76 protein-coding genes and 2 pseudogenes are annotated in these 86,015 nt (G+C 62.6%); 47 read left to right on the top strand and 31 right to left on the bottom strand.

Going from position 1 to position 86,015, the window contains the following annotated elements; genetic code table 11:
• Positions 1-98 precede the first annotated feature (98 nt).
• The 3 genes from PF66_RS04930 (at position 99) to PF66_RS04920 (ending at position 3,598) form a co-directional block, all read left to right on the top strand.
• Positions 99-1,418 carry a tyrosine-type recombinase/integrase gene (locus tag PF66_RS04930; RefSeq protein ID WP_054062049.1) on the top strand — a complete coding sequence of 440 codons (1,320 nt, stop codon included), beginning with the start codon at positions 99-101 and terminating at the stop codon, positions 1,416-1,418.
• A 927-nt stretch (positions 1,419-2,345) separates the two neighbouring features.
• Positions 2,346-3,326, top strand: a complete 981-nt coding sequence (locus PF66_RS04925; RefSeq protein ID WP_054062202.1) for an integrase domain-containing protein — start codon at positions 2,346-2,348, stop codon at positions 3,324-3,326.
• On the top strand, positions 3,323-3,598 hold the full coding sequence (locus tag PF66_RS04920) for a hypothetical protein (protein WP_054062048.1): 276 nt from the start codon (positions 3,323-3,325) through the stop codon (positions 3,596-3,598). Before PF66_RS04925 ends, PF66_RS04920 begins: the two co-directional genes overlap by 4 nt.
• A gap of 281 nt (positions 3,599-3,879) precedes the next feature.
• Here PF66_RS04920 and PF66_RS31800 read toward each other — a convergent pair whose 3' ends face one another.
• Genes PF66_RS31800 through PF66_RS31795 form a run of 3 tightly spaced genes read right to left on the bottom strand, consistent with a single transcriptional unit; the run spans position 3,880 to position 6,355 of the window.
• Positions 3,880-4,383, bottom strand: coding sequence for a histidine phosphatase family protein (locus PF66_RS31800; protein ID WP_160320651.1), 504 nt, complete (start codon positions 4,381-4,383; stop codon positions 3,880-3,882).
• Between the two features lie 15 nt (positions 4,384-4,398).
• On the bottom strand, positions 4,399-5,394 hold the full coding sequence (locus PF66_RS04915) for a nucleotidyltransferase domain-containing protein (RefSeq protein WP_054062047.1): 996 nt from the start codon (positions 5,392-5,394) through the stop codon (positions 4,399-4,401).
• A complete protein-coding gene (locus tag PF66_RS31795) occupies positions 5,384-6,355 on the bottom strand; it encodes an HD domain-containing protein (RefSeq protein WP_160320650.1) in 972 nt (323 codons plus the stop codon). The genes PF66_RS04915 and PF66_RS31795 overlap by 11 nt, the downstream gene beginning before the upstream one ends.
• Before the next feature lie 903 nt (positions 6,356-7,258).
• Between PF66_RS31795 and PF66_RS33735 the strand changes: the two genes are divergently transcribed.
• Both PF66_RS33735 and PF66_RS04910 read left to right on the top strand, forming a co-directional pair.
• Positions 7,259-7,417 (top strand): hypothetical protein, encoded by a 159-nt coding sequence (locus PF66_RS33735; RefSeq protein WP_342633295.1) that lies wholly within the window; start codon positions 7,259-7,261, stop codon positions 7,415-7,417.
• A 525-nt stretch (positions 7,418-7,942) separates the two neighbouring features.
• Positions 7,943-9,451: a hypothetical protein gene (locus tag PF66_RS04910; RefSeq protein WP_054062046.1), complete on the top strand. Its 1,509-nt coding sequence runs from the start codon at positions 7,943-7,945 to the stop codon at positions 9,449-9,451.
• A 194-nt stretch (positions 9,452-9,645) separates the two neighbouring features.
• Here the strand turns inward: PF66_RS04910 and PF66_RS04905 are convergent.
• From PF66_RS04905 to PF66_RS04885, 5 genes and pseudogenes are all read right to left on the bottom strand, one after another.
• A pseudogene (locus tag PF66_RS04905) lies at positions 9,646-10,430 on the bottom strand (DUF3800 domain-containing protein).
• 234 nt (positions 10,431-10,664) lie between these two features.
• Positions 10,665-12,746 carry a multicopper oxidase family protein gene (locus PF66_RS04900; protein WP_054062045.1) on the bottom strand — a complete coding sequence of 694 codons (2,082 nt, stop codon included), beginning with the start codon at positions 12,744-12,746 and terminating at the stop codon, positions 10,665-10,667.
• A gap of 141 nt (positions 12,747-12,887) precedes the next feature.
• Positions 12,888-13,823 carry an alpha/beta hydrolase gene (locus PF66_RS04895; RefSeq protein ID WP_054062044.1) on the bottom strand — a complete coding sequence of 312 codons (936 nt, stop codon included), beginning with the start codon at positions 13,821-13,823 and terminating at the stop codon, positions 12,888-12,890.
• 141 nt (positions 13,824-13,964) lie between these two features.
• On the bottom strand, positions 13,965-15,251 hold the full coding sequence (locus PF66_RS04890) for an OprD family porin (RefSeq protein ID WP_054060170.1): 1,287 nt from the start codon (positions 15,249-15,251) through the stop codon (positions 13,965-13,967).
• Positions 15,252-15,540: 289 nt separating this feature from the next.
• On the bottom strand, positions 15,541-16,233 hold the full coding sequence (locus tag PF66_RS04885; RefSeq protein WP_054062043.1) for a DsbA family protein: 693 nt from the start codon (positions 16,231-16,233) through the stop codon (positions 15,541-15,543).
• Between the two features lie 250 nt (positions 16,234-16,483).
• On the opposite strand from PF66_RS04885, the gene PF66_RS04880 reads away from it, so the two are divergent.
• A complete protein-coding gene (locus PF66_RS04880; protein ID WP_054062042.1) occupies positions 16,484-18,574 on the top strand; it encodes a TonB-dependent receptor in 2,091 nt (696 codons plus the stop codon).
• 62 nt (positions 18,575-18,636) lie between these two features.
• Here the strand turns inward: PF66_RS04880 and PF66_RS04875 are convergent, their stop codons facing one another.
• The 3 genes from PF66_RS04875 to PF66_RS04865 form a co-directional block, all read right to left on the bottom strand.
• Positions 18,637-18,837, bottom strand: coding sequence for a hypothetical protein (locus tag PF66_RS04875; protein WP_054060176.1), 201 nt, complete (start codon positions 18,835-18,837; stop codon positions 18,637-18,639).
• Positions 18,838-19,083: 246 nt separating this feature from the next.
• Positions 19,084-20,190 carry an agmatine deiminase gene (gene aguA, locus PF66_RS04870; protein WP_054062041.1) on the bottom strand — a complete coding sequence of 369 codons (1,107 nt, stop codon included), beginning with the start codon at positions 20,188-20,190 and terminating at the stop codon, positions 19,084-19,086.
• A 146-nt stretch (positions 20,191-20,336) separates the two neighbouring features.
• Positions 20,337-23,249, bottom strand: coding sequence for an aminotransferase (locus tag PF66_RS04865; RefSeq protein ID WP_054062040.1), 2,913 nt, complete (start codon positions 23,247-23,249; stop codon positions 20,337-20,339).
• A 185-nt stretch (positions 23,250-23,434) separates the two neighbouring features.
• Here PF66_RS04865 and rfbB point away from each other — a divergent pair, with 185 nt between their 5' ends.
• The 7 genes from rfbB to PF66_RS04830 all read left to right on the top strand — a co-directional run bounded on the left by rfbB (position 23,435) and on the right by PF66_RS04830 (position 30,571).
• The gene (rfbB, locus tag PF66_RS04860) at positions 23,435-24,517 is read left to right on the top strand and encodes a dTDP-glucose 4,6-dehydratase (RefSeq protein ID WP_054056349.1); all 1,083 of its coding nucleotides are present in this window, start codon (positions 23,435-23,437) and stop codon (positions 24,515-24,517) included.
• A complete protein-coding gene (gene rfbA / locus PF66_RS04855; RefSeq protein ID WP_054062039.1) occupies positions 24,514-25,392 on the top strand; it encodes a glucose-1-phosphate thymidylyltransferase RfbA in 879 nt (292 codons plus the stop codon). Before rfbB ends, rfbA begins: the two co-directional genes overlap by 4 nt.
• The gene (rfbC, locus tag PF66_RS04850; RefSeq protein ID WP_054062038.1) at positions 25,389-25,934 is read left to right on the top strand and encodes a dTDP-4-dehydrorhamnose 3,5-epimerase; all 546 of its coding nucleotides are present in this window, start codon (positions 25,389-25,391) and stop codon (positions 25,932-25,934) included. Before rfbA ends, rfbC begins: the two co-directional genes overlap by 4 nt.
• On the top strand, positions 25,931-26,815 hold the full coding sequence (rfbD, locus tag PF66_RS04845) for a dTDP-4-dehydrorhamnose reductase (RefSeq protein WP_054056352.1): 885 nt from the start codon (positions 25,931-25,933) through the stop codon (positions 26,813-26,815). Before rfbC ends, rfbD begins: the two co-directional genes overlap by 4 nt.
• Positions 26,816-26,887: 72 nt before the next feature.
• Positions 26,888-28,702 carry a sensor histidine kinase gene (locus tag PF66_RS04840; RefSeq protein WP_054062037.1) on the top strand — a complete coding sequence of 605 codons (1,815 nt, stop codon included), beginning with the start codon at positions 26,888-26,890 and terminating at the stop codon, positions 28,700-28,702.
• Positions 28,699-30,093, top strand: coding sequence for a sigma-54-dependent transcriptional regulator (locus PF66_RS04835; RefSeq protein WP_054062036.1), 1,395 nt, complete (start codon positions 28,699-28,701; stop codon positions 30,091-30,093). The genes PF66_RS04840 and PF66_RS04835 overlap by 4 nt, the downstream gene beginning before the upstream one ends.
• Positions 30,094-30,115: 22 nt before the next feature.
• Complete coding sequence (locus tag PF66_RS04830; protein ID WP_054062035.1) at positions 30,116-30,571, top strand: YiiD C-terminal domain-containing protein; 456 nt, start codon at positions 30,116-30,118, stop codon at positions 30,569-30,571.
• 158 nt (positions 30,572-30,729) lie between these two features.
• Here the strand turns inward: PF66_RS04830 and cysQ are convergent, their stop codons facing one another.
• Together cysQ and nudE are read right to left on the bottom strand one after the other, a co-directional pair.
• The gene (gene cysQ / locus PF66_RS04825) at positions 30,730-31,572 is read right to left on the bottom strand and encodes a 3'(2'),5'-bisphosphate nucleotidase CysQ (protein ID WP_054062034.1); all 843 of its coding nucleotides are present in this window, start codon (positions 31,570-31,572) and stop codon (positions 30,730-30,732) included.
• Positions 31,569-32,135 (bottom strand): ADP compounds hydrolase NudE, encoded by a 567-nt coding sequence (gene nudE, locus PF66_RS04820; protein WP_054060339.1) that lies wholly within the window; start codon positions 32,133-32,135, stop codon positions 31,569-31,571. Before nudE ends, cysQ begins: the two co-directional genes overlap by 4 nt.
• Before the next feature lie 89 nt (positions 32,136-32,224).
• On the opposite strand from nudE, the gene yrfG reads away from it, so the two are divergent.
• Positions 32,225-32,932, top strand: coding sequence for a GMP/IMP nucleotidase (gene yrfG / locus PF66_RS04815; protein ID WP_054062033.1), 708 nt, complete (start codon positions 32,225-32,227; stop codon positions 32,930-32,932).
• A gap of 204 nt (positions 32,933-33,136) precedes the next feature.
• Here yrfG and lysM read toward each other — a convergent pair whose 3' ends face one another.
• A complete protein-coding gene (gene lysM, locus PF66_RS04810) occupies positions 33,137-33,577 on the bottom strand; it encodes a peptidoglycan-binding protein LysM (RefSeq protein ID WP_054062032.1) in 441 nt (146 codons plus the stop codon).
• A gap of 138 nt (positions 33,578-33,715) precedes the next feature.
• Between lysM and PF66_RS04805 the strand changes: the two genes are divergently transcribed.
• The 17 genes from PF66_RS04805 to PF66_RS04725 all read left to right on the top strand — a co-directional run bounded on the left by PF66_RS04805 (position 33,716) and on the right by PF66_RS04725 (position 52,605).
• Positions 33,716-34,603, top strand: coding sequence for a LysR family transcriptional regulator (locus PF66_RS04805; protein WP_054060342.1), 888 nt, complete (start codon positions 33,716-33,718; stop codon positions 34,601-34,603).
• A 94-nt stretch (positions 34,604-34,697) separates the two neighbouring features.
• Positions 34,698-35,537: a formate dehydrogenase accessory sulfurtransferase FdhD gene (gene fdhD, locus PF66_RS04800; protein WP_054062031.1), complete on the top strand. Its 840-nt coding sequence runs from the start codon at positions 34,698-34,700 to the stop codon at positions 35,535-35,537.
• Positions 35,534-37,882, top strand: coding sequence for an FdhF/YdeP family oxidoreductase (locus tag PF66_RS04795; RefSeq protein ID WP_054060344.1), 2,349 nt, complete (start codon positions 35,534-35,536; stop codon positions 37,880-37,882). The genes fdhD and PF66_RS04795 overlap by 4 nt, the downstream gene beginning before the upstream one ends.
• Positions 37,883-38,091: 209 nt before the next feature.
• The gene (locus PF66_RS04790; protein WP_054062030.1) at positions 38,092-40,107 is read left to right on the top strand and encodes a LodA/GoxA family CTQ-dependent oxidase; all 2,016 of its coding nucleotides are present in this window, start codon (positions 38,092-38,094) and stop codon (positions 40,105-40,107) included.
• Positions 40,108-41,223: a tryptophan 7-halogenase gene (locus PF66_RS04785; RefSeq protein WP_054062029.1), complete on the top strand. Its 1,116-nt coding sequence runs from the start codon at positions 40,108-40,110 to the stop codon at positions 41,221-41,223.
• Positions 41,224-41,387: 164 nt separating this feature from the next.
• Positions 41,388-41,834: a glycine zipper domain-containing protein gene (locus tag PF66_RS04780; RefSeq protein ID WP_054062028.1), complete on the top strand. Its 447-nt coding sequence runs from the start codon at positions 41,388-41,390 to the stop codon at positions 41,832-41,834.
• Positions 41,835-42,063: 229 nt separating this feature from the next.
• On the top strand, positions 42,064-42,966 hold the full coding sequence (locus PF66_RS04775; RefSeq protein ID WP_054062027.1) for a hypothetical protein: 903 nt from the start codon (positions 42,064-42,066) through the stop codon (positions 42,964-42,966).
• A gap of 463 nt (positions 42,967-43,429) precedes the next feature.
• Positions 43,430-44,536 carry a methyl-accepting chemotaxis protein gene (locus PF66_RS04770; RefSeq protein ID WP_425357884.1) on the top strand — a complete coding sequence of 369 codons (1,107 nt, stop codon included), beginning with the start codon at positions 43,430-43,432 and terminating at the stop codon, positions 44,534-44,536.
• A 36-nt stretch (positions 44,537-44,572) separates the two neighbouring features.
• Positions 44,573-44,938 carry a response regulator gene (locus PF66_RS04765; protein WP_054060801.1) on the top strand — a complete coding sequence of 122 codons (366 nt, stop codon included), beginning with the start codon at positions 44,573-44,575 and terminating at the stop codon, positions 44,936-44,938.
• 6 nt (positions 44,939-44,944) lie between these two features.
• A complete protein-coding gene (locus PF66_RS04760; protein WP_054060802.1) occupies positions 44,945-45,253 on the top strand; it encodes an STAS domain-containing protein in 309 nt (102 codons plus the stop codon).
• Positions 45,254-45,257: 4 nt separating this feature from the next.
• Positions 45,258-47,288: a chemotaxis protein CheA gene (locus PF66_RS04755; RefSeq protein ID WP_054062025.1), complete on the top strand. Its 2,031-nt coding sequence runs from the start codon at positions 45,258-45,260 to the stop codon at positions 47,286-47,288.
• Between the two features lie 2 nt (positions 47,289-47,290).
• Positions 47,291-48,928 carry a methyl-accepting chemotaxis protein gene (locus PF66_RS04750; protein ID WP_054062024.1) on the top strand — a complete coding sequence of 546 codons (1,638 nt, stop codon included), beginning with the start codon at positions 47,291-47,293 and terminating at the stop codon, positions 48,926-48,928.
• A gap of 10 nt (positions 48,929-48,938) precedes the next feature.
• Positions 48,939-49,466, top strand: coding sequence for a chemotaxis protein CheW (locus PF66_RS04745; protein ID WP_054059128.1), 528 nt, complete (start codon positions 48,939-48,941; stop codon positions 49,464-49,466).
• 1 nt (position 49,467) lies between these two features.
• The gene (locus tag PF66_RS04740; RefSeq protein ID WP_054059129.1) at positions 49,468-50,280 is read left to right on the top strand and encodes a CheR family methyltransferase; all 813 of its coding nucleotides are present in this window, start codon (positions 49,468-49,470) and stop codon (positions 50,278-50,280) included.
• Positions 50,277-50,768, top strand: a complete 492-nt coding sequence (locus tag PF66_RS04735; RefSeq protein WP_054059130.1) for a chemotaxis protein CheD — start codon at positions 50,277-50,279, stop codon at positions 50,766-50,768. The genes PF66_RS04740 and PF66_RS04735 overlap by 4 nt, the downstream gene beginning before the upstream one ends.
• The gene (locus tag PF66_RS04730) at positions 50,765-51,820 is read left to right on the top strand and encodes a protein-glutamate methylesterase/protein-glutamine glutaminase (RefSeq protein WP_054059131.1); all 1,056 of its coding nucleotides are present in this window, start codon (positions 50,765-50,767) and stop codon (positions 51,818-51,820) included. The genes PF66_RS04735 and PF66_RS04730 overlap by 4 nt, the downstream gene beginning before the upstream one ends.
• A gap of 128 nt (positions 51,821-51,948) precedes the next feature.
• The gene (locus tag PF66_RS04725) at positions 51,949-52,605 is read left to right on the top strand and encodes a response regulator transcription factor (RefSeq protein ID WP_054062023.1); all 657 of its coding nucleotides are present in this window, start codon (positions 51,949-51,951) and stop codon (positions 52,603-52,605) included.
• On the opposite strand, the gene PF66_RS04720 is transcribed toward PF66_RS04725, so the two are convergent.
• On the bottom strand, positions 52,590-53,018 hold the full coding sequence (locus PF66_RS04720; protein WP_054062022.1) for an acyl-CoA thioesterase: 429 nt from the start codon (positions 53,016-53,018) through the stop codon (positions 52,590-52,592). The genes PF66_RS04725 and PF66_RS04720 overlap by 16 nt on opposite strands.
• Before the next feature lie 11 nt (positions 53,019-53,029).
• A complete protein-coding gene (locus PF66_RS04715) occupies positions 53,030-53,968 on the bottom strand; it encodes an alpha/beta hydrolase (protein WP_054062021.1) in 939 nt (312 codons plus the stop codon).
• A gap of 75 nt (positions 53,969-54,043) precedes the next feature.
• Here PF66_RS04715 and PF66_RS04710 point away from each other — a divergent pair, with 75 nt between their 5' ends.
• Positions 54,044-54,658: a DUF6436 domain-containing protein gene (locus PF66_RS04710; RefSeq protein ID WP_054062020.1), complete on the top strand. Its 615-nt coding sequence runs from the start codon at positions 54,044-54,046 to the stop codon at positions 54,656-54,658.
• Between the two features lie 118 nt (positions 54,659-54,776).
• Entirely contained in the window at positions 54,777-57,143 is a 2,367-nt protein-coding gene (locus tag PF66_RS04705; protein ID WP_054062019.1) for a penicillin acylase family protein, read from the top strand.
• A 12-nt stretch (positions 57,144-57,155) separates the two neighbouring features.
• On the opposite strand, the gene PF66_RS04700 is transcribed toward PF66_RS04705, so the two are convergent.
• A complete protein-coding gene (locus PF66_RS04700; protein ID WP_054062018.1) occupies positions 57,156-58,064 on the bottom strand; it encodes an AraC family transcriptional regulator in 909 nt (302 codons plus the stop codon).
• Positions 58,065-58,320: 256 nt separating this feature from the next.
• On the opposite strand from PF66_RS04700, the gene PF66_RS04695 reads away from it, so the two are divergent.
• On the top strand, positions 58,321-58,662 hold the full coding sequence (locus tag PF66_RS04695) for a carboxymuconolactone decarboxylase family protein (protein ID WP_054058703.1): 342 nt from the start codon (positions 58,321-58,323) through the stop codon (positions 58,660-58,662).
• A gap of 209 nt (positions 58,663-58,871) precedes the next feature.
• Here PF66_RS04695 and PF66_RS04690 read toward each other — a convergent pair whose 3' ends face one another.
• Entirely contained in the window at positions 58,872-59,837 is a 966-nt protein-coding gene (locus tag PF66_RS04690; RefSeq protein WP_054062017.1) for a GlxA family transcriptional regulator, read from the bottom strand.
• A 224-nt stretch (positions 59,838-60,061) separates the two neighbouring features.
• Between PF66_RS04690 and PF66_RS04685 the strand changes: the two genes are divergently transcribed.
• Entirely contained in the window at positions 60,062-60,703 is a 642-nt protein-coding gene (locus tag PF66_RS04685; RefSeq protein WP_054058705.1) for an HD domain-containing protein, read from the top strand.
• Positions 60,704-60,803: 100 nt separating this feature from the next.
• Here the strand turns inward: PF66_RS04685 and PF66_RS04680 are convergent, their stop codons facing one another.
• The 8 genes from PF66_RS04680 to PF66_RS04645 form a co-directional block, all read right to left on the bottom strand.
• Positions 60,804-61,700 carry an ABC transporter permease subunit gene (locus tag PF66_RS04680; RefSeq protein ID WP_054058706.1) on the bottom strand — a complete coding sequence of 299 codons (897 nt, stop codon included), beginning with the start codon at positions 61,698-61,700 and terminating at the stop codon, positions 60,804-60,806.
• On the bottom strand, positions 61,697-62,617 hold the full coding sequence (locus PF66_RS04675) for an ABC transporter permease subunit (RefSeq protein ID WP_054058707.1): 921 nt from the start codon (positions 62,615-62,617) through the stop codon (positions 61,697-61,699). The genes PF66_RS04680 and PF66_RS04675 overlap by 4 nt, the downstream gene beginning before the upstream one ends.
• The gene (locus PF66_RS04670) at positions 62,614-63,756 is read right to left on the bottom strand and encodes an ABC transporter ATP-binding protein (RefSeq protein WP_054058708.1); all 1,143 of its coding nucleotides are present in this window, start codon (positions 63,754-63,756) and stop codon (positions 62,614-62,616) included. Before PF66_RS04670 ends, PF66_RS04675 begins: the two co-directional genes overlap by 4 nt.
• A 78-nt stretch (positions 63,757-63,834) precedes the next feature.
• Positions 63,835-64,929, bottom strand: a complete 1,095-nt coding sequence (locus PF66_RS04665) for a polyamine ABC transporter substrate-binding protein (RefSeq protein WP_054058709.1) — start codon at positions 64,927-64,929, stop codon at positions 63,835-63,837.
• A 196-nt stretch (positions 64,930-65,125) separates the two neighbouring features.
• Entirely contained in the window at positions 65,126-66,220 is a 1,095-nt protein-coding gene (locus PF66_RS04660; RefSeq protein ID WP_054062016.1) for a polyamine ABC transporter substrate-binding protein, read from the bottom strand.
• Between the two features lie 188 nt (positions 66,221-66,408).
• Positions 66,409-67,773, bottom strand: a complete 1,365-nt coding sequence (locus tag PF66_RS04655) for an aspartate aminotransferase family protein (RefSeq protein ID WP_054058711.1) — start codon at positions 67,771-67,773, stop codon at positions 66,409-66,411.
• Between the two features lie 56 nt (positions 67,774-67,829).
• Positions 67,830-69,188 carry a glutamine synthetase family protein gene (locus PF66_RS04650; RefSeq protein ID WP_054058712.1) on the bottom strand — a complete coding sequence of 453 codons (1,359 nt, stop codon included), beginning with the start codon at positions 69,186-69,188 and terminating at the stop codon, positions 67,830-67,832.
• Between the two features lie 41 nt (positions 69,189-69,229).
• Entirely contained in the window at positions 69,230-70,018 is a 789-nt protein-coding gene (locus tag PF66_RS04645) for a gamma-glutamyl-gamma-aminobutyrate hydrolase family protein (RefSeq protein ID WP_054062015.1), read from the bottom strand.
• Between the two features lie 278 nt (positions 70,019-70,296).
• On the opposite strand from PF66_RS04645, the gene PF66_RS04640 reads away from it, so the two are divergent.
• Positions 70,297-71,673: a glutamine synthetase family protein gene (locus tag PF66_RS04640; protein ID WP_054058714.1), complete on the top strand. Its 1,377-nt coding sequence runs from the start codon at positions 70,297-70,299 to the stop codon at positions 71,671-71,673.
• 239 nt (positions 71,674-71,912) lie between these two features.
• Positions 71,913-72,551, top strand: coding sequence for a TetR/AcrR family transcriptional regulator (locus tag PF66_RS04635; RefSeq protein WP_054062014.1), 639 nt, complete (start codon positions 71,913-71,915; stop codon positions 72,549-72,551).
• Between the two features lie 153 nt (positions 72,552-72,704).
• Here the strand turns inward: PF66_RS04635 and tauD are convergent, their stop codons facing one another.
• Genes tauD through tauA form a run of 4 tightly spaced genes read right to left on the bottom strand, consistent with a single transcriptional unit; the run spans position 72,705 to position 76,235 of the window.
• The gene (gene tauD, locus PF66_RS04630; protein WP_054058716.1) at positions 72,705-73,538 is read right to left on the bottom strand and encodes a taurine dioxygenase; all 834 of its coding nucleotides are present in this window, start codon (positions 73,536-73,538) and stop codon (positions 72,705-72,707) included.
• Between the two features lie 50 nt (positions 73,539-73,588).
• Positions 73,589-74,419 carry a taurine ABC transporter permease TauC gene (gene tauC, locus PF66_RS04625; protein ID WP_054062013.1) on the bottom strand — a complete coding sequence of 277 codons (831 nt, stop codon included), beginning with the start codon at positions 74,417-74,419 and terminating at the stop codon, positions 73,589-73,591.
• Complete coding sequence (gene tauB / locus PF66_RS04620; RefSeq protein ID WP_054062012.1) at positions 74,416-75,210, bottom strand: taurine ABC transporter ATP-binding subunit; 795 nt, start codon at positions 75,208-75,210, stop codon at positions 74,416-74,418. The genes tauC and tauB overlap by 4 nt, the downstream gene beginning before the upstream one ends.
• 47 nt (positions 75,211-75,257) lie before the next feature.
• A complete protein-coding gene (gene tauA / locus PF66_RS04615) occupies positions 75,258-76,235 on the bottom strand; it encodes a taurine ABC transporter substrate-binding protein (RefSeq protein WP_054058719.1) in 978 nt (325 codons plus the stop codon).
• Between the two features lie 683 nt (positions 76,236-76,918).
• Here tauA and PF66_RS04610 point away from each other — a divergent pair.
• From PF66_RS04610 to PF66_RS04570, 9 genes are all read left to right on the top strand, one after another.
• Positions 76,919-78,283, top strand: coding sequence for an OprD family porin (locus PF66_RS04610; protein ID WP_054058720.1), 1,365 nt, complete (start codon positions 76,919-76,921; stop codon positions 78,281-78,283).
• Positions 78,284-78,606: 323 nt separating this feature from the next.
• A complete protein-coding gene (locus tag PF66_RS04605) occupies positions 78,607-79,245 on the top strand; it encodes a peroxiredoxin (protein WP_054058721.1) in 639 nt (212 codons plus the stop codon).
• 47 nt (positions 79,246-79,292) lie between these two features.
• Positions 79,293-79,553 carry a hypothetical protein gene (locus tag PF66_RS04600; protein WP_054062011.1) on the top strand — a complete coding sequence of 87 codons (261 nt, stop codon included), beginning with the start codon at positions 79,293-79,295 and terminating at the stop codon, positions 79,551-79,553.
• 94 nt (positions 79,554-79,647) lie between these two features.
• The gene (gene ssuE, locus PF66_RS04595; RefSeq protein WP_054062010.1) at positions 79,648-80,241 is read left to right on the top strand and encodes an NADPH-dependent FMN reductase; all 594 of its coding nucleotides are present in this window, start codon (positions 79,648-79,650) and stop codon (positions 80,239-80,241) included.
• A 93-nt stretch (positions 80,242-80,334) separates the two neighbouring features.
• Positions 80,335-81,300 (top strand): sulfonate ABC transporter substrate-binding protein, encoded by a 966-nt coding sequence (locus PF66_RS04590; protein WP_054058724.1) that lies wholly within the window; start codon positions 80,335-80,337, stop codon positions 81,298-81,300.
• A gap of 25 nt (positions 81,301-81,325) precedes the next feature.
• Entirely contained in the window at positions 81,326-82,474 is a 1,149-nt protein-coding gene (gene ssuD / locus PF66_RS04585; RefSeq protein WP_054062009.1) for an FMNH2-dependent alkanesulfonate monooxygenase, read from the top strand.
• Between the two features lie 9 nt (positions 82,475-82,483).
• Positions 82,484-83,272, top strand: a complete 789-nt coding sequence (gene ssuC, locus PF66_RS04580) for an aliphatic sulfonate ABC transporter permease SsuC (RefSeq protein WP_054062008.1) — start codon at positions 82,484-82,486, stop codon at positions 83,270-83,272.
• Positions 83,269-84,075 (top strand): aliphatic sulfonates ABC transporter ATP-binding protein, encoded by an 807-nt coding sequence (gene ssuB / locus PF66_RS04575; protein WP_054062007.1) that lies wholly within the window; start codon positions 83,269-83,271, stop codon positions 84,073-84,075. Before ssuC ends, ssuB begins: the two co-directional genes overlap by 4 nt.
• 40 nt (positions 84,076-84,115) lie before the next feature.
• Positions 84,116-84,331, top strand: coding sequence for a TOBE domain-containing protein (locus PF66_RS04570; protein ID WP_017901475.1), 216 nt, complete (start codon positions 84,116-84,118; stop codon positions 84,329-84,331).
• A gap of 62 nt (positions 84,332-84,393) precedes the next feature.
• Here the strand turns inward: PF66_RS04570 and PF66_RS04565 are convergent.
• Positions 84,394-85,082 (bottom strand): annotated as a pseudogene (locus PF66_RS04565) (NYN domain-containing protein).
• Positions 85,083-85,580: 498 nt separating this feature from the next.
• On the opposite strand from PF66_RS04565, the gene PF66_RS04560 reads away from it, so the two are divergent.
• The gene (locus PF66_RS04560) at positions 85,581-85,865 is read left to right on the top strand and encodes a DUF6124 family protein (RefSeq protein ID WP_054062006.1); all 285 of its coding nucleotides are present in this window, start codon (positions 85,581-85,583) and stop codon (positions 85,863-85,865) included.
• The last annotated feature ends 150 nt before the right edge of the window (positions 85,866-86,015 follow it).

Genomic DNA, 86,015 nt, shown 5'->3' with positions numbered 1-86,015 from the left:
TTTTTCGTTTTGGCGTTCCGTCGGATTCCGGGGGTAGCCAGCGCTAATAAGGGTAGTTTTAAGGATAGAGGTCCGTTTCGATATCGGAGACTACCCTTATGGCCCGCACCACTGCCCCGCTTACAGACACCGCCTGTCGCACGGCAAAGCCCAGAGAGCGCGAGTACAAGCTCTTCGACGGCGACGGTCTTTACCTGCTTGTGCAACCCAACGGCCGCAAAGGCTGGCGACTCAGGTACGTGAAACCCGATGGCCGCGAAGGCCTGACCGCCCTCGGCAGCTATCCGGTGGTCGGGCTAGGCGACGCACGCCGCAAGCGCTTCGAGATCAAGCAGCAGCTCGCCAACGGCATAGATCCCATCCAGTACAAGCAACAAACCAAGACCCAAGCAGTGATCAACGGCCGCACCTTCGAAAGCGTTGCGCTCGACTGGCATGCGAGCATGGTGCCGAAGTGGGCGCCCGGCCACGCCAAGACAGTGCTCAGCCGCTTGAAGACTCACGTGTTCCCTTTGCTCGGTGCCAGGGCAATCGTTGAGTTGGACACCCACGACCTCATGCAGCCACTGGAAGCCGTGACGAAGCGCGGCACCATCGACGTGGCGCTCAGGATCAAGAACTACCTGCAAAGCATCATGCGCGAAGCCAAACGGCTGCGGCTGATCACAGCGAACCCAGTTCACGATCTCGATGGCTCGATCAAAACGCCACGGGTTACACATCGACCCGCACTACCCTTATCGCGGTTGCCTGAGCTACAGGCGCGTATCGACGGCTACAAAGGTCGTCCGCTCACGCGCCTCACAGTGATGCTATCGCTGCACGTGTTCGTGCGCTCCAGTGAACTGCGCTTCGCCCGCTGGAACGAGTTCGACCTCAAGCGCGGCATCTGGGAAATCCCCGATACCCGCCCGGCGCTGGATGGTGTGCCGTTTTCCACAAGGGGCACAAAGATGGCCGGGGACATCCACGTTGTACCCTTATCGCCGCAGGCAGTGGCTTTGCTTGAGCAGATCCACGCGATCACCGGCAAGTTCGACCTGGTGTTCGCGGGGGATGCCAAACCGTGGAAGCCGATGTCCGAGAACACGGTGAACGCCGCGCTAAGGACGATGGGCTATGACACCAAAGTGGATATCTGCGGCCACGGGTTCCGGGCCATGGCGTGCAGTGCGCTGGTCGAGTCCGGGCTGTGGTCGGAGACGGCTATCGAGCGGCAGATGAGCCACAAGGAACGCAACAACGTGCGGGCCGCTTATACCCACAAGGCCGAGTTCCTCGAAGAACGCCGGATGATCATGACCTGGTGGAGCCGGTTTCTGGAGGCGAACCGCGAGGACCATGTAACGCCGCATGAGTTTGCCAAGCAGACGGGCGAGAACGTCACGCGCCTGCGCAGTGCCAAGAGGACCGAGTAACCCGCCGCACCACCACCTCAACTCGCTGTGAAGTTACCCACAGCACCGCATGAAGCTCCTCCGCGCGGGTCCTTTCAAACGGGGCTGCAAAGCCGCCCCGTTTGAAAGGACCATACCTAAGAAAAAACTGCTGGCACAGCGTACGTCTGTGGAAAACCACTGATGTCCACCGGGGGATAGTTTTATCCACAGGCGCCAAATCCCTGAAATTGCTCTACTTGACGAACATTGTCCACAGGCGTAGACCGGGAGTTGCAAGCGCTGTCGATGACAGCCCCCAAGTGACCCGAACCTTAAAGGTCACGGCGCTCCCGCGGTGGTTCAGCCCAAGTACGATTCGCATCCGGCAGCTCGTACGGTCACTACCCATGTGATGGATGCTCTTACACATATAGCGCTCGTGCGCCAGATACACCGTACCTCGCTGCCCTGCAGCAACCTATCCGCTTGGCCGAATACTGCACCAACCTGTGCCCGTCTCTTTCTTCTGGAAAGAGACGGGCACTTCTACCACTGCTGCAGCCCTGATCGCACAAGGCTTTGCGGCATTCCCCCTCGTGACAATCGGCGTGACAAATGCCGATGTCACCAGCAACAGCGCTGTAGATGATGGTGCCGCAGACCAAGGAATGGACTGCACCTGACTGACAGTCAGGCATGCCCCGGTCACCGCATTGCTGCGTTCACCCGGCTCAGGAGCTTCAGGTGCTGGTTTCGTCAGCCAGCACTGCCTCCACCCGCCCACCGGCAACGGTGTTAAGGAGGCCAGATCATGAGATGCCCTAGTTCCCGGACGTAAGGAGCCGCCAGTCCCGCGTTAGAGGACATCCCCACAGGTCGCAGGGGCCTTGATCCCTGATAACACTCAGCATTCTTGGCGGGATGACGTGGGGCGAGGACTGGAGAGCAGAAGATGAGGTGACCGATATGGCATTGGTGGGTAGACGCGATGGCCGCAATTTCGGCTACGGCAGGCAGTTGAGCTATGCAGGGCCACAGGCGCTGAAAGACATGTTCGGCGGCGGCCACTACGGCACGGTGAGGGCACACTGTGATCGATGGCAGGCATTCGTGAAGTGGTGCCGCTCCGAACAAGGGCCCGGTATTAATGATGCGCAGCTGATTGATCGGGAGGTGTTGGCCGACTATGCGGCCTACCTGCGCGACATGGTTAGGCGCGGTGACCTTGCTGTCAGCACCGCACAAAATCGGATATCCAGCGTTAACAGGACCATGGCGGCGCTTCGCGGTGATCAGTGCGTGAAATTGCCAAGTCCGAGCAAGGCATTGGGTACGCAGCGCACCGGGGTTCGACATTCAGTGCCGCAAGGCCAAGACCGCGAACAGGTTAAGCAGATCGTCGATACGCTTTGCCGCCATCATCAGCCACGGGCCGCCGCGATCGTAATGTTGGCGCGAGCCACCGGCATGCGCTTGCGTGAGGCCATCTTGGCTGACCTGTCACGGCTAAGCCGTGAGGCTAACGACCTAGGCAGGATTAACATTCAGGATGGCACCAAAGGCGGTCGCTCCGGCGCCTCGGCACCACGTTGGATTGCGGTGGACGACCATGTTCGAGGTGCACTTGAGTTTGCATGGCAGGTGTCGCCTGCGGGTAGCCGCAACCTGATTGCGCAACACGAAAGCTACCTGAATCTTCTGCAAGAAATCATTCGCCCTGCGCGGGCCATCCTTCATACACACAACCTCAAAGGCTTCCATGAGCTACGAGCGGCGTACGCATGTGAGCGCTATGAGCAAATCACCCAACACCGTGCGCCTATCAACGGTGGCCAATGCTCCTTGGCAGATAGAAACCTTGATCGTGAAGCCCGACGGCAAATCAGCTATGAGCTGGGGCACGGTCGGATCGACGTTGTCGCTGCCTACGTAGGAGGTCGCAGATGAATAAGGTATTCGATATGGAGCTGTTCTTGGCTGCGGTGCTGACCGGATCGCATTCCACACAACAACGCCATTTGCGGCAGGCGAGAGTCATCCAAGCAGAAATCTCAGAGCGTTGGCAGCGACAGACGCCTTGGGCTTGGCAGAGAAAGCATGTTGTTTGGTTTCTCGAACATCGCCTAAGCAAGAATAGCGACGCAACGCGCTATTACTACATGCTAACTGCACGACTACTTTCGCTACGGTTGAAAAAGTCATGGATATTTAAGCTTTAACCGATAGCCCAATACTTGACATTTAAGACCGACAATACCGGCGCCTAAACCTCACAAGACAGCAGCCCCAATCATTCAGTAAACCGATAAAGCATAAAAACTATTCATTCACTCAAGTCTTAAGATGCACCTGCGACAGCAGATCAGCTTAAGAAAGATATAAATCTTTAAAAATAGTATCTGACCTGAGGTTAGTTATTTGAACCACTGCCGGTAGCGAATACTGCCGTTATCAGCACTCAATAAAATCCGTTAACACTGAGGAGTTAATTCCATCAACTTTAAATATCCAATTGTACGATCTGGCAGTTCATAATTCTCTCCAGCGATGGAGTGGTCGAATAGCCAAGTTTTTCTATTAGGCAGCGAAATACGGCCGAGTGAGACACGATCAAGACGAGCCCATTTTTGTCAATAGAAGACATAGAATATTCAATACGTCCAGCAAAGTCCCCTTCACTCTCCACACCAGAGTAAAGAGCTAAATTTCTTCTGGTCACCTCATCTTTGACTGTTCCTTCGAGCTCCCCAAAACAGCGCTCCCTCAAACCAGGCAAAATTACAATCTCAGGTAGTTTTTTTTGCTTCTCAGCTATAAACTGAGCAGTTTCGTATGCTCTAACCAATGGACTGCTATAAATCTTATCTATAAAAATACCTGAAAGCTCTGTAGCCACATTTTCAGCTTGAATACGACCTTCTTTATTAAGAGGGGAGTCAATGCTCCCCATCCATAAATTACTACTATTGCAATCCGTTTGGCCATGTCGAACGTACAATATCACAGCTGGCACTCTGTATTAAAAAATTAAAGCATTATGAATAGGGTGAGGGCCACTTTCACCATCCGGATATTGTAATTTTAGCCAATTATCCAAGACTTTAGAGAATTCTTTACTTTTTTCTCGCATCTGTAAGAATAATTTGGAATCCGTACGATTACCCTTTGTCACCCCCTCCAAGATCTCTCTGTTTTTGGGGCATTCAATTGTCGCCAAGAAATCTTGGTATATATTAAGAATCTCAGTAGTATGAGCATTCTCTGCGCCTAAATCTTGAACTCGCTCAAGTACAGTTTTGTCCAAAATATCTGCAATCAATTGATTTTTATTTGCCTGCGCGACAAAAGCTGTCTCGGCCACGGAGATCACACCACCAAAATATAGAAGCTTGCGTGAAAAACGAAGCTTAACATTCCGAAGCCCCCACGATTTACTATTTTCAGAAACTTTAAATTCGAAATCAGTAGCAATCGTTCTATAATAACGAATTATATCATTGAGGAGAAATCGGGATATTTGCTTTTCCGGGTCTCCCGCCTTGATATACTTGTTTAATAGATCTGTTCGGTACGATTTAAAGCGCTCTTCCCCGTACAGCCACTTACCTTCAAGCAGGAACAACATTCGCCGAGTCAGCAAAACATTGAGATCTTTGTCCCCACCAAGATTCTGTAACATTTCACTAAAATTCACGACTGCTTCTGAGCCGAAAGTCCCAGTATCCCCGGCAGACTTTTTTATATACTTATCGACCACACCCTGAATGGATTTCTTTTCCTCATACAAGCTATCTTCAGACTTATCAGAATCAAAAAATATGAACAGATCAAGATCTGACTCTGCCGACGCCTCACCTCGACCAAAAGAGCCAGTTGTAACTATAGTCAACCTATCTTTGAAGTCGCTTCCTGATAGTGCCGACTCAAGATCCTTCCTCAAAGAATTAATTACATCTGCAGAGTGCTTATACGCTGCATCTATGGACTTAAATTCCGAGAACCGTTCAATGCTCATTGATAATTCCATTTAACTTCATTGAGTGCTGCCTGTTGTCAGGCTCGACTTTTATATCAAAACGTCTGATCTTCTTCTCTTTCTTGCAGCCATAGCGAGTATTATCATCTCGATCAGGCAACACAAAATACTTTCTATGAACAAAGCTTACTTGAGCGTTTGAGAACCAACTTGGCGCAGATTTTTTTTTCAATATGCTGTTCAAGCGAGCAAATAATGGCTTATGTGTCTGCTGCCAACTTTTCTCGCTTTTGTACAGGTCGCCTTCACTCAAACAAACTGACGACTCCAGAAAGAAAATCTCGCTCGTCTTGTCGGATATAAGGCCAATTTCATCATTAATCAAGCCTGAATAAACCCGCTCTTTCATCATCCAGAAGTCGTCTAAAATTCTGTGATCTTTCGACGGGGCACTGATAAACGAAGCACGCGCAATAGCTAGCGTTGAATGAGCTGAAGAAAACCCAGTAAAATAAGTGTGCGAACGAGTAATTCCGTCAATTGTATCTATATTTATAGGACTATAAAAAAGATCACCACCATCTTCCTGGGAAGCTTTCATATTCAACAATGAATGAATGAAGCTCAGGTCGCAGTATTTTTTAAGGTTCAGGCTAAGATCTTTGCCAAGCTGTTGCTTGCCATCGATTATCTGCTCGCCCGCTTCGTGGTGCCCGTATCCTATTTTCTTTTTTATTAGTGGCTCAGCACTATGTGAGAGTGGCGCGTGCCCTACATCATGTAAAAGCGCTGCAATTATTAAATGCCTCTTTAATTCAGGTGCATAATTGCGCTTTTCTGCAACATAGGCAGCAAGTGCCGCCACATGCAAAGAATGTTCAGCACGACTTCTATTTTTTTTCGAAATTTTTTCAGTGCCTGGATGTGTGTAATCTAGCGCACCAAGAAAAGATATATCGTACAGTCTTTTAAAAGCTTTGGATTGCAAAATAAGAGACATGACATCATCATTTACTACTGAGTTAATCCAATAGTAAATGGTATCAGGGTCGTCTGTGGCAGCCGGCCACATTGCGATACTGTCAAACAATTTATGCGTCATACTTCAACAGTCGAAGCAAGCGATGGACGGTAATCATAATTCACCTCGGAAAGAGACTCCTTTGAGTATATGTCATGATTTGTCATTAGGTCTCTCAGCCTAAGAAACCCGATGCTAGATTGAGCAGCCAACCCTTGCCTGCAAAGCTTACCAGCATCTACAAAGCCCTCCATTATCACACACATCCCCTGCTCATGACCCTAAATTATCAGTTCTCCACGTACCGTCTGTCAAAAAAAATACGCGCCAAAGCCACGATGCAGAGCTCCTACCGTTAGCAGTCTAGGCTCTCCCGAGCCGCCCCTAAGAATTTGATAAAAATCTATAAAAATTAATGGCTTATACTGCATCTGCAGCTAAATGACATGTTGTTTCTATAGATCTAAATGGCTGAAAGTGGCTGGCCTACTGCTAGGATTCAGCGTCACAAGGTCGTAGGCAACCGGCGCGATGCGATGCCACCAGCCCCACACCTGCGTTTGGAGTACGAATGGGCGGTGGTATCAGGATAGTTTTAGGGATAGAGCCACATACACTAATTATAAATTACTAATAAATATAGATAGTTATGCTACCTTTCGACTCTTGGTGCCACCATGTTCAAAGCCCCGCAATGCGGGGCTTTGCCGTTTCTGGGGCTTTATTTTGGCGCTTTCAAAAAGCTGAAAGTGTCCACAAATCGTCCACACCCACCTCGGGTTCTACCCCATTTCCACGGAACCGGAAAAGTTGTGCGTTTACCATGTTGAACTGCCGTGCTACCTAACAGGTGAGGCAAAGAAAAGCTGGGGGAAATGCGACATGCTCTATACCGTGAGCTTGGACAGGCTGGACCGCATCAAGACAAAAGGCCGCGATGGCAAGCGGCAGTATGAGGTTCTGACGATGAGTGCTGAGCATTTCATCGCCGTCAAAACCGCCGTTCTCGCGGGCCTCAATTTTTCGCCGCTGTCCCCATAGGCATTATCAATTGGCCTGCGTCGCTCATTTTTGAGACATTTTTCGTGTACCCGAAAGGGGCTTGTGAGACTCTGAGGATCCTGGGAAACCCAGCAATCGCAGAGCCAAACAGGAAGAGAGCGATGACAAGCCATCCTGTTTGTGATTAGGGCGCCGAAAGGCGCCCTTTGTCTTTCTGGCTAGACCAATTCCCAAGTGACGCCAGTCACCCCCAGAGCGGCTAGCTATCGTTTTAATGTGGCAAGGTCAGCCAGCCAGTCAAAGTCGATCTTCTCACATAGATTTTCGTGCGCTTGAACCTGGAAAACCAGGAATCTCCCGTAGGATGAACACGCCTGCGGGAGCGAGACGCAACAGTGACGCTCAAAAACAGCCCATCAAACACGGCACTCTTCACCGCTGCCGTGAATACCTTTCCCACCTGACCCACTTCACATATCTGACTTGCCCCCCGCACCAGCAATTTACTCCCGCCCCCGAAAATGAGAAAAGCTACCCAGCCTTTCCCCTGGATACGGACCTTCCATGTCTCGCCTGAAGCTGCTCATCAAACTGCCCGTCATACTGATCCTCGCTGCCGCACTGTGGTACATGTGGATCATTCTCAGCGCCAAGCTCGAATGGGGCGGTGGCAGCCCGGACCAACAGACACTGGGCGCGGTGCAGGACGTTCGCCAACGGGCGATGACCCAGTTCTGCACCGGTGTCGTCGCGACCCCGCAAGGTACCTGGCTGGTCGGCCGCGTCGAGGCCGACGCCAAGGACCTGCAACCTGCCGCCAACGTGGTGGACCTGGACGCCGTGCTTTACGGCAAACCGGCGCAGACCGAGGATAAGGACGCGGAAGAATCCGGCACCTTCTCCAGCTTCCTCTCGCCACGCCAGAAGGAGACCACTTTCATCTCGCGCCTGAACGACCAGGGCCGGTTCGAGCTGGTGGCCCATATCACCGACCCCGCCTGTCTGGTGGCCAGTCCGGATGGCAGCCGGGTCTTCCTGCTGAGCGGCCTAGATCGCCCCGAAACCGATACGCCCCCCGACGATGGCAAGCCGCAGGTGCTGTTTGCCGGAACCCAAAGCGCGGTGTTTCGCACTGACGACCAGGGCAAGCACTGGAGCTGGCTGCCCAAGGGCTTTTTCTCCGAAGCCGATCACATAGCCTGGAACCTCAAGCCGTACTTCCACGGCCAGAACGAGATCTGGGCCTGGAGCTCGCCAAGTCAGGAATCGATGGGTTATGGCGACATCCCCGACGGCATCTCTACCGGAGTGTTCTACTCGGCCGACGGCGGTGCGACCAACACCGAGATCTTTGCCTCCCAGTCGCTGCTGGTGACGCAGGCATATGCCGAGGGCAAGCGACCGGAAGTCACCGAGTGGTTCAAGGACTCCAGCGACACCGGAGACCTCCAGACCCATGTCACGCAACTGGATGCCCAGCACGCGATCATCTGGGTATCGCAACGTTTCTGGGGACGCAATCCGGCTGAAGGAGACCGCAACCTGTCGGTCAGCGTGACGACCCGCGCCCAGCTCAAGCGGGACGCCAGCCAGTGGCAGGTGGAGTCCGTGCAGCGTGAAGACGGGCTGTTCATCGACGCCCTGGTGGATAACGGCAATGGTCGCGTCATGGGTCTGATCGATCAGGGTGATCGGGGTCAGAACAGGATCGGCGAACTGGACATCGCCAAGCTGGGCTGGAGTATCGTTGGCGAACTGCCCAGCGTGTTCGGTCCAATGGGGTCCCATACCCAACTGCGCGAGGGGCATTTCTGGATGGGGCAGAACAGCCTGCTGATCAACACCTCCAGCAACCACCATCCGCCACGCTGGATGTACTGGTGGTCCAAAGCCACGATCTCCGCAGACGGGGTGTTCTACTCGACGGACTGGGGACGCTCCTGGCAGCGCCTGGCGATCGACGGCTACCTGGGCATCCTCGGCTTCCAGCAAGCACAGGACCGGGTGTTCTGGGCCAAGGGGAACTGGTACAACAGTCGCGACCCGGGGATTTACTCGTACGGCTTGCACTGACGGTCGAGCCTGTCGCCAGGTTAATTGATCTGCAGACGGAACCTGCCGGGCAAGGTGCCACGCTCTGAGAAACAAATGTATATAGAACGGCCCGCTGCTTCGCGCCAACATCATTGACGATGCCGAGCCCCCTACCTATACTTCGCCGCAAATGGACTGGGGGATCCCGGTCGGCGTCATGGCCTCGGTGAGTTTCACCGGGGCTTTTCGCTTTCTGGAGACGGGAAAATTTTCAGTCCCCAGTTCTCGAACCCCTCTCCGACGCCTTCACGCCCACCGCTGCAGTAAAATTTTCGTTTCAGTACGTCAAAAGCACGATTTTCCTGGCCGGCCCGTAACACGCTCATTCCCACAGGCCTGGCGACAAGGTCAGCCAGCTGAAGCCCTGTGGAATTAACCTGCTTGGTTGCAAAAATAATGTCGAACGGAAGCTGTATACCTAGACGATTAGCGCCATCACACATCCGTCGAAACTCCAGCTCCAACTCATTATCTTCTTTCTTTCCCCGCCGCTCGAAAATGACGTGCGTCAGCGCGCCGTCCTGATTTTTCTCCTGCAGGAACTCATAGAGTGTCTCCAGGCAGAACCCCAGGGCGATATGGTAAGGATTCTGAGACAGCCCTTGCTTTTCTCGAAGGCTGGCTTTGTTAATAACACAACTGACCAGGATGAAATTACTTTCTTCAATAATACCGGTCAGTTCGTTAAGAAAGTCGTCCTTATGCTGCCGAGATGAGAACATACCGGAAAATGCCCCTTTTTCCTTTCTGATCTCCAGCTCATGAAGGCCGACCAAGTCATGCCCCATGTGGTTGAATTTAAACTTCTGCAAGGCGGGTATGACCTTCTCGCAGTAACGACAAAATTACTGAACCTGCCCGTTGGTGCCGAAGGCTTAACAGCTTCAGCTTTAGAATCGGCGTCACTTTCATTCTCAAAAAGGAAAAACTGCTGGGAGGGCTCGGCAGGCTCCGGCATTTTTATATCTCCATATTTCAGAGAGACTATTGTATTTTTCTTACCCACTCGACAAATCGCTCATGAATTTGCGAGACGTTGTAAGCTGAACATATGGCGAATAAGCAAGACAGGTCTGACTCTAGTAAAAAATAATAATCTCCGGCTACAATTTACACAGATAGGAACAATAAAAAGGCGCCCTGATACAGGCGCCTCTCGATAACCCACCTCAGCAAGCAGTTGAAGAACCCCTCAATGGTGCGCGCCCTGCACCACTCCACCGTTACCATCCGGCAGTTCGATCTTCACGCTCTGCATCATGCCCTGGTCCTCATGGTCGAGGATGTGGCAATGCAGCACGAATTCGCCGATGTAGCGCTCGTAGCGGGTGCGCACGTACAACGTATAGACCCCTTCTCCCTTCGGAAATGTCTTGGGTTCAGAGCGGCTTTTCACGAACAGCGTGTCTTTCCACACACCTTTCAAGCCCGCGTATTCGTTGTCCGTGTCGGTTTTATCCACAGCCCCCGGCAGGCTCAGGTCGGTGCCATCCGGGCCGATGATCCTGTCGATCTGGAACGGGTTCACGTGGATATGGAACGGATGACTGGCGAAAGCCGATTGCAGCTTCCACTGCTCCGCCGTGCCCAGTTGCAGATGACGGTTGACCACACCCGGCTTGAACGGCTCGGCATCCGCCAGGGTATTACCCACGGCAAACCTGGTGTTGTCAGGATCGGAGGTATCGATCAGGAACACCAATGTCTGGCCTTCGCCCTTGAGTTCGCTGTCGGCGATGTCCGCATGCGGGATGAACTTGTCCAGGCGCAGGTCCTTCTTCAGGTCGGCGACCACCGTGTCACGCACCTCGGCCGGCATCTGCCGTTCGGCGGCCGCGACCAGTACCCTGGTCAGGTGCGCCGTGGTGTCCGGGACCTTCTCGCCGGGGCCGACGTCGACGAAACCCAGCACCTGCCGACCACTGGCAGCCTGGTCGACGTTGCTCGCCTTGCTCGCCGCCTCATCGATCACGCAGTAGCGTCCCGACTCGGGAAAGGTCAGCAGCAAATCGTTGCGATAGCCCGGCTGCAGGGTCACCAGGTTGCGCGCCTGGGCCTGCTTCATGGTCAGGCCATCGGAGGCGATGACGTGGTACTCGACCGGCTTGCCCGTGCATTGCTGGCTGATGAACTGTTCGGCCTTCTCGGCACCGACCCCCAGGTCGCTGGTGGCCTTGGCGCTGTCTTCCATGCGCCGGAACTGCAGCTTGATGGTGTCGCGAATCCCCCCATGGACCAGCCGCCAACGCTCGACCTGCCCCGGCTTGGCACCGTCGAAGATCGGCTGCACCAGACCGTTGACGCTGGTGTAGCGACCGGATGGCCCCCAGGTGCCGAACTCCATCTGGTCGAATGACTCGACGACGCCGACTTCGCCCTTGTTGCAGGTCCAGTCGATGACCATCACGGCCTTGCCATCCTTGTCCTTGACGATATTGCCGTCCTTGTCCTTCTTCGGCTGGTAGCGGAAGTTGCCATCGGGCCCCTTGCACGCATACGGAATCTGCTGGAACACCAGCAGCCGCTCGGGAAACGCCTGGCCCTGGGCATCCTTGAGCAAGGTGTCGATATCGCCGTTGACGTCCTTGCCCGGCAGACGGTCGCCGTGAATGATCAACGCGCCGGCCATGCCGCTGGCGACCTGGAGGGCGGTGGAACCGTGGCGATGCGGGTGGTACCAGAAGGTGCCCGCCGGGTGGTCGGCAGGGATGTTGTACTCGTACTGGAACTTGACCCCGGGATTGATCGACAGCAGCACGTTGTCGCTGTTGCCAGCCGGGCTTACCCACAGGCCATGGGAATGCAGGTTGGTGCCGTTGAAGCAGTGTGGCTTGTCGGGGTTCTCCGGCGGCTGGGTGCAGCTCGGGTCCGGCTTCAACTGGTTGTCGAGGCTGATGCGCACCGTGTCGCCCGGCGTGACGTCGATGGTCGGCGCGATGAACGGCGCCGCCGGATCGACATCCGGACCGGTATAGCTGCGCAGCGACACCGGGACATTCTCGCCGGTCGCCGGGTTGAAGATGTGGTTGTCGGTGTACTGGATCGTCAGGTCCAGGCGCCGCTCGTGGCCGGCGTGCCCCTGGGCGGTGCTCGTTTCGAGGGATTGGCTGCTCTTGAGCAGCAAGGTGCCTCTCTTGGGCTTGGGCGCTTCCTGCTGCAGCGCCGGCGGGTTGTTGAACAGCCGGGAAGGCTCCGTCGCCAGAGCCTGACCCGCCACCGCCAGGGCCATCAGGCCCAGCGCGCAGCGCGCCTTGTCGTTACGCAATCCTGTCATGGGTACTGCTCCTGCAAAGCAACCGGGAAGGTCAGGGGTCGGCACAGGAGTGATGATGAAACGCAGACGTGCGAAGTCCGTTTTCGATGGCAGCAATCCGTGCTGGCATAAAGCTAGCGCGTTATCGGCGCAGTGCAATGTTTATTGGGCTTTGACAGCGTTTTGGCCGGCAAAGCCAGTGGCAATCGGCGCGGGGAAACCGGCGAAGGCCTGGCGCAAGGCCTTGGCATATTCGCGGCTGCCGAGGGTCATGCTGTTGATATGGTTGCCGCCCTTGATCAGCAGCAGATGCTTGGGCTGTGCGGCTGCTTCATACAGCGTCTTGCTGAAGCGCGACGGAACGTAGGGGTCGTCGGTACCGTGAACGATCAGCACGGGAATGCCGATCTGGCTGATCTTGTCGATGGAGGCGAATTTCTCCGAGAGGATCCAGCGCACCGGCAACGAAGTCGGGATCGCCGCCCGGGCCGCGTCGCCGAGGTCGGTAAAGGTCGATTCGATGATCAGTCCGGCCGCCTTGGGCGACTGTTTGTCAGCGGCCAGGCGTTCGGCCAGGTCCACCGCCACCGCACCGCCGAGGGAATGGCCGTAGATGTAGCGTTTGCGGGCATCGGGCTGCAGTTGCACCAGACGCTTCCAGGCATTGCCGGCGTCCTGGTAGACACTGCGCTCGGACGGCAAGCCGCCAGGGCTGTCGCCAAAACCGCGATAATCGATGGCCAGCACCGAAAAGCCCAGCTCGCGCAGTTGGGTGATCCGCCCGACCTGCGCCGTCAGGTTCCAGCGGGTACCGTGCAGGTAGAGGATGGTCGGCGCATCGGCGCGACTCGACGGCCACCACCAGGCATGCAGGTAGTCGCTGCCGGCCAACCCGTCGCTGACCGGGATCTGCATTTCCCGCACACCACCGGGCAGGCCATTGAACCAACCCGCGGTGCCCGGCTGGATATTGAACAGCAGCTCGCGCTCCTTGTAGGCCAGCCGCGAGCAGCCGTAGGGCAGGCCAACAGCAAGGAACATCGCCAGCAATCCCAGGGACAACCAGCGACGACGGGCGATAAGGGTTCTGACGGTCATGGCGCCCGGCTCTCAATCCTGGAAAAGCATCAACTCACAAGCCCCACAGATTACCCGCAACCGGCACAAACAAAAACGCCCCGAACCGGTCGGGGCGTCTGTTCAACCTGGGATCAGGTCGCTACAACGTTGTCGCGTCGATCAGAACACGTTGATCGGGTAGTCGACGAACACACGCACTTCGTTGCCGCTCACGTTGTATTCGCTGGACTTCTGCGACACGCGCAGGATCGAGCTGCGCAGCTTCACGCTGAGGTCTTTTGCCGGGCCGCTCTGGACCACGTACTTGACCTGGTTGAAGATCTCGCGCTCGGTACCACCGGTGCTGGTGGACGTGGTGATGTTGTCACCACGGACATAGGCCACGTTGTAGCTCAGGCCCGGTACGCCGAAGGCGCCGAAGTCCAGGCCGTAACCCAGTTGCCAGGAACGCTCGTCCGCGGCGTTGAAGTCGGACCAGTAGGAGTTGGCCAGGTAGATGGAGTTGCCACCATCGCCCACACGACCCTGGCCACGCTGGTAGCCGCCGTACGGGTAGCCCAGCAGGCTGTCGCCGGTGCTGCGCTGGTGCGCCAGGGTGAACGAGTGGGCACCCAGGGCGTAGGTGGCCGCCAGGCTCCAGATCTTGTTGTCGCGGCCATCGGCGTCGTGGTCGGCCGCGTAGTCCTTGTCCAGCTTGGTGCGGTAGCCGTTGAAGTCCAGGGTCAGGGACTGATCCTGGGCAACCGGGAACACGTAGTTCAGGTTCACGTACTGCTTCTTCAGCACGTCTTCAACATCGGAGGCGTACAGGGCCGCCTTGAAGTTGTCGGTGAACTGATAGCTGCCGCCCAGCACGTTGATGCTCTTCAGACCACCGCTGTCACGGCCTTCATCGCTCTTGCGCGATTCGGCGGTGAAACGACCGGCGTTCAGTTCCAGGCCCTTGATCTCCTTGGAGGTGATCAGGGTACCGGTGTAGCTTTCCGGCAGCAGGCGGCCGTTGTCATAGCTCAGCACCGGCAGGACCGGCATCTGGTCGCCGTAGGTCAGTACGGTGTTGGACAGACGGAATTTCACCGCGGCACCGGCCTTGGCGATATCACGCTCAGGCGAGCCGTTGTTGTCCTTGGCGAAGAAGTCGATGCCCTGCGCACCGGTGGTGCCCTTGCCACCGTCCAGACGCACGCCGTACAGGCCGAAGGCGTCAACGCCGACACCCACGGTGCCCTGAGTGAAACCGGACTTGAAGGTGCCGATGGCCGCCTGGCCCCACTCGGCCTTGTCCTTGTTGCCATCCTTGTAGTCGCGGTTGATGTAGGCGTTGCGCAGCAACACGTTCAGGTGGCTGTCTTCGACGAAACCCTTGGCGTCCGATTGATCGCTTGCCATGGCCTGAGTGGCGCTGAGGATGCCCAGTGCGAGCAGACCGATCCGTTTGTTCAACATGTTGTTTTCCTTATTGCTGGATGAAACGCCCTGCAGCTCCCGAGCTGAACCTGTGTGTTGGTATTTTCAGACAGAAAAAAGAAGGCCCGCATGCAGGTGAATGCAGCGGGCCTCTTATTATTTTGGGTATATGGCTTATAGCCACAGGCGTGTCGCGAATCCTATCTGCGACACGACTAAAGTGTCAATTTCGTGAATCCTCGGCAATTAGACAAGAATTTTTGATCAACCTCGAAAAATGGCATATCAGCCAACGCCACGACAGTCTTGCGATAACGACAAGAGCGACTCAACCGGCGCAACCCTCCAGCCCGCAGGCCGGGCCTGATGGTACACCTGCGGGCAGCCCGGTCGACTCACGCAACCACTGGGCGAACACCTCGGGCCGGCCCAGGTAGGGGCCGATGTCGACCAGGCTGAAGCGACCATCACGCTCCAGCACCAGGGTCGGAAAACCCTGCCCGCCAACGCGCGACAGCAGTGCCCGGCTGTTCTTGAAGTGCTCGGCCACCACCGCGCCGCCGTTGCGCTCGAATGCCGCCAGGAAAGCCTGCGGCTCCAGGCCCAGCTCGGTCGCCAGCTCCAGCAGCACGTCGGCGTCGGCGATGCGTCGTCCCTCCAGGTAATGCGCCGTCTGCAACCTGCCAAGCAACTCAAGCCCACGTCCGGCCAATTCTTCGGCGGCCAGCACGGCACTGGTCGGCGGTGCGGAATCGAATACCGCCGAGCGGTCCCGCAACAGCCCCTCGAAATAAGCCTGGCCGAACGGCTGGCCGGTGTACTCGGCAATGCGCCGGTCATGGGGCATGACGTAGTCACGCAGGCTGGGGCTGACGAACTGACGACTGTTGCCGGCCATCATGCCGCCGCCATGCAGGGTCACCGGCAGTACCTGGCTGGCGGCCTGCACCAGCGGCTTGGCGCCATAGCACCAGCCGCACAGGGGATCATAGATGTAATGAAGGGTGACGGGAGCGGTCATGGCGGTCTCCAGGAAACTCATCAGCAGGCAATGTCCACAGGTTAGCGCCGGACAGCTGTTCGAAAAACGCCGATATGGCGGCTGGTTTGTTGCGTGAATCGGTCATATCCCCGGCCATGTAACAGCGAAGACATATTTGGATACACACCAGCCAAGGCGCGCCATTGGTAATAGTTATCAATTATTAATAATACTCGATAACATTAACGCTCTTTCCCAACCCCTGCACCTTCACGGATACATCCCCGTCATGCCTGCCCCTTATAGCCTGGCGCCCGTTACCTTCGGGCTTTGCGTTCTGCTGTCCGCCGGATTCACCAACGCCACCACCACTCTGCCGGAACTGTCGATCAGCGCCGATGCCGACCCGGACGACCCACGCGTCACGGATGTCAGCACCGCGACCCGCACGGCCACGCCGGTGCGTTACGTTCCCCAGGCCATCGACTCGGTGAAGACCGCGAATGTGCTCGACTATGGCACCAACGACCTGGGCAAGGCGCTGAGCGGCATTCCCAACGTCAGCAGCGGCGCGGACACCCGTTTCGACAGCTTGCGGATCCGCGGTTTCGACGCCAGCAACGACTTCTACCTGGACGGCATCCGCGACGACAGCCAGTACGTACGCGACCTGCACAACATCGAGCGCATCGAGGTGCTCAAGGGGCCCGCCGCAGTCCTCTACGGCCGTGGCAGCCAGGGCGGGATCGTCAACCGGGTGAGCAAGCTGCCGCAGTTCGGCCGCCGCTCCACGGTCGAGGTGCAGGGTGGCAGCGACGACCTGCGCAGCCTCTACGCCGACCTAAGCGCCGACCCGACGCAGGACCTCAGCCTGCGCCTGAACCTGGGCAACCAGGACAGCAACAGCTTCCGTGACGGCGTCAGCGGCAACCGCCAATTGTTCGCCCCGTCGATGAGCTGGCAACTGACCCCGCAGTTGAACTGGCTGGTGCAGTACGAATACAGCCGCTACAACCGCACGCCGGATCGCGGCATCCCGGGGATCAACGGTCGCCCGGCCGATGTCGGCCGCGACATCAGCTATGGCGACCCACGAGACTACATCGACGACAAGGCGCAATCGCTGCGTTCGAAGCTCACCTACGCCCTGAACGACAACTGGCAACTGCGCCATACCCTCGGGCTGTTCAAGCTCGACAGCGACTTCGACAACACCTATCTGACGGGGTACACCCCCGCGACCCGCCGGGTCACCCGCCAGCGCTGGCAGCAGGACCTCAACACCCGCAATCTCTACAACAACCTGGAAACCGAAGGCAGCTTCGACACCTTCGGTCTCGAACACCGCCTGCTGACCGGCCTGGAACTGGGCAGCCAGCGCCGCGATCCGAAGCTCTACACCTCGCTCGCCGCCAACCGTGGTGGCCAGGCGGTGCCGGCGCTCGACCTGTTCAACCCGAACCACAACCTGAGCCACACCGGCCCCATGGTGCCCTCCAGCAACAACCACACCGAAGTCCAAAGCCGTGCTCTCTACGTCCAGGACCAACTGCGCCTGAACGACCAGTGGCAACTGCTCGCCGGTCTGCGCCACGACCGCTTCGAGGTCGAAACCACCAACAACCTGACCAACGTCAGAGACAGCCGCGACAGCCACAGCACCAGCCCGCGCCTGGGCGTGGTCTGGACGCCGGGGCAGGATCATTCGTTCTACGCGTCCTGGAGCAAGAGCTTCTCGCCGGTGGGCGGCGGCCTGATCGGCATCACCCCGAATGCCGCCGGCAACGGCAACGACCTGAGCCCCGAGTTGACCCGCCAGAAGGAAGTCGGGGTGAAAAGCGACTGGCTCGGCGAAAACCTGAGCACCACCCTGGCCGTGTATGAACTGGAACTCTACAACCGCCGCACCAGCGACCCGCTGAACCCCGGGATCACCCTGCTCAGCGGCCTGCAGCGCTCGCGCGGCGTCGAGCTGACCGGCACCGGCCGGATCGTCGGCAACTGGTACCTGCGCGGCGGCCTCGGCATCCAGGACGCCACCATCGTCAAGGACAACAACGGCTTCGAAGGCAAGCGCGTCGGCAACGTCGCCAAGCGCAACGGCAGCCTGTTCCTGACCTGGAAACCGGAAATGGGCTGGTACGCCGAAACCGGCCTGACCCTGGTCGGCGACCGTTACGCCGACAACGCCAACACAGTGATCCTGCCGGGCTACGGCACCTGGGATGCGCTGGCCGGGTTCCGCACCCGCGACTGGGACCTGCGCGCCACCTTGAGCAACATCAGCGACCGCACCTACTACACCTCGGCCACCAGCGCCTTCCAGATCCAGCCGGGAGCCCCGCGCAATCTGGTCGTCACCGGTACCTACAGTTTTTAAGGCCCATGAAAAACGCCGCTGTCCGGATCGCTCCGGGCAGCGGCGTTTTCATTCAAATCCATTTAACCCTGCAAAACCCCCAACAATGCCTCCAGTTCAGCTTCGCTGAACAGGCCCGCAGGGTAGCGGTCGATAATCATTCGACGAGGATCCTGAGCACGGGTTGCACGCGTTCCATTGCTTTTCAACCACTGAGCCAGAATTTGAAGCGACTCGCTCGTCACCGACAGGGGATGCGAAACTCGCTCGCTGGCTACGTTCATCTCGGCGCTCTCCTGGTTCATGAGCGGCTAAGTTACTCAAGGTTTATGACAAAACATCGCAGCCCGAAGACGGCTCCGTCTGTATGCCAGGCAGATACAAGAGCTATGCCAAAATGCCACTTCTGTGCGCCAGCGCCCATAAAAAAACCCGCGCCCCATAAGGGCCGCGGGTTTGATGAAGAAAAATTTACAATGATGCAAAAGTGCCACTATTTGGCAGGGTGACACCCGATGTTACAGCCTCACTCACCCCTGGTGCGGCGCAGGCTGCTGTTGGGTAAGGCAATGGATATTGCCACCGCCCAGTAACAACTCCCGTCCCGGCACCATCACCACTTCATGCTCCGGGAACAGCGTCTGCAGGATCTCCCGGGCGATGGCGTCCTTCGGATCGTCGAAGCTCGGCGCGATGATCCCGCCGTTGACGATCAGGAAGTTCACATAGGAACCGGCCAGACGCACCGAAGGGCTGCGTTCCTGGCTGCCAGCCACGGCATCGATACCGGCACATTCTTCCTCGGTGGCGTAGAGCGGGCCCGGAATCGGCATTTTGTGCACCACGAAGGCGCGGCCCTTGGCATCACGGGCACTTTCCAGCACCTTCATCGCTGCCTGGCAGCGCGGGTAGTTCGGATCCTGCGGATCGTCGGTCCAGGCCAGCAGCACCTCGCCAGGACGCACGTAGCAGCAGAAGTTATCCACATGGCCATCGGTTTCATCGTTGAACAGGCCGTCCGGCAGCCAGATCACCTTTTCCACCGCCAGGTGCTCGCCAAGAACCTTCTCGATCTCCTCGCGGCTCAGGTGCGGGTTGCGGTTGCGATTGAGCAGGCATTCCTCGGTGGTGATCACCGTGCCCTCGCCATCGACATGGATCGAACCGCCTTCGAGCACGAAGCCTTCGGTACGGTATCCCTGGCAGCGCTCGATTTCGAGAATCTTGCCGCCCACCTGTTCGTCGCGGTTCCACGGGAAGTACAGGCCACCGTCGAAACCACCCCAGGCGTTGAAGCCCCAGTGCACGCCACGGACTTCGCCCTGGTGGTTGATGACGAAGGTCGGCCCGCTGTCGCGAACCCAGGCGTCGTCGCTGGACATCTCCACCAGGCGAATGTTCGGCACATCCAGGCGCGCCCGGGCATTTTCATACTGGCCGGCGGATACCGCGACCGTCACCGGCTCGAACCGGGCGATGGCCTTGGCCACTGCCGCATGGGCCGCCTGCGCCGGCTTGCCGCCCAGGCGCCAGTTGTCCGGGCGCTCGGGCCAGATCATCCAGACCTGGGTCTGGGGGGCCCATTCGGCAGGCATGTGGAAGCCGTCGGCGCGAGGGGTGCTGTGCAGGATACTCATGGGGATCAGGACTCCAGTGAACCGTCGAGGGTGTTCAACGTAGGTAATGCCGACTTTATAGCCGATAAAAATCGGCTTTTAAAGCTAATAAATTATTAATCGCTCTTATAGAGACATAATTTACCGATAACAATCGGCTTTATATTTCAAAGCCCCTCGTCCAGTACCTTCGACAGCATGTCGACGAAGAAATCCACGCTACGGCGCGTGGTACACATCGGCGGCTTGATCTTCAGAATATTCAGGTGGTCGCCGGTTGGCTGCATGAAAATCCCCAGCTCACGCAACCGGTCGCACAGCAGCGCGGTTTCCTCGGTCGCCGGCTCCAGGGTTTCACGGTTGCGGATCAGTTCCGCCCCCAGGTAGAAACCGGAACCATGCACCGCCCCCACCAATGGATGACGATCGATCAAGGCTTCCAGCCGCTCCTTGAAGTAGCTGCCGACGACCTGGGCATTCTCCCAGAGCTTTTCCTCGGCCATCACGTCCAGCACGGCCATGCCGATCCGGCAACTGACCGGGCTGCCGCCCGACGACGAGAAGAAGTAGCCCTCGGCCTCCAGCGCCTCGGCGATCTCCCGACGGGTGATCACCGCGCCCAGCGGCTGGCCGTTGCCCATGCCCTTGGCCATGGTGATGATATCCGGCACCACGCCCTGCTCCTCGAAGCCCCAGAAGAACTTGCCCATGCGCCCGTAGCCGACCTGCACCTCGTCGGCGATGCATACGCCGCCCCGGGCCCGTACCAGCGCATAGACCTGTTGCAGGTAGCCCGGCGGCAGCGCGATGCCGCCGGCATTGCCATACACCGGCTCGCAGATGAACCCCGCCAACTGGCGGTTCTGCCCGGCCAGCTTGGCCAGTTGCTGTTCGACGCTACGCACGTAGTCCGGCGTGCTGTCACTGCCGCGGAACGCCCCACGATAGGTATTGGGTGCCGTCACCGGGTGTACCCAGTCCGGGCGGCTCTCCAGCGCCTGGGGGTTGTCGGCAATGGAGGTCGAGACCGCGTCGGCCGCCACCGACCAGCCGTGATAGGCCTCCAGCACGCTGAGCATGTCGCGCCCACCGCTGTAGGCCCAGGCCAGGCGGATCGCCAGGTCGTTGGCCTCGGTCCCGCTGTTGACCAGGAACACCCGGTCCATGGAGTCCGGCGCCAGGGCCAGCAGCCGCTCGGAAAACTCGGTCACCGCGGCGTAGTGGAACCGCGAGTTGGTGTTGAGCAGCGACCACTGGCGCGCCGCCTCGGCAGCCATCCGCGGATGACCGTGGCCGAGCACCGCGACGTTATTGAGCATGTCCAGGTAGGAGCGGCCCTGCATGTCGATCAGGTGGTTGCGCCAGCCACGCTCGATACGTGGCGGATCGACGTAATAGTGTTTCTGCGTGCGGGCAAAGCTGGCGTCACGCCGGGCCAGCAGTTCAGCCGCGTCCAGTTCCGGCTCGGCATCGCAGGCAAGTCCCAGCAACGCCGCCGGCGAGGGGCAGAGCGCCTGCCAGGCGGCAGCGCGCGATGGCGTGCAGAACAGCGGCGCTTCCAGCTCGGCATGCCGGCACAACTGAACGCGCAACGCTGCTCCCGCCTCTCCCAGCACCTGCCCCTTGACCACGGCCGCTCCCGGCCTGAGAGACGCCTCCAGCCCCCACAGCCGCAGGCTCAGTGGCTTGCTCACCAATTGCAGCACACCCTCCTCCAGGGTCTGCAGGGTACCGGCGAACGGCGCTTCCACCGTCGTTCCGGCCGGGACCCGCAAGTCGACATGCAACGGGCAGGTATCCGGTTCTACCGCACTGTCGGGACGCGTGCGCGACAGGCGGTACTGCCCGTAGCGGCTGGCCGCCAGGCCGTGCAACGTCGCGGCCTCGGCCAGCAGGCGCTGGTCGGCGCCTTCCTGCTCCCAGTTGCCGGCCTCGAAATGCGGGCTGAGCACGCCCAGGTCGATCAACGCGAACTCCCGCCCGACCAGCCCCGGCAACAGCGGCGCAAAGCCTTCGCTGGCGACCGGTTCCAGGGGCTGCCCGACGGCGGTGAGAATTGCCGCTTCCATCAATTCGAACGGCACCGAGGTCGCCACCTCGAAAATCTCCCACTCATGAGCCAGGTTGTCGCGGCTGTAGCGGTTGTCCGGGTCGATACTGACCTGCTGCTCGCCACTGAGCACCAATACGGCGGCCCGGGCAACGATCAGCGGCCACAGTGCCAGCCACTCCTCCCGTTGCAGCGGGTTGACCGCATGATAGGCCTGGATCGCCGGCAGGATCACAAAAGGGTCGTCCGCGGCATGATGCAGCAGCGCCGCGCAGGTCACCGACAGATCGGCGATCCGCCAGGTGCGGCTCAGGTCGCCGAAGTCGATCACGCCCTGCAATTGCCAATGGCGCTGCGCATCACGGCGCCAGACCACATTGTCATCGGTGATATCCAGGTGGACGGCCTGTACCGGCAGCTTGTCCACCAGCGGTTGCAGACGGCGCGCGGCCTGGGCCGCGGCCTCGCGGATGACCGCCTGCTGCTGCGGGTCGCGAATCACCGGCAGCAGGTGCCCGATCAGCGCCCCGGCGTGCCGTGGGTCCCACTGCAGGGTGCGCTCCAGGCCAGGGTGCTGGAAGTCCGCCAGCGCCCGGTCCATCTCGCCGCACAGGCGTCCCAGGCCGACCACCAGTTCGCGGCCGAGGTGCTTGAGATGGGTCAGCGACTGGCCTTCGATGTACTCCAGCAGCCGTACATGCAGCGGCTGACCGGCCAGCTCGAGGGTCAGCAGGTCCTGGCCATTGTTCGCCGCGATCACCCGCGGTACCCGCAGGCCGTCGCGGCCGGCCAGGTGCCCGAGCCCGGCGTGCTGAGCCTGCAATTCAAGGCTGGCGTAGTCGCCATGGCAGATTTTCAGAACGAACCGACCCTTGTCACTGTCGACCCTGTAATTGAGGTCCTGCTGGCTGCCCAGCGCCTGCAGGGTTCCAGAGAGTCCGTAATGCTCCTCGAGCAGTTGCAGCGCCGAAGACATCGAGACATTCGGGCTCGGCAGACTGGCACGGCGGATCAACGTGGCGAGCAACATGTAACGACTCCCTGAAGTTTTTATCGGGTGTCTATATCGCCATCGGCGCCGTCAATACGCAAGTGCGAAGTAAAGTAGGAAGAGTCCGCACCGATACAGGAGCAATCGCACTTGCACCGTTGCCTCCCTCCCCACAAGCTATGCTGCATCAACTGAATGTCCGTCTAAGGAAAAGGCACACCGACATGCGTATTCTAGTCACCGGCGGCGCCGGCTTTATCGGTTCCGCCCTGATTCGGCACCTGATCCGCAACACCGAGCATGAGGTGCTCAACCTCGACAAGCTGACCTACGCCGGCAACCTCGAGTCGCTGACCAGCATCGCGACCGATACCCGCTACGAGTTCGTCCAGGCCGATATCGTCGACCAGGCTACCGTCAGCGCGGTGCTGGCCCGCTTTGAGCCCCACGCGATCATGCACCTGGCCGCCGAGTCCCATGTCGACCGCTCCATCGACGGCCCGTCGGACTTCATCCAGACCAATATCGTCGGCACCTACAGCCTGCTGGAAGCCGCCCGCGGCTACTGGTCGAAGCTCGCCGAGCCGCAAAAAAGCGCCTTTCGCTTCCACCACATCTCCACCGACGAAGTGTACGGCGACCTGCATGGCGTCGATGACCTGTTCACCGAGACCACCCCGTACGCCCCCAGCTCGCCCTACTCGGCGAGCAAGGCGGCGTCCGACCACCTGGTCCGCGCCTGGCATCGCACCTACGGCCTGCCGGTGCTGCTGACCAACTGCTCGAACAACTACGGGCCGTTCCACTTCCCGGAAAAGCTGATTCCGCTGGTGATCCTCAATGCCCTGGCCGGCAAGCCGCTGCCGGTCTATGGCGACGGCCAGCAGGTCCGTGACTGGCTGTTCGTCGAGGACCACGCCCGCGCCCTGTTCAAGGTGGTGACCGATGGCGTGGTCGGCGAGACCTACAATATCGGTGGCCATAACGAGCAGAAGAATATCGACGTGGTGCGTGGTATCTGCGCCCTGCTGGAGGAACTGGCGCCAGCCCGCCCGGCCGGTGTGGCGCGGTACGCTGACCTGATCACCTTCGTCAAGGACCGCCCGGGCCACGACCTGCGCTACGCCATCGACGCCGGCAAGATCGAACGCGAACTGGGCTGGACCCCGGAAGAAACCTTCGAAAGCGGTCTGCGCAAGACCGTGCAGTGGTACCTGGAGAACCTGGAATGGTGCCGCCGGGTACAGGACGGCAGCTACCAGGGCGAACGCCTGGGCTCCCTCGACCACAAGGAATTGTTGGCATGATGAAAGGTATCGTACTGGCCGGTGGCTCCGGCACCCGCCTGCACCCGATCACCCTCGGGGTATCCAAGCAACTGCTGCCGATCTACGACAAGCCGATGATCTACTACCCGATCTCGGTGCTGATGCTGGCCGGCATTCGCGACATCCTGATCATTTCCACCCCGCAGGACCTGCCGCAGTACCGCAACCTGCTGGGTGACGGCAGCCAGTTCGGCGTGCACTTCAGCTATGCCGAGCAGCCGTCGCCGGACGGCCTGGCCCAGGCGTTCCTGATCGGTGAGGCATTCATCGGCAAGGATCCGGTGTGCCTGATCCTCGGCGACAATATCTTCCACGGACAGTCCTTCAGCACGCAGTTGCAAAGGGCCTCACGTCAGCCGGCAGGCGCAACGGTGTTCGGCTACTGGGTCAAGGACCCGGAGCGTTTCGGTGTCATCGACTTCGACGACGAAGGTCGTGCCCTGTCCATCGAGGAAAAACCGGCCAGGCCGAAATCCAGCTACGCGGTCACCGGCCTGTACTTCTACGACAACGATGTCATCGAAATCGCCAAGGCGGTCAAGCCGTCGCCACGCGGCGAACTGGAAATCACCGACGTCAACAATGCCTACCTCAAGCGTGGCGACCTGCGGGTCGAGCGCTTTGGCCGCGGCTTTGCCTGGCTCGATACCGGCACCCATGACAGCCTGCTGGAGGCTTCGCAGTACGTGCAGACCATCGAGCATCGCCAGGGCCTGAAAGTCGCCTGCCTGGAAGAAATCGCCTACCAGAATGGCTGGATCGACCGCGAACACCTGCTCGAACGCGCCCGGTACTTTGGCAAGACCGGTTATGGACAGTACCTGTTCACCCTCGCCGGAGAGAAACAGCAATGAAGGCAACTGCGACACGCCTGCCCGGTGTGGTGATCCTTGAACCCAAGGTCTTCGGCGACGAACGCGGCTACTTTTACGAGAGCTTCAACGCGCGGGCCTTTCAGGAAGCCACGGGGCTGAACCCGAATTTCGTCCAGGATAACCATTCGCGCTCCCAGAAAGGGGTGCTGCGCGGCCTGCACTATCAGATGCAGAACACCCAGGGCAAACTGGTACGGGTGATCGCCGGCGAAGTGCTCGACGTGGCCGTCGACATCCGCCGCAGCTCGGCGCATTTCGGCCAGTGGGTCGGCGTGCGCCTGTCCGGCGAAAACCATCGCCAGCTGTGGGTGCCCGAAGGCTTCGCCCACGGCTTCGTGGTCCTCAGCGACTACGCCGAATTCCTCTACAAGACCACCGACTACTACACCCCCAGCGCCGAACGCACCATCCGCTGGGACGACCCGACCCTGGCCATCGACTGGGAATTCGAAGGGGTTCCACAGCTCTCGGCCAAGGATCAGAACGGTAAACTCCTGCACGAGGCCGATCTGTTCGAATGAGCACATATCCCCTGAAAATCCTCATCAGCGGCCAGCATGGCCAGGTCTCCCGCGAGCTGCAGAAACGTCTGGGCGACCTCGGCCAACTGGTGGTGCTCGGACGCGACCAGCTCGACCTGGCCCACCCCGAGCAGATTCGCCAGCAGGTCCGCGCCCACCGCCCGGGCCTGATCATCAACGCCGCCGCCCATACCGCCGTCGACCAGGCCGAGTCCGAGCCGGACCTGGCCTTCGCGATCAACGCCACGGCACCGGGCGTGCTCGCCCAGGAAGCCGCCGACCTCGGCGTACCGCTGATTCACTACTCCACCGACTACGTGTTCGACGGCAGCAAGGCCGAGCCCTACACCGAGGACGATGAGACCAACCCGCTGAGCGTCTACGGCCGCAGCAAGCTGACCGGCGAGCGGGCCATCGCCGCAGCCCAGGGCCAGCACCTGATCCTGCGCACCAGTTGGGTCTACTCCAGCCACGGGCGCAACTTCCTGCTGACCATGCAGCGGCTGCTGCAGGAGAAACCGGAACTGCGCATCGTCGCCGACCAGGTTGGGGCACCGACCTGGGCCGGGACCATCGCCAACAGCACCCGCGCCCTGATCGAACGCTGGCAGGCCGGCCAGGCCGGCGCCTGGGGCACCTACCACCTGACCGCCAGCGGTGAAACCTCCTGGTTCGGTTTCGCCCAGGCAATCGGCGAACAGCTGCTGGCCCTGAACAAGCCGTGCGCGATCCTCGAGGCCATCCCGTCGAGCGCCTACCCGACGCCGGCCACCCGCCCGCTGAACTCGCGCCTGGACTGCAGCCGCCTGTTGCGCGAATGGCAGGTGAGCCAGCCGGATTGGCATACGGCATTGCGCGAGTGCCTTGCCGAACAGGGCTGAGGCCGGCGAAACGTCATTTATTGATTGCGCGCCCTCCCCCATAATGCGTCGGACTCCACCGGCGCATTCCCGATGATCACGACTCCACCCATTCCCCGCAGACCCCGCTGGCGCAGCCTGGCCCTGCTGTTCCTGTGCCTGGCGCCGCTGCTGTGGCCACTGGAACATCTCGCCGAGCGTTACTACCGCAGCGAACTGGTGAGCCAGAATCGCCAGACCCTCGACCTCTACGTCGCCAACCTGCTGGGTACCCTGCACCGCTACGAGGTCCTGCCGCAGATCCTCGGCGACCTGCCGGCCCTGCGCGCCGTACTCGCCGAGCCGGACCAGAGCCTGCGTCTGGAAAGCGCCAACAGCTTGCTGCGCGACATCTGCAACCAGACCGGTGCCGAAGTCATGTACCTGATGGACACCAGCGGCAAGACCCTGGCCGCCTCCAACTGGGACAAGCACGACAGCTTCGTCGGCCGCAATTTCGCTTTCCGCCCCTACTTCAGCGAAGCCATGGCCGGGCGCCTCGGGCGTTTCTTCGGCCTCGGCACCACCTCGGGCAAGCGTGGCTACTTCTTCGCCGCGGCGGTACGCGACGGCGACAAGGTGATCGGCGCGCTGGTGGTCAAGGTCGACCTGGACCACACCGAAAGCCTCTGGGGCAAGACCCCCGAACAACTGCTGGTGACCGACCACAATGGCGTGGTGATCCTGACCTCGCGGGCGGAGTGGCGCTTTCGTGCGACCCGCCCCCTGGACGGCAACGAACGCGATGCCATCACCGCCGTCCAGCCCTACCCGACGCGCAATCCGCAGCCGCTGAACCTCAACCCCACGGCCTGGCTGACCCAGACCCGGCAGATCGACGAAACCGGCTGGAGCGTCAGCATCCTCGCCCCGCGGACGCTGATCGATCGCCCCGTGCGCACCGTCGTCGCGGTCGGCGGCGCGACCCTGCTGGTGCTGATGCTGCTGCTCGGGCTGATGATGCAGCGCCGGCGGCATTACCTGGAGCGAATCGCCTTCGAGGCCAAGGCCCGCCGCGAACTGGAAATGCGCGTCGCCGAGCGGACCAGCGACCTGGAAGGCCTCAACCGCCGACTCAAGCAGGAAGTACTGGAGCGCGAGCATGCCCAGCAGGAACTGGTGCGCGCCCAGGACGACCTGGTCCAGGCCGGCAAGCTTTCGGCCCTGGGCACCATGTCGGCAAGCATCAGCCACGAACTCAACCAGCCACTGGCGGCGATCCGCAGCTATGCGGAAAACGCCGAGGTGCTGCTCGATCACCAGCGCACCGACGACGCCCGCGGCAACCTCAAGCTGATCAGCGAGCTGACCGGACGCATGGCGTCGATCATCGCCCACCTGCGCGCGTTCGCCCGCCGCGACCGGCATGCCCCGGAAAGCGTGGCCCTGCAGCCGGCGCTCGACGACGCCCTGGCCCTGCTGGCCAAGCGCCGACGGGCGATGGAAGTCGAACTGATCCGCGACCTGCCGGCCGCCGCGCTGTGGGTCGAGGCCGGCGAAACCCGGTTGCGCCAGGTGCTCGGCAACCTGCTGGCAAACGCCCTCGACGCCCTGACCGAAAAGGCCCCGCCGCGCAAGCTGTGGCTCAGTGCCCAGGAATCGCCGGAAGGCGTGACCCTGACCATTCGCGACAACGGCCCGGGTTTCTGCCTGGAAGCCCTGGGTCGCGCCGGCGAGCCGTTCTACACCACCAAGACGCGCACCCAGGGGCTCGGCCTGGGCCTGGCGATCTGTGATTCCCTGATGCGCGCCTTCGGCGGCGAACTGCTGTTTGCCAACCACCGTGAAGGCGGCGCCCTGATAACCCTGCGGATGCGCGCCGGCGCCCCCGGCGTCAGCCTGCAACCGGCCGAGGACTCGAGTGTATGAATATCGACCACCAGACCCAGGTGGTACTGATCGACGACGATCCCCACCTGCGCCAGGCCCTGAGCCAGACCCTGGATCTGGCCGGCCTGAAGATCCTGCCGCTGGCCGAGGCCCGTGGCCTGGCCGCGCGCATCGAGCGCGACTGGCCGGGTGTGGTCGTCAGCGATATCCGCATGCCGGGCATGGACGGCATCGAACTGCTCAACGAGCTGCATGCCCAGGACCCGGAGCTGCCGGTGCTGCTGATCACCGGCCATGGCGACGTGCCGCTGGCGGTCCAGGCGATGCGCGCCGGGGCCTATGACTTTCTGGAAAAACCTTTCGCCAGCGATGCCCTGCTCGACAGCGTGCGCCGCGCCCTGGCCCTGCGCCGCCTGGTGCTGGACAACCGCAGCCTGCGCCTGGCCCTGAGCGATCGCCAGCAACTGGCGACCCGCTTGCTCGGCCACTCGCCGCAGATGCAGCGCCTGCGTGAACAGATCGGCGCGCTCGCGGCGACCAAGGCCGACGTGCTGATCCTCGGCGAAACCGGCGCCGGCAAGGAAGTCGTCGCCCGTGCCCTGCATGACCTGTCGAACCGGCGCAACGGCCCCTTCGTGGCGATCAACGCCGGCGCCCTGGCCGAGTCGGTGGTGGAAAGCGAGTTGTTCGGCCACGAACCGGGCGCCTTCACCGGCGCGCAGAAACGCCGGATCGGCAAGTTCGAATTCGCCAACGGCGGCACCCTGTTCCTCGATGAAATCGAAAGCATGAGCCTGGATGTCCAGGTCAAGCTGCTGCGCCTGTTGCAGGAGCGGGTGGTCGAACGCCTGGGCGGCAACCAGCAGATCCCGCTGGATATCCGCATCATCGCCGCGACCAAGGAGGACCTGCGCCAGTCCGCCGATCAGGGCCGCTTCCGCGCCGACCTGTACTACCGGCTGAACGTCGCGCCGCTGCGCATTCCGCCACTGCGCGAACGCGGTGAGGATGTGCTGGTCCTGTTCCAGCATTTCGCCGACGAAGCCAGCGGCCGCCATGGCCTGCCGCCCCATGGCCTGCAGCCGGCGCAACGGGCGCTGCTGCTGCGCCACGGCTGGCCGGGCAACGTGCGCGAACTGCAGAATGCCGCCGAGCGTTTCGCCCTTGGCCTGGAACTGGCGCTGGACAACAGTGCCCCGGAAAGCCTCGATGCGCAGATCGCCGTTGGCAATCGCGCTGGCGGCCTGAGCGAACAGGTCGAGCACTTCGAGAAATCGCTGATCGCCGCCGAACTGGCGCGCTCCCACAGCTCCCTGCGCAGCCTCGCCGAAGCCCTCGGCATCCCGCGCAAGACCCTGCACGACAAACTGCGCAAACACGGCCTGAGCTTCGACAGCGGCAGCCACAGCGGCGGCGAGGAGCTCGAATGAATCACACCACAGAGGTCACTGCATGAACCGCGACAGCCACTACCTGGAATCCATCCTGCACCACGACATTCCCCTGACACGCGAGATGGGGCTCAAGGTCGGCGGCTGGGAGGGCGGACAACTGCGCCTGTGGCTGCCGCTGGAACCCAACGTCAACCACAAGAGCACCATGTTCGGCGGCAGCCTGTACTGCGGCGCGGTGCTGGCCGGCTGGGGCTGGCTGCACCTGAGCCTGCACGAGGCGGGTATCGCGGACGGGCACATCGTGATCCAGGAGGGCCAGATCAGCTACCCGCTGCCGGTCACCGGCGATGCCGAGGCGATCTGTGCGGCACCGGACGAGAAGGTCTGGAAAAAATTCCTGGCCACCTACCAGCGTTACGGCCGGGCGCGGCTGACCCTGGAGACCCGGGTGATGAATGTCGGCAGCGAAGACGAGGCGGTGCGTTTCAGCGGCCAGTACGTGCTGCACCGCTGAAAGCCCCCTGTAATTGCAACCCTCAAAAAACGAACCTGTCACGCACTGTAGGAGCCGGGCTTGCCCGCGAACCGCCAAAGGCGGCCATTCAAAACCGTTCCGGATGGCCGCCGCTGGCGGTTCGCGGGCAAGCCCGGCTCCTACAATCAGTAAAACGTCTAGGCCTGCGGCATCTTCGGCAACTGCTCCCGCCACAACGCCTGCTCCGGCAAGGCCAGGAAAAACGGATTGAGCAACGACTCCCGCGCCGGATAACTGAAGCGCTCGCCGCTCAGTTCCAGCACTTCACCGCCCGCCCCCTCCAGTACGCCCTGGGCCGCCGCCGTATCCCACTGGGAGGTTGGCGCCAGGCGCGGATAGAAGTCCGCGGCGCCTTCGGCCAGCAGACAGAACTTCAGCGAACTGCCGATATTCGCCAGCTCCAGCTCACCCAGGCTGGCACTCAGCCCGGACAGCAACCGCTCCTGCTCGGGGCTGGAATGCCGACGGCTGGCCACCACCGTGAACGTGTTACCGGCCGGCGGCTGGGTCCGCACCCGGATCGGTTCGGGCGGCAGGCCGCGGTCCGCGCGCCAGGCGCCCAGACCGGCGCCGCCGAAATAGGCACGACCGCTGGTCGGCATCGAAACCACGCCAAACACCACCCGCCCCTGCTCGATCAGCGCAATGTTCACAGTGAACTCTTCACTGCCGGAAATGAACTCTTTGGTACCGTCCAGCGGGTCCACCAGCCACCAGCGCTGCCAACCGGCACGGACCTCACGGGGGATGTCGGCGTCTTCCTCGGACAACACCGGGATATCCGGCGCCAAGGCGCTCAGGCCGGCGACGATCAGGTGATGCGCCGCCAGGTCCGCGGCCGTCACCGGCGAGGCATCGGCCTTGTCCATCACTTCGACATCAGCCCGCCAGAACGGCAGGATCGCCTCGCCGGCCTGGCGAGCCAGTTCGATGACCGGGGCCAGGAACGAATGCGGCAGGCTCACAAACGAATCACTCATGGTTGAAACACTCCACGCTGGGTCAACAGGTCACGGGCCAGGTACAACGCCGCCAGCGCACGACCCTCGGTGAATTGCGGGTTCTGCGCCAGGCCGGCCAGCTCGCGCAGGTTCACCCGGTCGACCCGCATCGGCTCGGGCTCGTCACCCTCAAGACGCTCTTCATACAGGTCGCTGGCCAGGACCACCTGGATCTTCTGGCTCATGTAGCCCGGCGACAACGACAACTCGGTCAGGTGCTCCAGTTGCCGGGCACCGAAACCGGCCTCTTCCTTCAGCTCCCGCTCGGCCGCCGCCAGCACATCCTCGCCCGGCTCGATCAGCCCCTTGGGCAGCGACAGTTCGTACTCATCGGTGCCACCGCAATATTCCTCGACCAGCACCGCATGCTCGGCATCGAGCATCGCCACGATCATCACCGCACCGTAACCGGTGCCCTTGCCCACCAGTCGTTCATAGGTGCGCTCGACACCATTGGAAAAACGCAACTGGACCTGCTCGACACGGAACAGACGGCTGCTGGCGACGATTTCACGGGCAAGTACGGTGGGTTTCTGGCGCATGGCGGCTCCTGGGCGTTAACGGGTTACTATACCGTGGCTTTTCCGATTGTCTGTGTCGGATATCCTTTTTCCCGGTCGAGAAGTTTCCCATGCCCTCATTACCCTGGCGCGACATCGATACCGTTCTGCTGGACATGGACGGCACCCTGCTCGACCTGCATTACGACAACCACTTCTGGATGGAACACCTGCCGCGACGCTATGCCGAGCTGCACGGCGTCAGCCTGGCCATGGCCGAGGCGGAGCTGGGTTCACTGTTCCGGGACCACGCCGGCCAGTTGCAATGGTACTGCCTGGACTTCTGGAGCGAGGAGCTCAAGCTGCCGGTGCGCGAGCTGAAGCTGGAAACCGCGCACCTGATCGCCCTGCGTCCGGACGCCGACACCTTCCTGGCGGCGATCCGCCAGGCGGGCAAGCGGGTGATCCTGATCACCAACGCCCATCGCGATTCGTTGTCACTGAAGCTGGAGCGGGTCGAACTGGCACCCTACTTCGAGCGCCTGATCAGTTCCCATGATTACGGCTTCGCCAAGGAATCCCCGTCATTCTGGGACGCGCTGCAGGCCGATATCGGCTTCGATCCGGCACGCAGCCTGTTCATCGACGATACCCTGCCGATCCTGCGCAGCGCCCGGCGCTTCGGCGTCGCGCACCTGCTGGCGGTGCGCGAGCCGGACAGTCGCAAGGGGCCCAAGGACACCGAGGAATTCGCCGCCGTGGGCGACTACCGCGAATTGATCGCTGACTTGCAGGAGGGGGCGGTACGGCGATCCGGCTTGCCCGCGAACGCGTCATGAGGGCGCTAAAAGCTTCGCGCGCAAGCCCTGCTCCTAGGCTATGTACGAAATCGCTTGAAACTTGGTTATGCGGCGTTAAAAACCGGCTCGGAATGCTCATTGACAACCAGTCAAGTCGGGCGCGACCCCGGGCGTTCCTCGCCGGTTTTTGCCTTGCCTAACCTGCGTTTCAAACAATTTCGTACACAGCCTACAGGCCGTGCATTACTCGGGAATACGCAGCGTCTGACCCGGATAAATCTTGTCCGGATGTGACAGCAACGGTTTGTTGGCCTCGAAGATCCTGTTGTACTGGTTGGCGTCGCCATAGACCGCCTTGGAGATCGCGCTCAGTGTGTCGCCCGACTTCACCACGACAAACCGCGCGGCCGCCTGCACCGGCCCACTGACCGTGAGCTGGTCGTCGACGCTGCCGACACCGGCAATGTTGCCCAGCGCCAGCAGGATCTTTTCCTTCTTCTCCTGGCTGGCGACCTCGCCCGTGACCGTCACCTTGTCGCCCTCCACCGTGGCCTGGACATTCGGGTTGCCCAGGCCGACCCTGGCGATATGCGCCTTGAGTTGCTCGCCGGCATTGGCATTGCCCGGGGTCAGCAAGTCGAGCAGCTTCTCGCCCGCCTCTTTCACGAAGCTGAGGATACTCATGGTTTCTTCTCCTTGATGGGTGATATCCAGACGCGAACCACTGGACCGGGCACGTCTGCGACAGGTTCCGGACAGACCCATGACTCAGCGTAGCCCAACCGCGCTAGAATCCGGGCCTGGACCGCGCCTGGAGCGACGATGGACATCAAACAGCTGAAATTCCTGATTGCCCTGGACGAAACGCGACACTTCGGCCAGGCGGCGGCACGCTGCCACATCACCCAGCCGACCCTGTCCATGCGCCTGCGCAACCTGGAGGAAGAACTCGACCTGCAACTGGTCAACCGCGGCCAGCGCTTCGAGGGTTTCACCGCGCCCGGCGAACGGGTGCTGGCCTGGGCCCGCACCGTGCTGGCGGCCTACGATGGCCTGCAGGCCGAGGCCGCCGCCTGTCGCGGCAACCTGATCGGCACCCTGCGCCTGGGCGTGGTGCCGCTGTCGAACTTCGACCCGCTGCACCTGATGCAGCGCCTGCATGCCGAACACCCGGACCTGCGTTTCGAACTGTCGTCCCTCAGTTCCGAACAGATTCTCGAACAGTTGGCGAGCAACCGCCTCGACCTCGGCGTCTCCTACCTCGATCGCCTGGACACCGAGCGCTTCGACGCCCTGCCCCTGAGCGAAACCGCCATGGGCCTGCTCTACGACCAGCGCTTCTTCGACTTCGGCGACCAGCCGCTGAGCTGGGAGGCGCTGACCGAACTGCCGCTGGGCATGCTCACCAGCGGCATGCACTTTCGCCAGTCCATCGACCACAACTTCCACAGCCGTGGCCTGAGCCCACAACCGCTGCTGCAGACCGACGCCGTTCATCAATTGTTGCAAGCCGTGAATGGCGGCCTGTGCTGCGCGATCATGCCGCTCAACAGCGGCCTTGAGACCCTGACCGACCACCTGAGCCTGCAACCGATCGAAAATGCCCGGACCCTGGCCAACCTCGGCCTGATCATGCGCCGTGGCGCGCCGCGCTCGGCCCTGGCCGAAGCCTGCTTCAGGCTTTATCAGAAATCGCCAAGCGGACTTTGATCGACATCATCTATCGGTGGATCAGTACTAGCGATTAGACGTGACCTTTTGCCGCGCCTAGTCTTAGCACCGTACATTTCGCCGGTAATCCTCCATGCACGCCAAGCCAGACGGCTGCGCGATTCCTGTCACCACAGCAGCCGCGCCGGCCGCCAGCCAGAGCTACCAGTACAGCGACCTCGATCATCACGAAGCCGCTGAGACCTCACTCGCCGAAGAAGTCGCGCTGGCCATCGCCTACAACGGCATCAGCCAGGCCGTGATGCTGGTCACGCCCACCGACCTGGAAGACTTCATCGTCGGTTTCAGCCTCGGCAGCGGCATCATCCATGACGCCACCGAACTCTACGACCTGAAACTGACCAGCAATGGCGCTGCCCATTACGCCGAAGTGGAGATTTCCAGCCGCGCGTTCTGGAGTCTCAAGCAGCAGCGCCGACAACTGGCCGGCACCAGCGGCTGCGGCCTGTGCGGCGTCGAGGCGCTGGAGCAGGCCCTGCCGGAACTGAACGTACTGCCTGGCGCACCACTGCCGCCGGCCGCCTGGCTGGTCGACCTGCGCCAACGCATCAGCGCCTTCCAGCCGCTGGGCCAGCACTGCGGTGCCGTGCATGCCGCCGTGTTCATGAACGATCAGGGCGAACTGCTGCTGGGCCGCGAAGACATCGGCCGGCACAACGCCCTCGACAAGCTGATCGGCGCGCTGGTCCGCCAACAGATCCCGACCGCCGGTGGCGTGGCCATCGTCACCAGCCGCTGCAGTCTGGAATTGATCCAGAAAGTGCTGCGGGCCGGCATCCAGACCCTGGTCAGCCTGTCATCCCCCACTGGCCTGGCGCTGCAATGGGCGCGTCGGCACAACCTCAATCTTATTCACCTGCCGCAGAAAAGTGCGCCGCGGGTCTACAGCCCTGCGATGGAGAATCCCGCGTGAGCAATCATAATCAAGCCGACCAGATCCCGACCCCACGCTACAAGCCCTACAAGGGTCCGGCCGGCGGCTGGGGCGCACTGATCAGCGTGGCCCAGGCCTGGTTGACCAGCGACAACGCGCTGAAGAACATCCGCATGATGCTCAAGACCAACCAGAACGGCGGCTTCGACTGCCCCGGCTGCGCCTGGGGCGACTCGCCGGAAAGCGGCATGGTCAAGTTCTGCGAGAACGGCGCCAAGGCCGTCAACTGGGAAGCCACCAAGCGTCGGGTGGATGCCGCGTTCTTTGCCAAGCACAGCGTCAGCTCGCTGTTCGAGCAGTCCGACTACTGGCTCGAGTACCAGGGCCGCCTGACCGAGCCGATGAGCTACGACCCGACCACCGACCGCTACAAGCCCATCAGTTGGGACGCGGCGTACGCGCTGATCGCCAAGCACCTGCTGAACCTCGACAGCCCCGACCAGGCCGAGTTCTACACCTCGGGTCGGGCCAGCAACGAGGCGGCGTACCTGTATCAACTGTTCGTCCGGGCCTTCGGCACCAACAACTTCCCCGATTGCTCGAACATGTGCCACGAGGCCAGCGGCGTGGCCCTGGCGCAGAGTGTCGGGGTCGGCAAGGGCACCGTGACCTTCGACGACTTCGAACACGCCGACGCGATTTTCGTCTGGGGCCAGAACCCCGGCACCAACCACCCGCGCATGCTCGAACCGCTGCGTGAAGCCGTGAAACGCGGTGCCCAGGTGGTCTGCATCAACCCGCTCAAGGAGCGCGGCCTGGAGCGCTTCCAGCATCCCCAGCACCCGCTGGAAATGCTCACCAACGGCAACAAGCCGACCAACACCGCCTACTTCCGCCCGGCCCTGGGCGGCGACATGGCCGTGCTGCGCGGCATGGCCAAGTTCCTGCTGCAATGGGAGCGCGAGGCCCAGGCGGCGAACGAGCCGTCGGTGTTCGACCATGACTTCCTCAACGAACACACCGCCAACGTGCTCGACTACCTGGCCGCCATCGACGAAACCCCATGGGCACAGATCGTCTCGCAATCGGGCCTGCCCCTGGTCGAAATCGAGCAGGCGGCGCGGATGTACGCCAAGAGCAAGAGCGTCATCATGTGCTGGGCCATGGGCATCACCCAGCACCGCCATTCGGTGGCAACCATCCAGGAAATCGCCAACCTGATGTTGCTGCGCGGCAACATCGGCCGGCCGGGCGCAGGCCTGTGCCCGGTACGCGGCCACAGCAACGTGCAGGGCGACCGCACCATGGGCATCAACGAGCGCCCACCGGTGGCCCTGCTCGACGCCCTGGAACGCCGCTTCCAGTTCAAGGTACCGCGCAGCAACGGCCATAACGTGGTCGAAGCCATCCATGCCATGCTCGAGGGCCGCGCCAAGGTGTTCATCGGCCTCGGCGGCAACTTCGCCCAGGCCACCCCGGACAGCCCGCGGACCTTCGAAGCCCTGCGCAACTGTGACCTGACCGTGCAGATCAGCACCAAGCTCAACCGCAGCCACCTGACCCACGGCAAGGAAGCGCTGATCCTACCGTGCCTGGGCCGCACCGACATCGACCTGCAGGCCGAAGGCACCCAGGCGGTGACCGTGGAAGACTCGTTCAGCATGGTCCACGCCTCCAACGGCCAGTTGCAGCCGCTGTCGAAACAGATGCGCTCGGAACCGGCGATCATCGCCGGCATCGCCGCCGCGACCCTCGGCTCGCACCCGGTGGACTGGAACTGGCTGGTGGGCGACTACAACCGCATCCGCGACCTGATCGCCGACACCATTCCCGGCTTCAAGGACTTCAACCAGCGTATCGGGCACCCGGGCGGTTTCTACCTGGGCAACGCCGCCGGCGCCCGGCGCTGGAACACGCCTTCGGGCCGGGCGAACTTCCGCTCCAACGGCCTGCCGAGCGACCTGATCCACGAGCTCACCCACGCTACGGGCAGGAAGCCGGACCTGATCCTGCAGTCGATGCGTTCCCACGACCAGTACAACACCACCATCTATGGTCTCGACGACCGCTACCGTGGGGTCAAGGGCCAGCGCGAGGTGCTGTTCGTCAACGAGGCGGACATCATCCGCCTGGGCTTCAAGCCGGGGCAGAAGGTCGACATCGTGTCGCTCTGGGAAGACGGCCGCGAGCGCCGGGTCAAGGGTTTCACCCTGCTGGCCTTCGACATCCCCGCCGGCCAGGCCGCCGCCTACTACCCGGAAGTGAACCCGCTGGTGCCGCTGGAAAGCGTCGGCGACGGCAGCCACACACCAACCTCCAAGTTCGTCGCGATCCGCCTGGAAATGGCCAGCGAGAACGGCCTGATCCTCGCCCAGGCCAGTTGATCCGAGCCACCCCGGACGCCTTGCCAGAGGTGCCCGGGGAATCTCCCGCCGTAATAGCAAAAAGCCATTCGACAAACCGCAAGCCCTTTACTAGAGTCTGCGGGCGGTGCTCCTCACGCCCTCATCCGACGGTGCTGACCGGCACCCGCCCAGGGATCCTGCCCGCAGGTCGGGCACATCCTCTTTAGCACGGAACGCGGAGAGCACTCATGTCGATCACCCCCGGCCATACCCCGCATCACCACGGCAGCCAAACCCCTCCCAAGGACAAGCGCATCGTCAGCGCCGCGATCCATCCCGCGATCGGCGTGGCGCGGGTCGGCAACAGTGAATCGGACTACTTCATCGGCCCCCAGGTGACCGAGCCGCGGCCCGAGCCACTGGGCTTCTACCGGGACGCCCAGGGTGCACTGAAGCGCCAGGCCGCCGAGTTCCGCATCTATGGCTACAACCTGGCTGGAGAGGTGGTCGCCGAACTGACCGCGCAAGACGCCGAGATCACCTGGTCGGCCCATGTCGCCAACCGCAAGGCGCAGTGGTACCAGTGGCAGTTGGCGATGGACATTCCCGAAGCCGCCAGCAAGGTGCTGCCCCTGCGCAATGCCGAGATCAAGGACCCCAAGGCCCGCGCAGCCCTGGCCATCGACGGCGGCCTGCAAAGCATCCGCGGCACGAACCAGGCCGGTGTCGAGTTCAACGGCCAGTACGAAGGCGTGCCAGTGTATCTGGGTGAGTTGCGCACCGATGCCCAGGGTCGCCTGCTGTTCCTCGGCGGCCGCGGTGTATCGGCCTCGCCCCGGAACACGCCGATCTTCAACCCCAAGGACGACAACAGCTTCATCAACGCCGATGGCTGGTACGACGACACCAGCGATGGACCGATCAGCGCCCAGGTCAGCATCGGCGGCCGGTCGATTCCGGTCGAATCGGCCTGGGTGGTGACCGCGCCGCCCAACTATGCACCCCAGGTCAAGACGGTACGCACGCTCTACGACCTGACCTACGACCTGTTCATCCAGGCCGGCTGGCTGAAGCCGAACACCTCGACCTCCTTCCGCCAGGATGTCTACCCGATCCTGCAACGTCTATCGGGCCTGCAGTGGGTCAACCAGGGCTTCGCTACCCAGTTCGGCCACAACAGCCCCTACAACTTCGAAGACCCGGCCTTCATCGCCAAGCTGGCGCACAAACCGGCACCAGGAGACTACGACGTATTCCAGGAAACCCGCCGACAGATCCTCAACAGCTTCCGCCTGCCTGAACCTGCCGACAACAACCCGCTGCCCTGGCCTTGGATCTACGGCGATGACATGGAGCTGGGGAACAACCCCAGCCCACGCCAGAACTCGTCGATCACCCAGACACAGTACCTGGCGCTCAGCCGCTGGGCTGACGGCCAGTTCGAGGCCGACTGGCCCGGCCTCCCACTCCCGGACAATCTGGATTCGGTAGCCCTGGCAGAGCAGCCAGCCATGCTTGACCGCGCCGCCCTGGACTTCTGCCTGGCCGACGCTTTCCACCCCGGTTGCGAACTGACCTGGCCGATGCGCCATCTGCCGCTCTACGCCAAGCCCTGGCGCATTCGTCAGCGCCCGGCCGGCAGCCCCCAGCCGGACTACGGCCCAACCCTGAACCAGACCCAGGCCCTGGCTGTCGGTGGTCCGTTGTACGGGCAAGGCCCCGGCGACCTGAACCGCTGGATGGGCTTGCCATGGCAGGCCGACACCGCCTATTGCCGAGGTGGCTACAACCCAGACTACAGTCCGTTCACCGCGACCTTCTGGCCGGCGCGCGTGCCCAACCAGGTACTCAGTGACGCGGACTATGCCCTGGTCATCGACCCTGCGACCAAGCCCGAGCAGCGTCTCGACGCGTTCGCCGATCGCAGTAACTGGAATGCCCCGCTGCTGGTCGAAGGCCCGAAAACCTCGACCGCCAAGCAGATGACCACGATGGTGGATATCTTCGGCTCCATGGGCCTGCTGGAAGTGCGCAAGCACGTTTTCGACAGCCCGCTCTATCCGAACACCATGATGGTTGCCAGCTACGGGCCGCAGATCCCCACGAGCCAGACCTTCGCCAGCCCGGTGCTGGCTGCCGACTTCGTCGCGGCGGGCGCGCCGACGGACGACACCGCGGGGGCACCACGGCCACCACGGGGCGCCAACTTCAGCAGCCAGGAAGACGCCGAGCAGGCGCCACGCGGCGGGAGACGGTCGCGCTAAATGGAGCGCTACGACGTCGCCATCGTCGGCGGCGGCCCGGCCGGCTCGGCTACCGCCATCAACCTGGCGCGCCTGGGTCGGCGGGTGCTGCTGGCCGACTCCGCGCCCATCGGGCGCTTCCGGGTGGGCGAGGGCTTTCCGCCCCGTGCCCGCTCGCTACTCGCCGACCTGGGTGTGCTCGACGGCTTTCTCGCCGCCGGGCACCGTCCCAGCTACGGCAACCTTTCCGTATGGGGCTCGGACGAGCCGCACATGGACGATTTCATCTTTCAGACCCAGGGTCGCGGCTACCAGTTGGACCGCCTCGCCTTCGACACCCAGTTGCGGGCCACGGCACGCCAGCTCGGTGTAGCGGTCCACGAAGCCACCCGGCTGGTCGCCACACCGCGTGAGGCCGGTTTCAGCCTGCGCCTGGCCAGCGCCGACGGCGAGCGACAGGCCGAATGCCGCTGGCTGATCGACGCCGGCGGCCGCCCGGCGGTACTCGCCCGTCAGCAGGGCGCCCAGCGCCAGGTCGAAGACCGGCTGACCGCCTTCTACCTGCTGCTGCATAGCCGGCAAGACACCGATCGCGATGGCCGCACGCTGGTCGAGGCGGTGGAAAACGGCTGGTGGTACAGCGTGCTGCTGCCCTCGGGGGAACGGCTGGTGACCTTCCTCGGCGACCTGGACCTGCTCGACCGCCAAACGCTGCTGAGCGGCGATGGGCTGTGGCAGCAACTGGCTCATACCCGCCTGTTGTCGGCCTTGTGTCGTGAACACGGCTACCAGCCCGGCAGTTCCGTCCAGGGCATGGATGCCGCCAGCGGACAGCTTTCGCAATTTCACGGCGAACACTGGACGGCCGTAGGCGATGCGGCACTGGCCTTCGATCCGCTGTCGTCCCAGGGCATTGCCACCGCGCTCTATTGTGGCCAGTATTGCGCTCGCGCCGTGCACGCCACGCTCAATGGTGAGCGCGAAGCCCTTCCCACCTATGCGGATCTGCTCAGGCGGATCTACAGCGCCTACCTGGGCAACCGGCAACAGTTCTACGGGATGGAAAAACGCTGGGGCGAATCGACGTTCTGGAAGCGGCGCCAGCCTCTTCCAGTGCGCGCACAAGGCGCGAAATGATGGGGTTCAAGTAGCCTCAGACCTTCCAAAATCAACTAAGTTCCCTAGTAAAATCAGTAAGTTATCTTTTTGTATACAGGTCGTGCTATTCGTCGGATTTCCGTTGTAAGCCCACTGTCACAAGCCTCAGGATCGCGCCGTCATCCCTAGGAGGCTCCTCTCAAATGAAGTTCTCGTCGATTCTCTTGTTGTCCCTGAGCCTGGCCAGTGGCCTGGCTTGCGCCGGAGGTACCACTGAGGCCGGTATCGGCGGCGCATTGGGTGGTGTACTCGGTTCGGCGGTCGGTCAGTCGCTGGGCGGCAACACCGGCTCGACCATCGGCGCAGCCCTGGGCGGCGCAGGCGGCAGTGCGGTCGGCGCGGACAAACGCAGCCGTGGTGAAGCGGCGATCGGCGGCGCACTGGGCGCGGCCGGCGGCAACGTCATCGGCCGCAGCATGGGCGGCACCACCGGCAGCCTGATCGGCGCGGCGGCAGGCGGCGGCGCAGGCGGTGCGCTGGGCAACTACATGGGCAATTCCAGCGACCGCGAAGATCGCCATTATCGCGACGGCCATCGTGGCCGCGGCCATGCCTATGGCCACCGCAAACACCGCCACTGGCGCGACTGAGCCCCCTCACCCGGGAGTGCTGCAACAGCACTCCCTCGGCCGCTCCCATCGGCCAGTGCAGAAAGCCTGCCGTCAAACTGCCCGACCATGCAGATTGCATGGTCCCAAGATCCACTCCCCGTCCCAACCCCTTGAATCGATTGCTTATTCAGCAAAGCAGGATTTGGCACATCCGCTGCTATCTCCCCCGTGAAGGCTGTAGGTCTCTCACTGATGGAGCACAACAACAATGATCGGGAACGCTGAAATTCATCCTGCCGCATTACACGACCCCTCGAACCACTCGGGAGTCTCCTGGACGGCGATCTTCGCCGGGGCCGCCGCCGCCGCCGCACTGTCCCTGCTGCTGCTGATGCTCGGCTCCGGGCTGGGTCTGGCCGCCATCTCGCCCTGGTCGGGCGAAGGTATCAGCGCCAAGGGCCTGGGTATCTGGGCGATCATCTGGCTGGCTCTCACGCAAATCCTCGCTGCGGGGATGGGCGGTTATCTCGCCGGCCGACTGCGCGTGAAGTGGGCCAACGTGCATGGCGACGAGGTCTACTTCCGTGACACCGCCCATGGCTTTCTCGCCTGGGCCGTCGCGACCCTGCTCATGGCGACACTGGCGGCCGGCTCCGTCAGTGGCGTCCTCGGCGGTGGTGCCAAGGCCGGGGCCACCGTCGCCGCCGGTGCCGCCAGCAGCCTCGGCAGCGATGCCCGCCAGGGCAGTGGTTCCGACTACTTCATCGACCTGCTGTTTCGCGACGACCGCCCCGCAGCGGTGAGCGAGGACGCCGCCCACGCCGTGGCCACCCGGATCTTCGTGCACAGCCTGGGCAATGGGCAGTTGAGCGTCGAGGACCGTGCCTACCTGGCGCAACTGGTGGCCCAGCGCACCAACCTCAGCCGGGTCCAGGCCGAACAGCGTGTCGACCAGGTCTATGCCCAGGCCCGCCAGGCCGTGGACAGCGCCAGGCAGGTAGCCGACCAGGCAGCCAAGGCCGCGGCCTGGTCAACCCTGTGGATGTTCATCGCCCTGCTGATCGGCGCCTTCTTCGCCAGCCTGGCGGCAACCTTCGGCGGCCGCCAGCGCGATGGTGTGGTCTACCTGCAAGGCACCGAATACCAGACCCACACCGCGCCCCTGCACTAACCCGAGGAGAATGAAAATGCGCTCACTTCTACTGTTCTTTCTGGGTGTACCGATCCCGGTGATCATCCTCATCGCCCTGTTCGTGCATTGACCCTTGCCTCGCGGCCCCTCATCCAGGGGCCGCGTTGCTCAGGCGCTACGCTTAAGCCAGGGAGCGGCCATCCACCCGCCGCTGCCACTACCGACCAGCCCACCCCCGGAATCAACGGCCCGTAACATTCAATTACATCCGCACACGGCAAAATACCTTAGGGCTAATTCCTAGAAGGTCCCGGCTAGAGCCATTTCGTCGTGACGCCAGGAAGCGGCGCCGTTATTGGATGATGAGTCAAATACCTGCCCGACCAGTCAGTTCCAGAACACCTTCCCGACCCGAAATACCGTGCCTGAAGCCCCGCAGGATTAAGGGTTATCCCGATACTGATATCAATATGCTACCGATATGATCCGCGCCACTTGAGCTATGCAATGGAAGCAGGGGATGCGGATTTATCTGGGAATCTGGTCAGGGATCGCACTAAGTGCCATCGGGCTTTCTCTGGCCCAGCCTCTGCTCAACGGCGCCGGCCTGGCGCTGATCGCCATCGCCACCGTCGCCCGGCAGATCGGCAAATCGCCGAACATCCCCGCCGCCCCCTCCCTTACGCCACATCCTGATACCGTCACTGCACCGGCCGAACTGCAAACCCTCCTGCCAGTGATCGCCCCGGCCTGGAACGATGGCATCGGCCAGAGCCGCCACCTGCTGCAATCGAATATCGGCGAGCTGTTCGAACGCTTCGCCAGCATCGCTGCCCGCCTGGAAGGTGGCCTGCACAATTGCGAAGGTGTCCTCGGCAGCGGCGGCGTCGGCGAAAGCCTGCGTGACGCCAACGAGCGCCTGCGCGAAGTGACCCGGTCGTTCGAAGCCAGCAGCCAGCGTCAGCACGAACTGCTCGACACCATCAGCCACCTGGGCGACTACGCCAGTCAGTTGCAGCAGATGGCCAAGCGTGTCCAGGAGATCGCCAACCAGACCAACCTGCTGGCCCTCAACGCCGCCATCGAGGCAGCCCGGGCCGGTGACTACGGCCGCGGCTTCTCGGTGGTCGCCGACGAGGTGCGCAAGCTCTCTACCCTGTCCGCCGAGACCGGCCAGGGCATGGACACCAAGGTCGGCGAGATCAACCATGCGATCCAGACCACCATCACCGCCGCCGCCGAGTTGGGCAGCAGCGAACAGGCCAACCTCGACTTCCTCAATCAGGCGGTGACCCAGGTCATGACGCGCCTGGGCGACAACCTCGGCGAACTGACCGACGCCTCCCGCCTGCTACAACGGGACGCCCGGGAAACCCAGGCCGACATCCAGGCAATCATGGTCAACCTGCAGTTCCAGGACCGTACCGACCAGATGCTCGACCATGTCCAGACCGACCTCGCCCACCTGCTTGAGGCCATCGAGCAACAGGATGTCAGCCTCAACGATCCGTCCGCCTGGCTCGAACGCCAGCGCCAGCGTTTCACCACCGACGAGGAGCGACAGGGTCGCTCCCAGGTGACAGCCAGCGACGACGTGACCTTCTTCTAGTTTCTCTCCGCTTTTCCCTTTGCAAGAGTGATGAACATGGCCAAGACCATCCTGATCGTCGACGACTCCCTGTCCATGCGCCAACTGGTGAAGATGAGCCTGACCAGTGCCGGTCACCAGGTCATCGAGGCCTGCGACGGCCGCGATGCCCTGAACAAGCTGACCGGGCAGAAGATCAACCTGATCATCAGCGACGTGAACATGCCCAACCTCGATGGCATCGGCCTGGTGAAAGAGGTCAAGGCGCGCAACGAGTACCGCTTTACGCCGATCATCATGCTCACCACCGAAAGCGAGCAGTCGAAGAAGGCCGAAGGCCAGGCCGCCGGCGCCAAGGCCTGGATCGTCAAGCCATTCCAACCGCAGCAACTGCTGGCGGCCGTCGAAAAACTGCTGGGATAACCCGCCATGTTCTCGCTGACGCCCGCCACCGACGACATGCCCGCGCAACTACGCCTGCAGGGCGACCTGACCCTCTACGAAGTCAGCATGGCGCGCGAGCAGTTGCTCGGCCTGCTGCCATTGCCCCCGGGGCCCTGGCAGTTGGACCTGGGCGGCCTGAACGAACTGGACAGCGCCGGCGCGCAACTGCTCCTGGCCATCCAGCGGGCGCTGTCGTCCATCGACCATCCGGCCACCGTCAGCCGGGTCTCGGACACCGCCCGGGAACTGCTGACGCTGCTGAACCTGGAATCGCTGTACCCGACCGAGGCCTGACCCCATGCTCAGTGGCGAACAATGGAACCAGTTGCTGCTGGGATTTCTCAGCGAAGGGCGCGACCTGCTCAAGGAGGCCGAAGACAGCCTGCTGCGCCTGGAAACCAGCCCGGGCGACACGGACGCGGTCAACGGCCTGTTCCGTGCCGTGCATACCCTCAAGGGCTCGGCCGGGATCTTCTCGCTGACGCCCCTGGTCAACCTCACCCATCACCTGGAAAGCCTGCTGATGTCGGTGCGCGACGGCCAGCGCGAGCTGACCCCGGCGCTGACCTCGCTGATGCTCAACTGCATGGACGAGCTGAACGCGATGATCGAGCGTGTCGACCCCGACAGCGGCCTGCTCGACGTCGACGAGGCACGCCAGGCGCCGCTGCTGGCGGCATTGTTCGAGGCCCAGGGCGGCAACGCGGACGATCCGGCGCAAACCGGGCCGCAGCACGCTCCCGCCGTCGCGGCGGACCGGCTCACCTGGCAGGTCTCGATCAGCTTCTGCGAAGAGCTGTTTCGCAACGGCTTCGACCCTGCGGCCTTCCTGCGCTACCTCAACCGCCTGGGTGAGATCACCACGCTGCACACCCGCAGCGACGCCCTGCCGGCTCTCGATCGGCTGGACCCGGAAACCTGCCACCTGGGCTTCGACTTCGAGTTGTACACCGCGGCCAGCCGGGGCGAAATCGAAGACGTCTTCGAATTCATCCAGGACTTCTGCGAACTGCGCCTGAACCCTCTGCAACCACCGGCCGCGACGCCAGCCGAACCGCTCGCCACGCCTCGCCCGGGCGCCGAACCGGCCACCCCGAAAACCGCTGCCGTCCGCGACCGCCGCAGCCTCGACACGACACTGGTCAAGGTCGCCGCGCACAAGCTCGACGAACTGATCAACCTGGTCGGCGAACTGGTGATCAGCACCGCCAGCGCCCAGATGCAGGCCCGGCGCAGCAGCGACAGCGGCTGCATGGAGGCCACCCAGGCGGTGCACCAGCATGTCGAGCAGATCCGCGAGGCGGCGTTGAAACTGCGCATGGTGGAAGTCGGCGAGACCTTCAACCGCTTCCACCGGGTGGTGCGCGATGTCAGCCAGGAACTGGGCAAGAACATCCAGCTGAGCCTGGTCGGCGGCGAAACCGAACTGGACAAGTCGGTGATCGACAAGATCGCCGATCCCCTGACCCACCTGGTGCGCAATGCCATCGACCACGGCATCGAGTCGGCCGCCGAACGCCTCGCCGCCGGCAAGCCGGCCGCGGGCAACCTGCGCCTCAACGCCTACCACGACTCGGGCATGATCGTACTCGAAGTCAGCGACGACGGGCGCGGCCTGAATACCGAACGGATTCTCGCCAAGGCGATCGACAAGGGTCTGCTGGAAGCCGACGCCCCGCTCAGCGACCAGGACATCCACCTGCTGATCTTCGAAGCCGGCTTCTCCACCGCCGAACAGGTCTCCAACCTCTCCGGCCGCGGTGTCGGCATGGACGTGGTGCGCAGTGCCATCGACCAGTTGCGCGGGGTGATCGAAATCGATTCGGTGGCAGGCCAGGGCTGCACCTTCCGTATCCGCCTGCCGCTGACCCTGGCGATCATCGACGGCTTCCAGGTCGGCGTCGGCCAGGACAACTTCGTCATTCCGCTGGATATGGTCACCGAGTGCATGGAAGCCGGCCCCGAGTGGCTGCAGCAGGGCCAGGGCTACCTCAGCCTGCGCGGCAAGCCGCTGCCGTGCATCGCCCTCGACCGGCACTTCGGCCTGGCGCCCAGCCGGGCACGGCGGCGCAACATCGTCGTGGTCAGCCAGGGCCGCCAGCAGGCCGGCCTGATCGTCGACCAACTGTTCGGCGAACTGCAGACCGTGATCAAACCCCTCGGCCAGATGTTCCAGCACCTGCGCGGCATCAGCGGCTCGACCATCCTGGGCTCCGGCCAGGTCGCGCTGATCCTCGATATCGCCAGCCTGTTCCGACACCTGCAGACGTCGACCGAACCCACGACGAACTCGCTCAATCCACCCTTGCCTAGCCTTTCAGGAGAGTAATCATGCAGTTCATCCGCAACATGAAGATAGGCATCCGGCTGACAGCGGGCTTTCTGCTGGTGGTGGTGCTGACCGGTGTCATCGGTGTGATCGGTATCCGCAACCTGTCCCAGGTCAACGACTTGTCGGACCGCATGTACGAAGTCGATGTCACGGGTCTGCGCCAGATGCAGGATGCCAACATCCAGCTGGTGACCGCCGGTCGTGCGATGCGCCATAGCCTGCTCGCCACCACCCACGCCGGCCGCGAACAGGCCGCCAACCTGGCACGCAGCTCGCTCGAACAGGCCCGCAAGCTGATCGCCGACGGGCGCAAGTCGTTCCTCAGCAAGGAAGGCCAGGCCCAGATCGACAGTATCGAGGGCCCGCTCAAGGAATACGAAAGCGTGATCAACCAACTGCTGACCAGTCACCAGCAGTCCGGCCAGTTGCAGGAGAACAGCGAGATCACCGACCTGCTGCCCAAGGCCGTGAGCAGCGGCGAAGTGGTGGACCGCCTGATGGGCGAGGCCACCCGTCGCAAACAGGAGCGTGCCGCCGAGGCCAACCAGCAGATCAGCGATATCGCCGCCAGCTCCCAGACCCAGATGATTGCCCTGATCATCGCCGCAACCCTGCTCGGCATACTGATCGGCGTACTGGTCACCCGCAGCATCACCCGTCCGCTCAATGGCGCCGTGGAAGCGGCCAACCGCATGGCCGCTGGCGACCTGAGCCAGGACCTGCCGGTGACCAGCCAGGACGAAACCGGCCAGTTGCTGGCCGCCATGCAGAACATGGCCGAACGCCTGCGCAGCATTCTCGGCGATGTCCGCAGCGCCGCCGACTCGCTGTCCTCGGCCTCGGAACAGGTCAGCTCGACCTCGCAATCGCTGAGCCAGGCCGCCAACGAGCAGGCCGCCAGCGTCGAGCAGACCAGCGCCTCGGTCGAGCAGATGTCCGCCTCCATCGCGCAGAACACCGAAAGCGCCAAGATCACCGACGGCATCGCCGGCAAGGCCGCCAACGACGCCGTGCTGGGCGGCGGTGCGGTCGGTGACACGGTGCTGGCGATGAAACAGATCGCCGACAAGATCAGCATCATCGACGACATCGCGTACCAGACCAACCTGCTCGCGCTCAACGCCGCCATCGAGGCCGCCCGTGCCGGCGACCACGGCAAGGGCTTCGCGGTGGTCGCCGCCGAAGTGCGCAAGCTGGCCGAACGCAGCCAGGTGGCGGCCCAGGAAATCGGCCAGGTCGCCTCCAGCAGCGTGCAACTGGCCGAACAGGCCGGACGCCTGCTCAACGAGATCGTGCCAAACATCCAGAAGACCTCCGACCTGGTCCAGGAAATCACCGCCGCGTCCCAGGAGCAGAGTGGCGCCGCCGGGCAGATCAACATCGCCATGGGCCAGATGAACCAGATCACCCAGCAGAACGCTTCGGCCTCCGAGGAACTGGCGGCCACTGCCGAGGAGATGAATGCCCAGGCCGGGCAGCTGCAGGAACTGATCGGTTTCTTCCGCTTCGAGGAAGAGTCCGCCCACAGCCACCGGCCACCGTCGCGCGGCCACGACGGCTACGCCTTCAACGGCTCGCGTGACGGTTTCAAGAGCCGGGCGGCGGTCGACGAAGGCCAATTCGTGAGTTTCAACTGAGGGCCGGATCATGACTGCAAGCCTGAGCCGCGACCTCGCAACGCTGCCCGACGCTCCGCCGGCGTCGAGCATCCAGCATCTGTCGTTCCGGGTGCGCCAGGCCGCCTACGCGGTGCCCATCGACCTGGTGCGCGAAATCATCGAATACGGCGACGTCACCGCCGTACCGATGATGCCGGCGTTCATCCACGGCGTGATCAACCTGCGGGGTAACGTGGTGCCGGTACTGGACCTGGCCACGCGCTTCGGTTTCGAGGCGACCGCGGTCGGCAGGCGCACCTGCATCGTCATCATCGAACTGGACCTGGAGGACTTCAGCCAGCGCATCGGCCTGGTGGTCGACGCGGTGGATGCGGTGCTCGACATCGACCCGCAACAGGTGGTCGCCGCGCCGACCTTCGGCGCCGGCATCCGTACCGACTTCATCGCCGGCATGGCCCGTGGCGAACAGGGTTTCACCATCATCCTGAACATCCCGCAAGTGTTGTCCCTGGAGGACATCCGCCAGCTCAGCCTGGCCGCAGCCCAGGGCCACTGAGATGTCCAGCCAGCTCAAGCTGCCGACCCTCGGCGACGGCGAGTTCCGCCGCCTGCAGACGCTGATGGCCGAAGCCTCGGGCATCATCCTGGCGCCGAACAAGCGGCCGCTGGTGGCCGGCCGGCTGATGAAACGCCTGCGTCATTATCGCCTGGACAACTATGCCAGCTACCTGCAACTGCTCGACCAGCCGGAATACCTCAAGGAACGCCGGCTGGTGGTGGACCTGCTGACCACCAACGAAACCTATTTCTTCCGCGAGCCCCCGCACTTCGACTTTCTCGGCAACTGGCTCGGCGGGCGCAAGGGGCCGCTGCGGTTCTGGAGCGCCGCCTGCTCGTCCGGCGAAGAGCCCTACAGCATGGCCATGGTGATCCAGGAAAACCTGCGCAGCGGCGACTGGTCGATCCTGGCCAGCGACCTGAGCCTGAGCATGCTGGAGAAGGCCGCCGAAGGCATCTACGACATGGCCCAGGCCAAGTACTTTCCCCAGGGCTGGCTGCAACGCCACTGCCTGAGCGGCATCGGCGACATGCGCGGGCGCTTTCGGGTCCAGGCGGCCCTGCGCGAGCGGGTCAGCCTGCGGGAGATCAATATCGTCCAGCCGCTGCCGGAAGGGCTCGGGCCGTTCGACGTGATCTTCCTGCGCAACGTGCTGATCTATTTCAACAATGAGGAAAAGCAGCGCATCGTCCAGCGCCTGGTCCAGCCGTTGCGGCCCGGCGGACTGCTGTTCATCGGCCATGCGGAAAGCATCCACGGTTTCGACCTGCCGCTGCGGCTGCTCAACCCGTCGGTCTACGAACGCCTATGACTGCGCCGCTCTTCCTGCGTCCCGGCGACTACTTCTTCGGCCGGCACGAGGGCAGGGTCACCACCCTGCTCGGCAGTTGCGTGTCGATCATTCTCTGGCACCCGCGCAGGCGTCTGCTGGCGGTCTCGCATTACCTGCTGCCGAGCGATCCGATGGCCCGCAACGGCCTCGACACCCGCTACGGCGAAGGCGTGTTCCGGCGCATCCAGGCCGACATGCAACGCCACGGCACCCACCCCGGCGAGTACCGCAAGGGCATATTCGGTGGCGGCAGCCTGGTGCGTTTCGAAGGCATACGCGGGCGCAGGATCGGCCACAGCAACAGCGCCTTCGCCCGTGAACAGTTCAGCCGACGCAACTGGGCGGTCGACCACTGCGACCTCGATGGCCAGCACTATCGCCGCCTGCACATCGACGGCAGCAGCGGCGCGATCGATTGCCAGCGCAACAGCGTGCGGCCATTGCTGCTGGGGATGCGGCCACGATGATCAGGGTATTTATCGTCGACGACTCGGCCCTGGTGCGCCAGGTGCTGACCCAGTGCCTGGACAGCCATCCGAACATCAAGGTGATCGGCCAGGCGGCCGACCCGCTGTACGCCATCGACAAGATGCGCCGCGACTGGCCGGACGTGCTGATCCTCGACGTGGAGATGCCGCGCATGGACGGCCTGACCTTCCTGCGCCAGATCATGGCCGAACGGCCGACACCGACGCTGATCTGCTCGACCCTCACCGAGCAGGGCTCGGCGGTCGGCGTCGAAGCCCTCGCGGCCGGTGCCGTCGGGGTGTTCACCAAGGCCCGGCTGGGGCTGCGCCAGAGCCTGGAACAACTCTGCGTCGAACTGATCCGCAAGGTCGAGGAGAGCGCCCGGGCGCGGCCCATGGCCCTTCGCCACAACCCCCCTGCCGCAGAATCGGGCCCCATGGTGGGCGCGGCCCCGACGGTGCTCAGGACCACGGACCGGGTGGTGGCCCTGGGCTGTTCCACCGGCGGCACCCAGGCATTGGAATTCATCCTCAGGCAATTGCCACGTGACTGCCCGGGGATTGTCATCGTTCAACACATGCCGGAGAAGTTCACCGCCGATTTTGCCCGGCGCCTGGACAAGTTGTGCCAGATCGAAGTCCGCGAGGCCAGACACCTGGATCGCGTCCACAGCGGCCTGGCCCTGCTCGCTCCCGGAGGTTTGCACATGCAGCTCAAACGCAGTGGCGCGCACTATCAGGTGGAAGTGCTCGACGGCCCGCCGGTCAATCGGCACAAGCCTTCGGTGGACGTCCTGTTCCGCTCGGTGGCGCGCCAGGCCGGCGCCAATACGCTGGGCATCATCATGACCGGCATGGGCGACGACGGTGCGCGCGGGCTGCTGGCCATGCGTGACAGTGGCGCCGCCACCGTCGCCCAGGACGAAGCCAGTTGCGTGGTGTTCGGCATGCCCAGGGAGGCCATTCGGCTGGGGGCGGCCCAGGTAGTCGAACCCCTGGGGAAACTGCCGAAACTGATCCAGCTCTTCGGCGACAGCAGCCGCCACGGCTGACCGGGACCCGAGGCCGCCGTGGGTCGCCAGCATCGATGCGAACCCCTGGGTTGCAATCCAGATACGAATAACCGTGGCAGGCCGGTCCGGCTGCTGCGCCCTTCCCTTTGCGCCATGGGCTAGAGCTTATGCTTTGTCGAATACTGCTTGCCGACGATTACCCGCTGTTTCGCGCGGGCATTCGGGCTCTGCTGGAAAAACAACAAGAATACGAAGTCGTCGGCGAAGCGGGCGATGGCCAGGCGGCCATCGAACTGGCCTCCAGGCTCAAGCCGGACATCGTGCTGCTGGACATGTCGATGGAGCGCATGAACAGCGTCGCCGCGCTCAAGGAACTGTCCCTGCGCGCACCGCGCAGCAAGGTGCTGATGCTGTCGATGCACACCGACACGCACTTCGTGATGAAGTGTCTGCAACTGGGTGCCCATGGTTTCCTGCTCAAGACCGCGACGGTGCTGGAGCTGGAGCTGGCCCTCAAGGCCCTGCGCCATGGCGGCCAGTACCTGTCATCGGCGGTGGTGCCGCTGGTGGTCAACCAGGCGGTGCGGCAAAGCCACGAACCGCCGGCCAAGACCAGCCGGGTCGCCCTGACCGCCCGCCAGCTGGAGATCCTGCGGCTGATCGCCCGGGGCGAAACGACCCGTTCCATCGCCGTCGGCCTCGGCCTGAGCATCAAGACCGTGGAGGCGCACCGCTCCCAGATCATGCACCGGCTGCGGATTCACGACATCGCCGGGCTGGTGCTGTTCGCGGTGCGCGAAGGGATCATTCAGATCAACGACTGAAAGGCTTCGCGCAAGCCGTCGGGGAGCGATACCGGCCGGTTGCTCGCACGGTCGACGAACACGTGGACGAAGCGCCCGGCGGCGCAGGCGTCCTCTTCACCGGCCTTGAACACCGCCAGCTCGTATTGCACCGAACTGTTGCCCAGCTTGCCGACCCGCAAGCCGACCTCCAGGCGCTCGGGGAAGGCCACCGAGGAGAAATAGTCGCAGGCGGAACTGACCACGAAGCCCACCACTGCGCCGTCGTGGATATCCAGCCCGCCCCGCTCGATCAGGAAGGTGTTCACCGCCGTGTCGAAAAAGCTGTAGTAGGTGACGTTGTTCACGTGGCCATAGACGTCATTGTCATGCCAGCGGGTGAGGATCGGCTGGAAGTGGCGATAGTCGCCACGCTGGGGAAGACGGTCGGTCATGTAGGCCTCGATCAGAAGTGGGCGCCGAGAAAGCGGAAATAGCGTTCGCGGTATTCGGGAAGTTCATTGGCCAGGTGATGGCGGGCCTGCGCCAGCATGAACACCTCGGGCTGGTCGAATTTGCGGCGCAGCACCGCCAGGTTGTGTTGCCAGTCGACGGTCATGTCGCCATCGCCCTGCACGATCAGCGGCCGGCGCGGGCTCGCCGTGGCGCCTTCGATACCCGGAATCCAGCGGGCCAGGGCGCCGACCCAGGCGGTCGGCAGACGCTGCGGCTGCAACGGATCGGCCTGCAGGAACGGCATGAACGCCGGGTCGTGGGTGTTTTCGCTGAAGCGTCGGGCAATGCCTTTGACGAAGGGCCTGAGCAGGTGATAACTGAGCTTCGACCAGCCCCAGGCCCGCGGCCGCACCAGCGGCGAGAGCAGCACGACCTGGCCCTGGGCCGGGCTGTCCAGGCCATGCCGGAGCAGGTGATCGACCACGATGGCACCGCCCGTGCTCTGGCCGAACAGATGCCAGGGCTGCGGCAGATCGAGGGACCGGGCCTCGTCGAACAGCCCCTGCAAGGCCCGCTGGTATTCGGCGAAATCCTCGATGCTGGCCCGCTCGCCACTGGACAGGCCATGCCCCGGCAGGTCGCAGGAGATCACCGCGAGGCCGCGGTCCAGGGCCCAGTCGATGACGTTGCGATACAGCCCCATGTGGTCGTAGAAGCCGTGGAACAGGAACAGGGTGGCCACCGGCTGCGGCGGCAGCCAGAGCTGGCTGACCAGCTCGAAGGCGCCGCTGCGGAAGCCGCCGAGGTGGCGGGTGAACGGCGCCGAGCGATGGGGCAGGTCCAGGCCGTAGAAACGCTGGTAGGCCTGCGCCGCCGGCGACAACGGCTGTGCCTCGGCCAGCGGGCGCAGGCTGGCGCGCAGGGCATCGGGGTCGAAGGTGGCGGGCATGCAAAGCCTCCAGGAAAAAGTACGGCAACGCCGAGGCGTTTTACTGATCTGCGATATTCTTCTGTCAGGACAGGCATGGCAAGCTACGCGACCTTCGAGGACCGAATCGCCATGCTCCAGACGCGTCACAAGACATTTTTCGCCGGCCTGCTGGCCGTGCTTTGCGCGGCGGGCCTGTGGCTGGCCTACGACTGGTTCCAGGGTCGCTATATCCGCGCCTTCAGCGATCAGACCGCACTGTTCGCCGGTGATCGGCTCAGCCTGCCGACCCAATTGGCCGGCCCGGGGCGTATTCGCCTGGTACATTTCTGGGACCCGGCCTGCCCGTGCAACGTCGGCAACCAGCAGCACCTGGGCGAACTGATCGAGCGCTTCGCGCCGCTGGGCGTGGACTTCTACGCCGTGCAGAAACCCGGCAGCCAGGGCCGGCTACCGGTCAACCTGCAAGCCATCCAGCCACTGCCGAGGCTGCCCGGAGCCGAACACCTGACCGTCAGCCCGGCGGTGGCGATCTGGGACCGCAACGGCCAATTGGCCTACTTCGGCCCCTACAGCCAGGGCGCCACCTGCAATTCCGGCAACAGTTTCATCGAGCCGATCCTGCTGGCCCTCAGCGAAGGCCGCCCGGTGCACGCCACCCACAACATGGCCGTAGGCTGCTACTGCCCCTGGCAGGAACCCGGCCATTGACCAAGGCGAACCGGACTTTTTAGCGTAATCGGCCCCTCGTGCGATGCATCCGCCTGGCGGGCTGTGCTACACCTTAGCGGCTGAACCACGGCAGCCCGCCCTCCACAAGGAACCCCGCATGAAACGCAGCCTGACCGTTCTCGCCGTCCTGATCGCCGCCGTCGCTGCCGGTGGCACCTGGTACGTCCAGAGCAAACTGCCGACGCGCCAGGGCCAGGTCACGCTGGGCAACCTGCAGGGGCCGGTCACCGTGCGCTACGACGAGCGCGGTGTCCCGCATATCCGCGCCGAATCCGAGACCGACCTGTACCGTGCCCTGGGCTACGTGCATGCCCAGGACCGGCTGTTCCAGATGGAGATCGTCCGGCGCCTGGCCCGTGGCGAACTGTCCGAGGTCCTGGGGCCCAAAACCCTGGAAACCGACAAGCTGTTCCGCAGCCTGCGCATCCGCGAGCACGCCGACCAGTACGTCGCCCGGCTGGACCGGCAATCCGCCGCCTGGAAGGCCCTGCAGGCCTACCTGGACGGCATCAACCAGTACCAGGCCAGCCACGCCAGGCCGATCGAGTTCGACCTGCTCGGCATTCAGCCGCGGCCCTTCACCGCCGAAGACACCATCAGCATCGCCGGCTACATGTCCTATAGCTTCGCCGCCGCCTTCCGTACCGAGCCGCTGCTGACCTACGTGCGCGACAAGCTCGGGGCCGACTACCTCAAGGTGTTCGACCTGGAGTGGCGCCCGCAGGGCATGCTCGGCTCGCCGACACCCCTGGCCGCGGCCGACTGGAAGGGGCTCGGCGCCCTGGCACGGGTCAGCGAGCAGGCCCTGCGCGAGGCCGGCGTGCCACAGTTCGAAGGCAGCAACGCCTGGGCCGTCTCCGGCAGCCGGACCAAAAGCGGCAAGCCGCTGCTGGCCGGCGATCCGCACATCGCCTTCTCGACCCCGGCGGTGTGGTACGAAGCGCAACTGTCGGCGCCGAACTTCGAGCTGTACGGCTATCACCAGGCACTGGTGCCGTTCGCCTTTCTGGGCAACAACCAGGCGTTCGGCTGGAGCCTGACCATGTTCCAGAACGATGACCTGGACCTGATCGCCGAAAAGACCAACCCCGACAACCCCAACCAGGTCTGGTACCACGGCCAGTGGGTCGAGATGACCCGCAGCGAGCAGCAGATCGCGGTCAAGGGTCAGGCTCCGGTGACCTTCACCCTGCTGCGCTCGCCCCATGGTCCGATCGTCAACGACGTGCTCGGCGCCAATGCCGGGACGAAGCCGATTGCCATGTGGTGGGCTTTTCTCGAAACCCCGAACCCGATCCTGCAGGGTTTCTACGAACTCAATCGCGCCGATACCCTGGACAAGGCCCGCGAAGCCGCGACACGAATCCAGGCGCCCGGCCTGAACCTGATGTGGGCCAACGCCAGGGGCGATATCGGCTGGTGGGCCGCCGCGCTGCTGCCCAGGCGGCCGGACGGGGTCAACCCGGCCTTCATCCTCGACGGCAGCACCGGCGAGGCGGACAAGGACGGCTACTACCCGTTCAGCGCCAACCCGCAGGAAGAAAACCCGCCACGCGGCTACATCGTCTCGGCCAACACCCAGCCGGCCTCGCCCACCGGCATGGTGATTCCCGGCTACTACAACCTGGCCGACCGCGGCCAGCAGTTGAACCGGCAGTTGGCCGACAACAGCGTGCGCTGGAGCGTGGAAAACAGCCGGAAGCTGCAACTGGGCACCACCACCGACTACGGTCCGCGGCTGCTCAAGCCATTGCTGCCGGCGCTGCGCGAGGCGGCGCAGGACGCGGCCGAACTCAAGCTGGTGGAACAACTGGCGACATGGAAAGGCGACTACCCGATGAGTTCCACCAGCGCCACGCTGTTCAACCAGTTCCTCTACGAACTGGCCCGCGCGGCCATGCATGACAAGCTGGGCGACGACTACTTCAACACCCTGATCAGCACCCGCGTGGTGGACGCCGCGTTACCCCGCCTGGCGGCCGATGAAACCTCCCCCTGGTGGAACGGCAACCGCAATGCAGTGGTGAAACAGGCCTGGCAGGCGACCCTGGCCCACCTCAGGGCGAGCTATGGCGACAACAGCGGCGGCTGGGTCTGGGGCCGGGCCCACACCCTGACCCACGGTCATCCGCTGGGTCGGCAGAAGCCATTGGACAGACTGCTAAACGTCGGCCCGTTCGACGCACCGGGCACCCACGAAGTGCCGAACAACCTTTCGGCGAAGATCGGCCCGGCGCCGTGGCCGGTCACCTATGGGCCCTCGACCCGGCGCCTGATCGACTTCGCCGACCCGGATCACAGCCTGACCATCAACCCGGTAGGCCAGAGCGGCGTGCTGTTCGACAAGCACTACAGCGACCAGGCCGAGACCTATGTGGAAGGTGGCTATGAGCAGGTGCACATGAACGACGTCGAGGTGTCGGCCAATACCCGCAGCGTGCTGAGGCTGGTGCCGGGCAAGTAGGCAGATTGCCACCTACCCCCCGGCCTTGCGCACCTGCCCCGGCGCCTGCCCATACACCTCCTTGAACTTCTTGCTGAACGCCGCCTGCGACTGATACCCCACCTGCAGCGCGATCTCGCTCAAGCCCAGGTGCGAACGGCTCAGCAGGCCATGAGCCAGTTCCATCCGCACCCGGGTGAGCAGTACCCACGGCGATTCCCCCGCGACCTTGACGAACGCGCGCATGAAGGTCGCCCGCGACATGTTCGCCAGCGCCGCCAGGCCGTCGATGTTCCACGCGTGGGCCGGGTCGTCGAGCATGCCCTGCCAGGCCCGGCTCAGGCGCTTGTCGGCCAGCAGGGCGAGGGTCCCGCTGGCCTGCACCTGCTGTTGCAGATAGACCCGCAGAATCAGCGTGAACAACGCCGACGACAGCGCATCCACCAGGAATCGCCCACCGGCCTGGTCGCCATCGGCCTCCACCCGCAATAACCCCACCAGCGCCGCCAGCTGATCGCTGGCCGGCAGGTCGCGGCTGGACACCACCAGGTAGGGCGGCAGGGCGGCGAACAGCATCGACTCGCGCTGGTAGTGAAAGCGTCCGCAGAGCAGATCGAGGGCCGGCCCCTCGCGGCCTATCCGGTGCAGCGGCAGCAGGCCGCCCTGGCTGACCCGCGTGGCCGTCGGCGCCACCCGCCGCCCTTCGCTGCGCAACAGGTGCGTACCGCCACCGGGCAACACCAGGATGTCCCCCGCCCCCAGGCGAACCGCCTGCCCGTCGGGCAGCTCGACCTGGCACTCCCCGGCCAGCACGATGTGATAGGGCGCGATACCGGCGTTTTCCTGCTCGTGGTCCAGCGCCCAATCGCCCTGCAACCGGCAGCGCAGATCCAGGCTGCCGCGTACGCCGGCCAGGCCGATGAGCCGATCGATCGAAGTCATTTGCGCCTATCGGACAAAGGGTTGAGTGGATCGAACAAAAATGCCGACCTCCAATGGATGACACTGGAGTCGTTGCTTAGGCTGTGTACGAAATTGTTTGAACGCAGGTTAGGCAAGGCAAAAACCGGCGAGGAAGCGGAGTTGACTGGTTGTCAATGAGCATTCCGAGCCGGTTTTTAACGCCGCATAACCAAGTTTCAAGCGATTTCGTACATAGCCTAGCCAGTCTACCTTCAGCCTTTCAGGAGTTACCACCATGTTCCTCAATTGGTCCGAACTGTTGCCCACCATCAAGAATGCCTTCGGCTCACTGGGCAAATCCAACCCCAAGATGGTCCAGGCCTACATGAAGCTGGGTGAAGCCGCTGCCGAAAACAATGTGCTGGATGCCAAGACCCGTGAACTGATTTCCATCGCCGTAGCGATCTCCACCCGCTGCGACGGTTGCATCGGTGCCCATACCGACGCGGCGATCAAGGCCGGCGCGACCCGCGAGGAAGTCGCGGCGGCGCTGGCGACGGCGATTTCGCTGAATGCCGGGGCGGCCTATATCTACTCGCTGCATGCGCTGGAGGCGTACGACAGCCTGAAGCCTTGATCGACTCCCTTGGCCGTTCCAGCAGAGCCCGGACACCTGGTTGCCACGGGCTCTATCGGACACTTCATGAGTTGCGTCGACTTCAAGGGCCTCTTCGCGGGCAAGCCCCGCTCCTACAGTTATTTGGCGATCACAGCATTTGTGCACGACACAGGCTTTGTAGGAGCCGGGTTTGCCCGAGAAGGGGCCCGACAGCCAACCAAAAGACCTCAGGCCAACCCGGCGAAATGCTGCCGAAACTGCTGCGCACTCACCCCCAGCCGCCGCTGGAACACGCTGCGCAGATGGTGCGCATCGCGAAACCCGCACTCATAGGCGATGGTCTTCAACGGCACACCGCCGCTTTCGAGCAGCACCCGCGCCGCATCCACCCGCGCGCTTTCGACGAACTGGGCCGGAGTTACCCCGCTCTCGCGGACAAATACCCGGGAAAAGTTGCGCGCACTCATGTTCGCCGCCTTCGCCAGCTCGGCAATGCTCAGGTCCGCCGTCAGGTGCGCCAGCACATACTCCTGCACCCGGGCCACCGGTGAGTCCGGTTCGGCATGGGGCGTCAGGTAGGGGCTGAACTGCGACTGGCCGCCCGAACGCTGGGTGAACACCAGCAACCGCCGGGCCACGCGCAACGCGATGTCGCTGCCCTGCTCGCGGGCCAGCAGGTACAGCGACAGGTCGATCCCCGCCGTCACCCCCGCGGACGTGAACAACTCGCCATCCTGTACGTAGAGCCGATCAGCCTCGACCTGGGCCGTCGGACACAGCTCGGCGAGTGCCTGAGCGTCATTCCAGTGGGTGGTCACCGTGCGCCCCTCCAGCAAACCGGCCCGCGCCAGCATGAACGCACCGTTGCAGATCGAGCCGAACAGCCCCGCGCGAGCGGCGGCGGCCCGTAGCCAGGCATGAAATTCGGCACCGAAGTCCTGCCCCGCCAGATCCGGCCCGCCGGCGCACAACAGCAGGTCGTAGCGTTCCAGGGCCTCGCTGAAATGCCGATGCGCCTGAATCGCCAGGCCATTGGAACACGCCACCCAGCCCTGCTCGACGCCCACCACCTCCAGGCGATAGCCGGCCTCGGGCGGCAGGAAGCGATTGGCCTCGGCGAATACATCCATCGGCCCGGTGACATCCAGGGACTGGACGCCGCGGAACACGACAACGGCAACGGTGCGGGTCATGGTAAAGCCTCTTGCGGATCGACATCCGGCGCTGGAGCACTCCTGGCCGAACCGGACCTACGGTAACCAAAGCCTCGCCGGGATACGAGGTGCATAAGGCCGCTGGCACGAAACCCGCCGCGAATGGCCGGAATCGTCACCCTGTATCGATAGCAGCCAAATCCGCCCGGCGCCAGACTGATCCCATCGGCGCCACTGCGGCGCTCGCCACAGGAGTCATGACCATGAGCGACACCATTGCCGGCATCCGGATCCCCGACAGCGCACTGGCCCGGGCCGCCACCGAATACATCCGCGATGTGGAAAGCGATCTGCTCTATCACCACTCGCGCCGCGTGTTCCTGTTCGGCGCCCTGAGCGGCCAGCGCAAGCAACTGGCCTACAACCCGGAACTGCTCTATATCGGCGCGATGTTCCACGACCTCGGCCTGGTCGAAGGCCAGCGCAGTGACAACGACCGCTTCGAAGTCGACGGCGCCAACGCCGCCAAGGCCTTCATGCAGCCCTATGGGTTATCGGACGACGATATCGAGCAGGTCTGGCTGTCGATCGCCCTGCACACCACGCCGGGCATACCGCAATACCTGCGCCCGACCGTAGCCCTGGTGACCGCGGGCGTGGAGATGGATGTGCTGGGGATGGACTACGCCGCGTTTCCCGCCGCCCAGCGCGAGGCGGTGGTGCATGCGCATCCACGGGGGGAGAAGTTCAAGGAGTGCATCATCTGCGCCTTTGCCGACGGCTTGCGCCATCGTCCGCAGACCACCTTCGGCAACGTCAAGACCGACGTGCTGAAGGACAAGGACGTGAGCTTCACGCCGATGAATTTCGTCGAGGTGATCCGGCAATCGCCTTGGGCCGATTGAATCCTCGGAGGCCCATTCGCGGGCAAGCCCGCTCCCACAGTCCGTGTCGCTCGACACAAAACTGTGGGAGCGGGCTTGCCCGCGAAGCTTTTTCAGCAGGCTACGCGGCGGTTCCCGCCGCAGCCGGTGCACGCCGCACATCCGGCTGCTTCCAGGAGTCCGCCGCACTTTCCTCGATGGCCTGCTGGATCGCCTTGCGCCGACGCTCTTCGGCCTGACGGCTGAAGTACCAGACCAGGAAGGTCACCAGCGATACCGCCAGCAGGATCAGGCTCGCCACCGCGTTGATCTCCGGCTTGACGCCCAGGCGCACCGCCGAGAACACCTCCATCGGCAGGGTGGTCGAACCCGGCCCGGACACGAAGCTGGCCAGCACCAGGTCATCCAGCGACAGGGCGAACGACATCATGCCGCCCGCCGCCAGCGACGGCGCGATCATCGGGATGGTGATCAGGAAGAACACCTTCCACGGCCGCGCGCCCAGGTCCATGGCCGCCTCTTCGATGGACAGGTCCAGCTCGCGCAGGCGCGCCGACACCACTACCGCCACATAGGCCGAGCAGAACGTGGTGTGGGCGATCCAGATGGTGGCGATGCCACGCTCCTGGGGCCAACCGACCATCTGCGCCATGGCCACGAACAGCAGCAGCAGCGACAGGCCGGTGATCACTTCCGGCATCACCAGCGGCGCGGTGACCATGCCCCCGAACAGCGTGCGGCCCTTGAAGCGGGTGATGCGGGTCAGTACGAACGCCGCCAGGGTGCCCAGCGCCACCGCCGCCAGGGCGGTGTAGCAGGCGATTTCCAGCGAGCGGCCGACCGAGCCCATCAGTTGGGTGTTGTCCAGCAGGCCGACGTACCACTTCACCGACCAGCCACCCCACACCGTCACCAGCTTGGAGGCGTTGAACGAGTAGATCACCAGGATCAGCATCGGCAGGTAGATGAACAGCAGGCCCACCACCAGCATCAGGTTCGAGAAACTGAAGCGCTTCATACCCGGCCCTCCATTTCCTTGGCCTGACTGCGGTTGAACAGGATGATCGGTACGATCAGGATCGCCAGCATCACCACGGCGAGCGCGGACGCCACCGGCCAGTCACGGTTGTTGAAGAACTCCTGCCACAGCACCTTGCCGATCATCAGGGTTTCCGGACCGCCGAGCAGCTCGGGGATCACGAACTCGCCCACCACCGGGATGAACACCAGCATGCAGCCGGCGATGATGCCGTTCTTCGACAGCGGCACGGTGATCTTCCAGAAGCTGTTGAAGGTGCTCGAGCCCAGGTCGGACGCGGCTTCCAGCAGGCTCGGGTCGTGCTTCACCAGGTTGGCGTAAAGCGGCAGGATCATGAACGGCAGGTACGAATAGACCACGCCGATGTACACCGCCAGGTTGGTGTTGAGGATCTGCAGCGGCTCGCTGATCAGCCCGGTCCACATCAGGAAGCCGTTGAGCAGCCCGTTGTTGCTGAGGATGCCCATCCAGGCATAGACGCGGATCAGGATCGCGGTCCAGGTCGGCATCATGATCAGCAGCACCAGCACGGTCTGCACTTCCTTGCGGGCCTTGGAGATGGCATAGGCCATCGGATAGCCGATCAGCAGGCACAGCAGCGTGCTGAAGAAGGCCATCTTCAACGAACCGAGGTACGCCGCCAGGTACAGCTCGTCGTCACCCAGCATCGAGTAGTTGCCGAGGTTCAGCACCAGTTGCAGCTTCTGCTCGACGAAGGTGTAGATCTCGGTATACGGCGGAATCGCCACATCCGCTTCAGCGAAGCTGATCTTCAGAACGATGAAGAACGGCAGCATGAAGAACAGGAACAGCCAGATGAAAGGGATCCCGATGACCACATGACGGCCAGAGGGGGTTATTCGTTGCAACCGGCGCTTGAGTTTTCGCATGTTCATGAGCGCAGTACCACGCCGCTGTCGTCTTCCCACCAGACGAACACTTCGTCACCCCAGGTCGGTCGTGCGCCCTGGCGTTCGGCGTTGGCGACGAAGGACTGGACCAGCTTGCCGCTCGGCAGCTCGACGTAGAACACCGAGTGACCGCCCAGGTAGGCGATATCGTGGACCTTGCCGCGCGACCAGTTGTGCTCGCACTCCGGCTGGGTGGTGGTGACCAGCAGCTTCTCCGGGCGGATCGCGTAGGTCACGTGCTTGTCCTGCACCGAGGTGCTCACGCCGTGACCGACGTAGATGTTGCGCTCCAGCTCCGGGCTGGCGATGCGCGCGTAACCTTCGGCATCGTCGACCACTTCACCTTCGAACAGGTTGACGTTGCCGATGAACTCGCAGACCAGGCGACTGGTCGGGGTCTCGTAGACGTCGATCGGGCTGCCGATCTGGGCGATCCAGCCCAGGTGCATGATGGCGATCCGTTCGGCCATGGTCATGGCCTCTTCCTGGTCGTGGGTCACCATGACGCAGGTCACGCCGACGCGCTCGATGATCTCGACAAGCTCAAGCTGCATTTGCGAGCGCAGCTTCTTGTCCAGAGCACCCATGGGCTCGTCGAGCAGCAACAGTTTCGGCCGTTTGGCCAGGGAACGGGCCAGGGCCACCCGCTGGCGCTGGCCACCGGACAACTGGTGCGGCTTGCGCTTGGCGTACTGGCTCATCTGCACCAGCTTAAGCATTTCGGCCACGCGGGCATCGATCTCGGCTTTCGGAATGCGGTCCTGCTGCAGGCCGAAGGCGATGTTCTGCGCCACAGTCATGTGCGGGAACAGCGCGTAGGACTGGAACATCATGTTGATCGGCCGCTCGTAGGGCGGCATGTCGGTGATGTCCACGCCATCGAGGAAGATCCGGCCTTCGGTCGGCCGTTCAAAACCTGCGAGCATGCGCAGCAAGGTGGATTTACCCGAACCCGAGCCGCCGAGCAGGGCGAAGATCTCGCCCTTTCTGATTTCCAGGGACACATCGTCCACGGCGATCGTCTCGTCGAACTTCTTCGTGACCCGGTCGATCTTGACCAACACCTGCTTGGGTGATTGGTCGCCCTCGAGGGCTTTCTTATAGGCGCCGGAGGCAACAGCCATTTGCAAAACTCCCAACAAAATTTAGCCGCGAGGCCCAGACGGCCTGGCATTGAATGGTTTGACCCGAGTCCTTGCGGACTATTTGCCCGACTTGATCCTGGTCCAGCTACGGGTCATCACACGTTGGATTTTCGGGGGTAGTTCCGAGTTGACGTACAGCTTGTCCACAACAGCTTGCGGTGGGTAAACCGCTTCGTCGGTGCGCACGGACTGATCCATCAGTTCGCCAGCCTTTGGGTTCGGGTTGGCATATCCGACATAATCGCTGACCTGGGCGATCGCTTCAGGTTGCAGCAGATAATTGATGAACGCATGGGCCTCCTTCACGTTGCCGGCGTCCTTGGGAATCGCCAGCATGTCGAACCAGAGGTTGCCGCCCTCCTTGGGAATCACGTAGGCGATATCCACGCCCTTCTTCGCTTCTTCGGCGCGCTTCTTCGCCTGGAACACATCGCCGGAGAAACCGGCCGCCACGCAGATCTCGCCGTTGGCCAGATCGGTGATGTACTTGGACGAGTTGAAATAGGTGACGTACGGACGAACCTTGAGCAGTTTCTCCTCGGCCGCCTTGTAGTCCTTCTCGTTGGTGCTGTTGGGGCTCAGGCCCATGTAGTTGAGCACCGCCGGCAGCATTTCATCGGCGGAGTCGAGGAACGCCACGCCGCAACTGGAAAGCTTCTTGATGTTTTCCGGCTCGAACAGCATCGCCCAGGAGTCGATCCTGTCGACGCCGAGCACGGCCTTGACCTTCTCGACGTTGTAGCCGATGCCGTTGGTGCCCCACAGGTACGGCACCGCGTACTGGTTGCCCGGATCGTTCTTCTCCAGCCGCTTCATCAGCACCGGGTCGAGGTTGGCGTAGTTGGGCAGCAGCGACTTGTCGAGCTTCTGGAAGGCGCCGGCCTTGATCTGCTTGCCGAGGAAGTGGTTGGACGGAACCACCACGTCATACCCGGTATGTCCGGCCAGCAACTTGCCTTCCAGGGTTTCATTGGAATCGAAGACGTCATACACCGGTTTTATACCGGTGGCCTTCTCGAAATCGGCCAGGGTTTTCTCGCCGATATAATCGGACCAGTTATAAATATGCACAGTCGGGGCAGCGTACGCACCCGCAGCCAGCGTCAGGCCTGCGCCAACCAGCAAAGTCTTGCAAAACAAAGAAATAGACACTCGGAGGTCCTCTCAATAGTTGGGCCTGAGTTGCCCGGGCCATATGGCGCCAAACCGCCCGATGACAAAACCGGCGCGCAACTTACCCTCGATAAGCCGATCCAGCAAAAGTTTTCTTTGATTGATATTTATCCTGCTGGAACCGGCGCCCGGATGAGTCCGGTTCCAGCAGGTGGAGCGTGTTACATCAGGCCGGTCACTTGCCCGACTTGATCTTGGTCCAGCTGCGGGTCAGCTCACGCTGGGTAGCGGCAGGCAGGTCGGCAATGGCGTAGAGCTTGGCCTGCACGTCTGCTGGCGGATAGATACCCGGGTCGCTGGTGATGCTCTTGTCGACCAGTGCGGTGGCCTTCTCGTTGCCGTTCGGGAAACGCACGCTGTCGGTGATCGCCGCCATGACTTCCGGCTTGAGCAGGTAGTTCATGAACTTGTAGGCGCCGTCGACGTTTTCCGCGTCTTTCGGAATGGCGACCATGTCATAGAAGCTGCCGGCACCTTCCTTCGGAATGGCGTAGCTGACTTTCACCTTGTCACCGGCTTCGGCAGCGCGGGACTTGGCCTGCTGGATATCACCCGAGTAGCCGACGGCCACGCAGATGTTGCCGTTGGCCAGGTCCGAGATGTACTTGGACGAGTGGAAGTAGGTGATCGAAGGACGGATCTTCAGGAACAGATCCTCGGCCTTCTTGATGTCATCCTTCTTCTGGCTGTCGGTTGGCAGGCCCAGGTAGTGCAGCGCCACCGGGATCATCTCGGTCGGCGAGTCGAGGAAGCTCACGCCGCAGCTCTTGAGCTTGGCGATGTTCTCCGGCTTGAGCAGGGTGTCCCACGAATCGATCTTGTCCACGCCCAGCGCGGCCTTGACCTTCTCCGGGTTGTAGCCGATGCCGATCGAGCCCCACATGTACGGGAAGGCGTGCTGGTTGCCCGGGTCACTGACCGAAACCGCCTTGAGCAGCGACTTGTTCAGGTTGTCGTAGTTGGACAGCTTGGACTTGTCCAGTTCCTGGTAGACGCCAGCCTTGATCTGCTTGGCCAGGAAGTTGTTGGACGGCACCACGATGTCGTAACCGGACTTGCCGGCCAGCAGCTTGGCTTCCAGGGTTTCGTTGCTGTCGAATACGTCGTAGACGACCTTGATCCCGGACTCCTTCTCAAAGTTCGCGATGGTGTCCGGTGCGATGTAGTCGGACCAGTTGTAAACGTGCAGCACTTTGTCGTCCGCGTGAGCGGCACCGGCCATCGCTCCGGCCATGGACAGGGCCAGGAGAGTCTTGCCAGCGTTCTTCAAACCTAATGCCTTCATGCGTCATGCTCCAATTTTTCTTTTTAACCAGCTGTTCGGCGGCCGATTTCCGGGCAACTCGGAACAGTGGGGTAGTCTGGCAAGATCCAAGGCCGGCTTTCAAGGAAAGACCCGCCTTTGTGATCACTCCGAGCGAAAGCGCCTGCAACTCGCCCCCGCTCAGAGCCTAGCACCTAGCCCTGCAACGCACTCAGGGTCAGGTCCAGGCATTGACGGGCCTTGGCCACCAACTCATCGATCTCGGCCTTGCTGATCACCAGTGGCGGGGCAATGATCATGGTGTCGCCGACGGCACGCATGATCAGCCCGTTATCGAAGCAGAACTGCCGGCAGATCATGCCGACGCCCTTGCCTTCATAGCGCGCACGGGTGGCCTTGTCCTTGACCAGCTCGATGGCCCCCAGCAGACCCACACCGCGAACCTCACCCACCAGCGGGTGATCGTTCAGTTCCCGTAGACGCTTCTGCAAATAAGGTGCCGTTTCGGCCTTGGCCCGTTCGATAATTTTTTCATCGCGCAGGATGCGGATGTTTTCCAGCGCCACCGCCGCGGCCACCGGGTGCCCGGAGTAGGTGAAACCGTGGTTGAAATCGCCACCCTCGTTGAGCACCGCGACCACGTCGTCACGCACGATCAGGCCACCCATCGGGATGTAGCCGGAGGTCAGGCCCTTGGCGATGGTCATCATGTGCGGCTTGAGGCCGTAGAAATCGCTGCCGAACCACTCGCCGGTACGGCCGAACCCGCAGATCACCTCGTCGGCGACGAACAGGATGTCGTACTTGGCGAGGATCTCCCTGATCCGCGGCCAGTAGCTTTCAGGCGGCACGATCACGCCACCGGCCCCCTGGATCGGCTCGGCGATGAACGCACCGACGTTGTCCACGCCCAGTTCGAGGATTTTCTCCTCCAACTGGTTGGCCGCCCAGATACCGAACTCTTCCGGGCTCATGTCGCCGCCTTCGCCGAACCAGTAGGGTTGCGGGATATGAACGATGCCCGGGATCGGCAGGTCGCCCTGCTCGTGCATGTAGGTCATGCCGCCCAGGCTGGCGCCGGCCACGGTGGAGCCGTGATAGCCATTCTTGCGGCTGATGATGGTCTTCTTCTGCGGCTGGCCCTTGATCGCCCAGTAGTGGCGGACCATACGCAGCATGGTGTCGTTGCCTTCGGAGCCGGAACCGGTGAAGAACACGTGGTTCATGCCCTCGGGCGCAATCTCGGAGATCACCTTGGCCAACTCCAGCGCCGGCGGGTGGGCGGTCTGGAAGAACAGGTTGTAATAAGGCAGTTCGCGCATCTGCTGGCTGGCGGCCTCGGCCAGCTCGTCGCGCCCATACCCGACCGCCACGCACCACAGGCCGGCCATGCCGTCGAGGATCTTGTTGCCCTCGCTGTCCCAGAGGTAGACGCCCTTGGCGTTGGTGATGATGCGCGGGCCCTTTTCCTTCAATTGCTTGAAGTCGCTGAAGGGAGCCAGGTGATGATCACTGCTGAGGGTCTGCCACTCACGGGTTTGCGGGTTGTTGCTGGTCATACGGATCTCCTAGATTCCAGTGAAGGCGCGGCCAGATACCCGCCGCGCCCGCTGCATCAGACGGCGAAGAGCAGGAATTCCCGCTCCCACGAACTGATGACACGCTTGAAGTTTTCATGCTCGGCCCGCTTTACCGCGACGTAGCCAGTGATGAATTTCTTGCCCAGGTACTTCTCGATGGTCTTGCTGTTTTCCATGCGCTCCAGGGCGTCCTCGATGGTCAGCGGCAGGCGCAGGTTGCGCCGCTCGTAACCACGACCGACCACCGGCGCGCTCGGTGTCATGCCTTCGACCATGCCGATATAGCCGCACAGCAGGCTGGCGGCGATCGCCAGGTAAGGGTTGGCGTCGGCGCCCGGCAGGCGATTTTCCACCCGGCGGTTCTGCGGGCCGGCATCCGGTACCCGCAGGCCGACAGTGCGGTTCTCTTCGCCCCACTCCACGTTCACCGGCGCCGAGGTGTCCGGCAGGAAGCGGCGGAACGAGTTGACGTTCGGCGCGAACAGCGGCAACAGCTCGGGAATCAGCTTCTGCAGGCCGCCGATGTGGTTGAGGAACAGCTCGCTCTTGGTCCCATCCTCATTGGAGAAGATGTTCTTGCCGGTCTGGATGTCGATGATGCTCTGGTGCAGGTGCATGGCGCTGCCCGGCTCGCCGGTCATCGGCTTGGCCATGAAGGTGGCCGCCACGTCGTGCTTGAGCGCCGCCTCGCGCATGGTGCGCTTGAACACCAGGATCTGGTCGGCCAGGGACAGGGCATCGCCGTGACGGAAGTTGATTTCCATCTGCGCCGTGCCGTCCTCGTGGATCAGCGTGTCGAGGTCCAGCTCCTGCAGTTCGCACCAGTCGTAGACATCCTCGAACAGTGGATCGAATTCGTTGGCGGCCTCGATGGAGAACGACTGGCGACCGATCTCCGGGCGCCCGGAACGGCCCACCGGCGGTTGCAGCGGATAGTCCGGGTCGTCGCTGCGCTTGGTCAGGTAGAACTCCATCTCCGGCGCGACGATCGGCTGCCAGCCGCGGTCGGCGTAGAGCTTCAGGACCTTCTTGAGCACGTTGCGCGGCGACAGCTCGATCGGGTTGCCCTGCTTGTCGTAGGTGTCGTGGATCACCTGCGCGGTCGGCTCGATGGCCCAGGGCACCAGGTACACCGCGTTGCCGTCGGGGCGGCAGATCATGTCGATGTCGGCCGGGTCCAGCAGTTCGTAATAGATGTCGTCTTCGACGTAGTCGCCGGTCACGGTCTGCAACAGGACACTTTCAGGCAGACGCATGCCCTTTTCGGCGATGAACTTGTTGGTTGGCGAGATCTTGCCCCGGGTGATGCCGGTGAGGTCGCCAATCATGCATTCGACTTCTGTGATCTTGTGGTCTTTCAACCAATCGGTGAGCTGGTCGAGGTTGTTACTCATAAATGCCTCTGGGCTGGGTTTCCTGAACTACATAATAGGAGTCAGGCGCTCGTTAAAGCATCAGTGTCGCGTTGTTTTGCCCGTTTTCGGCAGGCCTCGCCGAACGCCTGGAAAATGGCGAGGTAGACCGGATTGCTTTCGACCTGCCATTCCGGATGCCATTGCACACCTAATGCAAAGGCGTTAGCAAAAGCCTTGCCGCCAATCACCGAGACCGCCTCGATCAGGCCGTCCGGGGCCCGGGCCTCGATCCGCAGGCCAGCGGCCAGGCGGTCGATGCCCTGGCCGTGAATCGAGTTGACCGCGAACTCCGCCGGCAACCCGAGCCCCGCCAGGACCCCACCGGGCTCCACCCGCACCGGGTGCGCGGGGCCGTACTGGACCTCCAGCGGCTGGCTCTCGTCTTCACGATGATCGATAAAGGTTCCCACTTCATGAACCTTCTGGTGCAGGCTGCCGCCGAACGCCACATTCATCTCCTGGAAACCGCGGCAGATGCCGAGCACCGGCACGCCGGCCGCCACGGCGGCACGGATCAGCGGCAGGGTGGTGCGGTCGCGTGCAGAATCATGAGCAGTGCCTGGCTCGCTGGCCGGGCCACCGTACAAATGCGGTTCGACGTTGGAGGGAGAGCCGGTAAAAAGAAGGCCGTCGAGGCTGTCCAGAATATCGGACGGTTCAAGCAGTTCCGCCAGCGAGGGGATGATCAGCGGCAAGCCCTGGGCAGCGCTTGCGACTGCGCGGACATACTTGTCACCACTGATGTGATAACCATGCAAACCCACCTGTTTAGAGCAGGCGGTGACGCCGATCAACGGCAGGCGAGACATGAAACACCCCGGTATTATTGCTGTTATGGGTTTTAATCGAGCTTAGCCTTGTTCATTTTTTTACACAACACCCCCGTAAAAAATACAACACGGCCCGCTCAAGCCTGCGGTGCCCACGGGAGTCAGCGGGAAAAAAACGCCCCAAAATGCCCCAAAAAAGCCACTCGGGCGCTTTTTCAGGGCAGAAATTGCCTCGCTTGACTTCGGCATGCCGTTCGGGTTGACTGAAACCAGAAAAGATCAATGATTGATATTTTTAACAACAAAGGTGTTGCATCATGTCGGTACCCCCGCGTGCCGTTCAGCTTAACGAAGCGAACGTGTTCCTTAAGGAACATCCTGAGGTTCTGTACGTTGACCTTCTGATTGCGGATATGAATGGTGTGGTGCGAGGCAAGCGCATCGAACGCACCAGCCTCCACAAGGTTTACGAGAAAGGCATCAACCTGCCGGCCTCACTTTTTGCCCTGGACATCAACGGCTCGACGGTGGAAAGCACCGGCCTGGGCCTGGACATCGGCGACGCCGACCGGATCTGTTACCCGATTCCCGGCACCCTGAGCAACGAGCCCTGGCAAAAGCGACCCACCGCGCAACTGTTGATGACCATGCACGAACTCGAAGGCGAACCTTTCTTCGCCGATCCTCGTGAAGTGCTCCGCCAAGTTGTAAGCAAGTTTGACGACCTCGGTCTGACCATCTGCGCCGCCTTCGAACTCGAGTTCTACCTGATCGACCAGGAGAACGTGAATGGCCGCCCACAACCTCCCCGCTCGCCGATCTCCGGCAAACGCCCGCACTCGACACAGGTCTACCTGATCGACGACCTCGATGAATACGTCGACTGCCTCCAGGACATCCTCGAAGGTGCCAAGGAGCAAGGGATCCCGGCCGACGCCATCGTCAAGGAAAGCGCCCCGGCGCAGTTCGAGGTGAACCTGCACCACGTGGCCGACCCGATCAAGGCCTGCGACTACGCGGTCCTGCTCAAGCGCCTGATCAAGAACATCGCCTACGACCATGAGATGGACACCACCTTCATGGCCAAGCCCTACCCGGGCCAGGCGGGCAACGGACTGCATGTCCATATCTCGGTACTCGACAAGGACGGCAAGAACATTTTTGCCAGCGAGGATCCCGAGCAGAACGCCGCGCTGCGTCACGCGATCGGCGGTGTGCTCGAGACCCTGCCCGCGCAGATGGCCTTCCTCTGCCCGAACGTCAACTCCTACCGCCGCTTCGGCGCGCAGTTCTACGTACCGAACTCGCCGAGCTGGGGCCTGGACAACCGCACCGTGGCCCTGCGCGTGCCGACCGGCTCGCCGGACGCCGTGCGCCTGGAACACCGCGTGGCCGGAGCCGACGCCAACCCGTACCTGCTGATGGCCTCGGTCCTGGCCGGCGTACACCATGGCCTGACCAACCAGGTCGAGCCACCGGCACCGACCGAAGGCAACAGCTACGAACAGAACGAGCAGAGCCTGCCGAACAACCTGCGCGATGCCCTGCGCGAGCTGGACGACAGTGAGATCATGGCCCGGTACATCGATCCGAAGTACATCGACATCTTCGTGGCCTGCAAGGAGAGCGAGCTGGAAGAGTTCGAACACTCCATCTCCGACCTCGAGTACAACTGGTACCTGCATACCGTTTAAGCGGGTGCGGTAATAGAAGGAAGAACGCCGCCGGCCCCTGGGCCCGCGGCGTTTTTTTTGACGGGGGCATCGAGGTGGCCTCTTCGCGGATACATCCGCCGCCCCAGCCTTGCGCCGTACACAGGGTTTGCGTTCAGCACGATCATTGTGCAGCCGGATTTATCCGCGAAGCTTTTGGCGATCTCACAGCCTGCACAGGACCTCGCGTACAATCCCCGCAGCCCTTGCCGGAGAACGCCATGCCCCGCCCCGCCACCGCTCGCAAACCCCGTGCCCGCAGCCAGGCGCGGATCGATTCGATTCTCGACGCCGCCCGCCACCTGCTGGCCGCCGAGGGCGTGGCCAACCTGTCGATCTACAGCGTCGCCGAGCGCGCGCAGATTCCGCCGTCGTCGGTCTACCACTTCTTCGCCAGCGTCCCGGCCCTGCTCGAAGCCCTCACCGCCGACGTCCACGCCGCCTTCCGCGCCTGCCTGCAGGCACCGATCGACCACGCCAGCCTCAGCAGCTGGCGCGACCTGTCACGGCTGGTGGAACAGCGGATGATGGTGATCTACAGCGAAGACGCGGCGGCCCGCCAACTGATCCTCGCCCAGCACGGCCTGACCGAGGTGACCCAGGCCGACCGCCAACACGATATCGAGCTGGGCGACCTGATGCACAAGCTGTTCATCCGCCACTTCGAACTGCCGGCGCTGCCGACGGATGTCGACGTGTTCGCCCTGGCGATGGAGTTGGGCGATCGGGTCTATGCGCGCTCGATGCAACTGCACGACCAGATCACCCCGCGCATGGCCGAGGAAGGCATGCGGGTGTTCGACGCCTACCTGGGGCTGTACCTGCCGCCGTACCTGCCCAAGCGCGACATCCCGCTCTGAAAAACTTGTGGGAGCCGGCGGTCCGGCGCCCCGGTTTATCCGCGAATAGGCCAGCACCGTCACCACCGCCCCCACAGGCAGTCTGACCGCTCATCGGCGGCGCACTAAAGACAGTTGGCTCCCACGGCAAGAATGCCTGCTCCCTGAGGAGTGCTAGAACGGCGCGTCACCGAGGATGGTCGCCCGGTGCATCACCCGTCGGTTCGGCCGGTAGTCATCCACTGCGTAGTGCTGGGTCACGCGGTTGTCCCAGAACGCCACGTCGTTCTCCTGCCAGCGCCAGCGGATGGTGAACTCCGGCCGCGTCGCGTGGGCGAACAGCAGCTTGAGGATCGCTTCGCTCTCCGCCTCTTCCAGCTCATTGATCCGGGTGGTGAAGCCCTCGTTGACGAACAGCGCCTTGCGCCCGCTCACCGGATGCGTGCGAATCACCGGATGGGACAGCGGCGGATTGTTCCGGCGGGTTTCCTCCCAGCGCGCCAGATCTTCCGGCGTACTGCCGAAGCGCTCGACGGGGAACGACTTGATGAAATTGTGCGTAGCCGTGAGTCCGTCCAGCAGCCGCTGCAACGGTGCCGACAAGGCCTCGAACGCAGCGATCCCGCTGGCCCACAGGGTGTCGCCGCCAAAGGCCGGCAACTGCTTGGCCGCCAGCACCGCACCGAGCGCCGGGGTCGGCAGGAAGGTCACGTCGGTGTGCCAGATGGCGTTGTCACGCACATCGGTGACCGCCGTATCGAGGACCAGCACCTGCGGCTGTTCCGGCACGTTCGGGTAGATCGGATGAATATGCAGGTCGCCGAAATTCGCCGCGAACGCCGCCTGTTGCTGCGGGTTCAGCGGCTGGTTGCGGAAGAACAGCACCTGGTACTTGAGCAGCGCCTGCTCGATGGCGTCGCGCTGCTCGAGGTTGAGCGGCTCGCTCAGGGCAATGCCATCGATCTGCGCACCCAGGGCCGCGCTCAGGGGAGTAAGGGTCAGGCTCATGGTCGGTTCTCTTCAAAATACGCGCCGAGCGCTCGGCAAAATCAAGTCTGTCAGTGAGCCTGGCCGTGCCACGGCACCAGCTTGCGTTGCAGGGCGCGCAGGCCCATCTCCATGGCGAAGGCGATCAGGGCAATCACCAGGATCCCCAGCACCACCACATCGGTCACCAAAAACTGTGCCGCCGACTGGACCATGAAGCCCAGGCCGCTGGTGGCCGCGATCAGCTCGGCGGCGACCAGCGTCGACCAGCCGACGCCCAGCCCGATGCGGACACCGGTGAGGATGTCCGGCAGGGCGCTGGGCAGGATCACGTGACGGATCAGCTGTGCCCGGGTCGCGCCCAGCGACAGCGCCGCGCGCAGCTTGGCCGGGTCGACGGTGCGCACGCCGGTGGCGGTCGCGATGGCGATCGGGGCGAAGATCGCCAGGTAGATCAGCAGCACTTTCGACAGCTCGCCGATACCGCACCAGATCACGATCAGCGGCAGGTAGGCCAGCGGCGGGATCGGCCGGTAGAACTCGATCAGCGGGTCGAGGATACCGCGGGCGATCCGGTTGTGACCGATCGCGATGCCCACCGGGATGGCGGTCAGCACGGCAATCCCCAGCGCCAGGCCGATACGGCCGAGGCTGGCACCCAGGTGCTGCCAGAGGGTCGCATCCATATAGCCCTTGGTCACCAGCAGCCAACCCTTTTCCAGCACCGCCGACGGCGGTGGCAGGAACAATGGCTCGATCACGCCGAAGGCGGTGACCGCCCACCACAGGGCAATCAGCCCCAGCAGGGTCAGCACGCTGATCCAGCGTGTACTCAAGCTGCGCCGTGCCGCAGGCACGGTCGGTTTGGTGGCGGCCGCCACCGGCAATTCATAGCTGCTCATACGAACTCCTGCCGCGAAGCGGCGCTGCGCTGGGAGAACACACGGGCCAGCACGTGCTCACGGGTTTCGATAAAACGCGGATCGGACTTGATCGAGCGGGCGGATTCGCCGGCGCTGTAGCGCTGGCCGAAATCCAGCTTCAGGTGTTCCACCACCCGTCCCGGATCGGGTGCCAGCAGGATCAGGTCGGTGGCAAGGAACACCGCCTCTTCAATATCGTGGGTAATCAGGAACACCGGCTTGGCGGTACGCTTCCAGACTTGCAGCAACAGCTCCTGCATCTGTTCACGGGTGAAGGCATCGAGGGCGCCGAACGGCTCGTCCATCAGCAGCACCCGCGGGTCCGCCGCCAGGGCGCGGGCCAGGCCGACACGTTGTTTCTGGCCGCCGGAGAGTTGCCAGATACGGCGCGAGTCGAAGTTCGCCAGGTCGACCAGTGCGAGCATTTCCCGGGCACGGGCTTCGCGCTGTTGGCGAGGAACACCGGCCAGTTCCAGGCCGAAGCCGACATTGGCCAGCACGTCCTGCCAGGGCAGCAGGGCATCGTCCTGGAACACCACCCCGCGCTCGGCGCCCGGACCCTTGACCGGCACACCGTCGAGCGTGATGCGCCCGGCGCTGGGTTCGACGAACCCGGCGATCAGGTTCAGCAGCGAAGTCTTGCCGCTGCCCGACGGCCCGAGGGCCACCAGCAACTGCTGGGGCCCCAGACTGAGGGAAATATCCGACAACACCGGCTCGGCCGCACCGGGGTACTGTGCGCTGATGCGCTCCAGTTGTAACAAGGCCATGGCGATGGGCTCCTCAGTCCTGGGCTCGGGCAATCAGGCCCGTTGAATCAGTTGGTGATGAATTTGGCGCTGACGTAGGGGGCGTAGTCCGGCAGGACCGCCTCGACCTTGCCCTGCTCTTTCAGGAACGTCGCGGTGTCGGTGATCGCCTGGGCGGTCGGCTTGCCGAGGACGGTGACCTGGTCAGCCGCCAGCGGGTAGACGTTGCCCTGCAGCAGCAGCGGAATGTCACTGGCCTTGGCGCCGGAGAGCTTGACCAGCTTGTCGACGTTCGCTTTGTCAGCCAGCCAGGCCTGTGGGTCTTTTCGGTATTGCGCGTAGGCATCCAGTGTCACTTTGGCGAATGCCTTGACGATCTCCGGGTGCTTCTCGGCAAAGTCCTTGCGCACGATCCAGGCATCGAACGTCGGTGCACCGAGCTTCGCCAGTTCGCCGGAGGTGATCAGCACCTTGCCGTTTTCCTTGGCCACGCCCAGGGCCGGGTCCCAGACGTAGGTGGCATCGATATCGCCGCGCTTCCAGGCGGAGATGATCGCCGGCGGCGCGAGGTTGAGGACCTGCACCTTCGCCGGATCGATGTTCCAGTGTTTCAGCGCGGCCAGCAGGCTGTAGTGGCCGGTGGAGACGAACGGCACAGCGACCTTCTTGCCGACCAGGTCCTGGGGCGAGTTGATCCCGGAGCCGTCGCGAGCCACCAGGGCCTCGGCGGCGCCGATCTGGGTGGCGATCAGGAAGGTTTCCACCGGTACCTTGCGGGTGATGGCCGCAGTCAGCGGGCTGGAGCCGAGGTAGCCGATCTGCACGTCGCCCGAGGCGATGGCCGAGATGACGTCGGCGCCATTGTCGAACTTGCGCCAGTCGATCCTGGCCTGGCTGACTTTTTCGTAGGTGCCGTCGGCCTGGGCGACCTTGGCCGGATCGACGGTGGTCTGGTAGGCCACGGTCAGGTCGGCAGCCTGGGCGAACAGGCTAGCCCCGGCCAGGGACAGTGCCGCCAGCAGGCGGAGTGGGGAATTGGGTTTCATCGGAGAAGCTCCTCAACGGATGACCGGGACTCGGCGTGTCGAGAAGACTAAATGATCTAAGAATCTTAAAATAAATAACTTATTTGCATTAGCTTATGAGAGGAAATATGTCTGTCATGTCCCCGGAAACCGGGGTCATATCGCCCTGTGGAGACAAGCGGATTCGCGACACGGCGTTTCGTGATCTATGGTTGAGGGCCAGTCCGACAAGTCACGCTCCGGACCGGACGTCGGAATGTGACAGGTACATGGCAATCTTGTTCTGACAAATGCTGTAATAAATTGACGAGAGTGGCAGCGTTTCGCCATGATTGCGTCGCCTTTTTGATCGCCCATGACGTACGGAGACGCCTCCGCAAGTCGCCGGGTTCTAAAAAGAGGCAGAAAAATACTTTTCAGGAATGAGCCCGGCGGTCGATAACACCCCCTGGCGCGGCGTTCGATCAAACACCATATTCCTGAATCGTCTGAAAAAGGACGAAATGATTCTTTTTGGGTTTATGACAAAGTCATTACTCTGCACGGACCAAACACCAGCGGTTAGACCAAAGTCGTAGGCAGGCGGGTCCCGATTGACTTACCGGTCACGATCCGGCGCTAATCGCGAAATCTGTGGCGCCAAAGGGGCGTAGATCCCGAGCCAATCAGAAATACAAAAATTAGAAATGAGAGGAGCAAGACCAATGAAGAAGTCCACTCTGGCCCTGGCTGTGGCCGTGGGGGTTCTGGCGCAGCAGGCAGGCGCCGCAGGTTTCATCGAAGACAGCAAGGCCACTCTGGGTCTGCGCAACTTCTACATCAATACCGATAACCGCGATGGCGCCAACACCGCTACCAGCCGGAACAAGAACGAAGAATGGGGCCAAGGCTTCGATCTGCGCTTCATCTCGGGTTACACCCAAGGCACCGTGCAGTTCGGTGTCGATGCGATCGGTCTGTACGGCATCCGTCTGGACTCCAGCCGTGACAAGAGCGGTAACGCCAACGGTGCTGCCAACGGCGGCACAGTCTTCCCGACCAATGGCCAGAATGGCGCAGTACCAGACTTCGCAAGCCTGGGCCTGACCGGCAAGGTCAAGGTTTCCCAGACCGAACTGAAGATCGGTACCCTGCAGCCGAACAACCCGGTCATCAAGACCAACGACGGTCGCCTGCTGCCACAAACCTTCACCGGCGGCGAGATCAAGTCGAACGAAATCAAGGATCTGACCCTGACCGGCGGTCTGATCAACTCGGCCAAAGGCCGTAACTCCACCAACGACCAGAGCCTGTCGATCGCTGGCGCCAACGGCACTACCGCTGCCGCGCGTGACAGCAACAAGTTCTACTATGGTGGTGCCGACTACAAGATCACCAAGGACCTGACCGCTTCGTACTACTACGGCGAGCTGAAGGACTTCTACTCGCAGAACTTCCTGGGCCTGGTGCACAACTGGGCAATCGGCCCTGGCGTACTCAAGAGCGACCTGCGCTACTACCGCAGCCGTGACAATGGTGCCAATGGCGACACCGCCAACTACTACACCACCGGCTGGTACTCGGATCACACCACCAACGCCACCAAGGTCAAGGGCAAGGTCGACAACGACCTGTACAGCTACCTGGCCCTGTACTCGGTTGAAGGCCACACCTTCGGCGCCGGCTACCAGTACACCAAGGGTGACAGCGACTTCCCTTGGCTGAACCAGGGTGACGGCTCGTCCAACAGCACCATCACCGACGTGCAGATCCAGAAGTTCGCCCGTGCCGGCGAGCGCACCTGGCAGGCTCGCTACGCCTACGACTTCGCCAAGGTTGGCGTACCTGGCCTGACCGCCGGTATCGTCTACCTGCGTGGCGACAACATCGATACCATCGTATCGGGCGTACGTGCCAACGGTAGCTCCGAGTGGGAACGCGACATCAGCCTGGCCTACGTCGTACCGGAAGGTACCTTCAAGAACCTGGGCTTCGCCTGGAAAAACGCCATGTGGCGTACCGACCTGCCGAACACCCGTTCGCAGGACGAGAACCGCCTGATCGTCAGCTACTCGATCCCGCTGCTGTAAGAAGCGCGTGATCGTCTAGTAGAAAGATCCACACTCGGCCCGGCGCAATGCCGGGCCGAGTGCTTCACGTCTTGCATACAGCACTACCATCAGCTTCGGCCTCCCGCCAAACCTCGACATCGCGGCGTTCGGCACTCCACTGAGTTACATCCCCTTAGCCCTCTCACAAGCTGTGGACAAGAGTGCGCCTGGTCGCCTTGCGCGTCCAATGAAGATGTTTTTAATATTTCTTTATCTTCTAAATAAATCGATATTTATTCTTTTTAAATAATCCGTACTACAGGCACATTAGGACTCATCCACCTTCACCCAAGGAGCAGCACATGAGCCTCAGACTGGGCGACATCGCCCCCGACTTCGAACAGGATTCCAGCGCCGGCAAGATTCGTTTCCACGAGTGGCTCGGCGACAGCTGGGGCGTGCTGTTTTCCCACCCGGCGGACTTCACCCCGGTGTGCACCACCGAACTTGGCTTCACCGCCAAGCTCAAGGACGAATTCGCCCAGCGCGGCGTCAAGGCCATCGCCCTGTCCGTGGACCCGGTGGACTCGCACCACAAGTGGATCGAGGACATCAACGAAACCCAGCACACCCTTGTCAACTTTCCGATCCTGGCCGACGCCGACCGCAAGGTGTCCGACCTGTACGACCTGATCCACCCCAATGCCAGCGACACCCTGACCGTGCGCTCGCTGTTCGTGATCGACCCGAACAAGAAGATCCGGCTGACCATCACCTACCCGGCGAGCACCGGCCGCAACTTCAACGAGATCCTGCGGGTGATCGACTCGCTGCAACTGACCGACAACCACAAGGTCGCCACCCCGGCCAACTGGCAGGACGGTGACGACGTGGTGATCGTGCCGTCGCTCAAGGACGAGGAAGAGATCAAGCGTCGCTTCCCGAAAGGCTACCGCGCGGTGAAACCGTACCTGCGCCTGACGCCGCAGCCCAATCGCTGAGATCCATGTGAAGGGCAGCCAGCGCCCTCCCCCTGTAGGAGCGTGGCTTGCCCGCGATCGGCTGCGAAGCAGTCGTGAAATCGGCTGATGCGGTGTTCCTGATGAAACGGGTGCTCAGGATTTGCGAGTGCTTCGCACTCGATCGCGGGCAAGCCACGCTCCTACAGGGATCGAGAACATCGGCCGTTTTTTTCAGTTTCAAGGTATTCACAAAGCAGGGGTTTTCAGGCCGTTTCGACGGCCTATTTTTTTGCCCGGAACAAAACCCGCCTTATATGCACTTTAAGAATAAACAAATGAATAAATAAGATTTATAGATATAAAAAATCACTGGTAAGGTCTGTCAACCCAAGCGAGATCGCAACCCGCGAATCGCCGTCACATGTTTGAGGAAAGACCTACATGCTGGTCGTGACACTCGGAGGAAGCCCCAGCCAGCGATCGCGCTCCGGGGTACTGCTGGACCGCGCCAGACACTGGCTCAACCAGCAAGGCATCGAGGTAGTGAACTACCAGATCCGTGATTTCAATGCCGAAGACCTGCTCCATGCACGCTTCGGCAGCCCGCAGGTGGTCAATCTGCTGCAGCATATCGAACAGGCCGACGGCCTGGTGATCGCCACGCCGGTGTACAAGGCCTCGTTTTCCGGCGCCCTGAAGACCCTGCTCGACCTGCTGCCCGAGCGCGCCCTGAGCCACAAGGTGGTCCTGCCCATGGCCACCGGTGGCAGCATCGCCCACATGCTCGCCGTGGACTATGCGCTCAAGCCGGTCCTCGCCGCGCTGAAGGCCCAGGAGATGCTCCACGGCATCTTCGCCGAGGACAGCCAGATCGCCTATGGCGAAGGCAGCGCCCAGGCGCAACTGGCCCCGGCGCTGGAACAACGCCTGGACGAGGCCCTGGAGCAGTTCCACCGGGCCCTGGCCCGCCGGCCCAGGCCCCTGGACCCGGCCGTGCTGAATGATCGTCTGCTGAGTGCTCGCTGGAGCATCTAGCCCGTTTCACCCGCAATCGATGTACTGGCCTTACTCGCCCGCCAACGGGCAAGCAGGTGCAGCCAAAACCCCAACTGCAAAAAGGAGAGCGCCATGCGCACTGTCATTTTGCGTCGTGGTCTGGTCGCTCTGTTTGCAGCGGCTGTCACCTTCGGCGCCATTACCCAAGCCCAGGCCGAGTCCCTGCGCATCGGTTATCAGAAATACGGCACCCTGGTCCTGCTCAAGGCCAAGGGCAGCCTGGAAAAACGCCTCGCCGCGCAGGGCGTACAGGTGCAATGGACCGAGTTCCCCGGTGGCCCGCAACTGCTCGAAGGGCTGAACGTCGGCTCGATCGACTTCGGTGTCACCGGCGAGACGCCACCGGTATTCGCCCAGGCCGCCGGTGCCGACCTGCTCTACGTCGCCTCCGAGCCGCCCGCGCCGACCAGCGAAGCGATCCTGGTACCCAAGGACTCGCCGATCAAGTCGGTACAGGAACTCAAGGGCAAGAAGGTCGCCCTCAACAAGGGCTCCAACGTCCACTACCTGCTGGTCCGCGCCCTGGAAGACGCCGGCCTCAAGTACAGCGACATCCAGACCGTCTACCTGCCTCCCGCCGATGCCCGCGCCGCCTTCGAGCGCGGCAGCGTCGACGCCTGGGTGATCTGGGACCCCTACCAGGCTGCCGCCGAGCAACAGCTCAAGGCCCGCACCCTGCGTGACGGCAAGGGCCTGGTGGACAACAACCAGTTCTACCTGGCGACCCGCCCCTACGCGCAAAAACACCCCGAGGTGATCAAGGCCCTGGTCGAGGAAGTCCGCGCCGTCGGCGACTGGTCCAAGGCCAACCCCGAGGAAGTCACCGCCCAGGTCGCGCCGCTGCTCGGCCTGCCCGCCGACATCACCCTGACCTCGGTGAAGCGCCAGGGCTACGGCGCGCAGTTCCTCACCCCCGAGGTGGTCGCCGCGCAACAGAAAATCGCCGACAGCTTCTACCAGCTCAAGCTGATTCCCAAGCCGCTGAGCATCAAGGACGTGATCTGGACACCACCGGCCGCCGTTGCCACCGCACCTTGAACCGTATTCCTTAGGAGACAACTCCATGAGCCTCAACATCTTCTGGTTCCTGCCTACCCACGGCGACGGCCATTACCTTGGCACCGCCGAAGGCGCACGCGCCGTCGACCACGGTTATCTGCAGCAGGTGGCCCAGGCCGCCGATCGCCTCGGCTTCGGCGGCGTACTGATCCCCACCGGGCGTTCCTGCGAGGACTCCTGGCTGGTGGCCGCCTCGCTGATCCCGGTGACCCAACGGCTGAAATTCCTCGTCGCCCTGCGCCCCGGGATCATTTCCCCGACCGTGGCGGCGCGCCAGGCGGCGACCCTCGACCGGCTGTCCGGCGGACGGGCGCTGTTCAACCTGGTGACCGGCGGCGACCCGGACGAGCTGGCCGGCGACGGCCTGTTCCTCGACCACGAAGAGCGTTACCAGGCCTCGGTGGAGTTCACCCGCATCTGGCGGCGGGTACTGGAAGGCGAGACCGTCGACTACGACGGCCAGCACATCAGCGTGAAGGGCGCCAAGCTGCTCTATCCGCCCCTGCAGCAGCCGCGGCCACCGCTGTACTTCGGCGGCTCGTCGGAAGCCGCCCAGGACCTGGCCGCCGAACAGGTGGACATGGTCCTGACCTGGGGCGAACCGCCGGCCGCCGTCGCCGAGAAAATCGAACAGGTCCGCGCCAAGGCCGCCAGACAGGGCCGTACCGTGCGCTTCGGCATCCGCCTGCACGTGATCGTTCGCGAAACCAATGCCGAGGCCTGGAAGGCCGCAGAGAAACTCATCTCGCACCTGGACGATGACACCATCGCCCGCGCGCAGAAATCCCTGGCGCGCTTCGACTCCGTCGGCCAGCAGCGCATGGCCGCCCTGCACGGTGGCAGCCGCGACAAGCTGGAAGTCAGCCCCAACCTGTGGGCCGGCGTCGGCCTGGTACGGGGCGGTGCCGGCACCGCCCTGGTCGGCGATGGCCCGACCGTGGCGGCACGGGTCAAGGAATACGCGGACCTGGGCATCGACACCTTCATCTTCTCCGGCTACCCGCACCTGGAAGAGTCCTACCGGGTCGCCGAACTGCTGTTCCCGCACCTGGACATCGAGCGCCCGGAGCGGCCGAAAAGCGCCGGTTACGTCAGCCCCTTCGGTGAGATGGTCGCCAACGACATCCTGCCCAAAGCCGTGTCCCAGAGCTGAGGCCGCGCCATGACGACCCTGACCCGTATCACCCACCGGCTGGCGCCCTGGGCGCTGCCGATCCTGCTGCTGGCGGTGTGGCAACTGTCGGTCTCGGCCGGCTGGCTGTCGACCCGGATCCTGCCCGCGCCGAGCGCCGTGGTCGAGGCCGGCGTCGCCCTGGTGCAGAGCGGCGACCTCTGGACTCACCTGGCCATCAGCGGCTGGCGCGCCGGCCTCGGTTTCCTCATCGGTGGCAGCATCGGCCTGACCCTGGGCTTCATCACCGGCCTGTCGAAATGGGGCGAACGCCTGCTCGACAGCTCGGTGCAGATGATCCGCAACGTGCCGCACCTGGCGCTGATCCCACTGGTCATCCTGTGGTTCGGCATCGACGAGTCGGCGAAGATTTTCCTGGTCGCCCTCGGCACCCTGTTCCCGATCTACCTCAACACCTACCACGGCATCCGCAACGTCGATCCGGCCCTGGTGGAGATGTCGCGCAGCTACGGCCTGTCCGGCTTCAGCCTGTTCCGCCAGGTGATCCTGCCAGGCGCGTTGCCCTCGATCCTGGTCGGCGTGCGCTTCGCCCTCGGCTTCATGTGGCTGACCCTGATCGTCGCCGAGACCATCTCGGCCAGTTCCGGCATCGGCTACCTGGCGATGAACGCCCGGGAGTTCCTGCAAACCGACGTGGTGGTGTTGGCGATTGTCCTCTACGCGGTCCTGGGCAAACTCGCCGACCTCGCGGCCCGTGGCCTGGAGCGGGTCTGGCTGCGCTGGCATCCGGCCTATCAGAGCAAAGGCGGTGCCGCATGACAGCCCAACAACCTCCACGCCTGCTGCAAGGCATTCCGCTGGCGGCGCGCAAGCTGCAGAAAACCTTCGGCGAGCGCCAGGTCCTGCGTGAGATCGACCTGCATATCCCGGCCGGACAGTTCGTCGCCGTGGTCGGCCGCAGCGGTTGCGGCAAGAGTACCCTGCTGCGCCTGCTGGCCGGTCTCGACAAACCCACCGGCGGTGACCTGCTGGCCGGCGCCGCGCCGTTGAGCGACGCCCGCGAAGACACCCGGCTGATGTTCCAGGAAGCGCGCCTGCTGCCGTGGAAAAAAGTCATCGACAACGTCGGCCTCGGCCTCAAGGGCAACTGGCGTCCCCAGGCCCTGCAGGCACTGGAAGCGGTCGGCCTGGCCGATCGTGCCAACGAGTGGCCGGCGGGCCTGTCCGGTGGCCAGAAACAGCGCGTGGCCCTGGCCCGCGCCCTGATTCACCAGCCTCGACTGCTGCTGCTCGACGAACCGCTGGGGGCGTTGGACGCCCTGACCCGGATCGAGATGCAGCAACTGATCGAGCGCCTTTGGCAGCAGCATGGTTTTACCGTGCTGCTGGTGACCCACGACGTCAGCGAAGCCGTGGCCATCGCCGATCGGGTGATCCTGATCGAAGACGGCCAGATCGGCCTCGACCTGCACGTCGAACTGCCGCGCCCGCGGGTGCGGGGTTCCCATCGCCTGGCGGCGCTGGAGACCGAAGTGTTGAACCGGGTGCTGTCGCTGCCTGGCGCGCCACCCGAACCGGAACCTGTTTCACCCTTGCCCACGCAATTGCGCTGGGCGCTGTAACCAAGCCTTGCCTACTCAATCAAAGACAGGAATCAACGCCATGACCATCAAAGCCATCAACGTGCGCAACCAGTTCAAGGGCACCGTCAAGGAAATCGTCACCGGCGACGTACTGTCGGAAATCGACGTCCAGACCGCTTCCGGCATCGTCACCTCGGTGATCACCACCCGTTCGGTCAAGGAACTGGAACTGGAAATCGGCAGCGAAGTGATCGCCTTCGTGAAATCCACCGAGGTGTCGATCGCCAAGCTGTAAGCGGTGGCACCCAGCGCCCCCGGACGGCCAAGGCCCTCCGGGGTTTTCTTTTTCGGGGAAGCTCACCAGTAGCACGGCTTTCTCGCCGGTTTTTTCCGGGTCGGCACTTGATGTGGAAACTGGCAGGCAGCCAGCTCCTCCTGTGTGACGACCTGACGCATCCAGTTGGAGTGATTCTTCAATGAGCCAGGAGGTGTGCGCTTGATACCTTCACGGTTCGGCAGAACTACACCCACTTGAATCTCGGGATGATCCTCCCGGATAGCCCTGAGGGCAGGGGTCATATCCGTGTCGGCTGACACCAGCACGATTTGCCCGATACGTTCAGAAGCAGGCAACGACGCTTGTTTGGCAGCAAGACGATACATGCTGATCGCGATATGAACATCGGTTTCCTTTTCTTCGAGCTTCCAGATAGCGACCTGGTCCTGCCTTGAGGCCGGTGTATTTCGATCGACAAATCGAGGCGCAAGCCTCGGCTCCAATTGGTGCCGCCCATAATGGACATGCACACCTCTTTCAATGAGCGCACGCAAATAGGTGTCCTGGCCTCCTTGGAGAGCCGGCCACGACTGGCAAGATCGGGTTTGACGCCCGAAGTGAAGAAAAATATCGAGACCAGTTCGCTCTCGGGTTGCTCGGCGCAAAGGATGAGGAGAAGCAGCGCCGGAAGGTCCAGCCATTTATACTGGGTTCCTGCCAATAAGCCATAAAACAGGTTGTATCCGTCCACAAAGCAGGCTGTGCGCACAGGTTTCAGTCCCTTGAAACGAAAAAACCGGCACGAGGCCGGTTTTTTCACCCCAACGGCCAGCGAACTGAATCGCTGCGTACGGGGCTGAGTGGTTCTTCAAGAATGCCACAGATGACGTTGATGTCAACTCACTACGACCGTTGGATACATTCTTGTTGCAGACGCTAAGACCCACCAGCAAGACGATTCCCTTTCCCTCGCCTGAAATTTCCTAGAAAATCCTTTTGGCTTGCGCCTGTCGATCTGCGGGACCTAGGCTGACACCTGTCACTGAAAAACAGTGACCGGGTTTGGTCACCCGTTCAATGTCAGGCGCACCAGCGCCACCAAGGTTTCAGGCACTTCCTGTGTCTGTCGTTTCATGGTGGGCTGTGCGCGGGGCGCCTTCGGGTGCGCCGGGTGCCTGACATCCCGGTTGACCAACCTGCGTACCGCCCGCCACCTCTCGTTTGGTCACGACGGTGACGGGTTCTCGACCATGTCAGGAGAATCGCCATGTTCAAAGTCACGCCCAACCCGCCCAAAAGCGAACCGGCACTCCAAGCCGCTACCGAGCGCGCTTTCGCCCACTACGAACTACCCGCAGATCCCATCAGCAGGACACCTCACCTCGAAGACACCCTGAACAACCTCGACTCGATCCTGCGCTCGGCCGCTGCGACCGCCTATGAGTCCGCCGAGCAGTTGAGCGGCCTGCCGCGCCATCTGGCGATGGCCTCGGTGCACCTGATCGAGTTGGCGCAGAGCCAGGTAGATGGGTTGCTGGGGCAGCAGCACTGAAGCATCTGGGAACACCGCAATTCCTGTGGGAGCTGGCTTGCCAGCGAAGGCGTTCCGGAGGCCGCCAGAAGCTTCGCGGGCAAGCCCTCTCAAACGCGATCCGGTCTGCGCAAACCACAAGGCCCGCGCGGAGGCGGGCCTTGTGGTTCC

The organism is Pseudomonas asplenii (genome assembly GCF_001293465.1).
GTDB lineage: Bacteria > Pseudomonadota > Gammaproteobacteria > Pseudomonadales > Pseudomonadaceae > Aquipseudomonas > Aquipseudomonas fuscovaginae_B.
The sequence above is the reverse complement of the archived record's forward strand: the minus strand, read 5'-3'. Positions and strand labels throughout refer to the sequence as shown.

What these genes read in the sequence shown, in the direction of transcription:
- PF66_RS04895 (WP_054062044.1), bottom strand. Translation starts at nt 13,823, where the DNA reads ATGACCGTCAGAACCCTTATCGCCCGTCGTCGCTGGTTGTCCCTGGGA.
- PF66_RS04920 (WP_054062048.1), top strand. Translation starts at nt 3,323, where the DNA reads ATGAATAAGGTATTCGATATGGAGCTGTTCTTGGCTGCGGTGCTGACC.
- rfbB (WP_054056349.1), top strand. Translation starts at nt 23,435, where the DNA reads ATGCGTATTCTAGTCACCGGCGGCGCCGGCTTTATCGGTTCCGCCCTG.
- PF66_RS04610 (WP_054058720.1), top strand. Translation starts at nt 76,919, where the DNA reads ATGAAGAAGTCCACTCTGGCCCTGGCTGTGGCCGTGGGGGTTCTGGCG.
- rfbC (WP_054062038.1), top strand. Translation starts at nt 25,389, where the DNA reads ATGAAGGCAACTGCGACACGCCTGCCCGGTGTGGTGATCCTTGAACCC.
- PF66_RS04645 (WP_054062015.1), bottom strand. Translation starts at nt 70,018, where the DNA reads ATGTCTCGCCTGCCGTTGATCGGCGTCACCGCCTGCTCTAAACAGGTG.
- ssuE (WP_054062010.1), top strand. Translation starts at nt 79,648, where the DNA reads ATGCTGGTCGTGACACTCGGAGGAAGCCCCAGCCAGCGATCGCGCTCC.
- lysM (WP_054062032.1), bottom strand. Translation starts at nt 33,577, where the DNA reads ATGAGTATCCTCAGCTTCGTGAAAGAGGCGGGCGAGAAGCTGCTCGAC.
- tauC (WP_054062013.1), bottom strand. Translation starts at nt 74,419, where the DNA reads ATGAGCAGCTATGAATTGCCGGTGGCGGCCGCCACCAAACCGACCGTG.
- aguA (WP_054062041.1), bottom strand. Translation starts at nt 20,190, where the DNA reads ATGAGTATCCTGCACAGCACCCCTCGCGCCGACGGCTTCCACATGCCT.
- PF66_RS04720 (WP_054062022.1), bottom strand. Translation starts at nt 53,018, where the DNA reads ATGACCGACCGTCTTCCCCAGCGTGGCGACTATCGCCACTTCCAGCCG.
- rfbA (WP_054062039.1), top strand. Translation starts at nt 24,514, where the DNA reads ATGATGAAAGGTATCGTACTGGCCGGTGGCTCCGGCACCCGCCTGCAC.
- PF66_RS04730 (WP_054059131.1), top strand. Translation starts at nt 50,765, where the DNA reads ATGATCAGGGTATTTATCGTCGACGACTCGGCCCTGGTGCGCCAGGTG.
- ssuB (WP_054062007.1), top strand. Translation starts at nt 83,269, where the DNA reads ATGACAGCCCAACAACCTCCACGCCTGCTGCAAGGCATTCCGCTGGCG.
- ssuD (WP_054062009.1), top strand. Translation starts at nt 81,326, where the DNA reads ATGAGCCTCAACATCTTCTGGTTCCTGCCTACCCACGGCGACGGCCAT.
- ssuC (WP_054062008.1), top strand. Translation starts at nt 82,484, where the DNA reads ATGACGACCCTGACCCGTATCACCCACCGGCTGGCGCCCTGGGCGCTG.
- PF66_RS04875 (WP_054060176.1), bottom strand. Translation starts at nt 18,837, where the DNA reads ATGAACGTAGCCAGCGAGCGAGTTTCGCATCCCCTGTCGGTGACGAGC.
- PF66_RS04915 (WP_054062047.1), bottom strand. Translation starts at nt 5,394, where the DNA reads ATGAGCATTGAACGGTTCTCGGAATTTAAGTCCATAGATGCAGCGTAT.
- PF66_RS04670 (WP_054058708.1), bottom strand. Translation starts at nt 63,756, where the DNA reads ATGGCTGTTGCCTCCGGCGCCTATAAGAAAGCCCTCGAGGGCGACCAA.
- PF66_RS04650 (WP_054058712.1), bottom strand. Translation starts at nt 69,188, where the DNA reads ATGAGTAACAACCTCGACCAGCTCACCGATTGGTTGAAAGACCACAAG.
- PF66_RS04755 (WP_054062025.1), top strand. Translation starts at nt 45,258, where the DNA reads ATGCTCAGTGGCGAACAATGGAACCAGTTGCTGCTGGGATTTCTCAGC.
- nudE (WP_054060339.1), bottom strand. Translation starts at nt 32,135, where the DNA reads ATGCGCCAGAAACCCACCGTACTTGCCCGTGAAATCGTCGCCAGCAGC.
- PF66_RS04775 (WP_054062027.1), top strand. Translation starts at nt 42,064, where the DNA reads ATGATCGGGAACGCTGAAATTCATCCTGCCGCATTACACGACCCCTCG.
- PF66_RS04885 (WP_054062043.1), bottom strand. Translation starts at nt 16,233, where the DNA reads ATGACCGCTCCCGTCACCCTTCATTACATCTATGATCCCCTGTGCGGC.
- PF66_RS04750 (WP_054062024.1), top strand. Translation starts at nt 47,291, where the DNA reads ATGCAGTTCATCCGCAACATGAAGATAGGCATCCGGCTGACAGCGGGC.
- PF66_RS04695 (WP_054058703.1), top strand. Translation starts at nt 58,321, where the DNA reads ATGTTCCTCAATTGGTCCGAACTGTTGCCCACCATCAAGAATGCCTTC.
- PF66_RS04725 (WP_054062023.1), top strand. Translation starts at nt 51,949, where the DNA reads ATGCTTTGTCGAATACTGCTTGCCGACGATTACCCGCTGTTTCGCGCG.
- PF66_RS04635 (WP_054062014.1), top strand. Translation starts at nt 71,913, where the DNA reads ATGCCCCGCCCCGCCACCGCTCGCAAACCCCGTGCCCGCAGCCAGGCG.
- PF66_RS04640 (WP_054058714.1), top strand. Translation starts at nt 70,297, where the DNA reads ATGTCGGTACCCCCGCGTGCCGTTCAGCTTAACGAAGCGAACGTGTTC.
- PF66_RS04675 (WP_054058707.1), bottom strand. Translation starts at nt 62,617, where the DNA reads ATGAACATGCGAAAACTCAAGCGCCGGTTGCAACGAATAACCCCCTCT.
- PF66_RS33735 (WP_342633295.1), top strand. Translation starts at nt 7,259, where the DNA reads ATGCTCTATACCGTGAGCTTGGACAGGCTGGACCGCATCAAGACAAAA.
- PF66_RS04840 (WP_054062037.1), top strand. Translation starts at nt 26,888, where the DNA reads ATGATCACGACTCCACCCATTCCCCGCAGACCCCGCTGGCGCAGCCTG.
- PF66_RS04570 (WP_017901475.1), top strand. Translation starts at nt 84,116, where the DNA reads ATGACCATCAAAGCCATCAACGTGCGCAACCAGTTCAAGGGCACCGTC.
- PF66_RS04830 (WP_054062035.1), top strand. Translation starts at nt 30,116, where the DNA reads ATGAACCGCGACAGCCACTACCTGGAATCCATCCTGCACCACGACATT.
- PF66_RS04910 (WP_054062046.1), top strand. Translation starts at nt 7,943, where the DNA reads ATGTCTCGCCTGAAGCTGCTCATCAAACTGCCCGTCATACTGATCCTC.
- PF66_RS04700 (WP_054062018.1), bottom strand. Translation starts at nt 58,064, where the DNA reads ATGACTTCGATCGATCGGCTCATCGGCCTGGCCGGCGTACGCGGCAGC.
- PF66_RS04655 (WP_054058711.1), bottom strand. Translation starts at nt 67,773, where the DNA reads ATGACCAGCAACAACCCGCAAACCCGTGAGTGGCAGACCCTCAGCAGT.
- PF66_RS04560 (WP_054062006.1), top strand. Translation starts at nt 85,581, where the DNA reads ATGTTCAAAGTCACGCCCAACCCGCCCAAAAGCGAACCGGCACTCCAA.
- tauA (WP_054058719.1), bottom strand. Translation starts at nt 76,235, where the DNA reads ATGAAACCCAATTCCCCACTCCGCCTGCTGGCGGCACTGTCCCTGGCC.
- PF66_RS04865 (WP_054062040.1), bottom strand. Translation starts at nt 23,249, where the DNA reads ATGTTGCTCGCCACGTTGATCCGCCGTGCCAGTCTGCCGAGCCCGAAT.
- PF66_RS04900 (WP_054062045.1), bottom strand. Translation starts at nt 12,746, where the DNA reads ATGACAGGATTGCGTAACGACAAGGCGCGCTGCGCGCTGGGCCTGATG.
- PF66_RS04835 (WP_054062036.1), top strand. Translation starts at nt 28,699, where the DNA reads ATGAATATCGACCACCAGACCCAGGTGGTACTGATCGACGACGATCCC.
- PF66_RS04785 (WP_054062029.1), top strand. Translation starts at nt 40,108, where the DNA reads ATGGAGCGCTACGACGTCGCCATCGTCGGCGGCGGCCCGGCCGGCTCG.
- PF66_RS04760 (WP_054060802.1), top strand. Translation starts at nt 44,945, where the DNA reads ATGTTCTCGCTGACGCCCGCCACCGACGACATGCCCGCGCAACTACGC.
- PF66_RS04925 (WP_054062202.1), top strand. Translation starts at nt 2,346, where the DNA reads ATGGCATTGGTGGGTAGACGCGATGGCCGCAATTTCGGCTACGGCAGG.
- PF66_RS04680 (WP_054058706.1), bottom strand. Translation starts at nt 61,700, where the DNA reads ATGAAGCGCTTCAGTTTCTCGAACCTGATGCTGGTGGTGGGCCTGCTG.
- PF66_RS04745 (WP_054059128.1), top strand. Translation starts at nt 48,939, where the DNA reads ATGACTGCAAGCCTGAGCCGCGACCTCGCAACGCTGCCCGACGCTCCG.
- PF66_RS04590 (WP_054058724.1), top strand. Translation starts at nt 80,335, where the DNA reads ATGCGCACTGTCATTTTGCGTCGTGGTCTGGTCGCTCTGTTTGCAGCG.
- PF66_RS04715 (WP_054062021.1), bottom strand. Translation starts at nt 53,968, where the DNA reads ATGCCCGCCACCTTCGACCCCGATGCCCTGCGCGCCAGCCTGCGCCCG.
- PF66_RS04765 (WP_054060801.1), top strand. Translation starts at nt 44,573, where the DNA reads ATGGCCAAGACCATCCTGATCGTCGACGACTCCCTGTCCATGCGCCAA.
- PF66_RS04735 (WP_054059130.1), top strand. Translation starts at nt 50,277, where the DNA reads ATGACTGCGCCGCTCTTCCTGCGTCCCGGCGACTACTTCTTCGGCCGG.
- PF66_RS04605 (WP_054058721.1), top strand. Translation starts at nt 78,607, where the DNA reads ATGAGCCTCAGACTGGGCGACATCGCCCCCGACTTCGAACAGGATTCC.
- cysQ (WP_054062034.1), bottom strand. Translation starts at nt 31,572, where the DNA reads ATGAGTGATTCGTTTGTGAGCCTGCCGCATTCGTTCCTGGCCCCGGTC.
- PF66_RS04770 (WP_425357884.1), top strand. Translation starts at nt 43,430, where the DNA reads ATGCAATGGAAGCAGGGGATGCGGATTTATCTGGGAATCTGGTCAGGG.
- PF66_RS04880 (WP_054062042.1), top strand. Translation starts at nt 16,484, where the DNA reads ATGCCTGCCCCTTATAGCCTGGCGCCCGTTACCTTCGGGCTTTGCGTT.
- fdhD (WP_054062031.1), top strand. Translation starts at nt 34,698, where the DNA reads ATGCACGCCAAGCCAGACGGCTGCGCGATTCCTGTCACCACAGCAGCC.
- yrfG (WP_054062033.1), top strand. Translation starts at nt 32,225, where the DNA reads ATGCCCTCATTACCCTGGCGCGACATCGATACCGTTCTGCTGGACATG.
- PF66_RS04890 (WP_054060170.1), bottom strand. Translation starts at nt 15,251, where the DNA reads ATGTTGAACAAACGGATCGGTCTGCTCGCACTGGGCATCCTCAGCGCC.
- PF66_RS04790 (WP_054062030.1), top strand. Translation starts at nt 38,092, where the DNA reads ATGTCGATCACCCCCGGCCATACCCCGCATCACCACGGCAGCCAAACC.
- PF66_RS04805 (WP_054060342.1), top strand. Translation starts at nt 33,716, where the DNA reads ATGGACATCAAACAGCTGAAATTCCTGATTGCCCTGGACGAAACGCGA.
- PF66_RS04740 (WP_054059129.1), top strand. Translation starts at nt 49,468, where the DNA reads ATGTCCAGCCAGCTCAAGCTGCCGACCCTCGGCGACGGCGAGTTCCGC.
- PF66_RS04685 (WP_054058705.1), top strand. Translation starts at nt 60,062, where the DNA reads ATGAGCGACACCATTGCCGGCATCCGGATCCCCGACAGCGCACTGGCC.
- rfbD (WP_054056352.1), top strand. Translation starts at nt 25,931, where the DNA reads ATGAGCACATATCCCCTGAAAATCCTCATCAGCGGCCAGCATGGCCAG.
- PF66_RS04705 (WP_054062019.1), top strand. Translation starts at nt 54,777, where the DNA reads ATGAAACGCAGCCTGACCGTTCTCGCCGTCCTGATCGCCGCCGTCGCT.
- PF66_RS04690 (WP_054062017.1), bottom strand. Translation starts at nt 59,837, where the DNA reads ATGACCCGCACCGTTGCCGTTGTCGTGTTCCGCGGCGTCCAGTCCCTG.
- PF66_RS31795 (WP_160320650.1), bottom strand. Translation starts at nt 6,355, where the DNA reads ATGTCTCTTATTTTGCAATCCAAAGCTTTTAAAAGACTGTACGATATA.
- PF66_RS04780 (WP_054062028.1), top strand. Translation starts at nt 41,388, where the DNA reads ATGAAGTTCTCGTCGATTCTCTTGTTGTCCCTGAGCCTGGCCAGTGGC.
- PF66_RS04930 (WP_054062049.1), top strand. Translation starts at nt 99, where the DNA reads ATGGCCCGCACCACTGCCCCGCTTACAGACACCGCCTGTCGCACGGCA.
- tauD (WP_054058716.1), bottom strand. Translation starts at nt 73,538, where the DNA reads ATGAGCCTGACCCTTACTCCCCTGAGCGCGGCCCTGGGTGCGCAGATC.
- tauB (WP_054062012.1), bottom strand. Translation starts at nt 75,210, where the DNA reads ATGGCCTTGTTACAACTGGAGCGCATCAGCGCACAGTACCCCGGTGCG.
- PF66_RS04710 (WP_054062020.1), top strand. Translation starts at nt 54,044, where the DNA reads ATGGCAAGCTACGCGACCTTCGAGGACCGAATCGCCATGCTCCAGACG.